Origin of the sequence: Burkholderia sp. MS389 (genome assembly GCF_016899425.1) — a bacterium.
GTDB classification, from domain to species: domain Bacteria; phylum Pseudomonadota; class Gammaproteobacteria; order Burkholderiales; family Burkholderiaceae; genus Burkholderia; species Burkholderia sola.
The window spans coordinates 745269-860611 of sequence record NZ_CP045995.1 but is presented as its reverse complement, the minus strand read 5'-3'; the positions used below and the strand labels follow the sequence as shown (position 1 = coordinate 860611).

The 115343-nt window shown below is 66.7% G+C and carries 95 protein-coding genes and 2 pseudogenes (2 of these 97 cut by a window edge); 43 read left to right on the top strand and 54 right to left on the bottom strand.

The features are described from left to right. Positions 1-28: the start of a GNAT family N-acetyltransferase gene (locus GJG85_RS20230; RefSeq protein WP_050011887.1), read on the bottom strand. Its footprint begins 533 nt before the window's first position; 28 of the gene's 561 nt are visible here — the first part of the coding sequence; the start codon lies at positions 26-28; the stop codon falls past the left edge of the window. A gap of 79 nt (positions 29-107) precedes the next feature. Next, on the bottom strand, positions 108-980 hold the full coding sequence (locus tag GJG85_RS20225) for a LysR family transcriptional regulator (protein WP_050012097.1): 873 nt from the start codon (positions 978-980) through the stop codon (positions 108-110). 131 nt (positions 981-1111) lie between these two features. Between GJG85_RS20225 and GJG85_RS20220 the strand changes: the two genes are divergently transcribed. After that, positions 1112-2110 (top strand): quinone oxidoreductase, encoded by a 999-nt coding sequence (locus GJG85_RS20220; protein ID WP_050011886.1) that lies wholly within the window; start codon positions 1112-1114, stop codon positions 2108-2110. A gap of 40 nt (positions 2111-2150) precedes the next feature. Here GJG85_RS20220 and GJG85_RS20215 read toward each other — a convergent pair whose 3' ends face one another. After that, entirely contained in the window at positions 2151-3665 is a 1515-nt protein-coding gene (locus GJG85_RS20215; RefSeq protein ID WP_089489762.1) for an MDR family MFS transporter, read from the bottom strand. A gap of 231 nt (positions 3666-3896) precedes the next feature. Between GJG85_RS20215 and GJG85_RS20210 the strand changes: the two genes are divergently transcribed. Continuing rightward, positions 3897-5456 (top strand): methyl-accepting chemotaxis protein, encoded by a 1560-nt coding sequence (locus GJG85_RS20210; RefSeq protein ID WP_089489478.1) that lies wholly within the window; start codon positions 3897-3899, stop codon positions 5454-5456. 160 nt (positions 5457-5616) lie between these two features. Here the strand turns inward: GJG85_RS20210 and GJG85_RS20205 are convergent, their stop codons facing one another. The 5 genes from GJG85_RS20205 to GJG85_RS20190 all read right to left on the bottom strand — a co-directional run bounded on the left by GJG85_RS20205 (position 5617) and on the right by GJG85_RS20190 (position 10081). Then, positions 5617-5988 (bottom strand): hypothetical protein, encoded by a 372-nt coding sequence (locus tag GJG85_RS20205; protein ID WP_239468978.1) that lies wholly within the window; start codon positions 5986-5988, stop codon positions 5617-5619. A 26-nt stretch (positions 5989-6014) separates the two neighbouring features. Next, positions 6015-6764: a DUF6402 family protein gene (locus GJG85_RS20200; RefSeq protein WP_275564762.1), complete on the bottom strand. Its 750-nt coding sequence runs from the start codon at positions 6762-6764 to the stop codon at positions 6015-6017. Then, positions 6655-7233, bottom strand: coding sequence for a DUF6402 family protein (locus tag GJG85_RS35245; protein WP_275564761.1), 579 nt, complete (start codon positions 7231-7233; stop codon positions 6655-6657). The genes GJG85_RS20200 and GJG85_RS35245 overlap by 110 nt, the downstream gene beginning before the upstream one ends. A 196-nt stretch (positions 7234-7429) precedes the next feature. Continuing rightward, positions 7430-9103: an ATP-binding domain-containing protein gene (locus GJG85_RS20195; protein ID WP_204384318.1), complete on the bottom strand. Its 1674-nt coding sequence runs from the start codon at positions 9101-9103 to the stop codon at positions 7430-7432. Positions 9104-9226: 123 nt separating this feature from the next. Continuing rightward, positions 9227-10081 (bottom strand): helix-turn-helix domain-containing protein, encoded by an 855-nt coding sequence (locus GJG85_RS20190; RefSeq protein ID WP_050011883.1) that lies wholly within the window; start codon positions 10079-10081, stop codon positions 9227-9229. Positions 10082-10568: 487 nt separating this feature from the next. Here GJG85_RS20190 and GJG85_RS20185 point away from each other — a divergent pair, with 487 nt between their 5' ends. Beyond that, positions 10569-10778 carry a hypothetical protein gene (locus GJG85_RS20185; RefSeq protein WP_027780901.1) on the top strand — a complete coding sequence of 70 codons (210 nt, stop codon included), beginning with the start codon at positions 10569-10571 and terminating at the stop codon, positions 10776-10778. A 176-nt stretch (positions 10779-10954) separates the two neighbouring features. Further along, positions 10955-11230: a hypothetical protein gene (locus GJG85_RS20180; protein ID WP_050011882.1), complete on the top strand. Its 276-nt coding sequence runs from the start codon at positions 10955-10957 to the stop codon at positions 11228-11230. Positions 11231-11348: 118 nt separating this feature from the next. On the opposite strand, the gene GJG85_RS20175 is transcribed toward GJG85_RS20180, so the two are convergent. Next, positions 11349-11996, bottom strand: a complete 648-nt coding sequence (locus GJG85_RS20175) for a hypothetical protein (protein ID WP_050011881.1) — start codon at positions 11994-11996, stop codon at positions 11349-11351. A gap of 598 nt (positions 11997-12594) precedes the next feature. On the opposite strand from GJG85_RS20175, the gene GJG85_RS20170 reads away from it, so the two are divergent. Both GJG85_RS20170 and GJG85_RS20165 read left to right on the top strand, forming a co-directional pair. Further along, complete coding sequence (locus tag GJG85_RS20170; protein WP_089489476.1) at positions 12595-13929, top strand: FAD-binding oxidoreductase; 1335 nt, start codon at positions 12595-12597, stop codon at positions 13927-13929. A 60-nt stretch (positions 13930-13989) separates the two neighbouring features. Beyond that, a complete protein-coding gene (locus GJG85_RS20165; RefSeq protein ID WP_089489475.1) occupies positions 13990-15084 on the top strand; it encodes a potassium channel protein in 1095 nt (364 codons plus the stop codon). A gap of 119 nt (positions 15085-15203) precedes the next feature. Here the strand turns inward: GJG85_RS20165 and GJG85_RS20160 are convergent, their stop codons facing one another. Both GJG85_RS20160 and GJG85_RS20155 read right to left on the bottom strand, forming a co-directional pair. Next, entirely contained in the window at positions 15204-16391 is a 1188-nt protein-coding gene (locus GJG85_RS20160) for a GGDEF domain-containing protein (RefSeq protein WP_089489474.1), read from the bottom strand. A gap of 174 nt (positions 16392-16565) precedes the next feature. Then, a complete protein-coding gene (locus GJG85_RS20155; protein WP_050011877.1) occupies positions 16566-17474 on the bottom strand; it encodes a LysR family transcriptional regulator in 909 nt (302 codons plus the stop codon). A gap of 143 nt (positions 17475-17617) precedes the next feature. Here GJG85_RS20155 and GJG85_RS20150 point away from each other — a divergent pair, with 143 nt between their 5' ends. From GJG85_RS20150 to GJG85_RS20115, 8 genes are all read left to right on the top strand, one after another. Beyond that, entirely contained in the window at positions 17618-18490 is an 873-nt protein-coding gene (locus GJG85_RS20150; protein WP_050011876.1) for an NAD(P)-dependent oxidoreductase, read from the top strand. A gap of 54 nt (positions 18491-18544) precedes the next feature. Then, on the top strand, positions 18545-20062 hold the full coding sequence (locus GJG85_RS20145; protein ID WP_050011875.1) for an aldehyde dehydrogenase family protein: 1518 nt from the start codon (positions 18545-18547) through the stop codon (positions 20060-20062). Positions 20063-20110: 48 nt separating this feature from the next. After that, positions 20111-21445 carry a DUF3100 domain-containing protein gene (locus tag GJG85_RS20140; RefSeq protein ID WP_050011874.1) on the top strand — a complete coding sequence of 445 codons (1335 nt, stop codon included), beginning with the start codon at positions 20111-20113 and terminating at the stop codon, positions 21443-21445. A 69-nt stretch (positions 21446-21514) separates the two neighbouring features. Further along, positions 21515-22705 (top strand): M20 aminoacylase family protein, encoded by a 1191-nt coding sequence (locus GJG85_RS20135; RefSeq protein WP_124592887.1) that lies wholly within the window; start codon positions 21515-21517, stop codon positions 22703-22705. 562 nt (positions 22706-23267) lie between these two features. Then, positions 23268-27656 (top strand): autotransporter domain-containing protein, encoded by a 4389-nt coding sequence (locus tag GJG85_RS20130; protein ID WP_204384317.1) that lies wholly within the window; start codon positions 23268-23270, stop codon positions 27654-27656. Positions 27657-28307: 651 nt separating this feature from the next. Beyond that, positions 28308-30440, top strand: coding sequence for a polysaccharide deacetylase family protein (locus GJG85_RS20125; RefSeq protein WP_124631048.1), 2133 nt, complete (start codon positions 28308-28310; stop codon positions 30438-30440). A gap of 33 nt (positions 30441-30473) precedes the next feature. Next, positions 30474-31709 (top strand): S53 family peptidase, encoded by a 1236-nt coding sequence (locus tag GJG85_RS20120; RefSeq protein ID WP_050011870.1) that lies wholly within the window; start codon positions 30474-30476, stop codon positions 31707-31709. Positions 31710-32094: 385 nt separating this feature from the next. Beyond that, positions 32095-33243 (top strand): porin, encoded by a 1149-nt coding sequence (locus GJG85_RS20115; RefSeq protein ID WP_050011869.1) that lies wholly within the window; start codon positions 32095-32097, stop codon positions 33241-33243. Positions 33244-33296: 53 nt separating this feature from the next. On the opposite strand, the gene GJG85_RS20110 is transcribed toward GJG85_RS20115, so the two are convergent. Next, complete coding sequence (locus GJG85_RS20110; protein WP_050012095.1) at positions 33297-33755, bottom strand: Lrp/AsnC family transcriptional regulator; 459 nt, start codon at positions 33753-33755, stop codon at positions 33297-33299. Positions 33756-33938: 183 nt separating this feature from the next. On the opposite strand from GJG85_RS20110, the gene GJG85_RS20105 reads away from it, so the two are divergent. Then, the gene (locus GJG85_RS20105; protein WP_124640423.1) at positions 33939-35036 is read left to right on the top strand and encodes a branched-chain amino acid aminotransferase; all 1098 of its coding nucleotides are present in this window, start codon (positions 33939-33941) and stop codon (positions 35034-35036) included. Between the two features lie 128 nt (positions 35037-35164). Continuing rightward, a complete protein-coding gene (locus GJG85_RS20100) occupies positions 35165-37033 on the top strand; it encodes an FUSC family protein (RefSeq protein ID WP_239468977.1) in 1869 nt (622 codons plus the stop codon). Between the two features lie 509 nt (positions 37034-37542). Here GJG85_RS20100 and GJG85_RS20095 read toward each other — a convergent pair. Then, positions 37543-38481 (bottom strand): response regulator, encoded by a 939-nt coding sequence (locus GJG85_RS20095; RefSeq protein WP_050012877.1) that lies wholly within the window; start codon positions 38479-38481, stop codon positions 37543-37545. Between the two features lie 67 nt (positions 38482-38548). Then, the gene (locus GJG85_RS20090; protein ID WP_204384314.1) at positions 38549-41968 is read right to left on the bottom strand and encodes an ATP-binding protein; all 3420 of its coding nucleotides are present in this window, start codon (positions 41966-41968) and stop codon (positions 38549-38551) included. 224 nt (positions 41969-42192) lie between these two features. On the opposite strand from GJG85_RS20090, the gene urtA reads away from it, so the two are divergent. From urtA to GJG85_RS20050, 8 genes are all read left to right on the top strand, one after another. After that, a complete protein-coding gene (urtA, locus tag GJG85_RS20085; RefSeq protein WP_204384313.1) occupies positions 42193-43467 on the top strand; it encodes an urea ABC transporter substrate-binding protein in 1275 nt (424 codons plus the stop codon). Positions 43468-43522: 55 nt separating this feature from the next. Further along, positions 43523-44440: an urea ABC transporter permease subunit UrtB gene (urtB, locus tag GJG85_RS20080; RefSeq protein WP_011875582.1), complete on the top strand. Its 918-nt coding sequence runs from the start codon at positions 43523-43525 to the stop codon at positions 44438-44440. A 55-nt stretch (positions 44441-44495) separates the two neighbouring features. Next, a complete protein-coding gene (urtC, locus tag GJG85_RS20075; RefSeq protein WP_050012863.1) occupies positions 44496-45665 on the top strand; it encodes an urea ABC transporter permease subunit UrtC in 1170 nt (389 codons plus the stop codon). A gap of 3 nt (positions 45666-45668) precedes the next feature. Further along, positions 45669-46412 (top strand): urea ABC transporter ATP-binding protein UrtD, encoded by a 744-nt coding sequence (gene urtD / locus GJG85_RS20070; protein WP_050012862.1) that lies wholly within the window; start codon positions 45669-45671, stop codon positions 46410-46412. A gap of 34 nt (positions 46413-46446) precedes the next feature. Next, positions 46447-47136: an urea ABC transporter ATP-binding subunit UrtE gene (gene urtE / locus GJG85_RS20065; RefSeq protein WP_089489469.1), complete on the top strand. Its 690-nt coding sequence runs from the start codon at positions 46447-46449 to the stop codon at positions 47134-47136. Between the two features lie 61 nt (positions 47137-47197). Continuing rightward, on the top strand, positions 47198-48436 hold the full coding sequence (gene fmdA, locus GJG85_RS20060) for a formamidase (RefSeq protein WP_050012860.1): 1239 nt from the start codon (positions 47198-47200) through the stop codon (positions 48434-48436). Positions 48437-48473: 37 nt separating this feature from the next. Next, complete coding sequence (locus GJG85_RS20055; RefSeq protein ID WP_050012859.1) at positions 48474-48809, top strand: zinc ribbon domain-containing protein; 336 nt, start codon at positions 48474-48476, stop codon at positions 48807-48809. 83 nt (positions 48810-48892) lie between these two features. Then, positions 48893-49918, top strand: coding sequence for an aliphatic amidase (locus GJG85_RS20050; protein WP_050012858.1), 1026 nt, complete (start codon positions 48893-48895; stop codon positions 49916-49918). A 26-nt stretch (positions 49919-49944) separates the two neighbouring features. On the opposite strand, the gene GJG85_RS20045 is transcribed toward GJG85_RS20050, so the two are convergent. Continuing rightward, complete coding sequence (locus GJG85_RS20045; RefSeq protein WP_124631052.1) at positions 49945-50754, bottom strand: alpha/beta hydrolase; 810 nt, start codon at positions 50752-50754, stop codon at positions 49945-49947. Positions 50755-50871: 117 nt separating this feature from the next. On the opposite strand from GJG85_RS20045, the gene GJG85_RS20040 reads away from it, so the two are divergent. After that, the gene (locus GJG85_RS20040) at positions 50872-51789 is read left to right on the top strand and encodes a LysR family transcriptional regulator (protein WP_204384312.1); all 918 of its coding nucleotides are present in this window, start codon (positions 50872-50874) and stop codon (positions 51787-51789) included. A 39-nt stretch (positions 51790-51828) separates the two neighbouring features. On the opposite strand, the gene GJG85_RS20035 is transcribed toward GJG85_RS20040, so the two are convergent. Continuing rightward, positions 51829-52722: a LysR family transcriptional regulator gene (locus GJG85_RS20035; protein WP_124592880.1), complete on the bottom strand. Its 894-nt coding sequence runs from the start codon at positions 52720-52722 to the stop codon at positions 51829-51831. A 135-nt stretch (positions 52723-52857) separates the two neighbouring features. Between GJG85_RS20035 and GJG85_RS20030 the strand changes: the two genes are divergently transcribed. Next, positions 52858-53859, top strand: coding sequence for a zinc-binding dehydrogenase (locus tag GJG85_RS20030; RefSeq protein ID WP_204384310.1), 1002 nt, complete (start codon positions 52858-52860; stop codon positions 53857-53859). A gap of 98 nt (positions 53860-53957) precedes the next feature. Here GJG85_RS20030 and GJG85_RS20025 read toward each other — a convergent pair whose 3' ends face one another. Further along, entirely contained in the window at positions 53958-54263 is a 306-nt protein-coding gene (locus GJG85_RS20025) for a DUF4148 domain-containing protein (protein ID WP_089489465.1), read from the bottom strand. Between the two features lie 278 nt (positions 54264-54541). Here GJG85_RS20025 and GJG85_RS20020 point away from each other — a divergent pair, with 278 nt between their 5' ends. Both GJG85_RS20020 and GJG85_RS20015 read left to right on the top strand, forming a co-directional pair. Further along, on the top strand, positions 54542-54751 hold the full coding sequence (locus GJG85_RS20020) for a hypothetical protein (RefSeq protein WP_089489464.1): 210 nt from the start codon (positions 54542-54544) through the stop codon (positions 54749-54751). A gap of 63 nt (positions 54752-54814) precedes the next feature. Continuing rightward, the gene (locus tag GJG85_RS20015; RefSeq protein WP_176015783.1) at positions 54815-55090 is read left to right on the top strand and encodes a hypothetical protein; all 276 of its coding nucleotides are present in this window, start codon (positions 54815-54817) and stop codon (positions 55088-55090) included. Between the two features lie 35 nt (positions 55091-55125). Here the strand turns inward: GJG85_RS20015 and GJG85_RS20010 are convergent, their stop codons facing one another. The 4 genes from GJG85_RS20010 to GJG85_RS19995 form a co-directional block, all read right to left on the bottom strand. Continuing rightward, positions 55126-55398, bottom strand: a complete 273-nt coding sequence (locus GJG85_RS20010; protein WP_204384308.1) for a DUF4148 domain-containing protein — start codon at positions 55396-55398, stop codon at positions 55126-55128. A 270-nt stretch (positions 55399-55668) separates the two neighbouring features. Further along, a complete protein-coding gene (locus tag GJG85_RS20005; protein WP_204384306.1) occupies positions 55669-57135 on the bottom strand; it encodes an efflux transporter outer membrane subunit in 1467 nt (488 codons plus the stop codon). Beyond that, a complete protein-coding gene (locus tag GJG85_RS20000) occupies positions 57128-58333 on the bottom strand; it encodes an efflux RND transporter periplasmic adaptor subunit (protein ID WP_204384304.1) in 1206 nt (401 codons plus the stop codon). The genes GJG85_RS20005 and GJG85_RS20000 overlap by 8 nt, the downstream gene beginning before the upstream one ends. After that, a complete protein-coding gene (locus GJG85_RS19995; RefSeq protein ID WP_089489463.1) occupies positions 58323-61577 on the bottom strand; it encodes an efflux RND transporter permease subunit in 3255 nt (1084 codons plus the stop codon). Before GJG85_RS19995 ends, GJG85_RS20000 begins: the two co-directional genes overlap by 11 nt. 423 nt (positions 61578-62000) lie before the next feature. Between GJG85_RS19995 and GJG85_RS19990 the strand changes: the two genes are divergently transcribed. Continuing rightward, on the top strand, positions 62001-62375 hold the full coding sequence (locus tag GJG85_RS19990; RefSeq protein WP_050012847.1) for a hypothetical protein: 375 nt from the start codon (positions 62001-62003) through the stop codon (positions 62373-62375). A 102-nt stretch (positions 62376-62477) separates the two neighbouring features. Here GJG85_RS19990 and GJG85_RS19985 read toward each other — a convergent pair whose 3' ends face one another. From GJG85_RS19985 to GJG85_RS19975, 3 genes are all read right to left on the bottom strand, one after another. Further along, positions 62478-63236, bottom strand: a complete 759-nt coding sequence (locus tag GJG85_RS19985) for an SDR family oxidoreductase (protein WP_050012846.1) — start codon at positions 63234-63236, stop codon at positions 62478-62480. Between the two features lie 184 nt (positions 63237-63420). After that, positions 63421-64368: an alpha/beta hydrolase-fold protein gene (locus tag GJG85_RS19980; RefSeq protein WP_050012845.1), complete on the bottom strand. Its 948-nt coding sequence runs from the start codon at positions 64366-64368 to the stop codon at positions 63421-63423. Between the two features lie 61 nt (positions 64369-64429). Next, positions 64430-65527, bottom strand: a complete 1098-nt coding sequence (locus GJG85_RS19975; protein ID WP_050012876.1) for an OpgC domain-containing protein — start codon at positions 65525-65527, stop codon at positions 64430-64432. Positions 65528-65908: 381 nt separating this feature from the next. Between GJG85_RS19975 and GJG85_RS19970 the strand changes: the two genes are divergently transcribed. Further along, positions 65909-67063, top strand: a complete 1155-nt coding sequence (locus tag GJG85_RS19970) for a porin (protein WP_050012844.1) — start codon at positions 65909-65911, stop codon at positions 67061-67063. A gap of 41 nt (positions 67064-67104) precedes the next feature. On the opposite strand, the gene GJG85_RS19965 is transcribed toward GJG85_RS19970, so the two are convergent. Next, positions 67105-68016: a LysR family transcriptional regulator gene (locus tag GJG85_RS19965; protein WP_050012843.1), complete on the bottom strand. Its 912-nt coding sequence runs from the start codon at positions 68014-68016 to the stop codon at positions 67105-67107. 143 nt (positions 68017-68159) lie between these two features. Here GJG85_RS19965 and GJG85_RS19960 point away from each other — a divergent pair, with 143 nt between their 5' ends. Next, complete coding sequence (locus GJG85_RS19960; protein WP_204384303.1) at positions 68160-69161, top strand: aldo/keto reductase; 1002 nt, start codon at positions 68160-68162, stop codon at positions 69159-69161. Positions 69162-69290: 129 nt separating this feature from the next. After that, a complete protein-coding gene (locus GJG85_RS19955; protein ID WP_204384302.1) occupies positions 69291-70028 on the top strand; it encodes a sulfite exporter TauE/SafE family protein in 738 nt (245 codons plus the stop codon). Between the two features lie 60 nt (positions 70029-70088). Here the strand turns inward: GJG85_RS19955 and GJG85_RS19950 are convergent, their stop codons facing one another. From GJG85_RS19950 to GJG85_RS19940, 3 genes are all read right to left on the bottom strand, one after another. Continuing rightward, a complete protein-coding gene (locus GJG85_RS19950; protein WP_204384301.1) occupies positions 70089-72251 on the bottom strand; it encodes a hypothetical protein in 2163 nt (720 codons plus the stop codon). A 504-nt stretch (positions 72252-72755) separates the two neighbouring features. Further along, the gene (locus GJG85_RS19945; protein WP_050012839.1) at positions 72756-73142 is read right to left on the bottom strand and encodes an ester cyclase; all 387 of its coding nucleotides are present in this window, start codon (positions 73140-73142) and stop codon (positions 72756-72758) included. 46 nt (positions 73143-73188) lie between these two features. Continuing rightward, positions 73189-74085 carry a LysR substrate-binding domain-containing protein gene (locus tag GJG85_RS19940; RefSeq protein ID WP_089489456.1) on the bottom strand — a complete coding sequence of 299 codons (897 nt, stop codon included), beginning with the start codon at positions 74083-74085 and terminating at the stop codon, positions 73189-73191. A gap of 499 nt (positions 74086-74584) precedes the next feature. On the opposite strand from GJG85_RS19940, the gene GJG85_RS19935 reads away from it, so the two are divergent. The 3 genes from GJG85_RS19935 to GJG85_RS19925 all read left to right on the top strand — a co-directional run bounded on the left by GJG85_RS19935 (position 74585) and on the right by GJG85_RS19925 (position 77539). Beyond that, positions 74585-75445 (top strand): peptidoglycan DD-metalloendopeptidase family protein, encoded by an 861-nt coding sequence (locus GJG85_RS19935; protein WP_089489455.1) that lies wholly within the window; start codon positions 74585-74587, stop codon positions 75443-75445. 209 nt (positions 75446-75654) lie between these two features. Continuing rightward, positions 75655-76554 carry a class A beta-lactamase gene (gene bla, locus GJG85_RS19930; RefSeq protein ID WP_124653227.1) on the top strand — a complete coding sequence of 300 codons (900 nt, stop codon included), beginning with the start codon at positions 75655-75657 and terminating at the stop codon, positions 76552-76554. 112 nt (positions 76555-76666) lie between these two features. Beyond that, entirely contained in the window at positions 76667-77539 is an 873-nt protein-coding gene (locus tag GJG85_RS19925; protein ID WP_050012835.1) for a LysR substrate-binding domain-containing protein, read from the top strand. Positions 77540-77564: 25 nt separating this feature from the next. Here the strand turns inward: GJG85_RS19925 and GJG85_RS19920 are convergent, their stop codons facing one another. From GJG85_RS19920 to GJG85_RS19860, 13 genes are all read right to left on the bottom strand, one after another. Continuing rightward, the gene (locus GJG85_RS19920; RefSeq protein WP_204384300.1) at positions 77565-77900 is read right to left on the bottom strand and encodes a type 1 fimbrial protein; all 336 of its coding nucleotides are present in this window, start codon (positions 77898-77900) and stop codon (positions 77565-77567) included. Between the two features lie 364 nt (positions 77901-78264). After that, on the bottom strand, positions 78265-78519 hold the full coding sequence (locus GJG85_RS19915) for a GlsB/YeaQ/YmgE family stress response membrane protein (protein ID WP_050012833.1): 255 nt from the start codon (positions 78517-78519) through the stop codon (positions 78265-78267). Between the two features lie 169 nt (positions 78520-78688). Beyond that, positions 78689-79633 (bottom strand): fimbrial protein, encoded by a 945-nt coding sequence (locus tag GJG85_RS19910; RefSeq protein WP_235356180.1) that lies wholly within the window; start codon positions 79631-79633, stop codon positions 78689-78691. Between the two features lie 63 nt (positions 79634-79696). Then, positions 79697-82294, bottom strand: coding sequence for a fimbria/pilus outer membrane usher protein (locus GJG85_RS19905; protein WP_204384299.1), 2598 nt, complete (start codon positions 82292-82294; stop codon positions 79697-79699). Between the two features lie 211 nt (positions 82295-82505). Then, complete coding sequence (locus tag GJG85_RS19900; RefSeq protein WP_089489452.1) at positions 82506-83246, bottom strand: fimbria/pilus periplasmic chaperone; 741 nt, start codon at positions 83244-83246, stop codon at positions 82506-82508. Positions 83247-83357: 111 nt separating this feature from the next. After that, a complete protein-coding gene (locus tag GJG85_RS19895; protein WP_089489451.1) occupies positions 83358-83909 on the bottom strand; it encodes a fimbrial protein in 552 nt (183 codons plus the stop codon). Positions 83910-84304: 395 nt separating this feature from the next. Next, positions 84305-85081, bottom strand: coding sequence for an ABC transporter ATP-binding protein (locus tag GJG85_RS19890; RefSeq protein ID WP_089489450.1), 777 nt, complete (start codon positions 85079-85081; stop codon positions 84305-84307). Next, positions 85078-85995 (bottom strand): ABC transporter ATP-binding protein, encoded by a 918-nt coding sequence (locus tag GJG85_RS19885; RefSeq protein ID WP_089489449.1) that lies wholly within the window; start codon positions 85993-85995, stop codon positions 85078-85080. The genes GJG85_RS19890 and GJG85_RS19885 overlap by 4 nt, the downstream gene beginning before the upstream one ends. Position 85996: 1 nt before the next feature. After that, positions 85997-86911 (bottom strand): nickel transporter permease, encoded by a 915-nt coding sequence (gene nikC / locus GJG85_RS19880; RefSeq protein ID WP_050012826.1) that lies wholly within the window; start codon positions 86909-86911, stop codon positions 85997-85999. 67 nt (positions 86912-86978) lie between these two features. After that, positions 86979-88049, bottom strand: a complete 1071-nt coding sequence (locus tag GJG85_RS19875) for an ABC transporter permease (protein ID WP_050012825.1) — start codon at positions 88047-88049, stop codon at positions 86979-86981. Positions 88050-88059: 10 nt separating this feature from the next. Beyond that, positions 88060-89661, bottom strand: a complete 1602-nt coding sequence (locus GJG85_RS19870; RefSeq protein ID WP_050012824.1) for an ABC transporter substrate-binding protein — start codon at positions 89659-89661, stop codon at positions 88060-88062. A 70-nt stretch (positions 89662-89731) separates the two neighbouring features. Then, positions 89732-90295 carry a D-alanyl-D-alanine dipeptidase gene (ddpX, locus tag GJG85_RS19865; RefSeq protein WP_124554973.1) on the bottom strand — a complete coding sequence of 188 codons (564 nt, stop codon included), beginning with the start codon at positions 90293-90295 and terminating at the stop codon, positions 89732-89734. Positions 90296-90311: 16 nt separating this feature from the next. Beyond that, positions 90312-91199, bottom strand: a complete 888-nt coding sequence (locus GJG85_RS19860; RefSeq protein WP_204384298.1) for a MurR/RpiR family transcriptional regulator — start codon at positions 91197-91199, stop codon at positions 90312-90314. A 257-nt stretch (positions 91200-91456) separates the two neighbouring features. On the opposite strand from GJG85_RS19860, the gene GJG85_RS19855 reads away from it, so the two are divergent. The 4 genes from GJG85_RS19855 to GJG85_RS19840 all read left to right on the top strand — a co-directional run bounded on the left by GJG85_RS19855 (position 91457) and on the right by GJG85_RS19840 (position 96019). Next, on the top strand, positions 91457-91705 hold the full coding sequence (locus GJG85_RS19855) for a helix-turn-helix transcriptional regulator (RefSeq protein ID WP_050012821.1): 249 nt from the start codon (positions 91457-91459) through the stop codon (positions 91703-91705). Positions 91706-91708: 3 nt separating this feature from the next. Next, entirely contained in the window at positions 91709-93043 is a 1335-nt protein-coding gene (locus tag GJG85_RS19850) for a type II toxin-antitoxin system HipA family toxin (protein ID WP_204384297.1), read from the top strand. 317 nt (positions 93044-93360) lie between these two features. Then, positions 93361-94617, top strand: a complete 1257-nt coding sequence (locus tag GJG85_RS19845) for an oxalate decarboxylase family bicupin (protein ID WP_050012819.1) — start codon at positions 93361-93363, stop codon at positions 94615-94617. A 94-nt stretch (positions 94618-94711) separates the two neighbouring features. Next, complete coding sequence (locus GJG85_RS19840; protein WP_050012818.1) at positions 94712-96019, top strand: Nramp family divalent metal transporter; 1308 nt, start codon at positions 94712-94714, stop codon at positions 96017-96019. 151 nt (positions 96020-96170) lie between these two features. Here GJG85_RS19840 and GJG85_RS19835 read toward each other — a convergent pair whose 3' ends face one another. The 4 genes from GJG85_RS19835 to GJG85_RS19820 form a co-directional block, all read right to left on the bottom strand. After that, complete coding sequence (locus tag GJG85_RS19835) at positions 96171-97760, bottom strand: ABC transporter substrate-binding protein (RefSeq protein WP_204384295.1); 1590 nt, start codon at positions 97758-97760, stop codon at positions 96171-96173. A gap of 139 nt (positions 97761-97899) precedes the next feature. Beyond that, the gene (locus GJG85_RS19830; RefSeq protein WP_050012816.1) at positions 97900-98232 is read right to left on the bottom strand and encodes a sugar ABC transporter ATPase; all 333 of its coding nucleotides are present in this window, start codon (positions 98230-98232) and stop codon (positions 97900-97902) included. A gap of 285 nt (positions 98233-98517) precedes the next feature. Beyond that, entirely contained in the window at positions 98518-100077 is a 1560-nt protein-coding gene (locus GJG85_RS19825) for a DHA2 family efflux MFS transporter permease subunit (RefSeq protein ID WP_050012815.1), read from the bottom strand. Positions 100078-100471: 394 nt separating this feature from the next. Then, a complete protein-coding gene (locus GJG85_RS19820; RefSeq protein WP_050012814.1) occupies positions 100472-101374 on the bottom strand; it encodes a LysR family transcriptional regulator in 903 nt (300 codons plus the stop codon). Between the two features lie 146 nt (positions 101375-101520). Between GJG85_RS19820 and GJG85_RS19815 the strand changes: the two genes are divergently transcribed. After that, positions 101521-103551 carry an FUSC family protein gene (locus GJG85_RS19815; RefSeq protein WP_176015776.1) on the top strand — a complete coding sequence of 677 codons (2031 nt, stop codon included), beginning with the start codon at positions 101521-101523 and terminating at the stop codon, positions 103549-103551. 24 nt (positions 103552-103575) lie between these two features. On the opposite strand, the pseudogene GJG85_RS19810 reads toward GJG85_RS19815, so the two are convergent. Together GJG85_RS19810 and GJG85_RS19805 are read right to left on the bottom strand one after the other, a co-directional pair. Next, positions 103576-103848: pseudogene (locus GJG85_RS19810) on the bottom strand (bestrophin family ion channel); the annotation flags it as partial. Between the two features lie 45 nt (positions 103849-103893). Continuing rightward, positions 103894-106218: an FdhF/YdeP family oxidoreductase gene (locus GJG85_RS19805; RefSeq protein WP_089489444.1), complete on the bottom strand. Its 2325-nt coding sequence runs from the start codon at positions 106216-106218 to the stop codon at positions 103894-103896. Positions 106219-106371: 153 nt separating this feature from the next. Here GJG85_RS19805 and GJG85_RS19800 point away from each other — a divergent pair, with 153 nt between their 5' ends. Then, on the top strand, positions 106372-107793 hold the full coding sequence (locus GJG85_RS19800; protein ID WP_089489443.1) for a PLP-dependent aminotransferase family protein: 1422 nt from the start codon (positions 106372-106374) through the stop codon (positions 107791-107793). Positions 107794-107807: 14 nt separating this feature from the next. Here GJG85_RS19800 and GJG85_RS35015 read toward each other — a convergent pair. Beyond that, positions 107808-107936, bottom strand: a pseudogene (locus tag GJG85_RS35015) (mechanosensitive ion channel family protein); the annotation flags it as partial. A gap of 346 nt (positions 107937-108282) precedes the next feature. Here GJG85_RS35015 and GJG85_RS19795 point away from each other — a divergent pair. Continuing rightward, the gene (locus GJG85_RS19795; protein ID WP_089489442.1) at positions 108283-110001 is read left to right on the top strand and encodes a SulP family inorganic anion transporter; all 1719 of its coding nucleotides are present in this window, start codon (positions 108283-108285) and stop codon (positions 109999-110001) included. Positions 110002-110098: 97 nt separating this feature from the next. On the opposite strand, the gene GJG85_RS19790 is transcribed toward GJG85_RS19795, so the two are convergent. Continuing rightward, complete coding sequence (locus GJG85_RS19790; RefSeq protein ID WP_050012809.1) at positions 110099-110974, bottom strand: LysR substrate-binding domain-containing protein; 876 nt, start codon at positions 110972-110974, stop codon at positions 110099-110101. A gap of 96 nt (positions 110975-111070) precedes the next feature. On the opposite strand from GJG85_RS19790, the gene GJG85_RS19785 reads away from it, so the two are divergent. Further along, positions 111071-111670, top strand: a complete 600-nt coding sequence (locus GJG85_RS19785) for a LysE family transporter (RefSeq protein ID WP_050012808.1) — start codon at positions 111071-111073, stop codon at positions 111668-111670. Positions 111671-111706: 36 nt separating this feature from the next. On the opposite strand, the gene GJG85_RS19780 is transcribed toward GJG85_RS19785, so the two are convergent. From GJG85_RS19780 to GJG85_RS19760, 5 genes are all read right to left on the bottom strand, one after another. Then, on the bottom strand, positions 111707-113164 hold the full coding sequence (locus tag GJG85_RS19780) for a DHA2 family efflux MFS transporter permease subunit (protein ID WP_050012807.1): 1458 nt from the start codon (positions 113162-113164) through the stop codon (positions 111707-111709). Next, positions 113161-113724, bottom strand: a complete 564-nt coding sequence (locus GJG85_RS19775; RefSeq protein ID WP_124592858.1) for an isochorismatase family protein — start codon at positions 113722-113724, stop codon at positions 113161-113163. The genes GJG85_RS19780 and GJG85_RS19775 overlap by 4 nt, the downstream gene beginning before the upstream one ends. A 64-nt stretch (positions 113725-113788) precedes the next feature. Beyond that, positions 113789-114244, bottom strand: a complete 456-nt coding sequence (locus GJG85_RS19770) for a MarR family transcriptional regulator (RefSeq protein ID WP_089489440.1) — start codon at positions 114242-114244, stop codon at positions 113789-113791. Positions 114245-114317: 73 nt separating this feature from the next. Beyond that, on the bottom strand, positions 114318-114551 hold the full coding sequence (locus GJG85_RS19765) for a hypothetical protein (protein WP_050012804.1): 234 nt from the start codon (positions 114549-114551) through the stop codon (positions 114318-114320). Positions 114552-114595: 44 nt separating this feature from the next. Continuing rightward, positions 114596-115343: the 3' portion of a serine hydrolase gene (locus GJG85_RS19760; protein ID WP_089489438.1), read on the bottom strand. 335 nt of this gene lie beyond the right edge of the window; only the last 748 of its 1083 coding nucleotides appear in the window; its start codon lies off the right edge, out of view; the stop codon is at positions 114596-114598.

Here is a 115343-nt window from a genome sequence, read left to right as displayed (position 1 = left end):
GCACGACGCAGGCGGTGGCGGTGGACATGGCGGCAGGGCCTGAAGTCAAAACGCTACTATGCCGGCCGTCGACGCGCGTGGCAAAGCCCGTTTGCGGTTTCGGCGGCTTACAGCCGTCCGTCCGCCGCATGAACCGCATCGGCGATCGCGTCGGCGACGCGCTGCACGCGCGGCGACCGGCGTACGTCCGGGTGAACGACGAGCCAGATCTCGCGCTCGATGTCGCAGCGCGGCGCGTTCGCGAGTTCGACGAGCGGCGCGCCGGCGTGCGCGGCCGGATCGTCGACGAGAAACCGCGGCAGCAGCGCGACACCGGCCCCGGCTGCGCAGGCGCGATGCTGCGCGGCGAGGTCGTTGGCGATGAACGCAAAGCGACGGCCGGCCGCGAAGCGTTCGAGCCATTGCTGCTGCGGCGTTTGCGCGAGCGCATCGTCGTAGCCGATGAACGGCCAGCTGTCGGGCGTCGCGTTCGCCCATTCCGGCGTCGCGCACAGCGCGAAGCGCATCGTGCCGAGCCGGCGCGCGGTGAGCCCCGGCTCGCTCGGCCGCGACAGCCGCACCGCGAGATCGGCTTCGCGTGCATACAGGTTCGCCGCGTGCATCTCGCCCATCAGGTCGATCCGCAGCGCCGGCCATGCGCGCTGCGCACGGGCCAGGCGCGGCGCGAGGAAATGGCTGGCGAACACCGGCGACGCCGATACGCGCACGATGCCGTCGAGCGCGGCCGCGCCCTGTGCCGCACGCGCGAACGCATGCGCGTCGGCTTCGAGGCGCGCGGCGTGCTCGGCGAGGTGCAGTCCTTCGTCGGTCGGCGGCCAGCCGCGCGGCAGACGGTCGAACAACCGGATCCCGAGCGCCGACTCGAGCGCGTCGATGCGCCGCGCGACCGTCGAGTGCTGGACCTGCAGCGCCCGCGCCGCGGCCGACAGGCTGCCGCCGCGCATCACCGCAAGGAAGTAGCGGATGTCGTCCCAACTCATCGGCAGCGCGGGCGTCGCGGCAGAATCGTAATCGGTCGAATTTTGCACAGTAAGTGGGCGTTCAACGTGAATTCCGTTCGATTATGCACGATGGGATGATTGTGTCACTTCATTCGATAGCGAGGAACGTCATGATCCAAACAGCCAACGCCATCCGGATCGGGATCGACCGTTACGGCGACGCCGGCGTGCTGCGCCGCGTCGATGCGCCCGTCGCGCCGCCCGGCGCCGGCGAAGTGCGGATTCGCCAGACCGCGATCGGCGTGAACTTCGTCGACATCTATTTCAGGACGGGTGCGCACGCGTTGCCCGCGCTGCCGGACGCGCTCGGCGTCGAGGCGGCCGGCGTGATCGACGCGGTCGGGCCGGGCGTGACGGCGCTCGTGCCCGGTCAGCGCGTCGCGTATGCCGGCATGCCGACCGGCAGCTATGCGAGCCTGCGCACGATGCCGGCCGAGCGCGTGCTGCCGATTCCCGGCGGGCTGAGCGACGAAGCCGCCGCGGCCGGGCTGCTGAAGGGGATCACCGTCTACATGCTGCTGCATCGCGTCCGGCGGGTCGGCGCCGGCGATACGGTGCTCGTGCATGCGGCGGCCGGCGGCGTCGGGCTGCTGGCGACGCAGTGGGCGCGTGCGCTCGGCGCGCGCGTGATCGGTACCGTCGGATCGGCCGCGAAAGCCGCGCTCGTGCGCATGCACGGCGCCGAAGCGGTGGTCGATTATCGCGAGGAGGATTTCGTCGCGGCCGCGCGTGCGTTCGGCGGCGGTGCGGGCGTCGACTACGCGATCGACGGAATCGGCGGCGACGTGCTGACCCGCACGCTCGGGGCGGTGCGGCCGTTCGGGATGGTCGCGAGCATCGGGCAGGTGGCGGCGATCGGCGCGCGGCAGACGTTCGATCTCGACGAACTCGGGCCGGCCCGTTCGATCGCGCTGGCGCGGCCGAGCGTGCTCGGTTTCATCGCGCGCGACGTCGGCGCGTATCGGGACGCCGCGCGTGCGACGCTCGACCGGCTGGCGGGCGGGATGCACGTCGAGATCGGCGCGCGGCTGCCGCTCGAACAGGCGGCCGATGCGCACCGGTTGCTGGAGTCGCGCGCGACGACGGGCGGGGTCGTGCTGCTGGCGTGACGGCGGGTGCGGATGGAGCGCGTCGCGCTCCGCCGGCCGCTCAGTGATGCTTGCGCAGCGGCGCATCCTCGACGAACCATGCGAACACGAACGCGATCGCGATGATCGCCGCAGCCACCAGATACACGACGTGCAGCGAACCGGCGAACGCGTGCAGGTACGCGTCGCGCACGGCATCCGGCAACTGGCGCACGGCGGCCGGGCCGAGCGCGGGCGGCAGCTCGGTGCCGGCCGGCAGCGCGTGCATCATGCGCGACTGCAGCCCGTGCGAGAACAGCGCACCGAACCCGGCGACGCCGAGCGAGCCGCCGATCGACCGGAACAGCGTCGCGCCCGACGTCGCCACGCCCATATGCCGGAATTCGACGGTGTTCTGCACGGCGAGCGTCAGCACGGGCATCACCATTCCGAGCCCGATCCCGAGCAGCGCCATGTACGCGTACATCGTATGCAGCGGCGTATCGAGCGTCAGCGTCGACAGCAACGCCATCGCGATGCCGCCGGTCAGCGTCCCCGCGATCGGAAACGGCCGGTACGAGCCGAGCCGCGAGATCAGCCGCCCGCTGACGATCGACGTGACGAGCATCCCGCCCATCATCGGCAGCAGCTGCATGCCGGCCTGCGACGGCGTCGAGCCTTTCACGACCTGCAGGTAGAGCGGGATGAACGTCACCGAGCCGAACAGCGCGATGCCGACCACGAAGCCGATCAGGCTGACCAGCACGAAGGTGCGATGACGGAACAGCTCGAGCGGCATGATCGGTTCGGCCGCGATGCGTTCCTCATAAATGAAGCCGCCAATCGCGACGAGGCCGAGCACGAGCGTCATCCACAGCTGCGGCGACGTCCACGGCAGCAGCGAGCCGCCTTCGCTCGTGAACAGGATCACGCAGGTGAGGGCGGTCGCGAGGAACGCGGCGCCCATATAGTCGATCCGGTGCTTCACGTGCGCGGTGTGCGGCCGGAACGCGGTGCCGATCACCGCGAGCGCGAGCAGGCCGAGCGGCAGGTTGATCGTGAAGATCCAGCGCCATGAAAGATGCTCGACCAGGAAGCCGCCGAGCAGCGGGCCGACAATCGTCGCGAGGCCGTAGACGCCGCCGAACATCCCCTGGTAGCGCGCCCGGCGATCGGGCGGAACCAGATCGCCGATCGCGGCCATCGTGACGACCATCAGGCCGCCGCCGCCGAGCCCCTGCAGCGCGCGCAGCACGATCAGCTGCGTCATGTCCTGCGCGACGCCGCACAGCGCGGAGCCGGCGAGGAACAGCACGATCGCGGCCTGCAGCACGATCTTGCGGCCGTACAGGTCGCCGAGCTTGCCGTACAGCGGCAGCACGACGGTGGACGACAGCAGGTATGCGGTGACGACCCAGGACAACTGGTCGAGCCCGCCGAGTTCGCCGACGATCGTCGGCAGTGCGGTCGACACGATCGTCTGGTCGAGCGCGGACAGCAGCATGACGAGCAGCAGCGCGGCGACGATCAGCCCGGTCGGCGCGTCGCGGCGGGCCGCGTCGGCGGCTGGCCGGGTGAGGAAAGTGTCCGTTGTCATCGAGATATCTGCCATGGCAGGGAATTGGATCGAAATATAGCCATGGATGATTGACTAGTCAATTTCTGCCCAGCCTCGATATGTTGCAGTCGTAACAGGAGGTTGCCCGCCCAGAAAATTGACCACGGTCAGCCTCGATGCAGGGACGGACTCAAGTTTTTTGCAGGCAAACCGTAATACAGAGGGCCGCGGACCGATTGCCGCGGCATTTTTCATCGCTCACGTGCCGTCATGAACCTGAACGCCCTGTTTTCCCGTTTCTCGATCCGTACGCGGATTTTCTCCACGCTCGGCCTCGTCGCCGCGCTGCTCGTCGTGTCGGGGCTGATCGGCCTCGCGGGCATGCAGAGCTCGAACCGCGCCCTCGACGAGGCTTACACGCGGCAACTGGCCGCGAAGACCGCGCTGTCCGCGGCGAGCCTGAACCTGACGATCGTGCGCACCACGCTCGACCGCGCGCTGCTGCATCCGGAAGCGGCGGAGGTGCCCGAGCTCGTCAAGAAGGCCGAGGGTTATTTGTCGAAGGCCGACACGGCGTGGCGCAACTACGCGGCGATGCCGCACGGCGACGACGAAGGCCCGCTCGCGAGTCGCCTCGATGCCGCGCGCCAGGCGCTGATCGGACAGGCGCTGAAGCCGATGATCGATGCGATTCGCGAAGGGCGGCGCGACGAAGCCGACCGGTTGCTGATGACGGTCGCGCCGCCGCTGTCGGTCGCGCTCACGCAGGCGACCGACGCGCTCGATGCGTACCAGGCCGCGCGCGGCAAGGACGTGTACGACACCGCGCAAACCTATTACGGCTGGATGCGCATGGGCGCGATCGCGGGCATCGCATTTGGGCTTGCCGCGTGCCTCGGTTGCGCGATCGGCCTGCATTTCGCGATCACGCAACCGGTGAATCGCCTGCTGTCGCATTTCCGCCGGCTGTCGGACGGCGATCTCACGTCGGAAGTGCACTGGTCGTCGCGCGACGAGATGGCCGAACTGGTCAACGGCGTGACCGGCATGCAGCGCAGCCTCGCGGATACGGTGCGTCAGGTGAGCCAGGGTTCCGAAGCGATCTCGACGGCGACGCACCAGATCGCGGCCGGCAACACCGACCTGTCGCAGCGCACCGAGGAGCAGGCGTCGGCGCTGCAGGAGACGGCCGCGAGCATGGAGCAGCTGACGGCCACCGTGAAGCAGAACGCGGACCACGCGCTCGAGGCGCAGGCCTGCGCGGACAGCGCGAGCGAGATCGCGACGCGCGGCGCGACGGTCGTCGGCGAGGTGATCGGCACGATGAACGAGATCGACCGCAGTTCGCAGAAGGTCGCCGACATCATTGGCACGATCGAAGGCATCGCGTTCCAGACCAACATCCTCGCGCTGAATGCGGCGGTCGAGGCCGCGCGCGCGGGAGAGCAGGGGCGCGGCTTCGCGGTGGTCGCGGGCGAGGTGCGCACGCTGGCACAACGTTCGGCGTCCGCGGCGAAGGAAATCCGCACGCTGATCGGCGAATCGGTCGAGCGTGTCGCGACCGGCTCGCGGCTCGTCGGTACGGCCGGCGCGACGATGCAGGACATCCAGCAGGCGATCGGGCGCGTGACGGGCATCATGACGGAGATCGCGGCCGCATCGAGCGAGCAGCGCGACGGGATCGAGCAGGTGAACCGCGCGGTGTCGCAGATGGATCAGGTGTCGCAGCAGAACGCGGCGCTCGTCGAGCAGGCGGCCGCAGCGGCCGCGTCGCTCGAGGAGCAGGCGGATGGGCTGCGTCGCGCGGTGGGGGCGTTTCGGGTGGCTTGAGCGTGACGAGGTGAATTGCCGCGGACCTGTGGGCTGATGCGACCTGTTTCGCGGGTTGGTCGATGCTCTCGTCGGTGATCCGAGCGAGCAGTCTGTCCAGAAACAAAGCCCCGCTAGCGGGGCTTTGTTTCTTATAAATCAAAAACTTAGGTTGTAACCCTTAAAACAAAGGCAATCTGGCGCGAAGCCAATCCCACTTGGAGGGAGGGATCATCAGATGTTTTTTTATATTCGATTCATCGGTCAAGTCGATATAGCGAACCAGGTTGCCCTCGTAGCGCAGGGGCGGGTGAGAGCTATCTCCGTGATACCAGTTGACGGAGAAATATCGTCTCGCAAGAAGCTCGCCATTTTCACTAAACACGCTTAGTTCGATGTTGTCGTCGGTCGCGTCCTGATCATTCCCGCCAGTGCCACACAGCTTGAATCGATACCAAACGCCATTCATGTTTTTTTTGCCGCCATCCAATGTATCCGCGCGATCATAGAAATCGCATCGTCCGTAGGCGGGGCGACTGAAATGAATGATCAAACCTGCGCATATGTAAATGGCAATGGTTAGGCCAATGTATCTGATGGCTCTATTCGGCATATTTCACCAAGATTAAGGTCGATCGGCTTATTCAGCTTAAAATAGACTGGCTTTGAATATATCATGAAGTCTCTGCCTCTGTGATGCCTCTCTCTCCAGCGACTGTAATCTGCGTTGTAGATCGGAAAGTAAACGTCGGGCCTTTTGAATTTTCCGAACATGCTTCTTCGGGTGTCGACTGGTTTGTTGATATTTTTTGACCAAATATCAATGTCGAATTCTCGCCTTGGCGATCCTGATCCGGTGAGAAGCGACCCTGTCGCAATGATCACTCCATGTTTGTTCCAGTGGCCTAAATATTGTTTTCCGTTGAATGAGTAGTTGTCTTTCACGTAAACATAGATGTGCGTAATTTTCCCCGTGGCGCTTAGGCAATAAAAGGTGCTTGATTTTTCATATTTGAAGTATTTTTCACTGGAAATTTCGACGTTTCCAATGGCCGCATAAATATTAAAATTGGCCAATGCCCCTGTGAGATCCGTCGGGGAAAGGTTTTTCAGGGTGTCAAAATTACCTATTTTAGATAGTTGAAATTGCCAATTGTTGTGAAATTTTTGAAAATTTCCTATAAACGACGAGGTGTTGAAATTGAATGTCGAATTTCTGTCAAAAAAATAGCTCTTTGACAAAGGACTTCGTGATGTCTGTTGCTGTGCGTATGGAGCGCTCGCTGTAAATATCGCTCTCAAGAAGTTTCTCGTATTTTTCCCTGACATTTCCGAATTTCAACACCCAATCAAGGGTAACGTCATCGTTATTCATCGGCTGGACCGACGTTGGATCGTCATTGTAGGTATGCGCCGCGCCCGCAAACCAGATTCGCGCAAGCCTGGCTGAAACCTTCCAGCCGAGATTGTCCATCGCAATCGGCACGTCCTGGAGATCGAAAGGCGGCGGGTTTTCGCAAACTTCCGACTCCGCCTGCGTCGGCGGTTCTTTGGTTCTTGCCTGATCGGTTTGCGGCGGCGGTCGAGGTGGCGCAGGAGGCTTCGGGGCATTCGAAGGCCCGGAAATCGCTTTCGGAGGCGGTGGCGGCGGCTTTTCGCCCGGTGCAAGCCGGTCGATCGATACGCTCCTTTGCGTATCAAGCGGAACGCACCCTTGGGAACCCTTGTATTCCCTCAACTCCGATCCGAACAATCCCTTTGTCGGTTTGTAGTACGGCAGTTTTTTCACGTCGGCCATGGGCTATTCCGTTTGCAACGAATGGCCTGGCATCGTAAAAGCCGGCTGCAAACGGACAAACCGTCAGGATGGCCTTAACAGGTCGAAACGAGCGTGGACAAGGGTCCGGAGCATCGAGAAATGTGCCCGATTGTGTCAACGGCCCCGATATCGAAGAGTGTCCCCGAAGCGGACAGGCGTTCGCCCGCCCGCCGCGTCAACCCGCGGCGTCCGCGAGTTGCGCGGCCGCGCGCGACGACGCGACGATCAGCAGCTTCATCGTCGCGCGCGTCGCGCCGACGAACAGCTTGCGCGCGGCACGCGCGTCGAGCGTGTCGAAGTCGACTTCGGTGAGGATCACGCACGGCGCCGACTGGCCCTTGAAGCGGTAGATCGAATCGAGCAGCACGTCGCCTTCGCGATACTCAGGGTTGCCGAACAGGTCGTACTTGCCGGTGAAGCGCTTGATCCGGTGTGGGCCGAGCTGGTCGAGCGGCGCGAGCACCGAGCCTTCGCGGCCGCGGTACGACAGCACCGCGATGTCCTGCTTGCGGAAGCCGAGTGACAGCGCCTGCGTGATCGCGCGCTTGGTCGCGTCGATGCAGGCTTGCGCCAATGCGTCGCCCGACGCGCCGTCTTCTCCGTATGCCGACACCGACGGATCGGAGCCGTCGAACGGGCTGCCCGAGCGCAGTTCGGCCGCGAGCGGCTCGACGCGGCCGACGACGTCGCGCACGAAGTCGAGCAGGTCGCGCGGGTTGCGGTAATTCGTGAGCGCCTTCAGCGTGACCCAGCCGGGCAGCGCGACGGGTTCGCGCATGTACAGGTTCTGCAGCGGATCTTCCAGCCACCACCATGCGGCGTTCGGCGCGAGCAGGCGCTCCAGCGCGGCCGCCCACGGCGCATGGAAATCCTGCCCTTCGTCGACGATCAGCACGTCGAAGCGCCAGCGTTCGGGAATCGGCGCTTGCGCGAAGCGCGCCTCGAGCCGTTCGAATTCGCCGGGTACCTGGAAGTCGGGCGTATAGCCGCTGTCGCGCGCGACCCAGTCGCACAGCTGGTGGTAGTTCGCGATCTTCGCGCCGGGCGGCGCGATGCGCGCGATGTAGTCGGCGAGCGGCCGGTTGAAGCAGACGTAGAGCACGCGCTGGCCGCCCGCGACGGCGTCGCGCATCACCTGCACCGCGAGCTGTGTCTTGCCCGACCCGGCGGTGCCCGTGATGCGCAGCCGGAACGGCGTGAAGTCGAGCTGGCGTGCCCATGCGGCGAGCCCGCCCGACAACCGGGTGACGAGCGTGCCGGCCTGCCCGACGAGCGCGCTCGTGTCGGGCGTGAGCGCGAGCTCGTCCGCGAGGAAATGGTGGAGCTTCGGCGCGTTCGGAAAGGGTTCGTCGTTCTCGGGCAGGATCTGCAGGATCACCTGCGCCAGCTGCGCCTTGCGCGACGCATCGACGATGCGGTCGGGCGCGACGCCCGCGATCGACGCGTCGCGGATCGCGTAGTCGGGGCAGTACAGCAGCGCCTCGACGCCGTAGACGCCCGCGCCGAGCGCGGCCGTCAGGCGCCGATGCAGCGTTTCCTGCGTGCGCGCGAGCTGGATCGGGACATTGCGCTCCTTCTGCAGGTAGACCTTCACGAGCCCTTTCGGGGTTTCGCGCAGGAAGCCGGCCTTCTGTTCGATCAGCAGCACGCGGCCGGCCGGGCTCACGACGACGAACGCGGCTTCGCCGAACACCGAGAACGCCTGGTCGGCGCGCGTCCAGTGGACGCCGTGATACACGGTGTAGCCGTCGGGCAGCGCGTGTTCGAGCGCGGCGAGCGTTTCGCGCTCGCGTTCGGCCGCGCCGGTCGCGGCGAGGCTTTTCCAGTCGTCGGGGATGAGGCGGGCCATGGAGTCGTGCGCCGGATGCCGGCGTGGGCGTGAACGGGTGCGGTTATTGTACTGAGGAACCCGTTCATGCCCGCGGCGCCGCGCGTGCGTTGGCCCTTCGACGGGCGGCCGGCCCGGCGGACGTCAGCCGCGCGCGAGCCGCTTCGCGAGATCGGCGCTGAGGATCGCCATGCGCGCGGGTTTTTCGTAGCACACCACGTCGAACGCGCGGATCACTTCGCTGATGTCGGCTTCGCTCGCGCGGCCGGTGAGCAGGTCGCCCGTCAGCACGAAAATCGGCGCGCCCGGGTTGTCGGACGTGCGCACGGCCTTGATCGCGGTGGCGGCCGTGCCGTCGTCGAACAGCCATTCGGTCAGGACCGCGTCGAAGGCCTGGCCCTGCAGCGCGTCGACGAACGCCGCGAGGCCGTCGAACGCGGCCGTCGCGAAACTTTGCCGTTCGAGATAGCGGCACAGCTCGGTCGCGCTGACGCGATCGGGATCGATCACCGCGACGACGAGCTTGTCGCTCTCCGCGCGGCGGGGGTAGATCTCGATCTTGTGCACGTCGTACGCGTTCTGGTACAGCACGCCGGTATGGCGCAGCACGCGCCAGCGGCCATTCTGTTCGTACGCGACGAACTCGGGGCGCGCGCCGGCTTCGAGCGGTGCGCCGATCCAGGCGGTGCACGGAATTTCTGCGACGCCCGCATACAGGACGGCTTCCTGCGAATAGGCGCCGACCATGCCGGGGTCGAGCGTTTGCGCGCCGAACAGCTGGGCGGCGGGCTCGCCGTACGCTTCGGCGACTTTCTTGATCTGCGCGAGCGTCCAGGGGCTGCTGCCGCGCAGTTTGCGGTGGCCTTGCGAGAAACTCAGATCGAGGATGCGGCACAGCTCGGTGGTCTGCTGGCGCTTGCCGATGCCGTTGCGGGTCATCAGCTCGCGCACGCGCTCGGCAACCGCGAGGGAATCCGTGGTGATTGCTTCAGTGGTCATGCTACGGGAACGGATCGTGACGTTCAGAACGACGCCTTGCGGCAGTCTCGGCGGACAGTCTTCATGACGTCCAATGGCGAGCCGACCGGCCACGCACGGAAAAGATAACTTTACCGCAAAATGGTCGCCATTCAGTGTGGTGAAAGGTGCGTTTGTGTGAAAGGTGTGTCATGAAGTTACGTTCGGCCTGCCGCGGCGCGTGCGCGAAAAGGTGCGTTCGGCAGCTCCGCGTCGGGATTGCTACGGACGGGAGGCGATTCCGCACGAGGCGGCAGGTAATCGCCGCGCCATGCACCAACGCGGGGCGCGTCCTTGCCCTGACCGAGGTATTCGCCCCATTTTTGAAGGATATCGCGCGACGGCCGCTGACGCCTTTGCAGGACGAGCGATTGACTGTTTCCTCTAGTGAAACCAACGTGGATACACTTTCGGGCGTCAGCGCAACTGCGTGCTACGATTTTTGCCGTCTCAAAAAAGTGTTGAACCGATGCAGAAGAAATTCTTGATGCGCGGATACGAAATGAACTGCGAGCCGCGCGTGACGGAGGCCGGCAAATACGCCGCGCAGGTCGAGGTCACGAAGGTGGGTTTCAGCCGTGAGGCTGCGTTCCGTAAGCTGGGTGAGTTCGAGACCGAAGCCGAAGCGGTCGCGTACGCGAGACAATTCTCCGAAGAGTGGCTGAGTCGCTATGCGTAGCGCGGCGCGTGCGCATGCCCGTGCCCGTGCAAAGACGGCATCGGGTTGACCGGTGCGGCGCCCCGAACGGCCGTCATTCCTGCCTGAAGATTGCGAATGCGTTCGGAAATTTGTAGATTGACGACTCCTGTTGTGAGGTATCGATCGTCCGAAGGCAACGCAATTGGAGACTGCGAATGTCCACTTTGTGCATGCAGACCGTCGTTCACGGCAAAACTGTCCAGATCGTGCTGTCGCCCGAGCGGCGTACCGCCAGGATCGACATCGTCGATGACGAAACCGGCAGCTATCCGCCCCGCACGATGAGCATCGAGCGGTACGTCAATGCCGGCATGGCCGCCGACGAAATCGCGCGGCATGTTCTCGAGGTCGTCGCGATGTCGATCGAGCAGCTTGCGAGGCTGCAGCCGTTCGACCGCACGGCAGGCACCCAAGCGCGCTATTCGCACTGACGGCGCTTGCATGGCGGCGGCGCCCGTGGAGATCGAGACGCCCGCCTCAATGGCCGTGTGGTTGATCCAGCGCTGCCATGTCGCCGTGGCGCCGATACGGATGGATTGCGCGTTCGCGCTACGCCGGCATATACATGAACGGCTCGCCGTCCTCCCGCTCGACGGACAGCAGCCGCTGGAGCTGATCCAGCGCGAACAGCCGTTTTCCATCCGCCGCGGCTTCGGCGATCGCCGCGTCGACCAGCTTGCGCGCCCGCGCAAGGATCACGGAGCGCTGACGCGCGATCTCGAGCACCATCCGTTGTTCGACGTTCTGCCGATTCGATTGCTTGTCGCTCAGGTGGCGCCAGCGATCGCGAAGCTCGGCCCAGGTGATGCGCTGAAATTCCGGAATCGTGCTCGGCAGCGTGCCTGCCTCGGCCGGCTCGGGCTGCCCGCGCAACGCGCAGCGCAGCGACGCGCGCGCACGCCATTCGTCCGAAAACGGCGCATACACGTCGCGCGTGCGCCCGATCGGGTTGGCACGCTCGATCTCCTTGTCGAGCAGGTAGCCGAGCCGCCGGAGCGCGGACCCATGCGCGAGCATGTCCGGATCGAGCACGCGGATGCGGCGCGATGCGTCCGCGACGTGGGCTTTCAACTCCCACAGCGTCAGGCGAAGGTGCTGCACTTCGAGGATCAGGCGCTGTACGTCCGCGTAGGTGCACTTCGTCCACCATTCGGTGAGGTCGTTCAGCTTCGGGGGATCGAATGGGGGGAGGATCATTTTTACTGCGATGATACTGTATGGATATACAGTTTATCTCGCGGCGGTCCGGGGTCGTCAAGCCGAAAAAACAGGGCCGGTCGATCGCGCCGGATCGGCCGCTGCTCGGGTAGCCGGAAGCGATTGCCGCAATTGCTTGTTGACCGGCGCCGACCGCGCATGACATGGCTAGATGCCCGACATGGAGCGGGCATGGTTTGCCGTTGCATTGGCAGTCCTGATTGAATAAAAAACGCCGAATGTTTGAGAGGACGATTGCATCGAGCGTCGAGCCCATTCGAAGCAGCCGTTCGCGTTGCGCTCCGCGGCTTCGCATCGTCGAATGGAATTTCCGCAACGGCGTTGGGTGTGGGCGCGCCGGTGTCGGTCGACGTTTTCATCGCTACCGGTATCGATGCGCAAGCGACGGCAACCGTCAATGCAATGCGCGGCTCCGGCGCCGTGGCTTCGGCAGACCCGCGCGACCGCCGTCGGCGTCAATGCGATGGTGGGCCTCGACGGGATGGCCGAATGACGGTTTCCCGCCATTTATCGCTTCATGCGACGACGTTGCCGCGATAAGCTTTGCCGGCCATGCATTGACACTCGACAGAAAACAATGACCACCACCTATCCGCTGCACGACGCATTGAGCCACGCCGATACGGCGTTTCCGCCCGAAGCCGACGTCGTGATCGCCGGCGCCGGCATCATGGGCTGCGCGGCTGCTTACTACCTCGGCCTGCGCGGCCTGAAAGCCGTCGTGCTCGACAAGTCGCGCATCGCCGGCCAGCAATCGACGCGCGCGTGGGGCTTCGTGCGACAGCAGGGACGCGAATCCGCCGAAGTGCCGCTGATGATGGCCGGCATGCGGATCTGGGAAGGCCTGGAGCAGGCGCTCGGCTTCGATCTCGAATGGCGGCAGGGCGGCTGCCTCTACATGGCGGACAACGAAGACGACTGGGCGTCGTTCCAGGCGTGGCTCGCCGTGGCGCGCGAGCACGGGCTCGACACGCGCACGCTGACGCGCGCGCAGATCGACGAACGCGTGAATGGGCTGTCGACGCACGCGCGTACCCTCGGCGGCTTGTATACGGCGACCGACGGGCAGGCCGAGCCGCGTCGCGTGGCCGCCGCCTTCGCGGCGCGCGCGACCGAGGCCGGCGCGCGTTTCTTCGAAGGCTGCGGCGTGACCGCGATCGAGACGGCCGGCGGCGCGGTCGTCGGCGTCGCGACCGAACGCGGCACGATCCGCACGCGGCGCGTGATCTGCGCGGCCGGCGCGACCAGTTTCCGGCTACTCGACGGCGTCGGCATCCGGCTGCCGCAGCAGGCCGTGCGCGGCACCTGCATGCGCACCAACGTGGTCCCGCCGGTGACGGCGGCGACGGTGTGGGGCCATGGCCTCGGCATCCGGCAGCGCAAGAGCGGCGCGATCAATCTCGCCGACGACATGCAGGTCGACGTCGATCTGACGCTCGGCCATTTGCGCGGATTGAGCCTCTTCTGGCCGCAATTCTGGTCGCAGCGCGACAAATTCCGGCTGCAACTGGGTGCGTCCGCGTGGCGCGACGTGCTCGCCCGCATCAACGGCTCGACCGGGCCGATCGAGCCGCGCGATCCTCAGCCGCAGCCGAATCGCACGCATGCGCCGCACGCGCTCGCGAAGCTCAAGGCGATCTTTCCCGCGCTGAAGGATGCGCAGATCGTCGAGGCGTGGGCCGGCCTGATCGACGTGTTGCCCGACGGCATCCCGGTGATCGATGCACCCGGCACGCCATCGGGGCTCGCGATCGCGACCGGGTTCTGCGGGCACGGTTTCGCGATGGGGCCGATCGTCGGCCGGCTGCTCGCCGAATGGATCGACACGGGCGCGCCGTCGCTCGACCTGTCGGCGTTTCGCGCAAGGCGTTTCGTCGACGGGACGATGGTGCGGCCGCGCAGCATGCTGTGACGGCCGGGCGCATGCGTTCCCGTCGTAGAATCGAGCCCGCATCCTTCAGGAGATTCCCCGTTGGCCACGCCATCCGATCAGCGCCGCTCGTTGCGCATGCGCCTGCGTCGCGCCCGCAATCCGTGGCAGGCGCCGCGTGCGCGCACGTTGTTCACACGCCCCGCGACGTCGCCGCGGCGCACGCTGCTGTTCCGTCTCGGCGCGGTCGTGCTGTTGTGCATGCTTGCGTTCCTCGTGCTGTATCTCGATCGCGACGGCCTGCGCGATTCGACCAAGAGCACGCCGATGACGGTCGCCGATCTCGTGTACTTCACGATGGTCACGGTCGCGACGGTCGGCTACGGCGATATCGTGCCCGTCACGGCGCGGGCGCGCCTGCTCGATGCGTTCTTCATCGTGCCGATCCGCATCGGCATCTGGTTCATTTTCCTGGGCACGGCGTATCAGTTCGTGATCCAGCGCGTCATCGAGGAATTCCGCATGAAACGCCTGCAGAAGCAACTGTCCGATCACATCGTCGTGTGCGGTTATGGCCTGTCGGGGTCGATCGCGGTGCGCGAGCTGCTGGAAAGCGGCGTCGATCCGGCGACGGTGATCGTGATCGATTCGCAGCAGCAAGCTCTCGAGGCGGCGACGTCGCTCGGCGTGACCGGATTGCTCGGCGATCCGGCGCACGAGGATCTGCTGCAGCAGGCGCAGGTGCGCGCGGCGAAGGCCGTGATCATTTCGGTGACCGACGATCCGACCGCGATCCTGCTGACGCTGTCGGTGCGCAGCATCGCGCCCGATACGAAGATCGTCGTGCGGATCCAGGAGAACCTGTACCAGCGGCAACTGCGGCAGGCCGGCGCGGATGTGATCGTATCGTCGACGAAGATCGGCGCGCTGCTGCTGGCGGATGCGGTCCATAGCCGCTACATCGTGCCGTTCGTCAACGACATGCTGTCGACGCGCGGGCGCGCGACGCTGCTGGAGCGCGAGGCGTTGCCGCATGAAATCGGCTGCCTGACGAACATCGTGCCGGGCGCGATCGTGATCGGGCTCGATCGCTGCGGGAAGATTTATTCGTTTTACGAGGATCCGCCGTGCAGGATCGAGGCGGGCGACACGCTGGTGGTGATTCAGTCGGCGCGGATTCCGGATCCGGATGTTTGAGGGCGTTTTGAGTTTTGATAACTCAATGGATTGACTGTTTTTATTTCAGCTGAATTGCCGGATATAGCCATCCTGGCCTGCAACGATATCCGGAGTCGGGCCGCAAGGGCTCCATTCTTTCAAAACACTGCTGCATGTCCGGTGTGTTCGCCCGTTGCGTGGACGAGACGATTTCCGCCGAGCGATTTTGCTCGATACAGTGCCTGGTCGGCAACCGAGAGCAAGTGGGTAAGCGAAGCCGTCTCATGATCCGACTCGGCCAGGCCAATGCTTACGGTAGCGCGAATGCGATTGCCGTCAGTGCCATGCGATATCGCCGCGAACCGGTTTGCGATGGTCTCTGCCACCGTTCTTGCGCGGTGGGTGTCGTAACCTGGCAGCAGCGCAGCGAATTCTTCGCCGCCGATGCGCGCGAGAACCACGCTCGTCTCTGCGTCGACAACGGATCGAACCGTATCCGCGAATGACTTCAATACCTCGTCGCCGGTTTGGTGCCCGAAGCGATCGTTAATTCTCTTGAATTGATCGAGATCAAATGCAAGGAGAGCGACAGGTAGCCGACGTATCCCGTGCTCGTGGATAACCCGGTCTCCCTCTTCGAAAAACAGCCGGCGATTCCCCAGGCGAGTCAAGTAATCGGTACGGGACTCCTGCAAGAGCTCGCCATGAATTTCTTCCCGTGTCAGGCGGAGCAACGTCATCGGCAAAATAACGGAATAAAGGACCCCTTCGTACATGGTGATTTTGCTGGCAATCGATTGTGCGCCGGCTCCAAAGACCGAGATCAGCCATGGCAGGGCGAATGCTCTGGTGGCATAGAACAGGGCGTGGATTCCCGTCACCGCCACCGCGACGCGTCGGGATTGAACCGCTGGAATGCCATCGCGTCGCGTGAGCTCGAAGGCCGTCATGGCGGAGACGAGCGCGATCGGGATTGCGCTGACATAGAGCCAGATGACCGTCTGAGAGGACGCTGTAGAGGCTGTCCATGTCAGCCCCATCAAGAGAAGCAAACCCGTTGAGCTTTTGACATACCGTCGGCCATTGAACATTGCCACGGCGTGCAGAACCAGCAGATAGCCACCCAGAATCACGAGGTTGCTCACGGCGGCGCCAGCGGCGCCCAGCAGTTCGCGCCGAAATGTCGCGAGTGCGCAGCCGCCACCGAGTGCCGCATATCCAATCGCCAGCATTCGCAGTTCGTTGCCGCGCTTGGGATGTGAAATATGTTCCCAGTACGTCATGGCGGAACTGGCAAGCAACGTTCCGATCGCCAGCAGGTAGAGGGTAGCTAGATCGACTGTCATTGCCGACGCCAAGGCGAGTCCCCGCCACGACGAGGAAAGGTTGAGGGAATACCGAGATAACGGCAGACGCGTCGAATTCTTGAAAAAAGTCCGGTCCGGATCGCCAGCGGCGAAAACCCGCGTTTCCGACAGGGGTGGTCAGGCGTCGCGAGGAGGAGTCGGGCCAGCCCCCCGCTAACGAAACGCCCGCATCTGCCCCGTCATCATCTGCAGCATCTTGTTCGCGGCCACCGACAGCTTGCGTCCCACGCGCGTGACCATGTGCGCCTCGGCGTTCTCGAGGATCGGATGCGCGATGTCGATCGCGAACAACTCCCTGGCCTGCAGTTCGGCCGTCACCGCGAACGCCGGCATCACCGCGATGCCGAGCCCCGATTTCACGAACTCCTTCAGGATCGCGAAGGAGTTGGTGGTGACGACCGGCGTGAGCCGCACGCGCTCCGCGTATTCCACGGCTTCCATCATTTGCCGCGTACCGTAGGACGGGTGAGTGGCCGCCAGCGGGTAGGTGGCGAGCTGCTGCACCGTCAGCACCTTGTGGCTGCGGCGCGGGAAGTCGGGGCCGACGATCGCCATCATCGGCTGTCGCTTCGACGCGCGCGACACCAGCTTGGGCTCGGCGGGCGGGTTGTAGACCAGGCCGATCTCGCCCTCGTCGTTCGAGATCTTGCGGATCACGTCGTTGGTGCTGCCCACGTCGAGGTTGACGCGGATCCCGGGGAACTGCCGGCAGAACTGCTGCATGGGCCCGGCCAGCAGGTCCGACACGAAGCCCTCGCCGAGCACCAGGCTGACCTGGCCCGTCTTCAGCCCGCGCAGCTCCTGCAGGCGCGAGATCAGGTCGTCGCGGTGCGCGAGCTGCTCGCGGAAATACTCGATCACGCAGTGTCCCGCCTCGGTGGGCGTCACGCCGCGCGCGTGGCGCTCCACCAGGGTGGCGTCGAGCTCCTTCTCCAGCAGCCCGATCTGGCGGCTCACGGCCGACGGCGCCACGTCGAGCCAGTCCGCCGCGGCGCGAATCGTGCCGCAGCGCACGGCCTCGTAGAAATAGACGATCCGGCTGTCGGTCAGGGTATCGCTCATGATTCGGGTGTTCTAAAAAAGAGAACAATATCAATATTGGCGTTGATTGATTATACGGGTCGCCGGACCGAACATCGTTGCCATGCAAGGCGGGTGCAAGCTGATGCGCCGGCCTCGAACCAACAGCTATCGGGAGTCGTCGGATGAAAACGGTGGGCGTGATCGGTCTGGGCAACATGGGGCGCGGCATGGCGGGTTCGCTGCGGCGCGGCGGCTACACGGTGCTCGGCTACGACGCGGCGCCCGGCGTGGCGCTCGCGCTGGCCGGGCAGGAAGTGCTGTCGGCGCGCGATTCGGTGGCCGGGATCGCGCGCGACGCCGACGTGCTGCTGCTGTCGCTGCCGACCTCGGCGGTGGTCGAGGCGGTGGTGCTGGGCGCGGGTGGCGTGCTCGAGAACGCAAAGCCGGGCAGCATCGTGATCGACACCACCACGGCCGATCCGGACAGCACGCGGCGCGTGGCGGCAGCCCTGGCCGAGCGCGGCATCGGCTTCGTCGACGGCCCGGTGAGCGGCGGCCCGAAGGGCGCGGCCACCGCCACCATGACGATGGTGCTGGGCGGCTCGGACAGCGATATCGCGGCCATCGAGCCGATCCTCGCGGCGATCAGCGCCAAGCGCGTGCATGTGGGCCCGGTGGGCGCCGGCCACGTCACCAAGCTGCTCAACAATCTGCTGACGGGCGTGCACTTGCTGGTCGCCAGCGAGGCGGTGCGCACCGCGCGCGCGGCCGGCGTCGATCCGGAAAAGCTGGTCGACGCGCTCAACGGCGGCTCCGGCCGCAACAGCGCGACGCTGACCAACTACCCGACCTGGATCTTCAACGGCAAGTTCGATTCCGGTTTCACGATGAAGCTGATGCGCAAGGACGTGCGGCTCGCGCTGGGCCTGCTCGACCAGTTCGACAGCGTCGCGCCGGTGGCGCGCGAGGCCGCGCGCGTGTGGGCCGCGAGCGAGGGTTCCGTCGCCGACGGCGAGGACTTCAACCGCATCGTCGACTTCGTCGATCCTGCCTGAGGCCGGGCAGCCCGCGCCACGATTCCGCTCGACCCACCTATACGGAAACCCGACATGACCCAGCACGCAGACCAGTTGCTTGCCGCCTTCGCCCATTTTTTCCCCGGTGCCGCCACGATCGGCTCGTATATCGACGGCGAACTCGTCGCCGGCCAGGGCGACACGATCCAGCTTGACGATGCGGCGACGGGCGAGGCCACGCTCGCCTATCGCGACGCCGGCGCAGCCGTGGTCGACCATGCCGCCGAAAGCGCGCGCCGCGCGCAGCGCGAATGGTGGGCGCTCACGCATGCCGCGCGCGGTCGCGTGATGCAGGAGGTGGCGCGCGCGATCCGCGCCGAGGCCGAGGCGATCGCGCGGCTGGAGGCGCTAGGCTCGGGCAAGCCGATCCGCGACTGCCGGGGCGAGGTGGCGAAGGTCGCCGAGATGTTCGAGTACTACGCGGGCTGGACCGACAAGTTCTACGGCAGCGTGATCCCGGTGCCGACCTCGCACCTCAACTACACGCGCCGCGAGCCGGCCGGCGTGGTGCTGCAGATCACGCCGTGGAATGCGCCGGTGTTCACTTGCGGCTGGCAGGTGGCGCCCGCGGTGGCGATGGGCAACGGCGTGCTGCTCAAGCCCTCGGAGCTGACGCCCTTCACGTCGCTGGCGGTCGCCAGACTCGGCGAGCGTGCGGGGCTGCCGCGCGGCCTGGTCAACGTGCTGGCCGGCTTCGGCCACACCGCCGGGCAGGCCGCGATCGCGCATCGCGTGGTCAGCAAAGTGGTGTTCGTCGGTTCGCCGGCCACCGGCGCGCGCATCGCCGAGGCCGCCGCGCGCCGCGTGCTGCCCTGTGTGCTGGAGCTGGGCGGCAAGTCGGCCAATATCGTGTTCGCCGATGCCGACCTCAAGCGCGCCGCGCTGACCGCCCAGGCGGCGATCTTCGCCGGCGCGGGCCAGAGCTGCGTGGCCGGCTCGCGTCTGCTGGTGCAGCGCGCCGTCTACGACGAATTCGTCGCGATGGTGGCGGCCGGCGCGAAGAAGATCCGTGTCGGCGCACCGCTCGACGAGGCGACCGAGGTGGGCCCGATCAACAATCGCAAGCAGTACGACCACGTGATGTCGATGATCGCGCGCGGCGTGGCGGCGGGCGCCACGCTTGCCAGCGGCTCGGCCGAGCGCGTCGGGGAAGGCCGCGGCGGCTACTTCGTGGCGCCCACCGTGCTGGCCGGCGTGTCGAACGCGATGGACGTGGCGCGCACCGAGATCTTCGGGCCGGTGGTGGCGGCCATCCCGTTCGACACCGAGGAGGAGGCGATCGCGATCGCCAACGACACCGACTTCGGCCTGGCCGGCGCGGCCTGGACTACCGACGTGGCGCGTGCGCATCGCGTGGCCGCGCAGGTGAATGCCGGCACCTTCTGGGTCAACGGCTACAAGACCATCAACGTGGCTTCCCCGTTCGGCGGCTACGGCATGAGCGGCTACGGCCGCTCGAGCGGGGTCGAGGCGCTGTACGAATACACGCAGACCAAGAGCGTGTGGGTCGAGACGGCCGAAGCGCCGCCCACCGCGTTCGGTTATTTGTAATCACCGGCCCGCATGCGACGGCAGCCGGGCTTCAAGGGGAGACTCGTCATGGAACACGCACTGGGTATCGAGCGCCGCGAGCTGGGCGGCGCGGCCACCGCCAAGGTCCTGCTTTACGCGGCCGGCATCCTGCTGGTCGCCGAATGGATCGGTTCGTTCACGTTCAAGCTCGGACCGGGCAAGGTCGTGCTGCTGCCGATGATCTGGGCGCTGCTGCTCGGCGCCGCGGTCGGACTGGCCAGCGCGCGCTGGAACAGCAGCGCGCGCCTGAGCGTGCCCGACCAGTTTTTCGCGGCCGCGATCCTGCAGCCGGCGCTGTTGCTGTTCGTCTCCAAGCTCGGGTTGATGGTGGGCAGCGCGCTGCCCAAGCTGGCGTCCGCGGGCTGGGCGCTGGCCTTCCAGGAATTCGGCCACTTCGTCGGCACCATCCTGCTCGGCCTGCCGCTTGCGTTGCTGCTCGGCATCAAGCGCGAGGCGATTGGCGCGACCTTCTCGGTGGGCCGCGAGCCGAGCCTCGCGATCATCGGCGAGAAGTACGGGATGGATTCGGCCGAAGGCCGCGGCGTGCTGGCCGAGTACCTGACCGGCACAGTGTTCGGCGCGGTGTTCATCGCCGTATTCGCGGGTTTCGTGAGCAGCCTCGGCATCTTCGATCCACTCGCGCTGGCGATGGGCTCGGGCGTCGGCTCGGGCAGCATGATGGCGGCCGCGTCGGGCGCGATCGCCGCGCAGCAGGACCCGGAGACGGCGAAATCGGTGCTCGCGTTCGCCGCGGCCAGCAACCTGATCACCACCACCATCGGTACCTACTTCACGCTGTTCATCTCGCTGCCGCTCGCGGTCTGGGGCTATCGCGTGCTGGAGCCGCTGATCGGACGCACCACCAAGGCATCGGCGCAGCCCGAGGCGGCCAGCCCGTCGCTGGGCGACGTGCGGACCGAGGCGCCCGCGCTCGGCTACGGCGGCAAGCTGCTGGCCTGGATCGTGACGGCCGCGATGGCGCTGGTGTGCGACTGGATCGCCCACGGCACCACCCCGCTGGCGGGACTGCCGGGCATCGCGATCATGGTGTGCGCGACGATCGTCGGCGATGCGCTGGCGCGTGTGACGGGGCGGCGGATTCCGGCGGTCTGCTGGGTATCGGTGGTGGCGATGTTCCTGACCTCGCCGTGGTCCCCGTGGGCATCGCAGATCGCCGCGCTCAGCTCGCACAACGATTTCCTCGGCGTGACCACGCCGATGCTGGTGTTCGCGGGGCTGTCGATCGCCAAGGACATCCCGGCCTTCCGCCGGCTCGGCTGGCGCATCGTGCTGGTGTCCTTCGTGGCCAATGCCGGCACCTTCATCGGCGCGACCCTGGTGGCGCAGCTGTTCCATATCTGATCCGATGCGTCGCGGCGCGGCCCGCCGCCGTGCCGCGACGCGACGACCGACAAGAGCGCTTCCTTCCGCATGACACTGATCGATTCCATCGTCGCGTACGCCGACGAACTGACGGCGATTCGCCGCGATATCCATGCCCATCCCGAGGTGGGCTACGACGTGTTCCGCACCGCCGAACTCGTCGCCGAGCGGCTCGAGCAATGGGGTTACGCCGTCACGCGCGGCGTCGGCCGCACCGGCGTGGTCGGCACCTTGAAGCGCGGCGGCAGCGCGCGCGCGATCGGCCTGCGCGCCGACATGGATGCGCTGCCCGTGCACGAGGCCAACACCTTCGCGCATCGTTCGACGGTGCCCGGCGCGATGCATGCGTGCGGCCACGACGGGCATACCGCGATGCTGCTGGGGGCCGCGCGCCATCTGGCGCGGCATGGCGAGTTCGACGGCACCGTGCAGTTGTTCTTCCAGCCGGCCGAGGAGGCGGGCGGCGGCGCGCGCGCGATGATCGAGGACGGCCTGTTCGAGCGTTTTCCGGTGGATGCCGTGTTCGGGCTGCACAACTGGCCCGGCATCGCGGCCGGCGATTTCGCGGTGCGGCCGGGGCCGCTGATGGCGTCGACCAGTCTGTTCCGGATCGACTTGCGCGGCGCCGGCTGCCACGCGGCCATGCCGCACCTGGGCCGCGATCCGGTGTTCGCGGCGGGACAGGTGCTGAGCGCCCTGCAGGGCATCGTCACGCGCAACCGCAATCCGATCGACGGCGCGGTGCTGTCGGTCACGCAGGTGCATGCGGGCGAGGCGATGAACGTGGTGCCGACCGATGCGTGGCTCGGCGGCACGGTGCGGACCTTCTCCGAGGCGACGCTCGACCTGATCGAGACGCGCATGCGCGCCGTGGCGGCCGCGACGGCCGCGGCCTTCGATTGCGAGAGCGAGGTGGATTTCCAGCGCCAGTATCCGGCCACCGTGAACGACGCCGGGCAGACGGCGGTGGCGGTGACGGTGATGCGCGAGCTGGTGGGCGACGCGCATGTGAACGCAGCCGTCGATCCGACCATGGCGGCGGAGGATTTCTCGTTCATGCTGCGCGAGAAGCCGGGTTGCTATGCATTCCTCGGGAACGGGGCGGGCGATCATCGCGTGCATGGGCATGGCGGCGGGCCTTGCCTGCTGCATAACGCCAGCTACGACTTCAACGATGCGTTGTTGCCGGTGGGCGCGAGTTATTTCGTGAAGTTGGTGGAGCGGGTTCTGGCGCGGTAGGGACGCGGTGGCGACTTTTCGGAGGCGATCGCCAACTTGGCGGCACCTCGTTCGCCGGTATCGGGCAACACGGCGACGAATTCCTCATCGCGTAGCGTGTGGCGAGATCGTTGCTCCGCCGCGTATGCGCGCGGATGCATCGAACATCGACCGAAAGCGCATGCAGTCACGCGTTCGAGCGCATGTCCGGACCTGCGCCGACGGCATATCGACGGGGGCAGCGAGCGCGGCCGCGTTTGACGCGAGCGTGACGCGAAGGCCGCGACGAAGCGATGATGATGCAAGTCAAGCATGGTTGCCCGGCTCGATCGCGAGGGGTAGTCGGCCGTGCTTTATCTTCCTCTCGCCCTTGGACAGTGGCGGCCCCGCGACAGCGCTGGATGTGTGTTCGCGGCAGGTGTTATATTGCGCGCGCATGCGCCCCGACCGATGAGCCAACACAATCAGTATCCGCGGACCGGCGCGCCATAGAAAGACAACAACGACGGGTCCGTCGCGCCACCGGTACAGCCTCTTCGTGACCAGCGCCAGGCCCATGGGTCTATGCACCGAGGGGATCGACATGAACCGGGTCTATCGGCTGGTCTGGAGCCGTAGCTTGCGTGCTCCGCAAGTGGTATCCGAACACACGAGGGCATCACACGGCGGAGTCGACGCCGGTCATGGCGCCACGCCCGCGCGCCGCTGCGCTTCCATCGCTTCCGTCGTTTCGATCGGCGTGTCGCTCGGCCTGGCCGGCGCGGCCGTCCCGGGTTGGGCCGTCACGTGCTCTTCCGGCACCATCGCGAATTGCAGCGCCCCCGGCGGCGCCGGCATCCCGGACCGAAGCGGCAACGGCGGCAGCGGTAACGGCGGTGGCGGGGGTTCCTCCACGTTGGGCGGCGGCTCCGCCACGGTCCAGGTTCCCGGCGGCCCCACGTCGGGCGGGACCGGCGGCACCGGCGCGACGAACGACAGCGGGCAGGGCGGCGTCGGCGGTGCACCCGCGGTGGTGCTTGCCGGCGATGCGGTGGTCAACGCGAACGCGCAAGGCGGCGCAGGTCAGGCCTTCGACGGATTCAATTTTGCCGGTGGCGCGGGCGGCGGTGGCGCGGGCGTGTATTCGACCGGCACCAGCGTGACCGTCAGCAACGGCGTGACCGTGCAGGGCGGCAGCGGCGGGAATGGCGGTGCCGGCACGTCGGGGCCTGCGTCGAACGGCGGCGGTGGCGGGGGCGGAGGCGGTGGGCTGGTCATGGTGACGCCGGCGGCCGACGTGATGAACCAGGGGACGCTCGTCGGCGGAAACGGCGGCACCGGGGGCGGCGGCGGAAACCCGGGCGGCGGAGGCGGGGGCGGCGACGGGCTGCTGACCTTGGGCCCCGGTTCGCAGGTAACCAATCTCGGGACCGTCGTCGGTGGCGTGGGCGGCGTCAGCGGCGGCGGCGCAAGCACGGCCGGCGCCAGCGGCGCGGGCGTCAACCTGGCTAGCGACTTCACCGTGCTGACCAACGTCGGCACGATCACCGGCGGCGCCGGCAACGGCGGGGCTGCCGGTGCCGGTGTCATCGCCAATGGCCGCGATGTCGTCGTCAACGGCGGCACGATCGCGGGCGGCTTGTACGCGGACGGCGTGACGCGCGCATCAGCCATCCGGTTCAACGGCGCGAACAATACGCTGCAGTTGGTCACCGGGTCCAACATCGTCGGTAACCTCGAGGTGACGGCCGGGGCGACGACCACCATCACCGCGGGCTCCGCGGGGCTCTCGTTGTCCAACCAGGTCACGCTCGGCGATGCCGCGTCCCGCGTGACCTTCGATTCCACCACGACCGACCTCGTGGTGTCAGGCGTGATATCCGGGGCGGGCAACGTCGCTGTGCGCGGTGGCCGAACGATCATGCTGACGGGAGACAACACCTATACCGGCGGCACCACGATCACCGCCGGCACGCTGCAGATCGGCAGCGGCGGGACCACGGGCTCCGTCGCCGGCGACATCGTCAACAACGGCACGTTGGCGTTCAACCGCAGCGACACGGTGTCGTATGGCGGCACGATCAGCGGGACGGGCAGCCTCATGCAGGCGGGGACCGGCACGCTCGCGATATCCGGCGTCGCCGGCTATGCGGGGAGCACCACCATCAACGCCGGCACGCTCGCGCTGATCGGCGCGGGCAGCATTGCTGCTTCCAGCGGAGTCGTCGCGAACGGCACGTTCGATATCTCGGGGACGACCGCGGGGGCGACGATCAATGCGCTGACCGGCACGGGCACGGTTGCGCTGGGCGACCGCACGCTGACGCTGGCCAATGCGGCCGGTACGTTCAGCGGCGCGATTGGCGGCACGGGCGGGCTGACGGTTGCGGGCGGTACGCAAACGCTGTCGGGCGCCAACGGCTTTACCGGTGCAACGTCGATCAACGCCGGTACGCTGGCGTTGACCGGTTCGGGCAGCGTCGCCGCGTCCAGCGGCGTCGTCAACAACGGCACGTTCGATATCTCGGGGACGACCGCGGGGGCGACGATCAATGCGCTGACCGGGACGGGCACGGTTGCGCTGGGTGACCGCACGCTGACGCTGGCCAATGCAGCCGGCACGTTCAGCGGCGCCATTGGCGGCACGGGTGGGCTCACCGTGGCGGGCGGCACGCAAACGCTATCCGGCGCCAACGGCTTTACCGGTGCAACGTCGATCAACGCCGGTACGCTGGCGTTGACCGGTTCGGGCAGCGTCGCCGCGTCCAGCGGTGTCGTCAATAACGGCACGTTCGATATCTCGGGGACCACCACCGGCGCGACGATCAATGCGCTCACCGGCAGCGGCACGGTCGCGCTGGGCAGCCGCACGCTGACGCTGGCCAATGCGGCCGGCACGTTCGGCGGGACCATCAACGGGACCGGTGGAGTGACCGTCGGCGGCGGTACGCAAACACTGTCGGCGGCGAATGCCTACACGGGCACCACCACGGTCAATGCCGGCACGCTGGCGCTGACCGGCGCCGGCAGCATTGCCGCCTCGAGCGGCGTCGTCGACAACGGCACGCTGGACATTTCGGCGACCACCTCCGGCGCCACGATCAACACGCTCACCGGCAGCGGCACGGTCGCGCTGGGCAGCCGCACGCTGACACTCGCCAATGCGGCCGGCACGTTTGGCGGAACCGTCAGCGGCAGCGGCGGGCTGACGGTTGCGGGCGGTACGCAGACGCTGTCCGGCGTGAACACCTATACAGGCGCGACGACGGTTAACGCGGGCACGCTCGCGTTGTCGGGCGCCGGTCGGCTGGCATCGTCCACGGCGGTCACGCTCGCCGGCCCCGTGGCCGCGCTCGACCTGTCCGCGGCCGGCAGCCAGACGGTCGCGCATCTGTCCGGCGTGGCAGGCAGCCGCGTGGTGCTGGGCGGCAGTGCGCTCACGCTGTCCGACGACTCGTCGCAAACCTTCGGCGGCAGTCTCGTCGGCACCGGCGGCCTGGTCAAACAGGGCGCGGGCATGCTGACGCTGAACGGTGTCAGCAACGCGTTCTCCGGCACGACGACGGTGGCGGGCGGCACGTTGGCCGTCGGCGACGCGGCGAATCCCGCCGCGGTGCTGGGTGGCAACGTCGTGGTGAATTCGCTCGGCGCGTTGCGCGGCCACGGCACGATATCGGGCGACGTCAGCAGCAGCGGCGTGGTCGCACCGGGCGGCTCGATCGGAACGCTGTCGGTGGGCGGCAACTATACGCAGGCGGCCGGCGGCACGCTGTCGATCGAGGTCAGCCCGACGGAAGCATCGCAACTGCGCGTAGGCGGCGCCGCGACGCTCGGCGGCACGTTGGCCGTTCTGTTCGATCCCGGCACCTATACGGCCCGCCGCTACACCGTGCTGAGCGCGGCCAACGGCGTGACGGGCCATTTCGCGACCGTCGGCACCACCACGGCCGGCGCGAATCTCGGCGCGTTGCAATCGTCGGTGGACTACGGCGCCAACGCGGTCGACCTGCTGCTCGCCGAGCCGACGGGGCCCGGTACGCCGGCCGGCCCGACGATCATCGCGCCGACCAGGACGTCGATCTACTCGGCGCTCGGCACGATGGCCTTGCTGCAGGCGCAGAGCGCCAGTTCGACGCTGCTCGGGCGTCTGGCGGCCCCGGAGGACGATGCGTCCGGCTCCCGCAACGTGTGGGCCGTTGCCAGCGGTTCCAGCACCAAGGTGGGCGGCACGAGCGGCGCGCCGGGCTTCCTCACGCACGCGTACGGGTTCCTGGCGGGCGGGCAGGGACGGCTCGGCGACGCCACCGTCGGTGCGGCCGGCGGCTACACGCACACCGCGCTGTCCGAAGACACGACAGGCGCATCGGGCGCCATCGACACGCTGCGCGTCGCGCTGTACGGCGCGCAGCCGATCGGCGCGGTCAACCTGTCGGCCACGCTCGGTTACGGTCTCGATTTCCTGTCGCAGAAGCGGCCATTCGGCAGCGCGGGTACCGCCGAAGGCGACCATCTCGGCCACGAATTCACCGCCGCTACGCAGGCCAGCCTGCCGATGGCGGCCGGCGGCTTCCGGTTCGCGCCGCACGTCGGGCTGCGGTATGCATACGTGCGCGGCAGCGGCTTCAGCGAGGACGGCGCCAACGGCCAGAACCTGCACGTCGGCCCCGACAGCGCGAGGAGCCTGCAGCCGTACGTGGGTGTGTCGCTCGCCAAGGCGTTCGGCGATGCCGTGCGCCCGGTCGACGTCCAGCTGCGCGTCGGCTATGCGCACGAGGTGCTGCGCGACAGTCGCGTCGTCCAGGTGCAGAGCCAGGACGGGACCGTGTTCGCGGCGCCGGGTACCGATCTGCCACGCTCGTTCCTCACCACGGGCGCCAGCGTCACGCTGCAGGCCGCCAAGACGACCACGGTATCGCTCGGGCTGGATGCGACGATCAATACGGGCCATGTGTCGGCGCAGTCGGCATATGTGCGCGTCAATTCCAGGTTCTGACCGCGTGGGAACAGGGATGGTGAAACGGGTCTTTCGATGTGGCGGGTTGTCCCTCGTCTTCAATCGATCGATGAACCGTCGTCAATTTCCTATGCTTCGCAGGTAGAACCGCACGCCGTGCAGGCGAGCCCGGCACGGCCACATGCGTGCCGAGCCGGTGTTGCACGGCGGAATCATTTTCCGTTGAATCCCCGCGCGCTTGCCGATGCCCGACAACGCAGGCAGCGATCGGAAGCCCCATCCGGCGCGGCGCCGAATAGCCTCACGTCGTCCATCGCGACGGTTCCCCCGGCCCCGCTTCATTACCCGCCACGTGCGCCGTATCGGCGCTGTAACGTTTTTGGCGCGATTTTCCCGTGCCGGATGCCCGGCATCGCCGCGGGCCGTCCCGACAACGCAGTCGCGAGACTGGCACGTTGTTCGCTTCACCGGGGGGCGGTAGGAACGATAGTCGCCATGCACTCCTGATCGTCCGACAAATCGACGCGCATGCGTCGCGGGGCGTCCGAAACACGGCACGTTCGCTCTGCGCCGCCAGCCGATGGCGCACCCCGATCCGGACGCGGACCGCTCGATCATGACGAGCGCAACGCGCACGCAGTGACGAGTCGAGCATCGGCTGTCATCCCACCTCCTACGGGGAGAGAAAAAATGTCGGCCAAGCCAATCCGGACCCTACGAGCGTTTCTGATCGTCTTTTCCGTTTGCCTGATGACGTTGGCACCCGGGCGGGCGAGCGCGTTGTCGAACCAGTTGCTGTTGCTGCTGCCGGACAACTTCACGTTGCCGGACCCGCGTGTGTCCGCATGGCTCGATTCCGCGGCGGAGGAGGGACTGCAGATCTCGCTGATCAGCGACACGCAATTCAAGCAGGGCGGCACGTCGCTGCAGCAGTACCAGGGACTCATCCTGCCTGACCAGGTGCATACGGTCGCCGACGATACGCTCGTGACCGCCATCCAGAGCTATGCGTTGAACGGCGGGCGCGTGATGCTCGTCTATGATTTCGGCGTACTGAACGCGACGGGATTCTATCCGGCCGGGCAATCGCGTTTCAGCTCGATGGCCGGCGTCAACTACGTGCTCTACGACACGCTCGGCGGGAACATGATCGGCCTCGGCAACGTGACCGGCATGGGCAGCACGTTGCGCGCGCTACAGATTCCTCCGGGGAAGTCGATGGCATGGCCGGGCTCGACGACGGCGGCGACCGCGTTGGCCTCAACCGCGTCGACTACATCGACCGGCTCGACGACGAACCCGTTGCTCTACCTGCAGCCGAGCCCGTCGAACCCGGGCGGGCTTGCCGGTTACAACCATCAGGCGTATTTCACGTACAAGACGGTCAACGGGCGCATGACCGGCGTGCCGCTGAATCTCGGGCGCGTGTCGGCCGGCGCAAAGGTCGGATCCGGATCGTACTCGCCGACCTCGACGATGCTGTCGCCGGTATCGACGGCGGTGAAGGGCGCGACGTCGTTCGCGACCGCGTCGCCCGCCGCGACGACCGACGTGCTCGAAGGCATCTCCGGCTACGTATACGGCTTCCTCACCTATCCGAGCTACGTCACGCAAGGCACGTATACCGGCACGACGCTGCTGACGTCGCCGAACTTCGGGCTCGTCGCCGGCTATCAGGCGTATGGAAACGGCGGCGTGATGTTCGTCAACCTGCCGCTCGCGTATCTCGACGGGCAAACCGACAGCATGCCGATCCACGGCTTCCTGCATTACTTCACGACGAACATCCTGTCGATGCCGCACCTGTCGCTGCAGCCGCGGGCGCAGGCCGGGATGGTCCTGAACTGGCACTTCTGTGCGCGAGATCAGATTCAGCCGGCGCAGTACCTGAAGAATTACGGCGTCTGGAACAGCGGCCCGTATTCGATCGTGATGACGGCCGGCCCTGACGACGTGACGATCGGCGACGGTCTCGGCATCAACCTGACGAACAATACGCAGGCGAAACAACTGGTCGCGTTCCTGCTCAAGCGCGGGCACAAGGTCGGCAGCCACGGCGGCTGGGCGCACGACTACTGGGGGGCGAACGCGAGCGAAACCAATGCGAGCACGTTCACGCAGTATCTGGTGCTGAACCACAATGCGGTTCAGTCGGTGACGGGCAAGCCGGACGTCGAGTGGGCGGCCCCGGAAGGCAATACGCCGACGTGGGCGGTGAACTGGCTCGAATCGAACGGCTACTCCGGCTACTACTTCACCGGCCATACCGGCAATGCGCAAACGCGTGCGTATCGCAACGGTTCGCTGCTGAATCCGGGCATCTGGGCGTTTCCGGTGATGCCGTTCGGCAAGTATGCGACGTTCGAAGAGTTCCAGGAGTTCGCGGTGCCGACGACGGACGTCCAGAACTGGTATCTGTCGCTGATGGATTTCGTCGTCGCGAACCGCACGAGCCGGTTGATCTACATGCACCCGCTGGGCGCGTCGTGGTATCCGAACGTCGTCACGACGATTCTCGGCTACGCCGCGTCGCTGGCGACGACCGGCCAGTTCAAGTGGTTCACGATGGATCAGCTCACGCAGTTCGACCGGCGCCGTCTGCTCGTGAACTGGACGGCGACCGATACCGGCACCAGCTGGACGTTCAGCGCGACGCAGCCGACCAGTCTGCAGGACATGACGTGGCTGTTGCCGAAGAGCACGTACCAGTTGCCGAGCGTGAAAAGCGGCAGCGCGACGGTCGTGAGCACCGATCCGGTCAACTGGCTGGTCATCGCGGGCTCGGGCAAGTCGCTGACGTTCACGAGCGCGAAGGTGCACTGACGCGCGCCGGCTCCTTTGCCAACGGGGAACACCATGAAGCGAGCTTCGTTTGCGCGTGCGCTGCGCATGCTGGCCGTATCGGCGAGCATCGCGCTGATGTTCGGCGTGTCGTTCGCACAGTCCGCGCATCGAGCGCCGCGCGGGTTTGCACGGCCGCCGCTCCATCTGCATGGCGCCGCGAAACGGAATCCTGTGGGCCTGTCGCCGCAGCAGATTCGCCGTTTCTACGGGTTCGACGCGTTGCCGGCGCGCGGCTACGGTGGCGACGATCAGATCATCGCCATCGTCGATGCGTACGACAATCCGAACGTCGAGGCGGATCTGCGCTTGTTCAGCCGCACGTTCGGCCTGCCGCCGTGCGCGTCGCCGCGCTGCTTCACGAAGGTGTACGCGACGGCGGACAAGCGTCCGCCGCCGCCGGACGCACTGTGGGCACTCGAGAGTTCGCTGGACGTGCAGTGGGCGCACGCGATCGCACCGAATGCGCGGATCGTGCTGGTCGAAGCCGCATCGAGTTCGCTCGATGACCTGATGAGCGCGGTCGCACTCGCGACGCGTCCGGCCCCGGGCGGGGTCGGCGCGAAGGTCGTGTCGATCAGTTGGGGGAGCGGCGAGTTCCTGGCCGAAACGCAATTCGACGGGCAGCTCGCCAGCGCGAACGGCGTGTCGTTCGTCGCGGCATCCGGCGACGGCGGCAACGGGGTCGACTACCCGGCCGCGTCGCCGTATGTGCTGAGCGTCGGCGGCACGTCGATCGCAACCGATGCGAGCGGCGCCTATGTCGACGAAACGGCGTGGGTCGGCAGCGGCGGCGGGCAGAGCGCCGTCGAGACGGCGCCGACGTATCAATCGAACTTCGGACTGCCGTCGAATAGCCTCGGGCTGCGCGGCCTGCCCGACGTCGCCTATGACGCCGACCCGGCGTCCGGCTTCGCGGTCTACGATTCGTACGGCTATGCGGGGCAGGGCGGGTGGTTCGTCGTCGGCGGCACGAGCGCCGGCGCACCACAATGGTCCGCGTTGATCGCGATCGCGAACAGCGTGCGCATCGCGCGCGGCAAGACGACGCTGAACGCGGTGAGCGCGATCCAGAGTGTGCTGTACGGGCTCGCGTCGAGCGCCTACGCGACGAACTTCCGCGACATCGTCAGCGGCTCGAACGGCGCATGCGGCACGCTTTGCACGGCGGCAACCGGATACGACTACGTAACCGGTCTCGGGCGCCCGATGGCCGCCAATCTGGTCCAGGCGTTGATCGCCGCGCCGTGACACGGGTAAGGCCGCGGAAGAGGCAGGCGGGCTCGATCACGCTGACGGCTGGTCGACATCGCCGTTAGCGCGAATGGACGATTCCCCTCGCACCCTGTAATAGCCTTCGATCGACACGTCCGGATCCCGGCTCCGGGCTACGCGCCAAACGGCGCGCGACTGTCCATGGAGCGCCGGCCGGTCCACCGTTCAACCGCCCGCTAGCCGCTTTCCTCGCTGACAAACATCCCCCATTTTGAAGAGCACCTTCCTGCCGCGAGGGGCTAACAGTAAAAAATCGGCTCATTACACTGCGCCCGTCGCATCGCCGAGCAGTCTCGACGCGGCACAGACGCAGCGCGCAAGCGTTACGACCGGCAAACGAAAGATTTGGGGGTAAATCGTCATGAACAAGCGTTGGGGGATCGTCGCACCCGCCGCGTTGCTTGCTGCAGCCGCTCATGCGCAGAGCAGCGTGACCCTGTACGGCAAGATCGAGGACGGTATCAACTACACGAGCAACGCACGCGGCCACGGAACCGTGCAACTGCAAAGCGGCTATGACTACGGGAGCCGCTGGGGCATCAAGGGCACGGAAGACCTTGGCGCGGGCTACCAGGCGATTTTCACGCTCGAGAGCGGTTTCGACGTCAACACCGGCAAGATGAACCAGGGTGGTCGGGAGTTCGGCCGCCAGGCCTTCGTCGGCATCGCGTCGGATCGATACGGCACGCTGACGTTCGGTCGCCAGTATGACCCGAGCGTCGATCTCTTCTCGCCGCTCACCGCGAACGGCAACTGGACGGGCTACCTGTTCTCGCATCCGTACGACAACGACAACACCGACTACTCGTTCCGCGTGAATAACGCGGTCAAGTACGTGTCGCCGGTGTGGCACGGCGTGACCGCGGAGGCGATGTACGGGTTCAGCAATCAGGCGGGCGGTTTCGCGAACAACCGCCTGTATGGCGCCGCGCTGCAATACCAGCAGGGCGGGCTGACGGTCGGCGCGTCGTATTTGAAGATCAACAACGCACGCAATGCCGATTCGACCGGGGCGATCACCGGCGACAACACGTTCGATGCGTCGTCGCAGCAGAACATCGGTATCGGCGTGAATTATGCGTTCTCGAATGCGCTCGTGGGATTCACGTATTCGCACGTCGACGTCTACGACCCGACTTCGAACGCGTATTTCACCGGCACGACGCAGCCGGCGGGCGGTGCATGGAAATCGTGGAAATTCGACAACTTCGAGGTGAACGGCCTCTATCACTTCACGACTGCGTTTTACGTCGGCGCGGCATACACGTACACGCAGGCCCGCGTCGCGTCGACGGTCGGCGCGTTCAATCCGAAGTGGCATCAGCTGAGCACGAAGGTGAATTACGACTTGTCGAAACGCACGTCGGTATTCGTAGAGGGCGTCTATCAGCATGCGATGAACGCGCACACGGGAACCGACTTCGATTACGCGTACATTCCGGGCGCCGCCGATATCTCGTCAGGCCCGAATCAATATGTCGCACGTATCGCGCTGCTGCATCACTTCTGATGCCCATGCCCCGTTCGACACGACGCGCCGGCGTTTCCTGGCGCCGTGCGCGATCACAGCGGAAGCACGGAAGTCTGCTTGATCTTCTGCATCGGAATCTCGGTCTTCACGCTCTGCACGCCTTCGATCCGGGTCAGGTGGTCGATCTGGAGTTGCCGATAGGCGTCGATATCGGCGGTCACGACACGCAGCAGGCAATCGCAATCGCCCGCCATCAAGTGGCACTCGAGCACCTGTGGAAGACGCTGAACCGCTTCGGTGAAACGGTCGACGGTTTTCGCGTCCTGGCTCGTCAGCCAGATGCGGACGAAGACGGTCAACCCCGCGCCGATCTTCGATGCGTCGAGCAGCGCCGCGTAGCGCTCGATGACGCCAGCCTGTTCCAGCTGCTTGACCCGACGCAGGCACGGTGACGGCGACAGTCCCACCTTCTGCGCGAGTTCCACGTTCTGGATTCGTCCGTCTTCCTGAAGCACGTTCAGAATGCGACGGTCCATTTCGTCCAGTTCGATGACGGCCATTGATCGGACCTATTCGGTTGAGGCACGCGGTGCCCGGGTTTTCGGGTTTTGAAGCATGGAATTGCTAAATCGCGCCCATCTTAAGGCGAACACGCAACCTGAAATTATTTTTTCTACGATAAATTTTTGCCCGTAGCAGCCGGGACGGTCCCGCTGCCGATCAAGGGGCAAACGATGAGCACCGATTCCGTCCAGCACTTCGAATTCGAACAAAATCCTCACCCCGTCGCGGCGGCCGAGCGCGCCGCGCTGCTCGCCAATCCCGGTTTCGGCCGGGTCTTCACGGATCACATGGTGACGATCCGGTACTCGGCGGACGAAGGGTGGCATCACGCGAAAATCGGGCCGCGCGAGCCGTTCCGGTTCGATCCGGCGACGCTCGTGCTGCACTACGCGCAGGAAATCTTCGAGGGCTTGAAAGCCTTCCGGCTGCCGGACGGCGGCGCGGCGTTGTTCCGTCCCGATGCGAATGCGCGGCGCTTTCGTCATTCGGCCGAGCGGCTCTCGATGGCGCCGTTGCCGGAGGCGATGTTCGTCGAATCGGTACGTGCGCTCGTCCGCACCGATCGCGACTGGATTCCGGCGTTCGACGGCGCGGCGCTGTATTTGCGGCCGTTCATGATCGCGACGGAGGCGGTGCTCGGCGTAAAGCCGTCGCCGGAGTATCTGTATTGCGTGATCGCGACGCCGGTCGGCGCGTACTTCAAGAGCGGCGCGTCGGGCGTGACGCTGTGGGTGTCGGAGCAGTACACGCGGGCGGCGCCGGGCGGCACGGGCGACGCGAAATGCGGCGGCAACTACGCGGCGAGCCTGGCCGCACAGGCGGAGGCGACTCGCGAAGGCTGCGAGCAGGTGGTGTTTCTCGATGCGGTCGAACGCCGCTGGATCGAGGAACTGGGCGGGATGAACGTGTTCTTCGTGTTCGACGACGGATCGATCCAGACGCCGCCGCTGAACGGGACGATTCTGCCTGGCATCACGCGCGCGTCGTTGATCACGCTGGCTCGGGAACTGAATTACACGGTGCGGGAGGAGGGCTACACGATCGAGCAGTGGCAGGCGGACGCGCGCAGCGGTCGGCTGGTCGAGGCGTTCGCCTGCGGCACGGCGGCGGTCGTGACGGCGATCGGCCGGGTGAAGGGTCGCGCGTACGACTTCACGATCGGCGAAGGCGGCGCGGGGCCGGTCACGTCGCGGCTGAAGGGGGCGCTGCTCGATATCCAGAACGGGCGCGAAGCCGATCGCCACGGCTGGGTGGACCGCGTGTTTTGAGTTCGGCACGGCGGCCATCGCGTGTCGTGGCGGCCGTCCTGAAAGCCGCGGCCGGCATGCCGGCCGGAAGCAGCCGTGCCGCCTCCTGGAATGCTTTGATCATGTCAGCTGTTTCGTTGTCACGCGCCATGGACCGCTTGTTCATTGTCGACCCCGGTCTTCACCGGCTGCTGGGCGGTGTGCGCGCCGCACTCGCGAGCGTGCTCGTCGGCGCGCTCGGCATTGCATCGGCGCTGCATCTCGGTCTCGCGATCACCACCGGCGCCGTGGGCATACTGTTCGCGATGATCGCGCCGCTCTTCCTGCGCGATGCTCGCCGGCTGGACTGGTATGAATCGCTGGCGTGGCAATACGGCGTCGCATGCGCGAGTTTCGCCGCGGCCGCCGTCGCGAGTGCGTGGCCAGCGGTCGGCAAGGCGGGTTTCGTGATCGTCCTGTTCTGTTCGATGCTGTGCCAGACTCAAGGGCCGCGCACGATCGGATGTGCGTTCCTGGCGATCGCGATGTACTACCTTGGCCTCTATCTGCATCCGGCCGCGCTACAGGTCGGCCACATGCTGGCGATGTCGATCGCGGGCCCGGCGGGCGTCGTGCTCGTCTGCCGGATGCTGTTGCCGACGCATGCGGCGCACACGCCCCGGCTCATCGCGCGCTCGGTATCGCTGCACGCGGCATGCATTGCGCGAAGCGCCGTGTCGGACGCGGGCGAGTTCGATGCGATGGCGCATTTGCTCGCGTTGAACGAAGCCGCCATCGCACTCGAGAATCATGCGTCGACATTCGGTGAACGCGACGCGCGTGCATTGCACGCCGCGCTCGTCGCATTGGAGCTCGCAGCCGCCCGGCGCGTGCTGAACCACGACCGGACGGATGCCGCCGCCGCGGCGCTACGCGCGGCGATTGCGCGCTTCGATGCCGTCGCCGGCGACGTGGCGGCGCGCAGGACCGCCACACGTCCGCCCGCGTCCCCGCCGCATGCGCGTGCGGTTCGGTGGGGCGCCGGCTGGCGCACGCTTGCATGGTTGCCGGCGATCCGCGCCGTGGCGGCTGCGTGCGCCGCGATGTTGATCGGCGAGACGCTGTCGTCGGAGCGATGGATGTGGGCGGTGCTTAGCACGTTCGTCGTGTTCTTCGGCACGTATTCGTGTGCGGACACGATCTATCGCGGCACGCAACGTGTCGTCGGCACGCTCGCCGGCGCGCTTGCGAGCGTACTCGTCGTCAGTGCCGTTCATCATGCGAATGCAGTCGTGGTCATCGTCATGGGCGTGTGCGTGTTTGCCTGGGCGTACCACATCCTGCATGCCTACGGGCGCGGCGTATTCTTTTTGACGGTGCTGATCGGCGTCGTCTATGCGCAACTGGGCTTCGAGATCGGAACGCTTGCGGAACTGCGTATCGGCGAGGTGTTGATCGGCTGCGCGGTTTCGCTCGCGGCGGCGATGCTGGTGATGCCACTGGCGGCGTCGCGCCACATCGCGATGCGTTCGCACAACCTGTTGGCGGCGCTGCGCGAACTCATGCACGAGCGCGACGATGGCACGCGGCCGGAGGCGGCGCAGATGCGCGCGGCCGATCGCCGTTTTCACGACGTGCGTATGGCGATCAGGCCGCTGGCTGCGTGGAGCATGTTCCGCGTATCCGGCGATGCGCGACGGTTGTCGGACACGCTGCTGTCTTGCTGGCTGCATGGCCGGATCGTCGCGACGCTCCTGCCTGCTGAAGCCGACGGCTCGGTTGTCGGATTCGAACGGCATTCACGCGCAGCCATCGTCACGCGAATCGATGCGTTGATGGACGATCTGGATCACAGTCGCTCGATGCGACTCGACGCGGCCGCGAACGTGGGGCACGGAACGCTCGCGATATCCGGTGATCGTCCGTTACCGGCCCATCCGGAACTGGCTCGGCTCGACGCGAAGCTGACCGAACTCAACCGGGCATTCGAGCACGCGCTGTTCGGAAAAGTGACGGGCGAGGAACGGTGGCGGAGATAACGGCGGCGCTCGCATCGCTCGCGCGTTGAGCGCTGACACGCATTCTGGTGCGCTAGGGTCTGTTTACATGTGGAACGCGCATGCGTTGCCACGAGAACGGCCGCTCGCGAGGCGCGCGACGCCGCGAATACTGACGTATTCGCAAGGAGCGCAACGCGGCGAGCGGCCGTTCTCGTGGCAACCCCAAATTAAAAAATCATTCCACGGGAATGCCCGAAATCGCCCGTATGGCGGCGTCGCTCGTCGCTTGTTTGGCTCGGCCAAACGGCGCTCCTCACTCCTTGCCATACGCCCCGGAGGAAGTCCCCTTGGGGGACGAGCGATTTCGGGCATTCGCATGCGCGTTCCATATGTAAACAGACCCTAGGAATCGACGGATCTCGCGCATCGGGCTGCCGACTGGCTATCGTTGGCGGCACCCGCTATCCGCCGATCGTTCGGACGGTCGTTCAACGCATCGCCCCGCCAGCAACGTTCGCGCCACCGATATGCGGGAAAGCGGTAGCTTTTCACGTGCGCTCGAGCATCTTGATCGCTGCTGCGGCGGCTCCCGCACGGGTCTCGACATGCAACTTCCGGAACAGGTGTTCGAGATGCTTGTTGACCGTGCGCGGGGCGATGCCCAGAATGTCGCCGATATCGCGGTTCGTCTTGCCGTGCGACACCCACAGCAACACTTCGGCCTCCCGCATGGTCAGGCCGAAGCGTTCGGCGAGCGCATTGCAATGCACCGTGTCGTCCCTTTCCTTGAGGATAACGATCCATTCACCCGGCTCCGGACCGAGCGTCGCACTGGCCGAGCGGCGTATCTGGCCCGAGCCGAATTCATGCACGGCGTCGTCCTGGGCGCCGCGCGCGAGCCAGTCGATGAACCAGGCGCGCAGCGGCGCAGGCAGTTTCGGCGGCGCCTCGGTATCGCGCGCGTTCGTGGTTTGCGCGGCATCGAAGCGGTCGTCATGCGCGGCCGTGTATGCAGCGATATGATGCGCAGCCTGAGGGCTCTGCCACCGAATCGTGCCGTCCGCGCCGACGATCAGCGCCGCGCGCGTGTCGAGCGACAGTGCGGCCTCCGCATACAACTGTGCGCGTGAACGCCGCACGTGGGCGCCGATGCGTGCGCACAACTCCTCGGGCTGCACCGGCTTGGTCACGTAATCGATGCCGCCCACGCGAAAGCCGCGTACGACGTGCTCGCTTTCCGTCAATGCAGTCATGAAGATGACGGGCAGATGCTCGTGCCGTCCGTCCTGCTTGATGCGCACACAGGTTTCGAAGCCGTCCATGCCGGGCATCATTGCGTCGAGCAACACCACGTCGGGCGTCACGCGCGCGAGGCGCTTGAGCGCGTCGTCGCCGGACAGCGCGACGATCACCGCGTAGCCGTGCGCCTGCAGCGTATCGGAGAGAAAGGCGAGGTTCTCCGGCGTATCGTCGACGATCAATATCATGGGCCGTTCGCGCAGCCACACGGCCGGAGCCTCGACGATCGGGGAGGCCGCGATCGGGGTGTGTGCGTCATGCGTCCGCGCCGCGCGCGAGTCGGTCAAGTTCATGCTCGAGTTCCCTTAGCTGAAAACGTTCCGCCAACGAGCGCAACGCGTCGATTTGATCCCGCAACGCGGGCCAGGCCTCACGGGCGGCGTCGAGCTGTTCGATCACGCCCTGTACGTAGCCGACTTCGAGATGCGCATGCAGATGCTCGACGAGCCCCCGCGGCCACACGGCGGCCGTGAGCGGCGCTGTCGCGACCGGCGCGCTCGCGCCGGTATCGGACGCGATCCAGTCGAGTGCAAGCAGTTGCGCAAGCTTGTCGAGCAGCAGATTCACCTGCAGCGGTTTCACCAGATAACCCTTGCATCCGGTCGCGCTCGCGCGATCGCGGTCGTCGGCGAACGCGTTGGCGGAGAGCAGCACGATGGGTGCGCTCGACAACTGATTCTCGGAGATCAGGCGGCTGGTTTCGTAGCCGTCCATCAACGGCATCGAAATGTCCATGACGATCGCGTCCGCCGTGTGCACCGCCAGCCAGCGCAGCGCATCGGTGCCGCTGGCCGCTTCGGCGACGTCGAAGCCGAGCGGCGTCAGCAATTGCACGACGATATCGCGCTGGTCGTCGAGGTCGTCGACCACGAGAATGGTGCGGCGCGCACCCGTATAGCCGCGAATCGACGCGAGTTCGGTCGGGGTTTCGGCCGCCGCGTCGACGGCCGGGGCGAACAGGCGTACCACGAAGCGCGTGCCGTGGCCGACTTCGCTGTCCACTTCGAGGCTGCCGCCGAGCGCGTGCGTGAGCAGGCGGCAGATCGTGAGTCCGAGGCCGGCGCCGTGATCGTACGCATGGGCCGCTTCGCCGCGTTCGAACGGCAGGAACAGGCGCTCCATTTCGGCGGGCGGGATGCCGGGGCCGGTATCGATCACCTCGAACTTGAGCGTATCGAGCCCGTGACTCACGCGCAGCGTGATCGTGCCGCTCGACGTGAAGCGGATCGCATTGCCGATCAGGTTCGTGAGGATCTGGCTCATGCACTTCTGGTCGGTGCGCACGGTGGCGGGCAGCCGGCCGGCCGTCTGCACATCGAAGGCGAGCGCCTTTTCGAGCGCCTGCGGACGGAGCATCGACGTCAGATGCGCGACGAAATCGGCGAGCGATACCTTGGCGATGTTCAACTGAAGCTTGCCCGCCTCGATGCGCGCGATGTCGAGCAGACCGTCGACGAGCGCGAGCAAATGCTCGCCGCTGCGATGGATCGTGCGCACGGCGTTGTAGCGCGTGGGCGTGAGTTCTTCCTTCGCCTGCAGCAGCAACTGCGTGTAGCCGAGAATGCTGTTCAGCGGCGTGCGCAACTCGTGGCTCAAGCCGGACACGTAACGGCTCTTGGCCTGATTGGCCGATTCCGCGGCGGCGGTCGCGCGCTTGAGCGCCGCGTCGGTTTTCTGATGCGCGTCGATTTCCAGCATCAGCAATTCGTTTTGCCGCTGCGATTCTTCCTGCGTGACACGACGGTTTTCGCGCTCGAGCACGAACCACCAGGCCGCGATGCAGCCCACCAGCGAGAGCGCGAGAAAGATATTCAGAAAACTGCCCGAGAGCGCATGGCCGATCGACGGTCCGGCGGCGCTCATCGACGTCGCGCTCTGCGACCAGATCAGATAGAGCACGCTCCCCAGCACCGCGAGCATCGCGAACACGAGGCTCGCATAGTGGATCAGGCGTAGCGCGGCGGGGCCGAGTCGCGCACCGGGCAGCACGCGATGCAGCGCGCGGCCGGCCTGCGACGCGAAGCGCGCGTGCGGCTTGCAGCGGTCGTGGCAGCGCGAGTCGAGCGAGCAGCACAGCGAGCAAATCGTGCCGCCATAGGCCGGGCAGTACGCCGTATCGTCGGGTTCGAAGGTGTTTTCGCAGATCGCGCAGCGCAGCGAGGTGGCGTCGCCGGTCGGTTGCGCGGCGCGGGCAATGTAATAGCGACCGCGTGTCAGTACCGCGAGCACGGGCGCGCACGCGAACGCCGCGCCGAACGCGATGAACGACGACATCGCCTGGGCGAGCGCGCCGAACAGGCCGCTATGCGCCAGCATCGCGACGGCGGCCGCGATCAGCATCGCGCCGACGCCCACGGGGTTCACATCGTAGAGGTGCGCGCGCTTGAACTCGATATGTCGCGGGCTGTAGCCGAGCGGCTTGTTGATGACGAGATCGGCGAACAACGCGCCGATCCACGCGATCGCGATGTTCGCGTAGAGCGACAGCACCTTGGCGATCGCATCGAACACGCCCATTTCCACGAGCAGCAACGCGATCATGACGTTGAACACGAGCCACACCACGCGGCCCGGATGGCTGTGCGTGAGCCGCGCGAAAAAATTGGACCACGCGAGCGAGCCCGCATAGGCGTTGGTCACGTTGATCTTCAACTGCGAGACGATCACGAACAGCGTCATCGCGGGCAGCGCCCAGCTCGCGAGCCCCAGCGGATCGAGCAGCAGATGATAGGCGACGAGGTACATCTGCGTCGGCTCGGTGGCGTGGCTGGCATCGACTTCATACTGGAGCGCGATGAAGGCGAGCAGGGCGCCGCCCAGCATCTTGAGCGCGCCGGGCACGATCCAGCCAGGCCCCGTCGAGAGCAGCGCAAACCACCAGCGCGTGCGGTTCTTCGCGGTGAGCGGCGGCAGGAACCGCAGATAGTCGACCTGTTCACCCACTTGCACGATCAGCGCGAACACGACCGTCGACGCCTGACCGAAGGCGATCAGGCTGAACGCGCGGCCTTGCGGCGCGAAGCCCGCGAAGGTGGTCCATTGCGCGATCAGGTCGGGATGGCGCCACAGCACGGCGGCGTAGGGCAGTACGAACAACACGAGCCACAGCGGCTGCGTCCAGCTTTGCAGGCGGTTGATCAGCGTGATGCCGAACATGACGATCGGAATCACCACGAGCGAACTTACGACGTAGGCGATCGCCAGCGAAATATGGAAATACAGCTGGAGCGCCAGCGACATGATGGCCGCTTCGAGCGCGAAAAAAATGAACGTGAACACCGCGTACAGCAGCGACGTGACCGTCGAGCCGATATAGCCGAAGCCCGCGCCGCGCGTGAGCAGGTCCATGTCGACGCCGTAGCGCGCCGCGTAATAGCTGATGGGCAAACTGGTCAGCCAGATCAGCACGGAGACGGCCGCGATGGCCCAGAACGCGTTCGTGAAGCCGTAGTTCACGACGAGACTGCCGCCGATCGCCTCCAGCACCAGAAACGACACCGCGCCGATCGCCGTATTGGCCACGCGCAGCTCCGACCAGCGCCGGAATGAGCGCGGCGTGAAGCGCAGCGCGTAGTCCTCGAGGGTTTCGTCGCCGACCCACGCGTTGTAGTCGCGGCGCACCTTGACGATGCGTTGGGTACCGGGCGCGCCCATTGACGGGTGACTCTGGGACATGACGATGATCCGAATTGGTGCGAAAGCGGCACGAGCGGGGCGTGAACGGCACAACGGCGGACCACGGCGCCCAGGATCGCCCTGCAATGCAAATTACATTCCAGTACGTGCGCCGGAAATACGTCGATTGACGTATTTCGATCGTCAAATTGGCTTTCTACATTGCGTCCAACCTCGACCCAGCCCGCAGCGATCCGCGCCGGGCGCCCGATAAGGAGAACGTGATGTCCGCAGACGATCGACTCGATGACGAAGCCCGGATGCCTTCGCCGCTGCGCCGGAAAATGCTCGGCGGTTTCGCCGCCGCGCCGCTGATGGCGTTGGGCCTGCCGCGCGGCGCGTTGGCGCAAACGCCGCCCACGGCGAAGGTCAACACCACGGGCCTCGCGGTCACGGATACGACCGTGACGGTCGGCCAGCTCCACTCGGCCACGGGCACGATGGCGATTTCCGAAACCGGCTCGATCCAGGCCGAGCGCCTCGCGATCGAGCAGATCAACGCGATGGGCGGCGTGCTCGGCCGCAAGGTGCGGATCATTCAGGAAGACGGCGCGTCCGACTGGCCGACCTTCGCCGAAAAGTCGAAGAAGCTGCTGGAGAACGACCACGTCGCGGCCGTGTTCGGCTGCTGGACTTCGGCCTCGCGCAAGGCGGTGCTGCCGGTGTTCGAGAAGGACAACGGCCTGCTGTATTACCCGACCTTCTACGAAGGCCTCGAACAGTCGAAGAACGTGTTCTACACGGGCCAGGAAGCGACCCAGCAGATTGTCTGGGCGCTCGACTGGGCGTCGAACACGAAGAAGGCCAAGACCTTCTTCCTGATCGGTTCCGACTACATCTGGCCGCGCACGTCGAACAAGATCGCGCGGCGCCATATCGAACAGCATCTGCATGCGAAGGTGGTGGGGGAGGAGTACTACCCGCTCGGCACGACCGAGTTCGCGTCGCTGATGAACAAGATCAAGCTCGCGCGCCCGGACTGCATCTTCGCGACCGTGGTGGGCGGCTCGAACGTGGCGTTCTACAAGCAGCTCAAGGCCGCGGGCATCACGCCGCAGAAGCAGTTTCTGCTGACGCTGTCGGTGACCGAGGACGAAGTGCTCGGCATCGGCGGCGACAACTTCGCGGGCTTCTATTCGTCGATGAAGTACTTCCAGTCGCTCGATACCGACAACAACAAGAAGTTCGTCGCGGCATTCAAGGCGCGCTACGGCCAGAAGTCGGTGATCGGCGACGTGACGCAGGCCGCCTATCTCGGCCCGTGGATCTGGAAGGCCGCGTGCGAGCGCGCGGGCAGTTTCGACGTGGACAAGGTGGTCGCGCATTCGGCCGGCATCGAAGTGGCGAACGCGCCGCAAGGCTATGCGAAGGTCGATGCGAACCATCACCTGTGGAGCCGCTCGCTGATCGGGCAGGGCCAGGCGGACGGCCAGTTCAAGGTCGTCGCGCAGTCGGAGCAGCCGATCCAGCCGAATCCGTTCCCGAAGGGCTACATGTAATCCGTCAACCGCAGCGGCGCGGCGGCCGATGACGCCGCCGCGCGAGGAGCGTTCGATGTCCGCTACCGATATTTTCAACATCACGCTGATGCAGGGCTTCGCCGGTCTGAGCCTCTTCAGCGTCCTGCTCCTGATGGGGCTCGGGCTCGCCGTGATCTTCGGCCAGATGGGCGTGATCAACATGGCGCACGGCGAATTCATGACGATCGGCGCGTATACGGTCTACCTGTTTTCGTGGTTTTCGCAGAACGTCTGGCACGCGCTCACGCCCGTGTATTTCTTCTTCGCGATTCTCGCGGCGTTCGCGCTGGCCTTCGCGGCCGGCTGGCTCGCCGAATGGGCGCTGATCCGCCATCTGTACAAGCGGCCGCTCGACACGCTGCTCGCCACCTGGGGCCTGAGCCTCGGCATGCAGCAGGTGTTCCGCTCGACCTTCGGGCCGAAGGAGGTGAGTCCGGCGCTGCCCGACTGGCTGATGGGTTCGTGGGAGCCCACGCCCGGCCTCGACATTCCGGTGAGCGGCATGTTCGTGATGGGCCTCGCGCTGCTGATGACGGGCGGCCTGCTGCTCGCGCTCTATCGGTCGCGCTGGGGCTTGCGCGTGCGCGCCACGGTCGCGAACCGGCCGATGGCGAACGCGGCGGGCATCAACACGCGGCGCACCGACCGCATGACGTTCGCGATCGGCTGCGGGATCGCGGGCGTGGCCGGCGCGGCCTTCACGGCGATCGGCTCGACGGGACCGACGAGCGGCTCGCTGTATATCGTCGATTCGTTTCTCGTCGTGACGTTCGGCGGCGCGGCGAGCCTGCTCGGTACCGTGGCGTCGGCGTTCGGCATCGCGCAGATGCAGTCGATCAGCGAGTTCTTTCTGTCGGGCTCGATTGCGCGCGTGCTCACGCTGCTGACCGTCGTCGTGATTCTGATGCTGCGTCCGCAAGGCCTGTTTGCGTCGAAGGTGCGGCGAGTTTGAGCGTGCGTTCATGCACAAGCGTCATTGACAGCTTCATTCGACTGGAGAGAGGGACATGGAACCCATCCAATCCGCGGCGAGCGGCGTATCCCCGCGATCCGGCCCGGGCGCGCCGCCGGCCGGCTGGCGCGTGCGCGTGGCGCGACTCGATGCGTCGGGCTACGCGGGCATCGTGCTGCTCGCGCTGCTGATCGTGGTCGTGTTTCCGCTCGCGCTCGACACGTTCCGCCTGAACCTGATGGGCAAGTACCTGACCTACGCGTTCGTGGCGATCGGCCTCGTGATCGCGTGGGGCTACGGCGGCGTGCTCAGTCTCGGCCAGGGCGTGTTCTTCGGCCTCGGCGGCTACGCGATGGCGATGTTTCTCAAGCTCGAGGCATCCGATCCGGCCGCCACGCACACGCAGACGACGCCCGGCATTCCCGACTTCATGGACTGGAACCAGCTCACCGCACTGCCCACGTGGTGGAAGCCGTTTCACTCGTTGCCGTTCTCGATCCTCGCGGTGCTCGTCGTGCCGACGGCGCTCGCGTTCGTGATCGGCTACGCGATGTTCAAGCGGCGCGTGGGCGGCGTGTACTTCGCGATCATCACGCAGGCGGTCGCGCTGATTCTGTCGGTGCTGATCATCGGCCAGCAGGGCTATACGGGCGGCGTGAACGGCATCACCGACCTGCGCACGCTGCTCGGCTGGGACATCCGCACGGATCACGCGAAGCTTGTGCTGTATTTCGTGAACGCCGCGTTGCTGATCGGCGCGCTGCTCGCGTGCCGCTGGGTTCAGCGCAGCAAGCTCGGCACGTTGCTGCTCGCGATGCGCGACAAGGAAGACCGCGTGCGCTTCTCGGGCTACGACGTCGCCATGTTCAAGGTGTTCGCGTTCTGTTTCGCGGCGATGCTCGCGGCCATCGGCGGTGCGATGTTCACGCTGCAGGTGGGCTTCATGTCGCCGTCGTTCGTCGGCATCGTGCCGTCGATCGAAATGGTGATCTACGCGGCCGTCGGCGGGCGCATGTCGCTGGTCGGCGCGGTATACGGCGCGATTCTCGTCAATCTCGGCAAGAGCTGGTTTTCGGAGAGTTTTCCGAACCTCTGGCTCTATCTGATGGCGGCGATGTTCATCGGCGTGGTGATGGTGTTTCCGAACGGGCTGGCGGGTCTGTACGACGAGCATGTGCGCCCGCGCGTGCGGCGGCTGCTCGGCGCGGCGAACGAGGAGGCATGAAGCATGAGCAATACCGACTTTCTGCTCGCGATCGAAGACCTGACCGTGTCGTTCGACGGCTTCAAGGCGATCGATTCGCTCAATCTCTATCTCGAACGCGGCGAGCTGCGCGTCGTGATCGGCCCGAACGGCGCAGGCAAGACCACGCTGCTCGATCTCATCTGCGGCAAGACGAAGGAAACGGCGGGCAGCATCAAGTTCCGCAACGAGGAAATCACGCATCTCGCGGAATTCCGCCGCGTGCGTAAAGGGATCGGCCGCAAGTTCCAGACGCCGTCGATTTACGAAAACCTGAGCGTGGCGCAGAACCTCGAAGTGTCGTTTCCGCGCGGACGCAGCGTGTTCGGCGCGCTCGCGTATCGCGAGGACGCCGACGTGGCCGATCGCGTGCGCGACGTGGCCGATGAAATCGGCCTCGCCGGCACGCTCGATCTGGAAGCGGGGCTGCTGTCGCACGGCCAGAAACAGTGGCTCGAAATCGGCATGCTGCTGATGCAGGACCCCGAACTGCTGATGCTCGACGAGCCGATTGCGGGCATGAGCGTGCGCGAGCGCGAACTGACCGCCGATCTGCTCGACCGCATCTGCCGCAACCGCTCGATGATCGTGATCGAGCACGACATGGCCTTCGTGGAGCGCATCGCGCACAAGGTCACGGTCATGCATCAGGGGAAGATTCTCGCGGAAGGACCAATGGCGCAGGTGCAGGCCGATCCGCGCGTGATCGACGTGTACCTGGGCCACTGAGCCGGCAACCGAACGACAACACGGAGAACACATCATGCTGGAAGTCGACGATCTCGTCGTCAGCTACGGTCAGAGCGAGGTGCTGCACGGCGTCGGCTTTGCCGTTGCGCAAGGCGAAAGCGTGGCCGTGATGGGCCGCAACGGCATGGGCAAGACGACGCTGTTCAAGGCGCTGATCGGCATGCTGCCCGCCAATCGCGGCACCGTGCGCGTGGCCGGCGCCGACGTCTCGAAGGACGAGAGCTACCGCCGCGTGTCGAAAGGCATCGGCTACGTGCCGCAAGGGCGGCAGATCTTCGCGTCGCTGACCGTCGAGGAAAACATCCAGACGGGCCTCGAAAACGCGCAGAGCCAGCGCGTGCCCGACGAACTTTACGCGTTGTTTCCCGTGCTGTTCGACATGAGAAAGCGCAAGGGCGGCAATCTGTCGGGCGGCCAGCAACAGCAACTCGCGATTGCGCGCGCGCTCGCGACCGACCCGAAAGTGCTGTTGCTGGACGAGCCGACCGAAGGCATCCAGCCGTCCGTCATCAAGGACATCGCCAAGGCGCTCAACCAGATTCGCACGAGCCGCCATATCGCCATCGTCGTGTCGGAGCAGGTGTTGAGCTTCGCGCTCGACGTGGCCGACCGCCTGTTCGTCATCGAGGGCGGGCGCTTCGTGCACCAAAGCACGCGCGATGCGGGCGACACCGACCGCATCCGCGAATATCTGTCCGTCTGAGCGCGGCGCGGCGTTCGCGCGCCGCGCCGTATGTCAATCCGCGAACCCAGGAGCGAACGCCATGCCCGAGACTCTCATCAAGGTCGATCTGAACCAGTCGGCTTACGAAAACGAACAGGTGCACAACCGCTGGCACCCCGATATTCCGATGGCCTGCTGGGTCAAGCCCGGCGACGATTTCATCCTCGAAACCTACGACTGGACCGGCGGCTTCATCAAGAACGACGACAGCGCCGACGACGTGCGCGACATCGACCTGTCGATCGTGCACTTTCTGTCCGGCCCGGTCGGCGTGCATGGCGCGGAGCCCGGCGACCTGCTGGTGGTCGACCTGCTCGACATCGGCGCGAAGGCCGATAGTCAGTGGGGCTTCAATGGCTTCTTTTCGAAGACCAACGGCGGCGGCTTTCTCACCGATCATTTCCCCAGCGCGCAGAAATCGATCTGGGATTTTCACGGGGTGTACACGAGTTCGCGCCATATTCCGGGCGTGAATTTCGCGGGCCTGATTCACCCGGGCCTGATCGGCTGCCTGCCCGACCCGGCGCTGCTCGAGACCTGGAACGCGCGCGAAACCGGCCTGATCGCCACCGCGCCCGATCGTGTGCCGCCGCTCGCGAATCCGCCATTCGCGGCCACCGCGCACATGGGCAAGCTCGCGGGCGACGCGCGCGACCGGGCCGCCGCGCAGGGCGCGCGCACGGTGCCGCCGCGCGAGCACGGCGGCAATTGCGACATCAAGGATCTGTCGCGCGGCTCGAAGGTGTTTTTCCCCGTGTACGTGGATGGCGCGGGCCTGTCGGTCGGCGACCTGCACTTCAGCCAGGGCGACGGCGAGATCACGTTCTGCGGCGCGATCGAAATGGCCGGCTGGGTGCATATGCGCGTGAATCTCATCAAGGGCGGCATGGCGAAATACGGGATTCGCAACCCCGTCTTTCAGCCCAGCCCGATCACGCCGACCTATAACGATTACCTCATTTTCGAGGGCATTTCGGTCGACGAACAGGGTGGCCAGCATTATCTCGATGTCACCACCGCGTATCGCCAGGCGTGCCTGAACGCGATCGAGTACCTGAAGAAATTCGGCTATTCGGGCGCGCAAGCCTATTCGTTGCTCGGCTGTGCGCCGGTGCAGGGGCACATCAGCGGCGTGGTGGATATTCCGAACGCGTGTGCGACCTTGTGGCTGCCCACGCAGATCTTCGACTTCGACATTCGCCCGAATGCCGACGGCCCGATCCGGCACATCCAGGGCGGCGTCGATCTGCCGTGTTCGCCGGATCTCGCGAACGCGTGACCGACACACTGAAATGACGCAGGAATAGGAGGCCGTCATGCCAATCTACGACTTCGAATGCGCGAGCTGCGGGCCGTTCTCCGTCATGCGTCGCATCGCGGATCGCGAGAAACCGTGCCGCTGTCCCGATTGCGGCGCCGAAGGCGGGCGCGTCATCAGCGCGCCATCACTGGCGTTGATGGGAGGTACGCGCCGCGCCGCACACACGACCAACGAACGTGCCGCGCACGCGCCGCGTCAGTCCGGCGACGGGCCGCCACTACGCCATCGCGCCGGTTGCAGTTGCTGCTCGGGCGGCGCGTCGAAACTCGCAGGCACGGCGTCGGACGGCCTCAAGCGGCCGGCGGGACGGCCGTGGATGATCAGCCACTAAGGTGTGCCGCGCGCGAGCCGATGCGCGGAAGCAGCGGCCATCGCGCGCGGCGTCAACGTGTACGTGTTAGAGGAGGAAGCGTCATGCGACAGGGTGATATTTCGAGTAGCCGCGACTGTGTGGGCGTCGCGGTGGTCAACTACAAGATGCCGCGTCTGCACACGAAGGCGGAGGTGCTCGACAACGCGCGGCGTATCGCCGACATGGTGGTCGGCATGAAGCAGGGTTTGCCGGGCATGGATCTCGTGGTGTTTCCCGAGTATTCCACGCACGGCATCATGTACGACCGCCAGGAGATGTTCGATACGGCGTCCGCGATTCCCGGCGAAGAGACGGATATTTTCGCGGCGGCGTGCCGCAAGGCCAACGTGTGGGGCGTGTTCTCGATCACGGGCGAGCGCCACGAGGAACATCCGCGCAAGGTGCCGTACAACACGCTCGTGCTGATCGACAATCGCGGCGAGATCGTGCAGAAGTATCGGAAGATCATGCCGTGGACGCCGATCGAAGGCTGGTATCCGGGCGACCGCACCTATGTGACGGATGGGCCGAAGGGCCTCAAGATCAGCCTGATCATCTGCGATGACGGCAATTATCCGGAGATCTGGCGCGACTGCGCGATGAATGGCGCGGAGCTGATCGTGCGCTGCCAGGGCTATATGTATCCGGCGAAAGAGCAGCAGGTGATGGTCGCGAAGGCGATGGCGTGGATGAACAACACCTACGTGGCCGTGGCCAACGCCACGGGGTGGGACGGCGTGTATTCGTACTTCGGCCATTCGGCGATCGTCGGGTTTGACGGGCGCACGCTCGGCGAATGCGGCGAGGAGGAAATGGGCGTGCAGTATGCGGAGCTGTCGCTGGGCATGATTCGCGACGCGCGGCGCAACATGCAGTCGCAGAACCATCTGTACAAGCTGCTGCATCGCGGTTATACCGGCACGATCCATTCCGGCGATGGCGCGAATGGCGTCGCCGAATGTCCGTTCGGCTTCTATCGCGACTGGATTGCGGATCCCGACGCCACGCGTCGCCGTGTCGAAGCGCTCACGCGCGCAACACCCGGCACGCCGGAATGTCCGATCGACGGAATTCCGCACGAAGAGTGAGTATGCGCGCCGTGGGCGTCGGGTGCTCATTGTGCGGTGGGTGCGGCACGCCATTCAGGTTTTGCCGCAGCAACGAAGTCTTCGATGAGTCGCGCAACTTCGGTCGGCGCCTCTAGCGGCGCCAAGTGGCCGACGCCAGGAAGAATATGCATGGTCGCTTGCGGAATACGCGGCAGCAGTTCCGTTCGCAATGTGACCACGCGATCCACCTGGTCCAGTTCCCCGGAGAGGACGATCGTCGGTACGTCGATCGAAGTTACGGCCGCACTGATATCTTCGCGCATCGCCACCTCCGGCCAGGCGGCTTTAGCCTGCGGCCCAGCCTTCAGGCTATCCTCGATGACCATTTCGCGGCAGGCGGTGTCGAGCGGTTTGGCGGTAAGTACGTGGTCGATAACGAATTCGACCGACTCGCGCGATTGATAGGCGCCCGTCAGCGTCGCACGTTCTTCCGCGGAAAGCAGCATCGGCGATGGTGGCGATGGCGCGACCAGCACAAGGCCTTGAAGCCCGTTCGGCCGTCGCGACGCGATGAACTGCGCGACCTTGCCACCCATCGAATGACCGACGAGTACGTAGCGTTGCAAACCCAGTGTCTCGATGACGCCCTCGGCGTCGGCAGCGAGATCGGCGATACCGTAGCCATCCGCCGGCGCATCGGACTTGCCCCAGCCCCGATGGTCAGTGGCGACGGTGCGATATCGGCTCGATAACAGGTCCGTCACGCGTTGCCATGTCCGCGACGAGCCGCCGTAGTAATGCAGGAACACCAGGGCCGGGTCGCCCTGGCCGGCTTGGGTCACGTGGATTCGCGTGCCATTCGCTTCGATTTCCATTTGCGCTGCCTCTTCCCGGTTGGATGGATGAATCGTAGCGTCGCGCCTGCAATTTGATAATTGCACGCGGGATAGCGGCAGTCGATAATGGTGCTATCGAATCAGGCGGGGGCGAAAATGGACCGATTGACCAGCCTTGGCGTGTTCGTCGCTGCTGTCGAAGAGGGCAGTCTGGCCGCGGCCGCGCGGCGCTTCGGATTGTCGCCGGCGATGGCCGGAAAGCACGTGAGTGCGATCGAGGCTCAACTGAATGCGCGACTTCTGCAACGCACCACGCGGCGCTTGAGCCTGACCGATATCGGCCAGACGTACTACGCTCGCAGCAAGCAAATCCTGGAAGCGTTCGAAGACGCCAACCGGGAAGCACACGATTCGCAACGCACGGCGCGCGGCGTTCTCCGCGTTGCGGCGCCTGTCACGTTCGGTGCGATGCACTTGGGCGAGGTCACGGCCCGCTATCTCGAGGACCACCCTGAGGTCAACGCGGAAGTGCTGCTCGGCGACCGCTATGTCGATCTCCTGGAGGACGGCATCGACGTCGCCATCCGAATTGGGAAGCTGCAGGACAGCGCGCTCGTTACAAGTCGCATCGCGCCATGTCGAATGGTCATATGCGCGTCGCCCGCGTACATCGAGCGGCATGGAATGCCGCGTAAGCCGAGTGATCTGCTTCATGCACAGCGGCTCGTCTTCAGCGAGGCCGTCTCGGCCGGGGATTGGACATTATTCGATGCGAAAAACCGCGCGCATGTCATCGAAGGGCCCTGTCGAGTCGCTGCCAACAACACCCAGATGCTGCTGTCTGCCGCGTTGGCGGGCGCCGGCGTCGCGTACGGCCCGACTTTCGTCTTCGGGGAGCATGTGCGACGTGGCGAGCTCGTCGCGCTACTGCCAGGCTACCGAGCAACCGAGTTGACGATACAGGCGGTCTACCCGAGTGCTCGGCGCATCCCGCTCAAGGTTCGACGGTTCGTTGACTACCTGACTGCAGCGTGCGGCAACGAGCCGCCTTGGGATCGAAGTTTGAAAAGGTAGGATGGCGACAAGCCGCTACGCGCGATCGGCCAGCCCGGTTCAGGTAGAAGTGGTTCCGAGTGCCGACATCAAGTAATCGATCACTACCCTGACTCGCGTCGGTACGCGTCGACCGGCGGGATAGACGAGATGGGTCGCCATGCGTTCCGGCTGAAACTCGGGCAGGAGGACTTCGATTTGCCCGGTATCGATTTCCGCTCCGAAGAGCCATCGTGGCGCCTGGGCAATGCCGAGCCCGTGCAGTACCGCGGCGCGCACCTGCTCTGCGTCACCCGTAAAGAAAGACCCCTGAGGAACGCGATGAACGGTTTCCCGCCCGACCTTGAAGCGCCAAGGGCGGCGCTCATGGTTTCGAGCGAAGACGACGCCTGTATGTCCGTCCAGATCGGCCAGCCGGGCAGGCCGGCCTTTAGCGGCGATATAGCCCGGACTGGCCACGAGCAGCGATTCCGTTTCCGATAGTTTTCTCGCTGTCAGCGAGGAATCCACCAGCGGCCCGTGGCGGATTGCCAGATCCACGCCTTCCCCGACCAGGTCGACCTGTCGTTCGGATACGGATAATTCGAGCGCAACGTGCGGATATTGCCGAAAGAACCCGGGAAGGAGCGGCGTCACGCACAGGCGGCCGTAGGCAGGCGCGGTCGTCAATCTCACCAAGCCTTGCGGAGATTGCTGTCGCGTCCCGACCGACGACTCCAGCGAATCGAAGCCCTCCATCAAGGGCTTGGCCGATTCATAGAACGCCTGGCCCGCCGCGGTGATCACCACCTGACGCGACGTTCGCAACACCAGTTGAGCACCGAGATACTGCTCCAGCGCGGCAATCTGCTTGCTTACGGTTGGTTGTCCAATGCCTTCCTCTCGCCCTACGGCGGAAAAACTGCCGCATTCGACTAGTCGGACAAACAGGCGAATTGCATCCAGACGATCCATGGGTATTCGTATCGATCCATTCTGTATTGGAATCGATGGTATGCCGGGAGGCTGCGTTTCGGCAACGGGCTTACTTGTTTAAGTTACGGCCTGTGCAGTTACCGCCATCGCTGTTTATCGCTGGAGAAACGCGTCATGAAAGCTATCTGCGTTACCGCTGAACGCTCGTTGGAAGTTCGTGATATCCGGCCGCCGAGCCGGCCGGAAGCAGGCCATGTGCTGATCGACATGGAGGCATCTGCAATCAACCATGGCGACAAGATATTTTTGCGTGCGCGTGCTGACGATGGCAAAGCGCTGCGGGCGAGCCAGCACGGTGTGTGGGGCGCATCCGGTGCCGGGACGGTAGTGGCGACGGGTGCCGGTGTACCAGAGCGTTATATGGGGAGACGTGTCGCTGTCTACCGCTCGCTGAACCGTAGCGCGTACAACCTCGGGTTTTGGTGCGAAAAAGCGCAGGTGCCTTACACGAGTTGCCTGATCTTGCCCGAACACGTCAGCGCACGGGACTATTGCGGGTCGCTGGTCAACGTGATCGCAGCCTATGCGTTTCTCGAAACGATTACCGAGGCCGGGCATCGCGGCGTGATTGCCACGGCGGGGAACTCGGCAACCGGGCTGGCGCTCGCGGCCCTCGCTCGTCAGAGAAATATGCCGGTCATCTCCATGGTGAGGAGCCAGGCTGCGCAAGAGGCTCTGCAACGCGATGGTGTCGAGCATATCGTGCGCGCCGATGAAGACTTTACCGACACACTTGGAAAGCTGTCATCGGAGCTTGGAACGACGGCCGTATTCGATGGCGTGGGCGGTGCGCTGACCGGCCAGCTGGCAAACTGTCTGCCGATGCGCTCGTCCGTATATTTCTACGGCACGATGGCTGGCCCCGTTCCGTTTCCCGTGTCGGCGCCGCTCTTCATGATGAAAGATCTGTCGATGCAGCGTTTCAGCAATTTCGAGAGCCGCACGGTGCGAGAGCATGAAAGGCTGGTGGCTGCGCTGCATGCGCTCGAGAGCGTGATCGGCGATCCCGTGTTCAGGACGCGCGTCGGTCAGGAATTCAACTTCGATCTGATCGACGACGCCATGACGTACGAGTCCGTCGACGGACGAAAGGCGATACTGGCGAGCCGGTCGTGAAGCATCGATGGGGCGTATCGGTTATCAACTTCACAAGAAAACGCGCGCGGTCACAAGGCTCGCGCGCAAACTCGGAGAATGGTTGCCATGCGGACAATTCAGTTACCGCTCGACGCGACGGTATTGGCTACCCCGGCACAATCGCGCCGGTACTTCTGCATCAGGCGCGCCTGCGCCGAATCGATATCGTCGGGATAGCTGCTCTCGTCTCCGGACGACGGGTCGTAGCCGACGGATTCCAACTCGTTCAGTTCGTTGACGAGCTGTCGGTGGGAGATCGGGCCGTTCGCGTGCACGAACGGATAGTCGTGGCATTGCGCCGACGTGAGCTTCGTCTCGGCATGCGCGGAGACGCTCGATGCGAGCATGGCGGCGCAGACGAGGTAACGGATGGGATGATTCATCTTCGGCTCCTGGATAGCGTTGAATAGAGGCCGCACGGCAGGATGCCTGCGTCGGCCGCAAGACGAAGATTAGGGACAGCGGACTATCCAAACAGCAGCGCGATGATGAAACATGTTTTAGGAAAATCCGCATCGGGTCATGCATTGGCTGCCGCATGCACTGAAAGTTAAAGAATCCTTCATGCCTGTGTTCCCGGATGGTCAGGCACAGCGGCGTATCGTCGAGCGATGGATCATTCGATGCCGCGCACCGCGCGGTGCGCACTGGGGGTAATGCAATGAAATCGACCGTCATGACGGCTGGACTGATCGCGCTGGCGTGTTCGTCGCTGCCGGCGTTCGCGAAGGTGCAGGGAACCGGGCTCGCGATTGCCGATGTGACGCTCGCGCACGCAAATGCCGAACATGGAGATCGTGCGATCGATGCCGAGCGCAATCTCGCGTCGCATCGCGCGGACAGATCGAGCACGCAATCGCACCAGGGCTGAGATGCCCGACGTTCGAATCGATAGCGCAAGCCGCTACGGCTATCCGGTGACGCCGCCGGACGCATGAACGCGCGATTCCGGCCGAGCAACGAACATGACGGGCGCCTTGCCGATGGCAGCGCGCCCGTCATGTTCGTTTACGAGCCGAAGAACGGCACGCAGAAGTCGGGCGGGCCGACACAATCGTCCGGGCCGTCGGGCGGCGCGGAGGCGCACCCGGACAACATGACGCTGACAGCCATCGCGACGAGTGCGATACGGGCGCAACGAGCGAGCAACGGGCGAAGTTTCATGAAGTTTGAGCAATTCGGTGGACGGCTGGCGGCGCTGCCGGCGTGAGCCGGGCACCGCGCCCGGCCGCACGGTCGCGCGCATCAATGCGAATAGAGCGTGGAGTTCAGGTACTTGAGTTGTCCGTCCTGTTCGGCGTGCACGAGCTCGGCATGGACCTCGGCGCGCGTCTTTTCATGAATCGGCTGGCCGTAGGGCGGCACCCATTGGCCGGCAGCCTGAGTGCCTGGCACGCCGTCCTTGGTGGCGGCCGGGGAGATCTGCACCGGCCGGCTGCCGGTCAGTGCAAACGCGGGAACGGACAGCGTGCCGATTGCGGCGAGCAGGGTGGCGGCAATGACGTTGGCGGTTTTCATGTCGGGAGTCCTCATGATGATTGAACGGGTTCATCCACCGGCGCGGCGTGTCGGTGTCGCGCATGGGTTGAGGACAAGCATAGGGGGCGGACATTAGCGGATCGGCATACGCAACGTGAAAAGAAATTCATGCATCGGCGCGCAGTCGCGGCGACATCAAACCGGCATGCCGTGAAGCGTTCCGCGCGGTCGGGCAGACGTAAAAAACGGCACCCGTCATCGCGACGGGTGCCTTGAAATACGACACGCCTCGTCCGTGTCGCAAGGGAATCAGTTCGCTGCACGGGCCGGCGTCGCAGCCGGTGCTTGCGTACCGGATGCGGCTTCATCGGTCGACCACCCGCCGCCCAGCGCGGCGATCAACCCCACCGCCGCCAGTTGCCGGCGCGTGTCCAGCGCCAGCATCGCAACCTTCGTATTGAGTTCGGTGGTCTGCGCGGTTACCACATCGAGATAGCTGACGACGCCGTCCCGATAGCGCGACATCGACAACTGCAACGTGCGTTCGGCCGCCTCGAGTGCTTCCTGCTCGCGATCGGCTTCGTCGCCGAGGTGATGCGTGAGTGCGAGGTTGTCTTCCACCTGCTGGCACGCGTCGAGCACCACCGCGCGGTATTTCGCGCCGTTCTCGGCCAACTGCGCGCGCGCCTGGTCGGTGAGCGCCTGGCGCCGGCCGCCGTCGAACAGCGTCAGCGCGAGGCTGGGCCCGATCGACCAGATCTCGTTCGGCGCGCGGAGCCATTGGCCGAGGCCCGAGCTTTGGTAGCCGCCGACCAGCCCGAGCGTGACGTCGGGGAAGAACGCCGCGCGCACCACGCCGATCTTCGCGTTGGCGGCGGCCATGCGCCGCTCGGCGGCCGCGACGTCGGGTCGCCGCTGCAGCAGCGTCGCGGGAATGCCGGCCGGGATCGTCGGCAGGTACGCCGCGTTCAGGTTCGGCGTCAGCGAGAACGACGACGCCGGTACGCCCGTGAGCGTCGCGATCGCGTGCTCGTCGAGCGCGCGCCGCGCCCGTATGTCCTCGGCCGACGCCCGGGCCGAATCGAGCTGCGTCTGCGCGCGCGACACGTCGAGATCGGACGCGATGCCGCCCGCGTGCCGGCTCATCGTCAGGCGCAGCGCGCGCCGGTAGGTGTCGATCGTGTCGGCCAGCAACCGTTGCTGCTGATCGAGCCCGCGCAGGCTGAAGTACGCGCTGGCGAGGCTGGCCTGCAGGCTCAGTTGGACCGACGCGAGATCGTCGGCGCTGGCCCGTGCGTCGGCGCGCCCGGCCGCGACTTCGTTGCGGACTTTCCCCCACAAGTCGAGGTCGTAGTCGAAGCCGGCGTCGAGGGTGTTGTCGCCATAGACGTTCGGCTGGTTCGAGCCGCGCAGCGGCCGCGTGGCCGATTGGCGGTTGCTCGAGACCTGCGCGCCGAGGCCGATGGTCGGGAACAGCCCCGAGCGCGCCTGATCGAACAGCGCGGCCGCTTCGTCGTGGCGCGCCACGGCCGCGGCCACGTCGGGGTTGGCCGCGGCCACCCGTGCCTCGAGCCGGTCGAGCACGGGGTCGCGAAACGCCGTCCACCAGCCGTCGCGCGCGATGCGGTCGGCCGGCTTCGCGGCCTGCCAGCCGCCCGCTTCCTTGAAGCTGGCCGGCAGCGCCGTTTGCGGCGCGTGATAGGCGGGCGCGAACGAGCACGCGCAGAGGAACGCGACGCCGGCGAGCATCGCGCAGAGCCGAAGCCGGTTAGCCATGCGCACGCTCCGTGTTGCGCTTGGCAGACGCAACGGTGGGGGCCGGCGCCGCGAGCCTGACCGGGTCGCCGTCGGCCAGCGAATCGGGCGGATTGTCGATCACGCGATCGTCCGGCGCGAGGCCGGTCGCGATCTGCACGTGCGTGCCGAGATCGGTCGCGATCGTCACGGGCTTGAGTACCGCGCGATCGTCCTTGCCGACCACGGCGACCTGCAGGCCGGCCTGCCGGAAGATCAACGAGCTGGCCGGAATCGTCAGCACGTGGGTGCTGCCGGCCGATAGCGCGAAATGCACTTCGGTGTATTCGCCGGGGATCAGCTTGCCGTCGCGGTTGTCGACCATCAACTGGACGAGCAGCGTGCCGGTCGAATCGGCGATCGCGTCGTCGGTATCGGCGAGCGTCGCCCGGAAGGTCTCGCCCGGATGCTCGGGCACGGTCAGCGTGGCCGTCATGCCGGGCCGGATCGCGGCGGCCTCGTTCTGCGGCACGCTCACGTAGACGCGCATCCGGTGGACGTCGGACACCGCAAACAGCTCAGGGCCGGCGCCGCCGCCGGCCGAGATCAACTGGCCGATGTCGGTCTTGCGCGCGGTGACGACGCCGTCGAACGGCGCGACGATGCGCTTGAACTCCTCCAGCGCGTCGAGGCGCCGCACGTTTGCTTCGTTGGCGGCGACGATCGCCTGCTTGGCCGCGAGGTCGCTGGTCTTCTCGTCGGTTTCCTGCTGCGACACCGAATCCTGCGCGAGCATTCTGGTCCAGCGCGCGGCCGTGGACGCGGCCAGCTTCTCGTTGGCGAGCGAGCTCTGCAGGTCGGCACGCGCCTGCTGCAATTGCTGGTCGAGTTCGGGCGTATCGATCAGCCCGAGCAATTGCCCCGACTTCACGTGCGCGCCGATATCGGTGTACCACGCATGCAGGTAGCCCGACACCTGCGCGTGGATCGGCGCGCTCTCGAATGCGGACAGATGGCCGGGCAGCACGAGCGTCGCGCCGTCGCCGCCGGCCGACGGCGTGTACGCGACCACGGTCGGCACCGCCTGTTCGGCGGACCAGGTCGTCATTTCCCGTTTCGCGTGCGCGCGGCCGACGATGCCGGTCGCCACGATGCCGACCGCGATCAGCGCGGTGAGCGTGGCGACGAGCTTGAGGTTGGGCAGCCGTTTCGGCGACTTGATATCGATCTCAGTGGACATGGGAGGCTCCGGACGCGGAAAGGGAGGAAGCGCGGGACGCGTCGTGCTTCAGCGCGTCGCGCCGATGCACGAGGCTGAACACGACGGGAACGAAGAACAGCGTCGCGATCGTCGCGCACGCAAGGCCGCCGATCACCGCGCGGCCGAGCGGTGCGTTCTGCTCGCCGCCGTCGCCGAGGCCGAGCGCCATCGGCGCCATGCCGATGATCATCGCGAGCGCGGTCATCAGCACCGGGCGGAACCGCGTGAAACCGGCTTCGAGCGCGGCGGCCAGCGCGTTGCCGGTGTCGGCCAGGCGTTCGCGCGCGAAACTGACGACGAGGATCGCGTTGGCGGTGGCCACGCCCATGCACAGGATCGCGCCGGTCAGCGCCGGCACCGACAGCGGCGTATGCGTGGTGAACAGCATCCAGACGATGCCGGCCAGCGCCGCCGGCAGCGCCGAGACGATCACGAAAGCGTCGGCCCACGAATGGAAGTTCACGACGATCAGCAGGTAGATCAGCACGATCGCGCCCACGAGGCCGAGCAGCAGGCCGGCGAACGCGCCGTTCATGGTCTGCACCTGGCCGCGCAGCGTGACGGTCGAGCCCTTCGGCAGATCCTTCGCGGTGGCTTTGACGATGTCGTCGATGTCGGCCGCGACCGCACCGAGGTCGCGCCCCTGGGTGGTCGCGTAGATGTCGAACAGCGGTTCGATGTTGTAGTGCGACACCACTGCGTTGCCGACGCCGCGCGTGATCGTGGCCAGGCCGCCCAGCAACTGGGACTGGCCGTTCGCGCCGGTGACCGGCAGGTTCCGCAGCGCCGACAGCGTGGTCATCCTGTACTGCGGCGTTTGCGCGACGATCGGATAGGACACGCCGTTGTGCGGGTTGAGCCAGTAGGTCGGGTCGACCTGGCTGGTGCCGGCCAGCGTCGCGACCACCGAGTTCGTCACGTCCTGCTCGGTGATGCCGAGCTGGTCGGCGCGCGTGCGATCGACCGTCACCGTGAACTGCGGATAGGTGCTGGCCTGCTGGATGCGCGGATCGGCGACGCCGGCGACCAGCCGCAGCTTGCGGTACAGCTCGCGCGCATAAGCGAGATTGGCCTGCTGGTTCGGGCCGGCCACCTGCAGGTCGACCGGCGCCGGCGCGCCGAAGTTGAGGATCTGGCTGACGATGTCGGCGGGCAGGAACGAGAACGTGGTGCCCGGATAGGCGCGCGGCAGGCGTTCGCGCAGCGTGTGCACGTAGTCGGCGGTCGGCGCGTGATCGTGCGACAGCGAGATCAGGATGTCGCCGTCCTGCGGCCCGAGCGTGCCGCTGTTGTTGTAGGTCAGGTTGATCCCGCTGTTCGGCAAGCCGATGTTGTCGATCACTGCACGCAACTGCGCGGGCGGGATCACGCCGCGAATCGTGTTCTCGATGCGGTCGAGCTCGGCGGCGGTTTCCTCGACACGTGTGCCGACCGGCGCACGCACGTGTAGCGCGATCTCGCCGGAATCGATGGTCGGGAAGAAATTGCGGCCGAGCGACGGGGCGAGCAGGAAGGACGCGGCCACGATGCCGAGGAAGGCGACGACGAACGGCTTGCGGCGCGTGAGCGCGAGGCCGAGCAGGATTCGGTACGACGCGCGCACGGCTTCGAAGCGGCGCTCGAACGCACGCTGGAAGCGCACCAGCGGATTGCGCGACGGCGGGACGTCGTGCGCGCCGGCATGGCCCGCGTGCGGATCCATGACCGCGGCCAGTTCGCCCGACGCGTGACCGGCCGATGCGTGCGGCTTGAGCAGGTATTGCGCGAGCATCGGCACGAAGGTGCGCGACAGCACGAACGACGACGCCATCGAGAAGATCACCGCCTTGGCCATCGGCACGAACAGGAAGCGCGAGATGCCGTCGAGCATCAGCATCGGCACGAACACGATGCAGATGCACAGCAGCGAGACGAGCGCCGGCATCACGATCTGTTTCGCGCCGTCGACGATCGCGGTGCGCGTGTCCTTGCCCTGTTCGAGGTGCCAGTTCACGTTCTCGATCGTCACGGTCGCATCGTCGACCAGGATCCCGACCGCGAGCGCGAGGCCGCCGAGCGTCATCACGTTGAGCGTTTCGCCGGTGGCCGCGAGCAGCGCGATCGCCGACAGCACGGCCAGCGGGATCGACGCGGCGATGATCAGCGTCGAGCGCCACGAGCCGAGGAACAGCAGGATCATCAGCGAGGTCAGCGCGGCGGCGATGATGCCTTCGCGCGCGACGCCGCTGACGGCGCCGTTCACGAAGGTCGACTGGTCGCCCATCGTGACGAGCTTCAGGCCCGGCGGCAGCGTCTGTTCGACCAGCGGCAGCTTCGCCTTCACGCCGGCGATGATGTCGAGCGTCGAGGCCGAGCCGTTCTTCAGGATGCTCATCAGCACCGCGCGGTGGCCGTCCACGCGCACGATGTTGCCCTGCGGCGGGAAGCCGTCGCGCACGTGCGCGACGTCACGGACATAAATCGTCGTGCCGTCGACCGACTTGATCGGCAGGTCGTTCAGCGCGTCGAGCGAGAGCGGGCTGTTGTTGAGCTTGATGTTGTATTCGAAGCGGCCGATCTTCTGCGTACCGGCCGGGATGATCTGGTTCTGCTGCGCGAGCGCGTGCGCGACGTCCTGCGCCGACAGCCCTTTCGACTGCAGCGCCTGCGGGTCGAGATCGATCTGCACTTCACGTGTCTTGCCGCCGTACGGCGTCGGAATCGCAACGCCCGGCACCGACAGCAACTGCGGTCGAATGAAGTTGACCGCGTAATCGCCGAGCTTCTGTTCGTCGAGCGTGTTGCTGGTCAGCGCGATCTGCAGCACGGGCACGGTCGACGCGTTGTAGTTGAGGATCTGCGGCGGCGTGGTGCCGGGCGGCATCTGCTTGAGCACGGTCTGCGAGATCGACGTGACCTGCGCGGTCGCCGTGCGGATATCGACCGTCGGCTGGAAGAAGATCTTCACGATGCCGTAGCCGCGGAACGATTGCGACTCGATATGCTGGACATCGTTGACCGTCGTGCCGAGCGTGCGCTCGTAGTACGTGATCACGCGTCCGGACATGTCGTCCGGCTGCAGGCCCGCGTAGTTCCAGACGACGCTGATCACCGGGATGCGGATGTCCGGGAAGATGTCGATCGGCGTTCGGACCGCCGCGAGCGGGCCCGCGATCAGGATCAGCAGCGCCAGTACGACGAACGTATAGGGCCGGGCGAGCGCGAGCCGGACAATTTTCAGCATGAGGTGCTGCTCCGTTCAATATCGTCGTGAAGAAGAGCCGGATGTGCGCGTCGTCGGGAAAAACCCGAGGCGCAACCGATGAGCGCATTCTGCGGAGCGGCCACTAACAGCCGGTCGCAAAAAAGATGAAACAAGTTTTAAGGAGCGGGTGGGCTTAACCGGGCAGGTGGCCGCGAGCCGCGGATCGTCTTCGACGTCGGGATGTGTGCCACGGCGTGCGCGATGCCGGGGGGATCAGGCGGCGGCAAGCTGCGTGGCGGCGCGGTCGGGTGTGCGATAGGGGTCGATCACATAGCCGATGAAGCTGCGCACTTTTCCAGCGCTTTCTAAAAAAAGATTCATGCGCAGTTCACGAATCTTCAGCCGGTTCAGATGTACCGAGGTCGATAATGGGATCGCGTCATTCCGGCAAGGACGACAAAAATGACACAACCGTTGAGCATCAAGATGATCGAGGAGCGCGGCAAGCTCGTGGTGCTGATGTCGATCGAACGGGGCGCAGCCGTGCTCGATCCGGAAGACGTGGACGCAGTCATCCAGTACTTGAGTCTGCTGCGCGCGTCGATGCAGCCGGCGGTGCCGGAGCGTCCGCCACACGGGCAGCAATTCGTGACGGAAATGGATCCCTGCTGGTATGCCGAGCGCCATCCGGTGCAGGGCGGCGTGGTGCTGTTACTGCGTCATGGCGGGCTCGGTTGGGCAAGCTTCGCACTACCGCCGTGCAGCCTCGAACGGTTGCACGCTTCGCTGACGCAACTGCTCGAGGACGAGCGGCGAGCGATCAGCCTGCCGCACTGAATCTGCTTCGCGAACGTGCTTGCATGCAGCGTCGTTGCGACGGAGTGATTCGGTAGCAGCCAGTGCGTGAACGCCGCCTCCCGGCACGGGCCGCGGCGCGCGCTATCCGCGCCCGACGAACGGCATCGCGGTCGCCATGATCGTCATGTTGAGGATGTTGGTATCGAGCGGCAGATTCGCCATCTGGACGACCGCGTTCGCGACATGCGCGACGTCCATCCGCGGCTCGGGCGCCAGGCTGCCGTCCGCTTGCGGGACGCCTTGCGTCATCCGTTCCGTGAGCGACGTCGCGGCGTTGCCGATGTCGATCTGGCCGCACGCGATGTTGTACCGGCGGCCGTCCAGCGCCAGCGACTTCGTGATTCCGGTTACCGCGTGCTTGGTGGCCGTGTACGCGATCGTATCGGGGCGCGGTGCGTGCGCCGAGATCGAGCCGTTGTTGATGATCCGGCCGCCCTGCGGCGTTTGCGTTTTCATCAGCCGCCACGCGGCGCGCGCGCACAGGAAGACGCCGGTCAGGTTCGTCGCGACGACGCTGTTCCACACGTCGAGTTCGTATTCGTCGAGGGACACGACCGGGGCGTTGCGCCCGGCATTGTTGAACAGGACGTCGAGCCGGCCGAACCGTTGCGCGATCTGCGCGAACGCGTGGTCGACCGACGCTTCGTCGGTGACGTCGACGGGAAACACTTCGGCGTCGCTGCCGGCGGCTCGGATCGCGTCCTGCGTGTCGCGCAGCGACGCCTCCGTGCGCCCGAGCAGCGCGACGATGAAGCCGGCCTGGGCGAGTGCGAGGGCCGCGGCGCGACCGATGCCGGAGCCGGCGCCCGTGACGGCGGCGAATTTCTTCGAGACGGACATGGCGTGATTTCCTGCGGGTCGAGTAGGGGAGGCAGGCGACGAACGATGTCATCGCCACTTCGGCAATGTAGACGAAATGCGGCGGGTACGGATTCAGGCGACGCCGTCAAGCGCATCGGATGCCATGGTTTTCGCTGAACGCGGAGCCGAGCGAGCGGGACGGCGGGACAACGCCCACCGGCCGTCACTTCACGCACTCCAGCGCATACTTCAACCCCTGCCCGAGCAACCCGCGCCAGACGTCCCACGTATGCCCGCCGTCGACGATGCGCAGCTCGGCCGGGTTCTGCGCGCGGCGCAGATGCGTGTACAGCACGCTCGATTCCGCCTGGATCGTCAGGTCGTCGTCGCCGGCCGCGATGAACATCGGCACGCGCCAATTGCGCGCGAAATAGCCGCGCAGCAGTGCCGGGTAGTTCAGCTCGTGCCACACGCGCGAATCGAACTGCCGGTCGCCGAACACGCCGACGTAGCGCGCGGCGGAATTGAGCGGCGGCTCGTTCGCATAGATCGCGGGGCTCAGCAGCATCGCGCCGCAGAACAGCCCCGGTTCGAGCAGCGAGAAGCGCAGCGCGCCGAAGCCGCCCATCGACACGCCGCCGATCGCGCGGCCCGCGCGCTGGTTCGACACCGCGAAGTGCGCTTCGACTTCGGGCAGCAGGTCGTTGAGGAACGCGCTCTGCATCTTCTCCTTGCGGTCGACGTACCAGTCGGTGCCGCCCTGCGGCATCACGATCACGACCGGCGGAATGTCGTGGCGCTCGATCAGCGTGTCGGCGGTGGCCTGCAGCCGGCCTTGCGTGACCCAGTCGTTCGCGTTGCCCGCGTTGCCGTGCAGCAGGTACATCACCGGGTAGCGCGCGCCTTCCGGGTTGTAGCCGGGCGGCAGGTAGACCGTGTACGACCAGTCGCGCTTCAGCGACGCCGACCGGAACGTGCGCAGCACGACGCTGCTGCCCGGATTGACGGGCGGCTCCTGCGCGGTCGATGGCGTCGTCGCGGTCTGGACGGCCGGCGGCGCGGGCGATATGGCCGGCGCGGCGGCAGGCGCGGCCGACGGTGGCGTGGCGTGGGCGGTGGCGATCGCGCCGGCGATCAGGGCGAGGGCGAATGGAAGGGCGAGTCGGCGCATGGCGAATCGTTTCAGGAGTGGCGCCGGCTATCGTAGCAGCGGCGCATGACGGCGCGGCGCGTCATGGCCGCGAACCGAACGGCAGCCGCGCGACGAGCGGCCCGTAGAGTTTGGCGACGAGATACAGCAGTCCGATCGCGACCACGTCGGCGGTCAGGCCGAGCGGCACGTCGAGATAGCCTTCGGTCGCCTGGTAGAGCAGCGAATCGACCGCGAGCGAGATGCCGGTGCCCGCGACGAAGCACAGCAATCCCTGCCGGCCGATCGTGCCGATCCACGGCATCGCGTGCGCGACCTTCTTCATCCAGCCGAGGTGCACGAGCTTGGCGGCGAGCCACGCGATCGCGAGGAAGTTCACGAGCCGTAGCGCGCCGAGGTTCTGCTTGATCGACGGATCGGTCGGGAACGGCTCGATGCGCAGCCGGTAGTACGCGCCGGCCGCGACGATCGCGAGCGCCGCGGCCGTCAGCAGCCAGCCCTGCGGCTTCGGCGCGAGGGTCTGGTAGACGGGCTGGCAGCGCGCGATCACGCCGAGCACGAACAGGAATTGCCACGCGAACGGGTTGAAATCCCACGGCGCGCCTTCGACGGTCGGCAAGAAGCGTGCGACGTGCGGCGCCGCGTACCACAGCGATCCGCTGAACGCGAGCATCAGCCAGGGCTGCGTGCGCGCGAGCGGCAGCGCGAGCGGGACGAGCAGCGCGAAGAACGCGTACATCGGCAGCACCGACGCGAGGTAGGGCTGGCGGCGGAACAGCAGGATGTCGCGCAGCGCGGCGAGCGGCTTGTGCAGCAGCCCGTCGAGATCGTTGGTCGGCATGTTCGGGCCGTCGATCGCGAACGCGTTCAGCACGGCGGTGATCAGCAGCATCAGGCCGGCCGTCACCAGGAACGCGCGGTAGATCTCGAACGCGCGCCGGATGAAACGCTGGCGTGCGGCGGCCTCGTCATGCCGCTCGGCGAGCGAGTTGTACGCAATGGCGGTCGCGAAGCCGCCGAGGAACACGAACACCTCGGCCGCGTCGCACAGCGCGTACGCGTGCAGCGTCACGCGCGACAGGATGCTGCCGCCGATGTGGTCGACGACGATGACGAGCAGCACGAGGCCGCGGAAGAAATCGAGCTCGGCGTAGCGGCCGGCTCGGGCCGGCGCGGTCATCGGGGCGCCTTTCGGCACGGGCCGCGGGCGCGGCCGGTACGCGCCGCGCATGAATCGGGGTCAAGCATGACTTCGTGAAGAAATGGCGAACGGATGCGCATTGTGCCATCGATGCGAAGCCTTCCGGGTTTACGCGAATGGCGGGCCGGCCGGCCGCTACCGACAAGCCCGGTCAGGCCGTCCGCGCAAGGGGCAGTTGGACGAGCGCAACGCTTTGCGCGCGACGACCCGCACCCGATGGACGGGCGGTTTGCGTCGTGACACCATTTTGTCCTCACGCGGCCGCACACCGCGTCGTCCGCCCTGCGGGCCACACATACAACAGATCGAACAATTCGCCGGGCGCATGGCCTGCCCGGCCCCCGGCTCCGGAGATTCGTCATGAGGAAGCACGTCATTTTTGTCGCCGCGCTCGCCGCCTTCGCCGCGCCGGCCTTTGCCGAGACCAGCGTGACGCTGTACGGCGTGATCGACGAAGGCTTCAATTACACGAACAACGTCAACGTCAATGGGGTCGGAAAGACCAATTACCAGCTCGCAAGCGGCTATGCTCAGGGCAGCCGGTGGGGCCTGAAGGGCAGCGAGGATCTCGGCGGCGGGCTGAAGGCGGTCTTCACGCTGGAAAACGGTTTCGACGTGAACAACGGCCGGCTCGGCCAGGGCGGCCGCATGTTCGGCCGTCAGGCGTTCGTCGGGCTGTCCGAGTCGCGCTTCGGCACGCTGACCTTCGGCCGTCAGTACGATGCCGTCGTCGACTATCTCGCGCCGCTGACCGCGAACGGCAACTGGGGCGGCACGCTGTTCTCGCACCCGTTCGACAACGACAACACGGACAACTCGTTCCGCGTCAACAACACGGTCAAGTACGCGAGCGCCGACTGGAACGGCCTGACGTTCGGCGGCACGTACAGCTTCAGCAACAGCACGGGCTTCTCGAACAACCGCCAGTACAGCATCGGCGCGCAGTATTCGCTGGCCGGGCTGCAGGTCGCGGCCGCGTACCTGCAGGCGAACAACCCGGGCATCGGCAACGCGGGCGCGATCGCGGCCGACGACGCGAACTTCGTCGCCGATCGGCTGCGCATCTTCGGCGGCGGCGTCAACTACACGTTCGGCCCGGCGACGGTCGGCGTCGTCTATACGAAGACCGACGTGAAGAACCCGGTATCGACGGTCTACCTGCCGGCGTCGACGTTCGCCGGCCTCGGGCTGACCGCGACGAAGTTCCAGAACTTCGAGATCAACGGCAAGTACCAGCTCACGCCCGAGTTCTACCTCGGCGCGCAGTACGTGTATACGGACGGCAAGTACGACGCCGCGGCCGGTTCGTTCAAGCCGAAGTACCACACGGTCGGCCTGATGGCCGACTACAGCCTGTCGAAGCGCACCGACGTGTACCTGCAGGGCGCATGGCAGAAGGTGGGCGGCGACAAGACGGGCACGGCAGCCGACGGCGGCTATGTCGTCGGGACCGACGGCCCGTCGGCGTCGTCGAACCAGTTCGCGGTGCGCGCCGCGATCCGCCACAAGTTCTGAGGGCGGCGGCGCCGGGGCGAACGGCCCCGGCACGGCCGTCGTCAGTCCGCCCGGTGCGGGCCGTCGAGCGTTTCCGCGAGCCAGTCGACGAAGATCCGCACGCGCGGCGCGAGATGCCGGCCGGTCGGAAACACCACCGTCACGGGCAGCGGCCCCGCATTCCATTCCGGCAGCACCTCGACCAGCGAGCCGTCGGCGAGCAGCGGCGCGAGCCCGTCGCGCGGCGCCTGGATCAGCCCGAGGCCCGCGAGGCAGCACGCGAGATACGCCTGCGAGCTGTTGACCGACACGACGCTGTGCATCTTCACCGTGTGCATCTCGCCCGAATCCATGTCCGTATATTCCCAGTCCAGCTCGCGGCCCGTGCGGCTCGAGAAATAGCCGACCGCGACGTGGTCCGGCAGATCGTCCGGCGAGCGGGGCAGGCCGTGTCGCGCGAGATACGCGGGCGACGCGCAGTTGATCTGCGCCATTTCGCCGACGCGCCGCGCGACGAGCGACGTGTCGGACAGCACGCCGACCCGCACCGCGCAGTCGATGCCGTCCGCGACGAGATCGACGAAGCGGTCGGTCGTGCTGATCGCGATGCGCAGGTCGGGATAGCGCGCGTGGAAATCGGGCAGCGCCGGAATCACCTGGTTCAGCGCGAACCGCTCGGGCAGATCGACGCGGATCACGCCGCGCGGCGACGCGCCGGCATCCTCGAACAGCGTCTCCGCATCGTCGAGGTCGGCGAGCAACTGCACGCAGCGCTCGTAGTAGGTCGCGCCCTCGGCCGTCAGCGCGACGCGCCGCGTCGTGCGTTGCAGCAGGCGGATCTTCAGGTGCTTTTCCAGATACTGGACGGCATTGCTGACCGTCGGGCGCGGCAGCTGGAGCTGCTCGGCCGCTTTCGTGAAGCTGCCGAGATGGGCGACGCGCGCGAAGACGCGCATTGCTTGCAGATGGTCCATGCGGGCGAGAACCTTGGCGGGAACGGGAACAAGGCTCCATTGTTAATCACCGTCGAATGGTTTGGTGGAGCGTTTCGCGTTTATCGCGCGGCGTCGTGCGGCCAGAATCCGTTTCATCCACTCACCATTCGAAGGAAACGGACATGGACAGGCGTCAACTGGGCCGCACGGGCCCACAGGTTTCGGCGATCGGGCTCGGCTGCATGGGGATGTCGGATCTCTACGGGCCGGCCGATCGCGACGAAAGCATCGCGACGCTGCACGCGACGCTCGACCACGGCATCACGCTGCTCGATACCGGCGACTTCTACGGGATGGGCGACAACGAGATGCTGATCCGCGACGCGCTGCGCGGCCGGGCGCGCGACCAGGTGGTGATCAGCGTGAAGTTCGGCGCGCTGCGCGATCCGGCCGGCGGGTTTGCCGGCTACGACGCGCGGCCCGCGGCGATCCGGAACTTCGTCGCGTATTCGTTGAAGCGGCTCGGCACCGACTACCTCGACATCTACCGGCCGGCGCGGGTCGATCCGGCGGTGCCGATCGAGGAGACGGTCGGCGCGATCGCCGATCTCGTGAAGGCCGGCTACGTGCGCCATATCGGGCTGTCGGAAGTCGGCGCGGACACGATCCGCCGCGCGGCCGCCGTCGCGCCGATCGCCGATCTGCAGATCGAATATTCGCTGCTGTCGCGCGGGATCGAGGCCGAGATCCTGCCCGTCTGCCGCGAGCTCGGCATTGGCGTGACGGCCTACGGCGTGCTGTCGCGCGGGCTGCTGGGCGGGCGCTGGACGGCGGCGCGGCAGGGCGAGCGCGATTTCCGCGCGGCGAGCCCGCGCTTCCAGGGCGAGAACCTCGCGCACAACCTCGCGCTGGTCGACGCGCTGCGCGCGATCGCCGACGAGAAGGGCAGCAATCCGGCGCAGGTCGCGATTGCGTGGGCGCTGTCGCGTGGCGCCGACATCGTGCCGCTGGTCGGCGCGCGCAAGCGCACGCAACTGCAGGACGGTTTGCTGGCGACAGAATTGCAACTAACGGTCGAAGCGCGTGCACGCATCGAAGCGGCGGTTCCCGCCGGGGCGGCTGCCGGTGAGCGCTATCCGGCCGCGCAGATGGCGCACCTCGACAGCGAGCAGGGCCGGGGGTGATGCATGGGGCCGGGTCGGGGCCCCGAAGCCCCGTCCGGCGGGCCCGAGCCAGCCTCAGGCAAAGCCAGATGGCGGGCGGCATGGCGGGCAGGCACCATCGGCGCCGTACTCAACGGACGGAATGCCGCCATGTCAATTCATACGCTGACGATCATCGTGCTGGTTTTCCTGCTGGCCGGCGCGGTGAAGGGGATGATCGGGCTCGGGCTGCCGACGATCGCGATGGGGCTGCTGACGCTCGCGATGCCGCCGTCGGCCGCGGCGAGCCTGCTGCTCGTGCCGTCGTTCATCACCAACGTGTGGCAGTTGTGGCTCGGCCCGTCGTTCGGCGCGCTGCTGCGCCGGCTGTGGCCGCTGCTCGCCGGCCTGACGGTCGGCACGCTGACGGGCGGGCTGCCGGCGCTCGCGGCCGGCAGCACGTGGACGCACGCGGCGCTCGGCGTCGTGCTCGTGCTTTACGGGGTATGGGGGCTGGCGGCGGCGCGATTGCCCGCGCCGGGCCGCCATGAAACATGGCTGTCGGCCGTGGTCGGCTACCTGACGGGCGTCGTGACGGCCGCGACCGGCGTGTTCGTCGTACCGGCCGTGCCGTACCTGCAGGCGCTGCGGTTGTCCAAGGACGATCTGATCCAGGCGCTCGGGCTGTCGTTTACCGCATCGACGATCGTGCTCGGCTTGCAATTGCGCGTGACGGGCGCGCTGCAGACGGTCGATCTCGGCGTGTCGGCGCTCGCGCTCGTGCCCGCGCTGGCGGGAATGGCCGGCGGGCAATATGCGCGGCGCGTGATGAGCGAGAAGATGTTCAAGCGTTGCTTCTTCGTCGGGCTGATCGCGCTGGTGGTGAACGCGGGCCCGGGCACTGCATGATCCCGAAGCCGGCTTCGGCAACCGGCTTCGGGAAGGGGCGCGGGAGCGCGGTCTTGGCGCTTACGCCGGATCGGCGTACCTCAGCGTCCACCCGACCGTGCGGGTCGCGCCTGCGCCGAGCGCGAACGGTTTCGTCGTGCATGCGAAGTTCGAATGCAGCTGCCCGATCGGCGTCGTCGACAGCGGATTCGTCGTGCCGTTCGCGGTGTCGAAGGCGGACAGCGCGCAGTTGTCGAACCCGGATGCCGCATAGCGCGTCGCCGCGCTGTTTGCGTACGTTACCGACACGCCGTCGCCGTTGGCCTGCGTCGACGCGAAATCCGCGAACGACGTGAAGTCCGTCTCGACCGCGAGGTTGCCCGCGAGCGTGCCCGAACTCAGCGTATCGCTGCGCGAGATCGTGCCGTGCGCGAACGTCAGCACCGTGTGCACCTGCAGGTCGAGATCCGTCGTGTACGCGGTGTTCTTCGACGCGACGCGGAACTTCGTCGTATCGAACGACACGATCACCTGGCCGTTGCTTTGCTGCACGTTCAGGTTCTTGTAGTACGTGACGGGAATGTAGGTCTTCGCGTTGTACGTCACCTGCGGCACCAGCAGCGCATAGCCGAGGTCGGTCGTGCCGTAGATCAGCTTGTCCGAGAACGGCACCGGGTAATACGGCGTGTACGCGTCGTAGTCGGGCGCCTGGCTGAGGTTCAGGTTGATCACGCGCCGGCCGTCGCGCACGGTGAGCAGCGCGGCGCTGTACGGATGCGCGGCATCGCCCGGCTGGTTGTACCAGGTGAGCGTGTAGCGCGGCAGCGCGTCGAGCCACGCGCGGTAGTCCGCGTCGGCCATCGGCGCCTGGCCGCCGAAGCCGAGCTTGTTCCACCACGCGTTCACGTACAGGTACTGGTGCAGCAGGCTGAAGTTCTCGCCCATCACGCGCGGCTTGCCGCGATACGTGTCGGTGCCGCGGCCCTTGACCCACATGTTCACCGACGGTGTCGGCAGCGACGGGTCGTACCAGTACGTGTCGAAACGACGCGCTGCCTGGTAGATGAATGCATACGCCACCTGTTTCTCGCGATCGGTCAGCACGCCGGCATTGGCCGCGGCCGTCAGCACCTCCATGAACGCGGAATCGCCGTACGGGCCGATCGAGCGGCCGTAGTTGAAGCCCTGGCCGTCGGCGTTCAGCTGCGGCAGGATCAGGTCGACCGACTTGCGCAGATAGCCCTTCAGCTCCGGCGTCAGATTCGCTTCGTTGCCCATCTCGAACGTGCGCTCGACCACTTCGCCGATCAGCAGCGTGCTGTAGCGGTCGAAGCGCGCCTGGTCGTAGTAGGTCGTGTGCGTGTTCGATGCTTCGTCGGAGAACCCGCCCGACGAGTCGTTGCGGATGTGGTTCGTCAGCGTGTACAGCAGCGCGTCGCGTGCGCTCATCGTCGCGACCGCCGGATCGGTCTTCGATGCGAACGACGGGCTGCTCCAGCCGAGCTTCTGGCGCAGCCCGGCAATGCCGTAGGACACCGCATAGTAGTTCTGCGCGGTGTTGAGCGACGCGATGTCGATCGGCGTGCCGGCGGCCGGGCAGGTCGTGGTCTTGCCGCTCGCATCGGGGCCGAACATGTCGCAGAACGTGAGCCGCTGCTGCAGCGTCGCCAGCATCGCATCGCTGAAGACTTCGTTGAGCATGCCGTGCGCCTTCAGGTTGTTCAGCGCGACGAGGTAGTAGTACTCGCCCCACGAGGTATTCGCATACGCGTAGTTGCCGCCCGACTGCGCCATCATCGCGGTCGTGATCGTCTGGTACGTCGCGAGGTAGCTCGCGTATTGCGGGTCGTTCTTCGACTTCATGTCGATCAGGATGTAGGACAGGCCGAGCGCGAGCTTGCCGGGCAGGAATTTGTCGCCGGTATTCGTGTCGAGCACGTGGACGGGCGTGCCGTCGCCGAGATCCATCACCACCTGCGTGAAATCGGGCGATTTCCGGATCAGGTCGAACAGCGCGCGCATCTGGCCCATCATCGTGAGCGGGATGTTCGTGCCGGCCGGCACGCGGGTGTCGGGCGCGCCGTAGACGAGCGCCTGGAGCGAGTTCGCTACGAGCGCGGGCGGGGTGGACGTAGGGGGCGACGACGGCGTGTCGGTCACGTCGTTGCCGCCGCACGCGCTGACGAGCACGACGGAAAGGGCGCCGAGCGCGGCGCCGAGCGTGAATCTGCTGCGCGGATGCATGGTGTCTCCAATTTTGAATAGTGATGAAGCACGGGCACGTGTCGCCGATGCCGCGCTCGGTACCCATACCGGGCGTCCGCCTTGCAAACCCTGATCCCTGAAGACGGACGGCCTGAATCGCAAATCGAGCAGGCAAGCGTTCCCCCTGCACGGGCCGTGACCGGCGTCGCGCTCGAGCATTGGAAAACGTTTTCCAAATTTAGGCATCGATCGGCGCGATGTCAATGAACTTTCACATCGGATGCGCCGGTAGAAACCCGAATGGAGGAAGCCGGGGCGTGCGAGAGGGGAATCGGAATTACGCGTAAATCGTCGGGATGTTTATCTTGATGATCGCGTGGTCATCGTGCGAAAGAAAAGCTTTGAAGCGGTGAGGGCGAGCATGGGCGGGAAACGGGTTCTCGGTGCATGAAGAGAGAAAACGTTATCTGTAAGAATCGGAATGCAGTAAGCCGCTCACGGCCGCCCGCCGCCGCATGCGCCGACCCGCCGTTTCGACGACGTTCAAAGCTGCTTCTCGATCGCCGCCTTGTCGATCACCGACCACACCTGGCGGATCTTGCCGTCGTGAAACTCGTAGAACACGTTTTCGGCGAACGTGACCTTGCGGCCGTCGACGGCGAGCCCCATGAACGTTCCTTTCGGCGAACACGCGAAGCGAAGGCGGCACGCGACGCGCGGCGGCTCGCACACGAGCAGCCGGATGTCGAAGCGCAGATCGGGAATGTCGCGGAAGTCCTGCTCCAGCATCGCGCGGTAACCGGCGAGGCCGAGCGGCCGGTCGTTGTGGATCACGTCGTCGGACACGTATTCGCCGAGCGCCGTCCAGTCCTGCCGGTTCAGGCAGTCGATATACGCGCGATAGCGGGTGGCGAGATCGGTATCGGTCATGGCGATGTCTCCGTAGGTCGATGGGACGAATCGAATGCGGCGCGCGTTACAGCGGCGGCGCGTCGCCCGACAGGAACGCGACGAACTCGCGCGTGTACTTCGGCAGTGCGTCGAACGACCGCGCGCAGAGCGTCAGTTTCCGATGGCTCCACGGATCGGACAACTCGACGAGCCGCACGTCCATCGTCTGCATCGCGCGCTCGGCCGCATGCCGCGACACGATGCCGATGCCCACGCCGCTCGCGATCATGCGGCAGATCGCGTCGAAGCTCTTCAACTGCACGCGATAGCGGATCCGCTTGCCGAGCGCGCGCGCCTGGTCCGCGAGATGCACCTGCAGCGCGCTGCCGTCGGTGAGGCCGATGAAGTCTTCGCCGGCGATGTCGTCGAACGCGACCGCGCCGTACGACGCGAGCGGATGGGTGGCCGGCACGACGACGATCAGCCAGTCTTCGCGGAACGGCTTCTGTTCGAGGCCGCCGAGCCCGACCGAATCGGCGACGATGCCGACCTCGGCCGTCTTGTTGCGGATCGCATGCACGATCTCCTGGCTCGAGCGTTCCTCGACGCTGATCGACAGCTTCGGATGGTGCGGCAGGTAATCGGCCAGCGCATCGGGCAGGTATTCGCTCAGCGACGCGGTGTTGCACAGCAACCGGATATGGCCGCGCAGCCCCTGGCCGTATTGCTGCAATTCGCCCCGCATGTGATCGATCTGCTGCAGCACGGTGCGCGCGTGGTGTTCGAGCGCGCGGCCCGCGTCGGTGGCCTGCGCGCCGGACTTGGTCCGGTGCAGCAGCGGCACGCCCAGCTCGTCCTCCATCCCGCGAATGCGCTCGCTCGCGGCCTGCAGCGTGATGTGCGTTCGCTCGGCGCCGCCCGTGATCGTGCCGGCTTCGCAGATGTTCAGGAAGAGCCGCAGGTCGGTCAGGTCGAAGCGCATGATGGGCGGAGGGATGGCTCGGGGAATGGCCGATAAGTTAGCAGGAACCGCGGCGGCGGTCTCAGGGCCAGCCTGAGACCCGGTTCGCCGCTTCCGCATTTTCGGGGCGCGATCGACGCCCGATCATGGACACACATCAACCGCGGAGCCCGTCATGCAGATCGATTCGTCGTGGGGCGTGTCGTTCAAGATCGCGCTGCATCTGCTGTTCCTGTGTATCGGCGTCGCGTGGGCCGGTGCCGAATTCGTCGCATGGTTGCGATGAATGTCGTCGCGCGACTATCGAAACAAATGAACCATAGTTTTTTGCGACGAAAATTCTTCCGTTTTTCTGCGCCCAGACCATCAAGTTTTTCCGGATCGGACCGTATTACCGGTAGCGAATGCCGGCCGGCATCCGGTCCGTGATCGTTTGTCATCATTGTTTGCATCCGGTTACACGTCGGCCGTTCCGTTTTTGAGATGCTTGAAAGATTGTCAAACCGGAGTCGGATCGTCCATGAAAACGCGCGAGATTCACCGCAAGGCGGCGTGGCTGTCGGGCCTGGCCGCCGTGCTCGTCATGGCCGGTTGTGCAAATACGCAGTCCGTTCCGCCGAGCGACACGCTGGCGGCGCAGCCCTCTGATTCGAGCTCGTCCGCCGCGGCGCCGCCGGCCGCGCCGATGCCGGCCGCGCCGATTCTCGTCGCGCGGAAATATATCGTGAAACGCGGCGACACGCTGACGGGCATCGCCACCGCGAACGATTGCAGCGTGGCCGACTTGCGCACCTGGAACAAGCTGGCCGCGAACGGCAGGCTGCGCATGGGGCAGGTGCTGCGGATCGTCAAGCAGCAGCCGCTGCCGCCCGCGGGCGCGGCCGGCACGCAGGTCGTCGCGAGCAATGGCGCGGCGGGTAATCAGGGAACTGCGCAGGCCACGTCGCCGGCCAGCGCGTCGACCGCGAACGACCGTCAGGTCGTCAAGGAAACGAAGCGTCATGCGGGCGGTGTCGCGCTCAAGTGGCCGGCGACCGGCAAGATCGTCGAAGGGTTCCGGCCCGGGCAGAACCGCGGCATCCAGATTGCCGGCCGGCCGGGCGACCCGGTCCGCGCCGCGGCAGATGGGCGCGTGATGTACGCGGGCACCGGCCTGAACGATTACGGCAGCCTGATTATCGTCCAGCACAACGCGGATTTCCTGACCGCCTATGCGCACAACCGCAAGCTGCTCGTGAAGACGGGCGACATCGTGCATCAGGGCGATGCGATCGCCGAGATGGGCGACCTCGACAACTCGCGCGTCGCGTTGCTGTTCGAGGTGCGACGCGACGGCAAGCCGGTGAATCCGATGCCGTACCTGCCTTCGTCGCAAGGGTGAAGTCGGGCCGTTTCGCTGGAACGCGGCGGCGGTCGCTGCTACGCTAAGGTTTGTTCATGCGAATCCCGCTATCGCGGGGCCGACGGGCGTCTTTCGGGGATGCGCGGCGAATGCCGTCGCGGGCCGGCCGTCGGCGTGAACGGTCGCGCGTCGCCGACGCGCGACCGTGTCGCTTCGCGCCACCGTTTCCGACAGCACAGACCTCATTCATGGAACACTCTCCGACACGCCGCTCGCTGTTGCTTGCCGCCGTTGCCGCGCCGTTCGTTGCCGCGTGCACGTCCGCGCCGGTCGCCGACCAGGGGCGCGCCCATACCGCGCACGCCGAACTCGCCGCGCTCGAAAAAGCCTCGAACGGGCGGCTCGGCGTCGCCGCGCTCGATACATCGAACGGCGTGCGCATCGCGCACCATGCGCGCGAGCGCTTCCCGCTGTGCGGCACGTATGCGGTCATGGCCGCTGCCGCGATGCTCGCGCGCGGCTCGCTCGACGCATCGCTGCTGCCGCGCCGCATCCTGTATCGCCGCTACGAAATCGTGTCCGGCTCGCCGATTACGGAGAGCCACGTCGACACCGGCATGACGATCGCGCAGCTGTGCGCGGCGATGCTGCAGTCGGGCGACAAGGGCGCGGGCAACCTGCTGATGGGCGTACTCGGCGGCCCGCAGGCCGTCACGGCGTTCGCGCGCGAAAGCGGCGACACCACCTTCCGTCTCGATCATTGGGAACCCGAACTCAACAAGGCGGCGCCCGGCGACGAGCGCGACACGTCGACGCCGGTCGCGATGGTCGACACGCTGCAGCGGCTGTTGCTCGGCGACACGCTGCGCGAACCGCAGCGCGCGCAACTGACCGAATGGATGGTCGGCGGCGCACGCGGCGCGACCGGCATCGCGGCGGGCGTGCCGCCCGGCTGGCGTGTCGCCGACAAGGCCGGTACCGGCGGCTTCGGCACGACGACCGACATCGCGGTGCTGTGGCCGCCGTCGCGCGCGCCGATCGTGATGGCCGTATCGTTCACGCAGCCGCAGGCCGATGCCGCGGCGCGCGCGGACGTCGTTGCATCGGCGGCGCGCATCGCGGCGGGCGCGCTCGCCGCGACGGCCTGAGTCCCCGGCGTCTCGCGCGAAGCCGGCGTTTGGCTTATCGTGTCGGTCAGCGCGCGCCGGCGTCGGCGCGCGGTCCTTCCGCGTCGTTTTCCGTTCCCGTTTCCCGTTCGCCATGCGCCGACTTCCGCCTCTGCACGCGCTGCAGATCTTCTCGACGGTGGCTCGCCACCGCAGCTTCACGCGCGCGGCCGAGCAGCTGTGCATCACGCAGGGCGCGGTGAGCCGGCAGATCCAGACGCTCGAGGCGCATTACGGTTTTCCGCTGTTCAGGCGGCATGCTAAGGGCCTCACGCTGACGGCCGAGGGCGAGCAGTTGTTGCCGGTGGTCGACGAGAGCTTCGCGCGGATCGAGGACATCTCGATGAAGCTCACGCGGCAGCGCACCGATCTCGCGCTGAAGGTGCCGACCTGCGTGATGCGCTGGATGCTGCCGCGCATCATGCGCTTCCAGGGCGAACATCCCGATCTCCACGTGCAGATCACGACCGCGTGGCAGCACGTCGTCGATTTCTCGAGCGAGCCGTTCGATGCGGCGATCGTCTACGGGACGTCGCCGGGCCCGGGCGTCGTCGCGCTGCCGCTGTTCGACGAGCGGCTCACGCCCGTTTGCGCGCCCGAGTTGCGGCAGGCGTCGCCGCTCGCCGCGGTCGGCGATCTCGCGCGCCATACGCTGCTGCATCCGACGCGCGACCACCGCGACTGGCGAGCCTGGCTCGACCATGCGGGCGAGCGTGGCGTCGATCCCGCGCGCGGGCCGACGTTCGACACGCTCGATCTCGCGACGAACGCGGCGATGCAGGGCTTCGGCGTCGCGATCGGCGACGTGACGCTCGTCGACGACGACGTCAGCGCGCGCCGGCTCGAACGGCCGTTCGACATCGTGCTCGAAACGGGCGCACGCTACTTCTTCGTCTATCCCGAAAACCTCGGCAGCCAGCAGAAGATCCGCGCGTTCAGCGACTGGATCGCGCGCCACCGCGACTGACGCGCGGCGGTTCCAGCGGTGGCTTCTACTGGTAAGTCACGACGGCGATCATCGGCGCGCGCGCGTTGCCCGGACGGTCAGGTAAAACGATTGCGCGGGAGGCCTGCGTAAAGGTCGTGGTCTTGATCGTGCGCAGGCTGGCCGCGTCGACGAACGCGACATGTCCGCTCGCCGGGCGCGGGCAGTCGGGCCGCACCTGCGCATGCGCGGCGTTGGCCGTGTCGAGCGCGAACGAGCAGGGCGGCTCGACGATCATGCCGGTGAAGTGGATGATGCCGCCCGTGCCGGCGGCAAATGACGAGGTCGAGGCCAGAAGCGAGGCAGCCAGGGCAAACGAGGCGGCAAACGAACGATGCTTCATGACAGGCTCCAGAGAGGAAGCGCGTCGCAGCGAGGCCGCTCGAATGGCAGTCCGTCAACGCTGCGGTGCTGTATGCGTAAACGGCAATTTCATCGAACCTCTTGAGTGAGAAACCGGAAATAACGACGACGAGCAAACGACGCCGTGTTCCTTCAATCAATTTATCTCAAAATTGAGCGGCCGCAAGTCGGGGTATTGCCGATGACGTAGGCTCGGGGGAAGCGTGCCAATGGATGCGGGATTTGCAGATAAATCGTTGAGGGCTCAACGATTCGTCCAATCCCCAGGATGACGATTCGCCAAAGGAAAACGGCCGCTCGTGTGTGACGAGCGGCCGTTTGCGTCGGAGTGAACGACGCTGAGGTCAGCTTGCGCGTTTGCGCACCGCACCCACGACGACGAGCAGCACGATCGCGCCGATGATCGATGCGATCCAGCCTGCGCCCTGGCCCGGCGCATACCAGCCCGCGGCGCGGCCGATGTAGCCGGCGACGAGCGAGCCGACGACGCCGAGCACGACCGTCATCAGGATGCCCATCTTGTCGTCGCCGGGCTTCAGTGCGCGGGCGAGGAGGCCGACGATGAGCCCGACGACCAGGGTTTCGATGAATTGCAGCATGAACGCCTCCCTATTGCTGTTGAGCTGTTGACGAAAGGAAATGGACTCGCGCGGCGCGCCGGGGTTCCCTGCGGCGGCGAACCGGCGCGCGGCGTGCCGAGTATCGCACGTCGCCGCGTCGCGCGGATGTCAGGGCCGCCGCGGCCGCGCGTCGTTCATTGCGCGTCATTCATTGATAGTCGAGCAGAACCTGCGCCGCGGCATGAACCGAACCGCCGCCGACTTTCGCACCCGTTTGCAGGTAGGACGCGCGGAGCCGAATCGAAGGCGATCCGCCGGTGGCCTGGTTGTAGTTCGTCACGGTGTGCGATTTTCGCAGCACCAGCGGCTGGCCCGTCGTGGCGTCGGCGATCTGGATCCCGACGCCGATGGCCGTGGCATCCGGGCGCAACTGCATCCCGCCGGGTGTGTCGGCGACCACGTCGTCCAGCGGGGCCAACTGGTAGCCGATCCGGTTGTAACCGGCCGGGCAGTTGTTCAACTGCACCTGAAAATCCGTCGCGCCGGCGGTCGAACCGACGCCGTTGAATTCGCGATGCTGCACGGGCGGTAGCGTGACGGTCTGGTCGGGAATCGAGCACGTTCCGTTGATGAAGCTGACCTTGGCGGCCAGGTTGACCGGGTTCGACCCGCCGAGGAGGCCGGACTTGTAGTAGATCGTGTAATAGGCGCTGGCCAAGCCCGAATTGAGCGACCCGTCCTGCGGCGGCCGGCTGTCGCGAAACAGCGTGATTTCGAGCGTGTTGCGCAGTGTCGTCTTCGTCGACGCGACGGCGACGTTACCATCGACGATCATGCGTGTCGACAGGCCTGACACGTTGGTTTCCAGGTCGGGGCCGTCGGACGCCCACACGCTTCCTTTGGGATACATCGCGATGCTCGTGATCTGGCAGGTGCTCTTGCCGCAAACGTCCTGCGGCGTGAAGTAATGACGGGCGACGACGGTGCCGGGCGTGGCGTTCCCGGGGCTGGAAAGGGTTGCCTGCCCGAACGCATTGAGGGCGGCCGCGTCGGTCGCGAATGCCGCGCATGCAAGGAGAAGCGTCGCGGCGGCCGCGACCATGCGGGATGCGCGTCGGGTAATGTCGGCGCGCGCGTCGCGCGTGCGCGCCATGCCTGCCGGGATCGTGACTCGGGTCAACGCGGGCGATTGGCGAAAGTGGGACATAGGGATTCCTTACTGAGTGTCGGCGGTCGTCGAATCGGGGCGGCACATGCTCGTCACGGTCTGGATGCCCGGCGCTTGCCGGTGGTGTTTTGCGACCGGCAGGTCGTACGCGATCCGGCAGATCGAGCCGGAATCGGCGCCCCACCGCACGGTCAGCGAGCCGCTGTCGTTGAGTCCGCGCGCGAAGATCTTGCTCGCCTGGCCGACGACGCCGACTTCCTTGCCGGTCTCGTCGTGCACGGCGGCGCCGAACGGCAGCGGCGTGCCGTCGGCCTGGCGCGCCTGAACGAGCGCGGCGCGGCCGGTGTCGGTTGCAAACCGGATGAGCGGCACCGCGCCGGCGCGCGGTGCGATCTGCCGGCTGGTTTCCTTCAACTCGACATCCATCGAGATGCCCTTCGGATCGAGCGCGACCGTATTGAGGCTGTATGGCGTCAGGTACGGCACGACCGCGTAGCCGTTGCCGTCGACCTTGACGCCCGCCGCGTTCGTGATGCGCGCGCCGGCCGCACCCGGCGCCTCGACGATCGCGAACGTTTCGGATACCGGCTGCGAGAACGTGATGCCGCCGCGGTGCACGACGAGCGCGCCGCGTACGCCGAGCGAGCCTTGCTGGAACTCCGTGCTCGCGCCCGCGCTGGCGCTGACTTCCGCCAGGCGCGTGCGGTATGTGACGTTGGCGCTGCCGTCCGTGGTCGAATTCGTTCCGGACGCGTGGTTCGCGCTGACGCTGTACGACAGCGCGTGGTCGTCACCGACCGATCCGGACAGCGTCGACTGCAGCCGGGTGCGGCCGAGCGTGTCGCGCGACACGTTGCCCGAGACGGTCATCGGGCGCTCGCGACCGAACGGGATCGTGACGCTGGCGTAATAGAGCGTGCTCATGTCGCCGCCGGCATTGCGCTGCCGCGTGGCCGTCAGGCTGTAGGACACGTTGCGGAACTGGTTCGTATAGCCGACCGAATAATTGACGTCCGAGCCGGGGCGGTTCCAGTAGTTGACGGCCGATGCCGTCGCATTGATGCGTCCACCGGTCGTGCCGAGACGCTGCGTGAGCGCCAGCGACGCGCGATGGCGCTGGCGCCAGACCGACTGGGCCGAACGGCCGTCGCGCGCGGCATCGCGCGCCTGCATCGCGTCATTGAGGCCGAAATAGCCGTCCGTCGAATAGCGATACGCGGCGAGCGCGATGTCGGTGCCGGTCGAGTCGACCGACTTCGCATAGCTGACGCGCACGCTCGAACCGCTGTAGCGCTTCGCGCCGGGGATCGTGGTGAGCGCATGCGTGACGTCCGCGCCGAACGCGCCGAACGTCGTGTTGAACGCACCGCCCAGCATCGCCGACACGTAGCCGCCGGCGAGTGTGACGCCGCCATAGGCGGTCAGCAGGTTGGTCAGGCCGCGCTGGTACGTGACCTGCGTGAACAGCGGCTGGCTCGAGCCATGAGGATTGCGCAGCGTGCCGGCGACGAAGCTGTAGCGGCCGATGCCCGGCCGCAGCGACATCGGCACGGCGGCATAAGGCACCGAGAACGAGTGCACGGAGCCGTCGGCCTCCTCGACCGATACCTGCAGGTCGCCGCCATATCCGGTCGGGTACAGGTCGTCGATTTCGAAATTGCCGGGCGCGACCGTCGTCTCGTAGATCGTCACGTCGTTCTGGCGAATCGTCACCTTCGCGTTGCTGTTCGCGATGCCGCGCACCACCGGCGCGTAGCCGCGCAGCGAGTCGGGCAGCATCCGGTCGTCGGTCGACAGGCGCACGCCGCGGAATTGCGTCGAGTCGAACAGCTCGCCCGACGTGTAGCTTTCGCCGATGACGAGCTGCGACGACAGCGACGGCAAGTCGCGTTGCAGATAGGTCGCGAGGCCCTGGTACCGGCTCTCGCCGCGCGACGACCAGGAATAGGACCCTTCGTGGCGAAAGCGCCAGGTGCCGATGTTCACGCCGCCGTTCAGGCCGAGATAGCCTTGCGTTTGCGCGGTGTGGCCGCTGGCCTTCGACGTGTAGAGGTTGAAGTTGTAGCCGAGCAGGCCGACGGTTTCGCCGGAGGTCCATTGATCGGGGCTCACGTAGCCGCGTGCCTTGCGCGCGAGCGATGCCTGCGGGATCGACAGCCGCAGCGTCTGTCGCGTGAAGTCGAATGCGGCGCTGGCGCCTGGCACGACTTCGTCGAGTCGCAGGCAGGCGTCGTCGCCGTCCAGTCGCGCGACGACGTCCGGCGCGAGCTTGCCGAAATCGACGCCGACGCGCTCGAGCAGCGTGCGGTCGAAGCACGGACGCGCGTCGCCCGAATCCGGCGCGGCCACGAAGCGCACGTCGTAGCGGCCGATCCAGTCGGGACCGACATGCACGTCGGCGGTATACACCCCGGGGGCCGTCACGTTGCGCCGGGCGAAGCGCGACACGTCGAAATCCCTGCCTAGGCGATTCTGCATGAACGCGCCGTCGAACTCGACTTGCGCGAGCGTGCCTTCCGCGGCAGCCGGTGTCGTCGCGCGGCCATCGGCGGACCACGCGGCGACGCAGGCCGCCACCAGCAGATGGATCGGCTTGACGCGTGGCATGTCGGCCGCGCCGTGGCACGGCGGTCGAGTCGGGGTCATGCGTAGTACTCCACAAAGTTTCGGATCGAGCGGGCGCGTTCGGCGGGTGCAGGCGCACAGGCGTGCGCGTTGCGCGACACAGCGCTGCGGCGGCGCATGGCAAGTTCGGGGGGGGGCGTGCCGGTCGTCGGGACGGCCGAAACGACGGTGGAAGAAAAGTGGTGAAGCGGCCGGCACGTGCCGTTGGTGCGTGTCGAGGGCCTCGGTCGAGTTACGGTGCGATGCCGACCGGACGTTCGATGTCGGTTGCCCGGCCCCAGTCGTTGATGCTGCCGAATTCGACCGTTGCGCCCACGGCGGGCGCGCCGGCGAGTTCCTTGATCGGGAACCGTTGCGTGCTGCGCGGCAGCACGTAACCCATGCCGGCGTCGTGTTTGCGTCCGGCCGACTTCAGCAGCACGTTGCCGAAATTGACGACGAACGGTGTCGGATTGCTTGCCTCGAGCGCATAGCCTCCGTCGATGCGAACCACGCGCCAGTCGAGCTGCATCGGTGCGTCGTCCACATTGCCGGCCAGCCCGGCGGGGCGATACATGATCTTGATGCGTGAGCGGAACGCCAGTTGGATGCGGTTGCGATCCTCTGCCGCGGACGCCTTCGGCGGCACTTCGAGCACGTTCAGCCAGAACAGCGATTCCCGATCGGCAGGAAGCGGTTCGCCGGTATGCACGAGACGCAGCGCCTGGCCGTTGCCGGCTTCCATCCGGAAGATCGACGGCGTCAGCGTGAACGGCACGTCGATGTTCTCGGGCAGCGCGCGGCTGTCGCCGTCGTCGAGCCACGCCTGCACCAGCGCCGGTCGCTTGCTGTCGTTCGTGAGCTGGATCGTGACTTCGCGCTCGCTGGACGGGAAGATGACGCGCGTGCCGGCGATCACGACGCTCGCATCGGCTTGCGACGCGAATGCGGTGACGGCGAGGGCCAGCGTACGGAGGAGCTTCGACAGTTTCATGGGCGTGCGGACTCGGATCGTTGGGGCAGGGAGTAGGCGGATGCGGCGGTTTCCGCGCCGCACGGCGTGACGCATGGAGATCGCCGGAGCGGCGACCTCCATGTCTCGTCCTTACTGGTAGATCAGCGAGTACTCGACACGCGACTTGACGTCGCCGGCCTTCACGGCGCCCGAGGCGTAGTATTCGGCGAAGTAGTTCAGCTTCGCCTTGCCGTCGGCATCGATGGTGGCCATCTCGGTGCTCGCGCCGGTTTGCGCGCCGACCGGAATCAGCTTCTGCTGCGAATCCAGCACGTTGATCTGGACGCCTTCGGCGGCCTTGGCGCCCGTGTCGATCGTCAGTCGGCCGCTCGACTGATCGACGTTCGTGCCGTTTTCGAACATGACGCCGACCTTCACCGGGTTGCCATCGCCGACCGCGCAGCCCTTGAGCGCCAGCGAGAACGCGCTGCGACCGGCGACGGAGCCGACATCGGCGAGCGCGGTGGTGCTGACCGGCGGCAGCGGGACGGAGAGATCCGAACCGCCCTCGACGCTGCATGTCGACGCGATGACGTTGCCGTAGAAGTTGACGGTGCCGTCCGCCGCGTAGGCCGCGGACGAACCGGCTGCGCTCGCGACGGCGAGCAGGAACGGGATTGCGCTGCGCTTGATGATTCGCATATTTAAATCTCCAAATAAACGTCGGTTTTCGAAAGCGCGGGTTGAATTTAAATCTCAGAATGGCGCGTTTCGGATGAAATTATGCGATTTGCGTAAGGATTTTGTAATTTGACTGGTACGAATGGATTAGGATTTCTTCTAGTACACGTACTAATTTTTGAAGAAGCCGGCAGGCGGGCGGAGGGACGTGGGGGCCGGCAGGAGGCGCTCGCGTGGGCGGGCATGCCGATGCCGGAAATCGGTCGAGGGGCCGATTTCCGGCGGTCGCGCTATTCGAAGCGGGCTGGAACTGGAATGACCGGCCGACGGAGCATGACGGCGGCCGGCCTATCGCGTCGCGTTCGGGTCATGTCATGCGACGCGCGCAGGGTCGTACTTTCGCCGAGCGCCGCGCGTCAGGCCGCCGGCGCGTCGATCGCCGGGTCCAGACGGCGGTAGCCTTCGGTCGCGTTCAGCAGCGTGCGCGTGTAGTCGCGCGCCACCTGCCCGGCGCGCACGTCCTCGATCCGGAGCTGCTCGACGATCTCGCCATGCTGCATCACCGCGACCCGCTGGCACAGGAAGCCGATCACCGCGAGGTTGTGGCTCACGAGGATCATCGTCAGGTTGCGCTCGCGATGCAGGCGGCGCAGCAGGTTCAGGATCTCGGCCTGTACCGACACGTCGAGCGCGGAGGTCGGTTCGTCGAGCAGCAGCACGCGCGGCTCGACGATCAGCGCGCGCGCGATCGCGACACGCTGGCGCTGGCCGCCCGACAACTGGTGCGGATAGCGGAAGCGGAACGCCGGGCCGAGCCCGACTTCGGACAATGCGCGGGCGATGCGTGCGTCGGGTTCGTCGATGCCGTGGATCGACAGCGGCTCGCGCAGCGTCTGGTCGACCGTGAAGCGCGGATGCAGCGACGCGTACGGATCCTGGAACACCATCTGCACGTAACGGCGAAACGCACGATCGGGCGTGCCGCCCACCGGCCGTCCGTCGATCGACAGGCTGCCGGACGCGAGCGGCACGAGACCCGTCAGCGCGCGCAGCAGCGTCGACTTGCCGGAACCCGATTCGCCGACGAGCCCGAACACTTCGCCGTCGCGCACCGCGAAGCTCGCGTCGCGCACGGCGTCGACATGGCCCGTGCGGGTCGGAAAACGGATCGATGCGTGATCGACGTCGATCATCGTGCGGCCTCTTGCGGTACATGAGCGGTCGGCGCGGGCGCAGCGGCGTCGAGCCACGCCGGATCGCGCTGCAACACCGGCAATTCATCGGGCGGGTTCGCGAGCGGCGGGTTCGCCGCGAGCAGCCCGCGCGTATAGGGATGAGATGCGTCGCGCAGGTCGCGCGCGGCGCAGGTCTCGACCACGCGGCCGGCATACATCACCGCGACGCGATCGCAGAACGACATCACGAGCGGCAGGTCGTGGCTGATGAACATCAGGCCCGTGCCGTGCCGCGCGATCATCGCGTCGAGCACCGCGAGCACCTGCATCGACACCGCGACGTCGAGTGCGGAGGTCGGCTCGTCGGCGATCAGCAGGCGCGGGCCGGTCGACACCATCATCGCGATCATCACGCGCTGGCCCATGCCGCCGGACAGCTCGTGCGGATACGCATCGGCGACGCGCGCCGGGTCGCGGATCTGCACGGCCGCGAGCGCGTCGACGATCCGCTCGCGCAGCGCGCGGCCGCGCAGGTTCGGCTCGTGCCGCCGGAACGCTTCGCCCATCTGCTTCGCGACCGTCATCACCGGGTTCAGCGAATACTTCGGATCCTGCAGGATCATCCCCATCTGGCTGCCGCACAGGCGCCGGCGTTCGCGCGGCGACATCGCGAGCAGGTCGTGGCCCGCGAAGCGCATCGTGCGGGCCGAGCAGCGTGCGGCGTCGGGCAGCAGGCCGAGCAGCGCGCGGCCGGTCAGCGACTTGCCGGAGCCCGATTCACCGACGATGCCGAGCCGTTCGCCGGGCGCAAGCGTCAGCGACAGGTCGCGCACCGCGTCGGTGACGACGCCGTCGTGGCCGCGAAAGCCGATCTTCAGGCCGTCGATCTCGCAGAGCGGTGCGGCCGGCGCGGCGGTGGAATTCATTGGCATGTCACGCTCCATGACGCGGATCGAAGACGTCGCGCAGCCCGTCGCCGAGCAGGTTGAACGCGAGGCTCACGAGCAGGATCGCGATGCCGGGCAGCGTCGCGACCCACCATGCGTCGAGCAGCACGTTGCGGCCCGACGCGACCATGAAGCCCCACTCGGGGCTCGGCGGCTGCGCGCCGAGGCCGAGAAAGCCGAGGCCCGCGACGGTCAGGATGATGCCGGCCATGTCGAGCGTCGCGCGCACGATCACCGACGACATGCACAGCGGCATGATGTAGCGCAGCAGGATGCGCGGGCCCGACGCGCCTTGCAGTCGCGCCGCGTGGATGTAGTCGGCCTGCGCGATGCGGATCGTCTCCGCGCGCGCGAGCCGCGCGTAGGCCGGCCACGCGGTGATCGAGATCGCGACGACCGCGTTGATCACGCCGGGCCCGAGGGCGGCCGCGAACGCGAGCGCGAGCACGATCTTCGGGAACGCGAGCGCGATGTCGGTGATGCGCATCAGCACGCTGTCGACGAAGCCGCCGCAATAGCCGGCCGTCGTGCCGATCAACAGGCCGATCGGCACGACGATCACGACGACGAGCAGCGCGATGCCGAGCGTCAGGCGCGACCCGGCGATCAGCCGCGACAGGATGTCCCGGCCGAGCTGGTCGGTGCCGAGCCAGTGCGATGCGGAGCCGGGCGGCAGCAGCCGGTCGGACAGCACCTGGCGCAGCGGATCGTGCGGCATGATCAGCGGGCCGACGATAGCGACGACGATCAGCGCGACCAGGATCGCGAGCCCGAACAGGTTGAGCGGATTCGTGGCGAACCGGCGCCAGCGGCGGTACGCGAGGCCGAACGCGGCTTGCGAGCGCGACGCGGGCGCATCGGACAGCAGCCACGCGCGCAATGTGAGACGCTCGGCATTCATGATTGGACGACCTTCGGCATCGGCGATGAAAAAAGCGGGGTGAAAGCGGTCATGTCGGGGCGGTCCTTTAGCGTGCACGCGGATCGAACACGCGGTACAGCGCATCGGTCAGCAGGTTGACGGTGATGAACATCGCGCCGATCACGAGCGTCGCGCCGAGCACCGCGTTCATGTCGGCGTTCAGCAGCGCGCCGGTCAGGTATGAGCCGAGCCCCGGCCACGCAAACACGATCTCGGTCAGCACCGAGCCTTCGAGCAGGTTGCTGTACGTGAGCGCGATCACGGTCAGCAGCGGCACCGCGATGTTGCCGAACGCATGCCGCCAGATCACGCGCCGCTCCGAGAGGCCCTTCGCGCGCGCGGTGACGATGTATTCCTGGCTCAACTGGTCGAGCATGAACGAGCGCGTCATCCGGCTCAGGTATGCGACCGAGTAGTAGCCGAGGATCGCGGCCGGCAGCGCGATGTGCGACACCGCGTTGCGGAACACGTCCCACTCGCCGGCGAGCGCCGCGTCGAGCAACAGGCTGCCCGTGCGCGGGTCGACCATTCCGTCGTACACGGGATCGAGCCGGCCGGGCCCGCCGACCCAGTGCAGCCGCGCATAGAACAGCAGCAGCCCCATCAGCCCGAGCCAGAACACCGGCACCGAATTGCCGATCAGCCCGACGAAGCGCGCGATGTGATCGATCGGGCGGTTGTGCTTCACCGCGGCCGCGACGCCGAGCGGCACGCCGATCGCGATGCCGATCAACGTCGCGATCGTCGCGAGTTCGAGCGTGGCCGGAAACACGCGCCTGATGTCGTCGAGCACCGGGTTCGCGGTCAGCAGCGACATGCCGAGATTGCCGTGCAGCACGTCGCGCGCGTAGATCAGGAACTGCGTGACGAGCGGCTTGTCGAGGCCGAGTGCGATGCGCTCGGCCGCGTACGCTTCGGCGGACGCGCGATCGCCGAGAATCGCGAGCACGGGATCGATCGGCACCTTGCGGCCGATCACGAACGTCAGCGCGAGCAACCCCGCGAACGTGACGGCGAGCGTGAGCGCCCAGCGCACCACGCGCAGCGCCCAGCGTACGGCCGGGCGCCGCGCGGGCAGCGTGCGCAGTGCTTCGAGGGAGGAGGCGGGAGTCGACATGCGGCGATTCTTATTGCTTCTTCAGGTTGCGGTACGACACGAGATCGTTGATCGGCCCGACTTCGAGCCCGCTCACGCCGGGCCGCGTGGCGACCTGCGCGACTTTCTCGAACATGATCACGAACGGCGAGCGCGCGAGCATCGCCTTCTGCATCGCCTGGTACCGCTGCGCGCGTTGCGCGGCGGTCGGCTCGGCGAGCGCGGCGTCGGTCTCCTTCGTCAGTTGCGGAATGTCCCAGCTGTTGCGCCAGGCCAGCATCTTATAGCTCGATTTGTCGCCGTTGTCCGGATTCCATGCAAAACCCTGTGCGTTGCTGTGCGGATCGATGTAGTCGGCCGACCATTCGCCGATGTAGATGTCGTGCTGGCGTGCGCGGTATTTCGCGAGCGTCTGCTTGTTGTCGCCGGGGATCAACTGCACCTTGACGCCCGCCTGCGCGAAGTTCGCCTGCACGGCCTGCGCGATCTCGGTGTACGGATAGTCGTTGCGCACGTCCATCGTCACCGAGAAACCGTTCGGCACGCCGGCCTTCGCGAGCAGCGCCTTCGCCTTCGCGACGTCGAGCTTGTACGGGTTCGAATTCAGCGTGCCGAGGAAGCCTTCGGGCAGGAAGGTCTGGTGCACCTTGTAGGTCGTCTTCACGACGTTGGACTGGATGCCCGCATAGTCGACCAGCCACTTCAGCGCTTCCTGCACGTCGGGCTTCGCGAGCGTCGGGTTCTTCGTGTTCAGGCCGAGATACAGCAGCGTCGCCTGCGGCGAGGCCGATACTTTCGCCTTGCCGGATTTCACGACCGACGCGAGATCGTCGGGGCTCAGGTCGCGCGCCGCGTCGACGTCGCCGTTTTCGAGCAGCAGGCGCTGGCTCGCGGCTTCGGGCACGTGACGCAGCACGATGCGCTTCATCGCGAGCGGCAGCCGGTAGCCGTCGAAGCGCTGCAGCACGATGCTGTCGCCGGCCGCCCACTTGACGAGCTTGTAGCCGCCGGAGCCGGCCTCATTTGTCTTCAGCCACGCGTTGCCGAAATCGTTGCCCTGCTGGTGCGACAGCAGCAGCTTCTTGTCGAGCACCGACGCGGGCCACGAGCCGAGCACGTTGAGCACGAAGGTCGGCGCGTATTTGTGGTCGGTCGTGATCGACACCGTCTGGTCGTCCAGCTTCTTCACGTTCGCCGCGACGTTGGCCTTCGTGAGCCCGATGCCGGTCAGCACCGCGGCCGGGCCCTTGTCGAGCAGCACCGTGCGCTGGATCGACCACGCGACGTCGTCGGCCGTCAGCGGGTTGCCCGAGTGGAACTTGAGGCCCGCGCGCAGCTTGAACGTATAGGTCAGCCCGTCCGGGCTCACCGTCCACGACTGCGCGACGTCGCCGTTGAATTTCGACGGATCGCGCAGGTCGACGCGCACGAGCCGGTCGTACGTGTTCGCGACGTATTCCTCCGGCACCAGCTCGTAGATCTCGCCGGGGTCGAGCGTCGTGAATTCGTCGAGCAGCGTGGCCATCACGAACATGTCTTTCGGCGTTTCCGCGCGGGCGGCGGAAAACGGAACGGCGGCGAGCAGGGACGCGGCGGCCAGCGCCGCGACGAGCGGGGAGGTCGGGAATTTCATGGGCGCTTCTCCATCTGTCGTTTGAGTCGTTGAACGTGAACGTGCATGAAAAAGGGGGCGTGCGGCGTCGTCACATCAGGCGCCACGGGCCGCTCGCCGCATTGTCGATCGGCGGCAGCGCGTGCGAACCCGGCAGCTCGTAGTGCCACCATTCGCTGTCGATGTGCGCGAAGCCGGCCGCGTGCATCACGCCGAGCAGCAGCAGACGGTTGCGTTGCACGGGCTCGGGCAACCCCGCGTGAAAGTGGCCCGATGCGGCCACCATCTCGTCGAAGCCGGTGCCCATGTCGAGCGGCGCGCCGTTCGCGTCGACGAGCGTCAGGTCGATGGCGGTGCCGCGGCTGTGGTTCGACCCGCGGCCGAGATCGGCGACGAAGTTCGGGTCGGGCAGGAAATCCCACAGCACCTGCTGCGCCTGCGGCGGCCGGTATGCGTCGTAGAGGCGCAGCGTGAAGCCGGCTTGCGCGGCGACGTCGACCGCGCGGCGCAGCGCGGCTTCGGCCGGCTCGAGCAGCAGACAGTGCGCGTGGCGGTAGATCGGCTTGCCGGTCAGGTTGCGCTCGGTCGCGTAGACGAGATCGATCTCGACGCGATGCGTGGCGGGCGTGATTTCGACGAGGCGGTGCGGGTTCATCGGCGGTCCGGTTCGCTCAGGATTCGAATTGGTCGAACGTGCGCTGCAGTTCGCGGTTGCGCGCGACGCGCCGGTCGATCGCGGGACCGAGGCGGTCGACCACGGCGGTGATCAGCAGGTTGAACAGGCAGGTGAGCGGCGCGAGCGAATCCCAGAACTGGCCGACGTCGGTCTTCACCTGCAGCAGATCCGCTGGCCATTCGCGCGCCCATGGGCAATACAGATCGGTGACCAGCGCGAACGGCTGGCCGCGCTCGGCGGCGGCCTGGCAATAGCGGCGCGCGCTGCGCGAATAGGCGCGCGTATCGGTGACGATGCAGTACGGCCGTTCGAACTCGGAATTCAGCGAATCGACGTACGAGCCCGACTGGCCGTCGGAATAGAACACGCGCGGGCGCAGGTATTCGAGGTAGCTGCTGAACGCATTGCTGATGCCGCGCGTCGACTGGATGCCGAGGATGAAGACGGCATCGGCATGCGCGATCCGGTCCGCGACCTGCGCGAACACCGGTTCCTCGGCGAGCCGGTACACGTTGCGGATCGCGTCGAGTTCGCGGTCGAGCGATGCGGCGAGCGTGCCGGCGCTGCGCTCGCTGTCGCGCGCGTCGGCGGTCGTTGGCATGGCGGCGGCGCGGCGGTACTCGTCGAGGCGGTCGGTGATCATCCACGGGCGGTCGCCGCCGCCGCGCAGTTCGCGTTTCAGATCGTCGAGATTCCGGTAACCGACGCTGCGCAGGAAACGCCCGACCGAAATGCCGCTGGTGCCGGTCTGCTGCGCGATCTGGTCGGCGGTTTCGAGGCCGAGCCGATCGAGGTTCGCGAGCATGTAGCTGGCGATGCGTTTCGCGGTCGGCGTCAACTCGGCAAAGCGGGATTCGACGGTGTGGGCGAATGCGCAGGTCATCGGGCTGTTAGATCGTTGTCATTTGATGATTCGATGTCATCTATCTGACAAAGCCAAAATCATCGGCGCCAGCGAATAAAAACTATGGGGTGGTAGGAGGCGATAGGGCGGTGCGTGCGCGCAACGACTGGGGCCGCCACGCCCTGTAGTGTGAAAATATTCCTGACAGGGATATTTCGCGTTTATTTGTATCAGAGATAATTTGCGTTTATGCCTGTCAGAGATATACTGCATGGATTGCATAGAGGACCCGCGCCGTGAATCTCATCGTCAATACCCCTGCTCAACTGGGCGAAATCCTGTCGTCCGCGCGTCAGGCCAAGGGGCTGACGCAAGCCGAGGCGGCGGCACGCATCGGCGTCGGCCAATCGCGGCTGTCGTCGCTGGAAACGATCCGCACCGAAAGCCTGTCGCTCAAGCAGTTGCTCGAACTGACCGCGCTGTACGGTCTCGAGCTCAGCATTCGCACGAAGGACGGGCGCGACGCTGCCAACGTCGAGTGGTAATCGATGGGACGCAAATCGCACAGCCGCGCGCTATCGATCTGGGCCAACGGCGTGCGGGTCGGCATCTGGCGGATTCCCGCGCGCGGCGACATGGAGTTGCTGTACGACATCGGCTGGAAACAGTCGGATGCCGGCCGCCCGCTGTCGCTGTCACTGCCGTTCGGCATCGGCCCTGCGCCGTTGCGCGGCGAGCGCGTGAACCACTACTTCGACAATCTGCTGCCCGACAGCGACGCGATTCGGCGCCGGCTTGCGTCGCGATTCGGCACGGCGACGACCGAGCCGTTCGATCTGCTCGCCGCGCTCGGCCGGGACTGCGTCGGTGCGGTGCAGTTGCTCGGGGAGGATGAAGCCCCGACCGGCCATGACCGGATCGACGGTACGCCGTTGTCCGACGACGACGTGGCGCGCGTACTCGATCAGGCGAGCGGGGCGGCGGGCGGTGCGCAGGACGACGACGACTTCCGCCTGTCGCTGGCCGGCGCGCAGGAAAAGACCGCGTTGCTGTTTCACGACGGGCGATGGATGCGTCCGCATGGCGCGACGCCGACCACGCATATCCTCAAGTTGCCGCTCGGGCTGGTCGGCAACAAGCGTGCGGATCTGACGACATCCGTCGAAAACGAGTGGCTGTGCCTCGCGGTCCTGCGCGCGTTCGGCTTGCCGACGGCGGATGCCGACATCCTGCGTTTCGGCGAACACAAGGTGCTGTCGGTCGCGCGCTTCGATCGCGCGCTGCATCGTGATGGCGGATGGCTGTTGCGCTTGCCGCAAGAGGATTTTTGCCAGGCGCTCGGCGTGCCGCCGCATCTGAAATACGAATCGCAGGGCGGCCCCGGCGTGCCCGATCTGGCCGGCATCCTGCGCCGGTCGGAAACGGCGCAGGCCGACCTCGACACGCTGTTCGCCGCATTGGTGGTGTTCTGGATGCTCGCCGCACCGGACGGGCATGCGAAGAACTTCAGCCTGCGCCTGCTGCCCGGCGGCCGCTTCCACCTGACGCCGCTCTACGACGTGATGTCGATCTGGCCGGTCGAGGGAGATGGCGCGAACCAGTGGTCGTGGCACAAGGCGAAGCTCGCGATGGCCGTGCACGGCAAGCGCAAGCACTACGCGATGCGCGACATCACGCGCCGGCACTTCACTGCGATGGCGGAGTATTGCCTGCTTGGCGATATCGCTACGCCGATTGTCGAACGACTGATTGCGATGACGCCGCACGTGATCGAATCGGTCGGCGCGGCGCTGCCGGCCGGGTTTCCGGCAAGGATCGCCGAACGCATTCTCGGCGGATTGCGCTTCGCTGCGCAACGGCTTGCCGACATGCCGCGGGAGTGACCCGGTCCAGGTCCGGGCCGGGCAGGTGAAAGCACGCGCATCCGCATTTTCCTGTTCCCGTCGATCGCATTGAGTCGCCATCGTGCGGCGCGCCTATCGATCTCTTCTCGTCGCCATTCATCCATTGCTGCATCGCAATAATTACAAAAAATTAAAATCGATCAGTTTTAGTCATTAATTCAGGTTAATAATTCATTTAATTTTTAGATGAATATGGATTTAACTTGCGTCACGGGATGTTCGATTTTCGGTAATTCGAAAAACGGCAAGTGTTCCGTAGTGGAAATTCTCTCGATTGCAGAAATGAAGAGGAAATCATGACGAATCTTTCTCGACGCAGGATGTTGACGAGTACGGCCGGCGCCATTGCCGCGGCGGGTATTGCGGTAACGGCGAAGGCCGCTTCGTTCGGTAACCCGGACAGCCCGCCGGAAGGCGCGGTGAATGCGCGCAACCGTCAGAGCCTGACCGACCCGGGGCCTAAAAATCCGGCCATCGCCAATCAATTCCCGTCCTTTCAGGATCCGCCGGCTACCGATATCAACGGGATGCCGTTATTCTGGGCGTCTTTCAATAATGCGCATAAGCGCATTCAGAATGGCGGATGGGCGCGCGAAGTCACGCAGGATGATTTCGCGATTTCCGAAACCATCTCCGGCGTCAATATGCGGCTGACGCGCGGCGGCATTCGCGAGATGCACTGGCACCAGCAGGCCGAGTGGGCGATCATGCTCGACGGCCGCTGCCGGATCACGGTGCTCGACGAACTCGGGCGGCCGTCGGTGCAGGACGTCAAGACCGGCGATCTCTGGTATTTCCCGCCCGGCCTGCCGCATTCGCTGCAGGGCCTCGGCAGCGACGGCGCCGAATTCCTGCTCGCATTCGATAACGGCCGCGCATCGGAATTCAACACGCTGTTGCTGACCGACTGGATCGCGCATACGCCGCCCGACGTGCTCGCGCTCAACTTCGGCGTGCCGGCCGACGCGTTCAGGAACGTGCCGCTCGACAACCTGTGGATCTTCCAGGGCGACGAACCGGGCCCGCTCGCGGACGCGCAGCGCGCGTCGGCCGCGTCGGCCGGTGCGCCGCCGCATCCGTTCGTGTTTTCGCTCGGCGACATGAAGCCGGTCAGGAAGACGCGCGGCGGCGAGGTGCGGATCGCCGACAGCACCAACTTCAACGTGTCGACGACCGTCGCGGCGGCGCTCGTCACCGTGCACCCGGGCGGCATGCGCGAGCTGCACTGGCATCCGAACGCCGACGAATGGCAGTACTACCTGCAGGGCGAGGCGCGGATGACCGTGTTCGACACGGGGCCGAAGGCGCAGACGGCCGACTTCCGCGCGGGCGACGTCGGCTATGTGAAGAAGAGCCTCGGCCACTACGTGCAGAACACCGGGCAGACCGACCTCGTGTTCCTCGAGATCTTCAAGACCGACCGCTATGCGGAGGTGTCGTTGTCCGACTGGCTCGCGCACACGCCGCCGAAGCTCGTCGAAGCGCACCTGAACATCGCGCCGGACGTGATCGCGCAGTTTCCGCGCAATCGTCCCGACGTCGTGCCGCTGTAATGTCGCCGGCGTCTTGCCGTGGCCGGCACGCGGCATGCCGGCCACGGCGGGCGCGATCCGCAATCAGCCGTCCTTATTCGAACGGAATACTCACATGATCCCCGTCCCGAGCAAACCTGCCGGTGGCTTCGCGCTGCCGGGCCGGTCCATCGAGCCTATCGACGGCGCGGCGCGCGCCGCGCTGGAAGGGCGCCGCACCGGCGTCGCCGCGCTGCTGCCGTTCGTCGGCCCGGCCGTGATCGCGTCGATCGGCTACATGGATCCCGGCAACTTCGCGACCAACATCCAGGCCGGCGCCGCGTACGGGTACCGGCTGCTATGGGTCGTGCTGGCCGCGAACGCGATCGCGATGCTGTTCCAGGCGATGTCGGCGAAGCTCGGCATCGTGACCGGCCGCAATCTCGCCGAGCTGTGCCGCGACCGTTTCCCCGCGCCGGTCGTGTGGGGCATGTGGATCGCGTCGGAGATCGCCGCGATGGCCACCGATCTCGCCGAATTCCTCGGCGGCGCGCTTGCGTTCGGGTTGTTGTGCCACCTGTCGCTGCTCGCGGGGATGATCGCGACCGCGTTCGCGACCTGCGCGATCCTCGCGCTCGAAAAACGCGGCTTCCGGCCGCTGGAAGCGGCGATCGCGGCGCTGGTCGGCGTGATCGGCGCGTGCTATCTCGGCGAACTGCTGATCGCGCCGCAGGACTGGCATGCGGCCGCGTTCCATCTGGTGGTTCCGCAGATTCCGGATCATGCGGCGCTGACGATCGCAGTCGGCATCATCGGCGCGACGATCATGCCGCATACGCTGTATCTGCATTCGGGCCTCACGCAGGATCGCACCGCGCCGCGCGACGACGGAGAGCGGCGGCGGCTCGTGCGTTTCTCGAACCGCGAGGTCGTGATCGCGCTGGGGCTCGCCGGATTCGTGAATCTCGCGATGGTGATGATGGCGTCGTCGGCGTTTCACGCGGCCGCGCCCGGCATGACCGACATCGGCGACGCCTATCACACGCTGATCCCGGTGCTCGGGCCGGCGGCCGGCGCGCTGTTTCTCGTCGCGCTGCTGACCTCCGGCGTGTCGAGTTCGGTGGTCGGCACGATGGCGGGGCAGGTCGTGATGCAGGGCTTCATCCGCCGCCGCATGTCGATCTGGGTGCGGCGCGCGGTGACGATCGCGCCCGCGTTCGTGGTGGTCGCGCTCGGCTGCGACGTCACGCGGGCGATGGTGGCCAGCCAGGTCGTGCTGAGCTTCGTGCTGCCGATGCCGATGATCGCGCTGCTGATGCTGTCGGCGCGCAAGGACGTGATGGGCGCTTACGCGATGCGGATGCCGCTGCGGATCGTCGCCGGCGCGGCGACGGTCGTGATCGTCGGGCTGAATGCGTACCTGGTATGGGCGGCATTCAATTGAACGGGTATGCGCGTTCTCGTCCCGTGACGTGTGCGCGGCACGGTATCCGACCGATGGCGGTCATTGTCGATCGCGCACGGCCCGGCGCCAGCGCCGCGGCGCGCGGCGATTACCCGCACGGCGGCGTGGCCGCACGCGCGGGCAGCCGCGATTACTTCGCGAGCGTGCGGTATGACACGAGGTCGTTGATCGGCCCGATTTCCGGTCCGGTCGCGCCGGGGCGCGTGGCGACCTGCACGACCTTCTCGAACATGATGATGAACGGCGAGTTCGCGAGCACGGCCTTCTGCAGCGCTTCGTAACGCTGCGCGCGCTTCGCGGGCGACGGCTCGACGAGCGCGGCCTCGGTGTCCTTCGTCAGTTGCGGAATGTCCCAGCTGTTGCGCCACGCGAGCATCTTGGTCGGCGACTGGTCCGAGTTGTCCGGATTCCACGCGAAACCGCGCGCGTTGCTGTTCGGGTCCATGTAGTCGGGCGACCATTCGCCGACGAAGATGTCGTGCTGGCGCGCACGGTACTTGCCGATCGCCTGCTTCGCGTCGCCCGGAATCAGCTTCACGCGGATGCCGCCCTGCGCGAAGTTCGCCTGCAGCGCCTGCGCGATCTCGAGGTACGGATAGTCGTTCGGCATGTCCATCGTCACGTCGAAACCGTTCGGCAAGCCGGCCTTCGCGAGCAGCGCCTTCGCCTTCGCGACGTCCTGCTTGTACGGCCACGCGTTCGACGCGCCGAGGAAGCCTTCGGGCAGGAAGGTCTGATGCACCTTGTAGGTCGTGCTGACGATGTTGCGCTGGATGCCGTCGTAATCGACGAGCCACTTCATCGCCTGCTGCACCTCGGGCTTCGCGAGGTTCGGGTTCTTCGTGTTCAGGCTCAGGTACAGCAGCGCCGACACCGGCCACGACGCGATCTTGATCTTGCCGGCCTTCGACAGCGCGGCGAGGCTGTCGGGGCTCAGGTTGCGCGCGGCGTCGGCGTCGCCGTTCTCCAGCAGCAGCCGTTGCGCGGACGCTTCGGGCACGTGGCGCAGCACCACGCGCTTCATCGGGTACGGCGTGCGGTATTTGTCGAAGCGCTGCAGCACGATGCTCTCGTTCGGCGTCCACTTGACGAGCTGGTACGGGCCCGAGCCCGCGTCGTTGGTGCGCAGCCAGCCGCTGCCGAAATCGTTGCCTTGCTGGTGCGACAGCAGCAGCTTCTTGTCGAAGACCGAGGCCGGGCACGCGCTCAGCACGTTGAGCACGAAGCTCGGCGCGTACTTGCGGTCGGTTTCGAGCACGACGGTTTGCGGATCGACCACGCGCACCTTCTGCGTCACGTTCGCCTTCGTGAGGCCGAGATCGGCGAGCACGCCGGCCGGCCCCTTGTCGAGCAGGATGGTCCGCTGCAACGACCACGCGACGTCGTCGGCGGTGACCGGGTTGCCGGAATGGAACGTAAGGCCCGGGCGCAGCTTGAACGTGTAGGTCACGCCGTCGGCGCCGACCGTCCACGATTGCGCGATCTGTCCGTCGAAGCGCGTCGGGTCCTTCAGGTCGACGCGCACCAGCCGCTCGTAGGTGTTCGCGACGTATTCGGACGGCACCAGTTCGTAGATCCCGCTCGGGTCGAGGGTCGTGAATTCGCCGAGCTGCGTGGCGACGACGAAGATGCCGGGCGGCGTGGCAGCCTGCGCCGGCAGCGCCGGAACAAGCGCGACGAGCGCGGCGCTGACGAACAGCCGGGACAGCAGGTGCTTCATGCGGGCTCCTTCGAAAGGGAATCGTGGTGCGATTCTCTCATCGACGGGCACCCGGATGAAAATATTCGGCAGGCGCGCCGGGTGGCGCGCAGCGGCAGGCAGGCGGGAGGGCCGGGCGGGCGCCCGGCGCCGGAGGGCGTCAGATCGCGCAGCGCGCGACCGCGAAGCGCATCGCTTCCTCGGCCGGTTCGTTGCCCGAGCCGCGCACGACCTTGATCACCGAGCCGTTGCCCGACGGCGTCAGCGTGACGAAGTACGAATTCGAGCCGACCGCGATGTCGGTGACGCCGTTGTGCTGCGATTGTTCGGTGCCCGACAGGCGGCTGTCGAGGCAGTTCGCGACCGCGTAGGCTGGACGTTGCGACGACACGTAGATCATCGGCGCGGCGCCCGAGCCGGCCGAATCGGACGAGGGTGCGGAGCCGCAGGCGGCGAGCAGGGCGGCGGGAAGAAGCAGCAGGAATCGTTTCATGATCGGTCGTCGGGTGTCTCGTATCGAGGCTGGGGCGCGGGGGAGCGAAACGCGAAGCTTCGCGACGAAACCGCCTGGAATCGGGCCTTTTTGACGGACGACGACACGGCAGGCGGCTGACGACGGAGTATACCCGCAGCATTTGACGCCGTTGGCGCGTTGAAACGATTCGATACAACCGGCGCCCGCTGTCGGACGGGCGCTCGCTTCGGTTGTCGTCGCGACCGGCGGATCGCCCGGTCGTCGCGCTGTCGGCGCGAGGCGCGCCGCTGCCGCGCATGCGGATCAATGCGCGCCGGCCGCCGCCGCATCGGCATCGCCGCCGCCCGAGCGCACCGGTTTCGTGATCCAGATGAGCGGGATGATCGCGACGAAGATGATCGCCGACACGTAGAAGATGTCGTTCAATCCCATCACGGCCGCTTGCGAATCGACCGACGCATTGAAGAACGCGAGCGCCGAATCGGGGCCCAGGTGCAGCAGCGAACGGGACGTGTCGAGCTGTTGCGTGAAGACCGGATTGGTGACGCTCGCCTGTTCGGTGAGCCGCACGTGATGCAGGATCGTGCGGTCGTTCCACGCATTGCTGATCAGCGACGTCCCCACCGCGCCGCAGAACGTGCGACCGAAATTCGACAGGCCGGCCGCGGCCGGAATCTTGTCGGGCGGCAGCCCGGACAGGATGATCGACGTCAGCGGCACGAAGAACATCGCCATCGGAATGCCTTGCAGCAGCGTCGGCAGCACGAGATCCCAGCGCGACACGTCGGTGTAGAACGTCGTGCGCATCATGAACACGACAGCGAAGCCGACGAACGCGAGCGTCGCGATATAACGCGGATCGGTGCGCGGCAGCAGGCGCCCCATGACCGGCGTGAGCAGGATCGCGAACACGCCGAGCGGCGCCGTGGCGAGCCCCGAATCGACCGCGCGGTAGCCGAGATAGCCCTGCATCCATTGCGGCAGCAGCACGAGCGTGCCGAAGAACATCCCGTACGCGACGGAGATCGCGATCGTGCCGCCCGCGAAGTTGCGTTGCGTGAAGAGCCGCAGGTCGACGATCGGGTTGGCCTCGTTCAGCTCCCAGATGAGGAAGAATGCGAAGCCGATCAGCGCGACGATGCCCAGCGCGACGATCACGGGCGAATTGAACCAGTCGAGATCCTTGCCCTTGTCGAGCATGATCTGTAGCGAGGCGACCCACAGCACGAGCAGCAGCAGTCCGACCGTATCGATCGGCAGGCGGCGCGTGGCCGATTCGCGATCGCGGAACACGAACCACGTGACGGCCGCCGCGAAGAAGCCGACCGGAATGTTGATGTAGAAGATCCACGACCAGTTGTAGTCGTACGTGATCCAGCCGCCGAGCGACGGCCCCGCGATCGGACCGACGAGCGCGGTCATCGACCACAGCGCGAGCGCCGTCGACGACTTCTGCCGCGGCCACGCGCCGAGCAGCAGCGCCTGCGACAGCGGCGCGAGCGGTCCCGCCACGGCCCCTTGCAGAATTCGCGCGGCGAGCAGCGTCGGCAGGTTCGGCGCGATCCCGCACAGCCACGACGCGAACACGAACAGCAGGATCGACGTGACGAACAGGCGCACCTGGCCGAAGCGCTGCGTGAGCCAGCCGGTCAGCGGAATCGACACCGCGTTCGCGGCCGCGAAGATCGTGATCACCCACGTGCCTTCGTCGACCGACACGCCGAGGTCGCCCGAGATCGTCGGGATCGCGACGTTCGCGATCGACGAATCGAGCACGTTCATGAACATCGCGAGCGATACCGCGATCGTGCCGATCGCGAGCTTGCCGCCCGACAGCGGCGCCTGGGGTGACGGAGATGACATGGTGTTCCTGCGTGATGGAAAGTGGCCCGCGGGGCGCATGCGCCGATGGCGACCGCGCACGGGCGTGCGGCGGCCGCGCGTGCGGACACGCGCGACGTGCGCGCGGCCGGCCAAGCGGAGGGCCGCTCGCGCGCGGCGTGCGGTTCAGGCGTTCGATCGGATCGGCGAAGCCGTGACGGCTTCGGCAAGCAGGCAGGCCGGTCAGGACGGCGCGACGCGCGTGACGCGTCGGCGGGCAGCGCTCAGGTGGCTGCCGTCGCGTGTGTGGTCATTTTTCATCGGCACAGGCTAACGATGCGGCGAACGGCGATCAACGCTTGCGCGCTCATTAATTCCTTTCCTGCGCTGCAATAATGCAGCGGACGTGCATCGATTGCCGGTCGTGCCGAGTCGACTACGACGCGGCCCGCCACGCAGTAAAGACTTCCGTCAGGAATTCGACGAACGCACGCACCTTGCTGTCGAGTGTCGCGCGCTTCGGGTACAGCGCGTGCAGCTCGACGTCGTCGGTGCGGTGCCAGTCGGGCAGCACGATTTCGAGTTCGTTGCTCGCGAGCCGCCGTGTGGTGAAGTGGGTCGAAATCAGCGCGATGCCGCCGCCGCTCGCGGCCTGGCGCAGCACCGTGACCGATTCGTTCGAGATCAGCACAGGCCGCACCGGCACGTCGGCGACGTCGCCGGCCGCGTTGGTCAGGCGCAGCGTCAGGCCGGGCGTGTCGCGGCCGACGAACAGGATGTCGTGATCGGCGAGATCCTGCGGCGTCTGCGGCCGGCCGGCGCGGTCGAGATAGTGCGGGCTGGCCGCGAACTTCGCGTGCGACCAGCCGAGCGAGCGCGCGACATAGCCTGAATCCGTCAGCACGCCGGTGCGCAGCGCGACGTCGAAGCCGTGTTCGACGAGATCGAGCGCGCTGTTGTCGTAGATCAGCACGAGCTGGACCAGCGGGTAGCGCCGGCGAAATTCGGCGAGCGCCGGTTCCAGTTCGAACAGGCCGATCGCGTAGGGCACCAGCACGCGCAGCGTGCCTTCGGGCTCCGTGCGCAGCGCGCGCACCTGACGGTCCGCATCGAGCAGGATCTCCTCGGCGCGCAGGCAGCGTTCGTAATAGTCGCGTCCGGCTTCGGTGACGGACACGCGACGCGTCGTGCGGTACAGCAGCTGGACGCCGAGGTCGTCCTCGAGCTGCCGGATCTTGCGGCTCACGCGGCTGAGCGGCATGTCGAGTTGCGTGGCGGCGGCCGTGAAGCTGCCGCGCTCCACCACGCGCAGGAATATCCGGATGCTCTCGAGGTCCATGCGATTCGTTTCAGTGTTCGACATGCGCGCATCTTACCGTCGCGGGCCGGATCGCCGCGGGTCGAGCCGATTATCCCGCCCGGCGCAATAACGCATCCCGCCGCTGCCCCGTAGTGGCGGCCGGCGCGCGACCGTATGCTCGCCGCATGAAATTCGCATTCCCCAGCATGCCGCCGCTCGCGGCCGTCCGGGCCGCGCTGCGCGACGCGCGGCCGACGCTGCCGCCCGGCGCGCTTGCCTTCGCACTCCGCAATACGGCCGCGTCGCTGCTCGCGCTCTATATCGCGTTCCGGATGAATCTCGACGATCCGATGTGGGCCGCGTCGACCGTCTGGATCGTCGCGCAGGGCAGCCGCGGGATGGGGCTGTCGAAGAGCCAGTACCGGATTCTCGGCACCGCGATCGGTGCGGCCGTCGCGCTCGCGCTGACCGGCGCGTTCGCGCAGACACCCGAATTGTTCCTGCCCGCGCTCGCCGCGTGGATCGGCTTGTGCGCGGGTATCGCGACGTTCCAGCGGAATTTCCGCGCGTATGCGGCGGTGCTCGCAGGCTATACGGCCGCGATCGTCGCGATGGACGCGGTGTCGGCGCCGCTGCACGCGTTCGATATCGCGGTCGCGCGGTTCCTGTACGTGGTGGTCGGCATCCTGTGCGGTGCGCTGTTCGAAACGGTGTTCGCGCCGGGCACACCGCTGGAGGATGTCCGGACGCGGCTCGCGCGCTATCTCGAGCGCGCGGTGGCGCTCGGCGCCGGCGCGCTGCGCCGCGAGCCGAACGGCGCGGCCGTGCACCGGCTGTTCGCGGAGGCGCTCGAACTCGACACGGCGGCCGAATATGCGGCCGCCGGCGCACCGCCGGTGCGCAACATGATCGGCCATGTGCGCGCGGCGGCGCTCGGCGTGCTCACCGCGCAGGCCGCGGGGCAAGCGATTCGCGAACACGCGGCGCGCGGCGGCGATGCGCCGGAACCGCTCGTCGACGAGGCGGCAAGCGTGCTCGACCGGGTCGCCGTGTCGGGCGATGCGGCGCACGAGATGGCGGCGCTGCGCGCGCGCGTGGACGATGCACTGCGTGTCGAAGCCGCCGTGCCGGCCGGCCCGGACACGTCGCGCCTGCTCATGCTCGACCGGCTGTCGGCACTGCTCGGCGGGTTCGACCGCGCATTCGCGAGCCTGGCATTGTTCGACCGGCCGGTGCCTCCCTCTGCACGCGTGCGTTACGCGTTCCACCGCGATCCGGTGCTCGCGTGCCACAACGGCATTCGCGCGTTCATCGCGGTGCTGGCCGCGTCGGCGATCTGGATCTTCACCGCGTGGCCGTCAGGCGGCGGCTTCGTTGCGATCACGGCCGTGGTGAGCGCACTGTTCTCGACACGCCCCAATTCGGTGCGTGCGATCGTCGGTTTCATGAAAGGCACGACATGCGCGGCGGTCGCGGGCGCCGTCTGCAACTTCATCCTGCTGCCGGCGGTGTCGGGCTTCGAGATGCTCGCCTACATTCTCGGCATGTTCCTGATCGGCACCGGGGTCGCGATGCGTCATCCGCGCACGGCCGCGATGGGCAGCGCGTTCTCGATCTTCTTCTGGAATTTCACGTCGCCGGACAACACGACGCGCATCGGCGACGCCGCGTTTCTGAACAGCGCGCTCGCGACGCTGCTCGGCATCGCGTTCGGCGCGCTGGTATTCGCGCTGGTGTTTCCCGGCGATCCGGGCACGAGCCGACGGCGTCTGCACCGCGCGGTGCGTCGCGATCTGGCCGGCATCGCACGCGATCCGCGTGCATGGTCCGCAAGCGCATGGCTGAGCCGCACGGCCGACCGTCTCGGGCGCGAGCTCGGTTTCGCGGGCAGCCTGCCGCAGACGCTGATCGAGCGCGACATGCGTGACCTGCTCGCGATCTGGGGGCTCGGCGACAGCCTGCTGTCGCTTGCCGAACTGGCCACGCGCGAGCCGGCCGCGCGCCGCGCGGCAGCGGTGGTGCGTGGGCGCATCGCGCAGGCCGATTTCGCGCGGCTCGAGCAGACGTGTGCCGCGGCGGCCCGCCTGTTGCGGCGTCGCGTGGCCGCGCGCGACGGCGACGCCGCGCATGCATTGCTGAGCGGCATTGTCCTGCTGCGACGGATCGCGGACGCGGCCGCCGAACATGGCGGCTTCCTGCGCGGCCGCCGCGATTGAGCGGCGCGAGTCAGGCGAAGCGGGTCAGGTGAGTCGGTACGACGGGCCGGGCGTCACTTCGGCCGGCAGCGGCTCGCGGTTCAGTTCGAGCAGCGTGCGCTCGATCTGTCGCGTCATCGCATCGAGCGCGATCAGCGTATAGGCGACGAACACCGTGACGAAGAGTGTCGCCGCGCCGATCGAATCGACGAGACCGAACGGCAGCAGCACGTCGTAGGAAAACGGAATCGGCGTCGACGCGATGCGCTCGCAGCCGCTCACCATCGCGACGAGTTTGTCGAGATGCGCATCGAGCATCCGCAGCCAGTGCTCGCGCGGACGAACGATCATCGTCGTGCTCCGTCAGGCAGCGATCGACGCCGGCGCGGCGGCGCGATGCAGCAGCACGGGTACCGACTTCGACGTCGGCGTGTTGCACACGTCGCCGACGCTGTCGAGCGGCACGAGCGGGTTGGTTTCCGGGTAGTACGCGCCGATGCAGCCGCGCGGGATGTCGTATTCGACGAGCAGGAAGCCGTTCGCGCGCCGCTCGATGCCGTCGTGCCACACCGTTTCCATGTCGACCCATTCGCCGGCCGCGAGGCCGAGCATCGCGAGATCGTCGCGGTTGACGAACACCACGCGGCGCTGGCCGAACACGCCGCGATAGCGGTCGTCGAGCCCGTACACGGTCGTGTTGTACTGGTCGTGCGAGCGCGTCGTCATCAGCGTCATCAGCCGTTCGCCGTGCAGCACGCGGGCGCGCTGGATCGGCGTGTCGGTCGGCAGCGCGTGCGCGATGAAGTTCGCCTTGCCCGTCGGCGTCAGCCATTCGCGGTCGCGCGACGCGACGCGCAGGTGGAAGCCGCCGGGCCGCGCGATGCGCGTGTTGTAGTCGTAGAAGCCGTCGAGCGTCGCCTCGATCGCATCGCGGATCCTCGCGTAGTCGTCCTTGTACGCGAGCCAGTCGATCTTGCCGCTGCCGAACAGCGCGTGCGCCATGTGCGCGACGATCGCGGGCTCCGACATCAGGTTCGGCGACGCCGGCTTGTTCATCCCGTACGACACGTGGACCATGCTCATTGAATCCTCGACCGTCACGCCTTGCGCGACGTTGTCCTGCAGGTCGATCTCGGTGCGGCCGAGCGTCGGCAGGATCAGCGCGTCGCGGCCGTGGATCAGGTGGCTGCGGTTCAGCTTCGTCGTGATGTGCACGGAAAGCGCGCAGCGGCGCATCCCTTCCCACGTGCGCGGCGTGTCCGGCGTCGCCATCGCGAAGTTGCCGCCGAGACCGATCAGCACCTTCACGCGGCCGTCGAGCATCCCTTCGATCGTTTCGACGACGTCGTAGCCGTGGTGGCGCGGCGGTTCGAAATCGAACACGTGGCCGAGCCGGTCGAGGAACGCCTGCGACGGTTTTTCCTCGATGCCGACCGTGCGGTTGCCCTGCACGTTCGAATGGCCGCGCACCGGGCACAGGCCGGCGCCGGGGCGGCCGATGTTGCCGCGCATCAGCATCAGGTTGGTCAGCATCTGCACCGTGGCGACCGAATGCTTGTGCTGCGTGATGCCCATGCCCCACGTCGCGATCACGCGTTCGCTGCGCGCATAGCGCTGCGCAAGCGCGTCGATCTGCTCGTACGGCACGCCGCTTTCGGCCGTCAGCGCGGACCAGCTTTCGGCGCGCAGATCGTCGGCGAACGCATCGAAGCCGGCCGTGTGCTCGTCGATGAACGCAGTGTCGAGCACACGCGGCGCACCGGCGGCGCGCGCGGCGTCGTCGAGTTCGAGCACGCGCTTGGCCATCCCCTTGATCAGCGCGAAATCGCCGCCGATGGTCGGCTGGATGAACGTCGATGCGATCTTCGTGCCCGACATCGTCAGCATCTCGAGCGGGCTTTGCGGATCGGCGAAGCGCTCGAGGCCGCGCTCCTTCAGCGGGTTGATCGACACGATCGTCGCGCCGCGCTTCGCGCACTCGCGCAGCTCGCCCATCATCCGCGGGTGATTGGTCGCGGGGTTCTGGCCGAAGATCAGCAGCATGTCCGCATGCTCGAAATCGTCGAGCGTGACCGTGCCCTTGCCGACGCCGACCGACGCCGGCAGCCCGCGGCTCGTCGCCTCGTGGCACATGTTCGAGCAATCGGGGAAGTTGTTGGTGCCGTACAGGCGCACGAACAGTTGATAGAGGAACGCCGCTTCGTTGCTCGCGCGGCCGGACGTGTAGAACGCGGCCTGGTTCGGGTCGGGCAGCGCGCGCAGGTGGCGCGCGATCAGCGCGAAAGCATCGTCCCACGCGATCGGCACGTAGCGGTCGGTCTGTGCGTCGTACGCCATCGGGTCGGTGAGCCGGCCGTGCTGTTCGAGCTCGAAATCCGATTGTTCGAGCAGTTCGGTCACCGTGTGCGCGGCGAAGAATTCGGGCGTCACGCGCTTGCTCGTCGCTTCCGCGGCCACGGCCTTCACGCCGTTCTCGCAGAATTCGAACGTCGACGCGTGCTGTCGGTCCGGCCATGCACAGCCCGGGCAGTCGAAGCCGTCCGGCTGGTTCTGGCGCAGCAGCGTACGGTAGTTGCCGCCGGCGACCTTTTCCTTGATCAGGTTGATCGTGACGGCTTTCAGCGCGCCCCAGCCGGCGGCCGGGTGGGTGTACGGTTCGATGCGCGCGGTCGCGGATTTCTTTTTCATGATGCAGGTGTCGGGGTCGATGCGTGCAGAGTACGCGCGGCACCCGTGCGGCTGTGTGTACACCTGTTCACTTCAAAAAAGAGTACAGTTCCGGCCATTCATCCCATGCGGATCGCAACTGTGTTGCTGAAGGGAAGTTGAAAGGGGAAGCGCGTGAAGCGTTACGAACAACTGGCCGACGATCTCCAGGCGCAGATCGAGCGGGGCGTGTACCGGCCCGGCGAGCGGATCCCGTCGGTGCGGCACGCGAGCCGGCAACAGCAGCTCAGCGTCACGACCGTGCTGCGCGCATACCTCGTGCTGGAAAGCCGCGGCCTGATCGAAAGCCGGCCGCAGTCGGGCTACTTCGTGCGGGCGCGTGCGGCAGTGCCGGCCGAGGCCGAGCTGCATATTTCCGCGCCGGCCGCCGAGCCGTCGGCCGTGGACGTGAGCCGGCTCGTGCTGTCGACGCTGCGTTCGATCGCGCGCGACGACGCGGTGCCGCTCGGCTCGCCGTATCCCGACGCGTCGCAGTTTCCGGTGCAGCGTCTTGCGCGCTATGCGCAGGCGATCGGGCGGCGGCGCACGCGCTGGGGCGTGATCGACGACCTGCCGCCCGGCAACCAGGAGCTGATCCGCCAGATCGCGCGGCGCTATGCGGAGCGCGGGGTCGCGGTCGAGCCGGGCGAGATCGTGATGACGATCGGCGCGACCGAGGCGATCAACCTGTGCCTGCAGGCCGTCGCGAAACCCGGCGACACGATCGCGGTGGAGTCGCCGACGTTTTACGCGATGCTGCACGCGATCGAGCGGATGGGCATGCGTGCACTGGAAGTCGCGACGCACCCGGGCGACGGCATCGATCTCGACGCGCTCGAGCGGATCCTCGCGCGCGAGCGCATCGCCGCATGCATGGTGATGCCGAATTTCCAGAATCCGCTCGGCTTCCAGATGCCCGATGCGCGCAAGCGCGCGCTGGTCGAACTGCTCTCGAAGCACGGCGTGCCGGCGATCGAGAGCGACGTTTATCACGAGCTGCACTTCGGCGACACGGCGCCGAGCGCGCTGAAGTCGTTCGATCGCGACGGGCTGGTGCTGCATTGCGCGTCGTTCACGAAGAGCCTGTCGCCGCGCTATCGGATCGGCTGGGCGATGCCGGGCCGTTACCGCGACCAGGTCGAGAAGCTGAAATTCCTGAACACGCTCGCGACGCCCGCGATCGAACAACTCGCGATCGCCGAATACCTGAAACACGACGGCTACGATTTTCATCTGCGGCGCATGCGCAAGCTGTATGCGCAGCAGGCGAGCCTGATGAGTGCAATGGTGCGGCGTTTCTTCCCGGAAGGCACGCGGCTGTCGCAGCCGCAGGGCGGGTATGTGCTGTGGGTCGAACTGCCGCCGCGGGTCGATGCGATGAAGCTGTATACGCTCGCGCTCGCGCAGCGGATCACGCTCGGGCCCGGGCATATGTTCTCGGCCGGCACCGATTACCGGCATTTCATCCGGCTCAACTACAGCTACCCGTGGTCGCGGCAGATCGAGGATGCGCTGAAGGTGCTGGGGCGGCTCGCGTCGGAGTGCGCGGCGCGGTGAGCGCTGCCGGCCGGCGGATGCGGGTACATGCGCAGCGGGAACGCCGGCAGCACGGCGATCAGGTGGTCGAACAGGTCGGCCTGGATGGCCTCGTAGTCGACTCACGTCGTCGTATCGGTGAAGCAGGGTAGTTCGAGCGGAATGCGTGCCGTGAACGCAGGTCGATCGGCTCCCGAATCGGCTCACCTTTGTGAAGGTATCCTCTGCATCGAGGTGAAGGTCGCCGGTGAACCCGCATCACCGCAAGCCGGCGTGCGAGCCGGTTGCCGGATGCGGCGTCTACAGGAACGCGATCGGCCCGAAGCCATGACGGCAGGCCGTCGCGTTTCGATGCGCGCGGTCGGCGATCCATGCAATCATGCGGACGTCGCAGGCGTCGTCGGTGTGCCGCGCGCGTTGGCGTGCGGCTCCTCCGGCAACGGTGAGCGACACGCGACACCGTTGCGCACCCGTTCGTGGCCCGTCATTTCGACTTCACGCATTTCACGCATGCAAGATTCCAATGAAAGCCGTCCGTCGCGCGTGCGGCTGCTGAAAGGCCTCCTCCCGATCCGTCGCGCGGGTGCCATCCGCGACATCTTCGCGGGCATGTCGCTCGCGTCGATGGACATCCCGCAGGTGCTCGGCTACGCACGCATCGCCGGCATGCCGGCCGTCACGGGGCTCTACACGGTGTTCCTGCCGCTCGTTGCGTTCGCATGCTTCGGCGCGTCGCGCCATCTCGTGGTCGCCGCCGATTCCGCGACCGCGACGATTTTCGCGAGCCGGCTGTCGTCGATGGCGCCGGCCGGCAGCGCCGACTATGCGGCGCTCGCCGGCATGGTCGCGTTGCTGACCGCCGCGATGCTGCTGCTCGCGCGCATCTTCAAGCTGGGTTTCCTCGCCGATTTCCTGTCGCGCACGGTGCTGGTCGGTTTCCTCGCTGGCGTCGGCGTGCAGGTGTCGATCGCGATGCTCGGCGACATGCTCGGCGTGGCCGTGCCGTACCCGGCGTCGCGCAGCCTCGCGCAACTCGACTACGTCGTCATGCACCTGGTTGACGCGCACCGGCCGACGCTCGCGCTCGCGGCGCTCGTCGTCGTCGCAATTCTCGCGTGCAAGCGGTTCCTGCCGCGCGTGCCGATGCCGATGATCGCGGTCGCGGGCAGCATCGCCGCGAGCGCAACGTTCGGTTTCGCCGCGCACGGCATCGCGGTGCTCGGGCCCGTGGCGGGCGGGCTGCCGCCGCTGCGCTGGCCGTCCGTCACGTGGCAGCAGTTCCTCGATCTCGTGCCGGTCGCCGCTTCGTGCTTCGTGATGATCATCGCGCAGAGCGCGGCCGCCGCGCGGGTGTTCGCGCAGCAGTACGGCGAGGACGTCGACACCAATGCCGACATCCTCGGCCTCGCGGCCGCGAACGCGGCGGCGGCGCTCGGCGGCGCGTTCGTCGTCAACGGCAGCCCGACGCAGACGGCGATGGCCGACGGCGCGGGCGTGCGCAGCCAGATCGGGCATCTCGCGTTCGCTGCGGTCGTCGCTATCGTGCTGCTGTTCTTCAGCCCGTATCTGCAGTATCTGCCGCATGCGGTGCTGGCCGGCATCGTGTTCACGATCGCGCTCGGGCTGATCAACGTGCGCAGTCTCGCCGCGATCCGTCGGGAGAGCCCCGGGGAATTCACGCTCGCGCTGGTCACGGCCGCCGCCGTCGTGACGGTCGGCGTCGAGCAGGGCATCCTGCTGGCCGTCGCGCTGTCGCTGATGCGGCACGTGCGCCACAGCTACCAGCCGCACACGATGGTGCTCGAACCCGTCGCCGGCAACGGACGGTGGCAGCCGGTGCCCGCCCGGCGCGGCGCGATGACGGCGCCCGGGCTGATCGTCTACCGGTTCGGCGCCGACCTGTTCTTCGCGAACGATCATCTGTTCGCTGCCGAAGTAATCGAACTCGTCGATGCGGCGCCGGTGCCGCCGCGCTGGTTCGTCGTCGATGCGGGCGCGATCACCGACGTCGACTATTCGGCCGCACGGACCTTGGTCGATCTCGTCAGGGCGCTGCATGTGCGTGGGATCGGCGTGCTGTTCGGGCGCGTGAACCGCTATCTGCGCGCGGACATGGATCGTCACGGGATCACCGAGGCGGTCGGCGCGTCGTGCATCTTTGCCACGCTGCATCAGGCGCTGGAGGCGGCGGGCGCGACGCCCGCACCGCAGGAGCCGGGCACGGTGTAGGGCCTGTACACGCCGATAACGGGCCAGCCCCACGAACGATTTTTTCCAAACACGGGAACGTGCGTTATTAGCGTGAACACGCTCTTGCTCAGCAGCGCTACGCGACCGCGCGCAGGCGTGCGAAACCGTTGCGCAGGCAACGGGCCAGTTCCGCCGCGGCCGCCGTGTGCTGGCCGCGCGGCACATGCAGGTTGATCGAGAAATTCGGCAGCGCGGGCAGGCCGCTGCCGGCCGGCAGGATCTCGAGGTCGGCCGGCACGGTGGACGCGAGCCACACGGTTACGGCCAGATCGGCGCGCACGGTCGCGGCCGTGGCATCGAAGCTGCCGTTCTCGAACACGGTGCGCCACGCGCGATCGCTGCCGCGTAGTGCGTCGAGCACCGTCGGGCGGAACGCGCAGGTCTGCGCGACCATCGATACCGGCAGCGGCGAGTGCCGGTGCGCGGTGCCGCCTTTCGCGCCGACCCACACCAGCCGGTCGACGGCGATGCATTCGCCGCGCGACGATCCGACCGGCGCCTCGATCAGCGCGACGTCGAGATCACCCTGCTTGAGCCCGCGCCGCAACTCCGGCGATGCCGCGCACACGAGCGTGAGCGCGACGTGCGGATGTGCGTGCGCATAGCTTTTCAGGATCGGCGCGAGACAGGTGCCGACCAGATCCTGCGGTGCGCCGAGACGCACCGGGCCTTCCACCGCACCGGCGCTCAGGTCGGCGAGCAGCGCATCGTGAACGGCGAGCAGCCGGCGCGCCTGTTCGAGCAGCCGCTCGCCGGCCGCCGTCAGCAGCAGGTTGCGATGCTGGCGGACGAACAGCGGGCCCGACAGCATTTCGAGCCGCGCGACCTGCTGGCTGATCGCGCCTTGAGTGAGGTGCAGCGCGTGGCCGGCCGCCGTCATGCTGCGATGATCGGCGACGGAGACGAATGCGCGCAGCAGCGCGAGATCGAGATTGCGAGCCATGCTTCGCATTATGGATGCTAATGGAAGGCATAAAAATCTTTCGCTGTCGTAATGGCGCAATCGCAGGTAAAAACGGGGCTTCAATGACGACAACCGGGAGCCCTCGTGCCGCTTCACGACTATCTGCCGCTGGTGCTGTTCGTGATCGTCTCCACCGCGACGCCGGGTGGCGCGACGACGCTCGCGACCGCCTCGGGCGCCCATTTCGGCTATCGGCGTTCGCTGCCGCTGATGTCGGGCATCGCGGCGGGCCTCGCGTCGATGGCGGCGGCGGCCGCCGCCGGGCTCGGCAGTGTGCTGCTCGCGCTGCCCGCGTTGCAGCTCGCGATGAAGGCGGTCGGTTCGGCGTACCTGATGTGGCTGGCGTTGCGCATCGGACGTGGCGGCAAGCCGCGGCTCGATGTCGACGTGCACCGGCCGCAAGGGTTCGTCAGCGGCGTGTGGATGCTGTGGCACAACCCGAAAGGCTGGGCGATGACGCTCGGCGCGGCCGCGTCGTTCGCGGCGCTCGCGTCGGGGCCGGCGCGGCTCGGTGTGCTGCTTGGGGTGGCGTTCGGCGTGGCCGCGATGGCGTCGTTGTCGCTGTGGTGTTTCGCCGGGCTGCTGTTTGCCCGCGTGTTGCGCACGGAGCGGCAGTGGCGTTGCCTGAATGCGGGGCTCGGCCTGTTGCTCGTGGCGTCGATCGTGCCGATGTGGTTGCCGTAACAGGAAACCGCGCACGCGGTGCGGCGCGGCGCCCGTTCAGCGCGAACCGGCCGGCGCGTTGCCGGCCCGTCGGTCGCCGCCTGCACCGGCCGATCGCAACGGCAGCCGCAGCGTCGTCACGAAGCTCGCCGCATGCAGCGCGCACAGCAGGCCGAACGCCCACGCATACGCGACGGCCTGCGTGCCGCCGGCCGACGTCGCTTCCGCGTGCAGCCGCCACGCGAGAAACAGCGTGCAGAGCGTCGTGAACGTCGGGCCGCCGAGCCGCTGCACGATATTGAGCGACGTGGTCGCCATCGGCAGGTCGCGGCGCTCGACCGACGCATACGCGGCGGCGATCGACGGCGCGCCGATCGCGCTCTGGCCCATGCCGCGCAGAAACAGCGCCGGGACGAGCACGAGCGGATCGTAGCCGGTCAGCGCGACGAACACGAACGGCAGTGTCGCGGCGAGTGCGAGCAGCGCGCCGGCGGCGGCCAGCCGGCGTACGCCGAACCGGCTCGTCAGCGCGCCCATCGACGGATAGGTGACGAGCATGCCGAGCCCGAGCGGCGCGAGCAGCCAGCCCATTTCGCCCGGCGAGCGCCCGCACGCCTGGATCAGGAACACGGGAATCAGCATCTGGCCGGCATACAGCGCGCCATTCGACAGGAACTGCGTGCCGGCTGCGGCGCCGAACACGCGCGAGCGAAACAGCGCGAGATCGATCAGCGCACGCTCGCCCTGGCGGCGCTCGAAGCGCAGGAACGCGACGAGCAATAGCGCCGAACCTGCGACCGCCGCGATGCCGGGCATCGAGCCGATCCGCTCGACGCCGTACAGGAACAGCACGAGGCCCGGCGACAGTAACGCGAGGCCGATCCAGTCGAGTTCGCGCCGCGGCGCGTCGTCCCGGTCGCCCGGCAGGAACCGCGCGGCCAGTGCGAGCGCGAGCGCGCCGACGGGCAGGTTCACCAGAAACAGCCAGCGCCATGACGTGTGCTGCAGGATCGCGCCGGCGACGACCGGCCCGAGGATCGGCGCGAGCAGCACCGGCACCGCCGCGTAGCCGATCACGCGCGCCATCTGCTGGCCGGCGACGCGCGCGATCATCATCTGCGCCATCGGCGCGAGCAAGCCGCCGCTGACGCCTTGCAATACGCGGAACGCGATCAGCGACGGCGCGGACCATGCGAGCCCGCACAGCGCCGACGTCAGCGTGAACGCCGAGAAGCACCACAGGTACAGCGCCTTCGCGCCGATGCGATCGACGAGCCAGCCGCTCAGCGGCAGCACCAGCGTCAGCGCGAGCAGGTAGCCGCTCGTCACCCACTGGATCGTCGACAGGCTCGCATGCAGGTCGGTCGCGAGGCTCGACAGCGACACGTTGACGATCGTCGCATCGAGCTGTGACAGCAGCGAGCCGAGCGTCGCGACCGCGCTGACTTTCCAGATCGACGGATCGAGCCGGCCGGCCGCGTGGCCCGGCGTTGGCTGTCTGCGTGGCTCGCTCACGCGCCGCGCCGGTCGAGCAGCGCGACGATGTCCTGCGTCGTGCCCGTCTCGCCGAGGCGCGGGAACAGCCGCTCGACGCTGTTCGCGTGTGCGTCCGCGTTGAGGTCGGTCATCGCGTCGACGGCGAGCGTCACGTTGTAGCCGAGTTCGTGCGCCTGCCGCGCGGTCGATTCGACGCCGATGCTCGTCGCGACGCCGGTCAGCACGATCTGCGTGACGCCGGCTGCCTTCAGATGCGCGTCGAGACCGGTGCCGGTGAACGCGCCCCAGGTCCGCTTCGTCACGACGTGGTCGCTTGGCTGGCGGTTCAGTTCGGGCACGAGTTCGGTCCAGTCGGCGGGAAGCTGCGCCGTGCGCGGCGGTTGCTCGGTGCGGCCCGGTGCGCCGCCCGCGACGTTGACCAGCACGACCGGCAGCCCTCGACCGCGGAAGGCGTCGAGCAGTTCGCGGGCGTGGGCGATCACCGGTGCGACCGGGTGCGCGGTGGGGAGGGCGACGATGCCTTTCTGCAGGTCGATGACGACCAGCGCCGTGTTCGTGTCGAGACGGGTTGCGCTCATGATGGGCTCCGGGGAAAGGGCGAGGAAAGCCGTGCGCGAATGCTGCGTGGCGCACGGGCCGGGTTTATTGGTCGCCGATGCGGCGGATCAGCGGGATGGCCGCGGCAAGCGTGTCGATGTCGTGCGGGTCGAGCTTCTCGATTGCGGCGCCGAGCCACTTGTGTTTCGCGGCGTTGCGCTTGCGTCGTGCGTGGAGGCCGGCGGCGGTGAGTTTGAACAGGATCTGGCGGCCGTCGGTCGGATGCGGTTCGCGCTCGACGAGCGCGTCTTCCTCGAGGCTCGCGAGAATCGCCTTCATCGACTGCGGCTTCATCGCCTCGGCGCGCGCGAGATCGGCGGTCGTCATCGGCCCGTGCCGTTCGAGTCGCGCGAGCGCGCTCGTCTGCGACATGCCGAGCCCTTCGGAGTCAATCTCGGAGCGCAGCCGGCGGATGAGCTGGCCGACCGCGAGGGTCAGGTCGGCGGCGACGGTTTCGGCGGAAACGCCGGATTTGCGTGGCGGGTTCATGCGGCGAATCATAGAGCACGACAGTTAGACTTGCAAGTTTAACTGTCGAATTGATCGCTGGCCGGCGTTACTGTCCGATGCGCGATTACGTGCGTCGATGCGCGACCGGTACGACTTCGCTGTATCGCGGGGTTGCGTTTTCGTGCAGCAGATCGCCGAGGTACTGGCCGAGTTCGTCGGCGGTGAGCGCCGATGGAATCTGCAGATTGGCCGGGCGCCGCTTGCCTTCGGCGCCGAGATCGAACACGGCCCAGCGGCCGTCCGTGCGCACGACGGCGAGCAGCCGGCCGAAGGCGTTGAAGCGGTATTCGTGCTGCATCGCGTCGCTCCGTTAGCGTGAACGCGCCGGCTGCCCGTGTGTGTTTACTGGATCGAGCAGGACAGCCAGCGATGGATTTTGATTGCGTCGCTCGACACGCCGGCACGCGTCGGCGCGCCGAGCAGCACGACCGTTTCGCGGCGGCCTTTCACGCGCATGCGCATCACGACGCCGTGCCCCGATTCGTTGATGAAGCCGGTTTTCTGCAGCCGGATCGGCAGGCGGCGGTAGCGCACGAGCGGGTCGGAATTCACGTACACGAGTTCGCCGTCGCCGGGGCGCACGGTGGTCGACAGGTCGGTCGAGAAATAGCGGATCAGCGGATCCTGCGCGGCCGCGCCGACGAGCCGTGCGAGATCTTCCGCCGTCGACACGTTGCGCGGCGACAGGCCGGTCGGCTCGCGGAAGTGCGTACGCCGCATGCCGAGCCGGCGCGCTTCGCGGTTCATCGCCTTCACGAACGCCGCGCGCCCGCCCGGATAGTCGCGGCTCAGCGCGGCGGCTGCGCGGTTCTCCGACGACATCAACGCGATATGGAACATGTCGCGGCGCGACAGTTCCGAGCCCACCTGTAGGCGCGAGCCGGTGAACTTGATCGTGTCGCGGTCGCGCGCGGTCACGCGCAGCACGCCGTTCAGCGGACGATCGGCGTCGCGCGCGACGACGGCCGTCATCAGTTTCGAAATCGATGCGATCGGCCGTACGGTTCGCGCGTTGCGCGCGAGCAGCGGGGTGCCGGAATCGACGTCGAGCACGTAAGCCGCGCGCGAATGCAGCGACGCGACCGCGCGC

What these genes read in the sequence shown, in the direction of transcription:
- GJG85_RS19795 (WP_089489442.1), top strand. Translation starts at nt 108,283, where the DNA reads ATGCAAGATTCCAATGAAAGCCGTCCGTCGCGCGTGCGGCTGCTGAAA.
- GJG85_RS20135 (WP_124592887.1), top strand. Translation starts at nt 21,515, where the DNA reads ATGACACTGATCGATTCCATCGTCGCGTACGCCGACGAACTGACGGCG.
- GJG85_RS19915 (WP_050012833.1), bottom strand. Translation starts at nt 78,519, where the DNA reads ATGCTGCAATTCATCGAAACCCTGGTCGTCGGGCTCATCGTCGGCCTC.
- GJG85_RS19885 (WP_089489449.1), bottom strand. Translation starts at nt 85,995, where the DNA reads ATGCCAATGAATTCCACCGCCGCGCCGGCCGCACCGCTCTGCGAGATC.
- GJG85_RS20090 (WP_204384314.1), bottom strand. Translation starts at nt 41,968, where the DNA reads ATGTCCCAGAGTCACCCGTCAATGGGCGCGCCCGGTACCCAACGCATC.
- urtE (WP_089489469.1), top strand. Translation starts at nt 46,447, where the DNA reads ATGCTGGAAGTCGACGATCTCGTCGTCAGCTACGGTCAGAGCGAGGTG.
- GJG85_RS19955 (WP_204384302.1), top strand. Translation starts at nt 69,291, where the DNA reads ATGTCAATTCATACGCTGACGATCATCGTGCTGGTTTTCCTGCTGGCC.
- GJG85_RS20150 (WP_050011876.1), top strand. Translation starts at nt 17,618, where the DNA reads ATGAAAACGGTGGGCGTGATCGGTCTGGGCAACATGGGGCGCGGCATG.
- GJG85_RS19990 (WP_050012847.1), top strand. Translation starts at nt 62,001, where the DNA reads ATGACACAACCGTTGAGCATCAAGATGATCGAGGAGCGCGGCAAGCTC.
- GJG85_RS19765 (WP_050012804.1), bottom strand. Translation starts at nt 114,551, where the DNA reads ATGCAGCACGAATACCGCTTCAACGCCTTCGGCCGGCTGCTCGCCGTC.
- GJG85_RS19825 (WP_050012815.1), bottom strand. Translation starts at nt 100,077, where the DNA reads ATGTCATCTCCGTCACCCCAGGCGCCGCTGTCGGGCGGCAAGCTCGCG.
- GJG85_RS19905 (WP_204384299.1), bottom strand. Translation starts at nt 82,294, where the DNA reads ATGACCCCGACTCGACCGCCGTGCCACGGCGCGGCCGACATGCCACGC.
- GJG85_RS19805 (WP_089489444.1), bottom strand. Translation starts at nt 106,218, where the DNA reads ATGAAAAAGAAATCCGCGACCGCGCGCATCGAACCGTACACCCACCCG.
- GJG85_RS20175 (WP_050011881.1), bottom strand. Translation starts at nt 11,996, where the DNA reads ATGATCCTCCCCCCATTCGATCCCCCGAAGCTGAACGACCTCACCGAA.
- GJG85_RS20040 (WP_204384312.1), top strand. Translation starts at nt 50,872, where the DNA reads ATGGACCGATTGACCAGCCTTGGCGTGTTCGTCGCTGCTGTCGAAGAG.
- GJG85_RS20140 (WP_050011874.1), top strand. Translation starts at nt 20,111, where the DNA reads ATGGAACACGCACTGGGTATCGAGCGCCGCGAGCTGGGCGGCGCGGCC.
- GJG85_RS20155 (WP_050011877.1), bottom strand. Translation starts at nt 17,474, where the DNA reads ATGAGCGATACCCTGACCGACAGCCGGATCGTCTATTTCTACGAGGCC.
- nikC (WP_050012826.1), bottom strand. Translation starts at nt 86,911, where the DNA reads ATGAATGCCGAGCGTCTCACATTGCGCGCGTGGCTGCTGTCCGATGCG.
- GJG85_RS19830 (WP_050012816.1), bottom strand. Translation starts at nt 98,232, where the DNA reads ATGAAACGATTCCTGCTGCTTCTTCCCGCCGCCCTGCTCGCCGCCTGC.
- GJG85_RS20125 (WP_124631048.1), top strand. Translation starts at nt 28,308, where the DNA reads ATGTCGGCCAAGCCAATCCGGACCCTACGAGCGTTTCTGATCGTCTTT.
- GJG85_RS20145 (WP_050011875.1), top strand. Translation starts at nt 18,545, where the DNA reads ATGACCCAGCACGCAGACCAGTTGCTTGCCGCCTTCGCCCATTTTTTC.
- GJG85_RS20015 (WP_176015783.1), top strand. Translation starts at nt 54,815, where the DNA reads ATGAACGCGCGATTCCGGCCGAGCAACGAACATGACGGGCGCCTTGCC.
- GJG85_RS20180 (WP_050011882.1), top strand. Translation starts at nt 10,955, where the DNA reads ATGTCCACTTTGTGCATGCAGACCGTCGTTCACGGCAAAACTGTCCAG.
- GJG85_RS19895 (WP_089489451.1), bottom strand. Translation starts at nt 83,909, where the DNA reads ATGCGAATCATCAAGCGCAGCGCAATCCCGTTCCTGCTCGCCGTCGCG.
- GJG85_RS19950 (WP_204384301.1), bottom strand. Translation starts at nt 72,251, where the DNA reads ATGCATCCGCGCAGCAGATTCACGCTCGGCGCCGCGCTCGGCGCCCTT.
- GJG85_RS20195 (WP_204384318.1), bottom strand. Translation starts at nt 9,103, where the DNA reads ATGGCCCGCCTCATCCCCGACGACTGGAAAAGCCTCGCCGCGACCGGC.
- GJG85_RS20210 (WP_089489478.1), top strand. Translation starts at nt 3,897, where the DNA reads ATGAACCTGAACGCCCTGTTTTCCCGTTTCTCGATCCGTACGCGGATT.
- GJG85_RS20025 (WP_089489465.1), bottom strand. Translation starts at nt 54,263, where the DNA reads ATGAATCATCCCATCCGTTACCTCGTCTGCGCCGCCATGCTCGCATCG.
- GJG85_RS19850 (WP_204384297.1), top strand. Translation starts at nt 91,709, where the DNA reads ATGGGACGCAAATCGCACAGCCGCGCGCTATCGATCTGGGCCAACGGC.
- GJG85_RS19790 (WP_050012809.1), bottom strand. Translation starts at nt 110,974, where the DNA reads ATGCGAAGCATGGCTCGCAATCTCGATCTCGCGCTGCTGCGCGCATTC.
- GJG85_RS19840 (WP_050012818.1), top strand. Translation starts at nt 94,712, where the DNA reads ATGATCCCCGTCCCGAGCAAACCTGCCGGTGGCTTCGCGCTGCCGGGC.
- GJG85_RS20170 (WP_089489476.1), top strand. Translation starts at nt 12,595, where the DNA reads ATGACCACCACCTATCCGCTGCACGACGCATTGAGCCACGCCGATACG.
- GJG85_RS19845 (WP_050012819.1), top strand. Translation starts at nt 93,361, where the DNA reads ATGACGAATCTTTCTCGACGCAGGATGTTGACGAGTACGGCCGGCGCC.
- GJG85_RS19820 (WP_050012814.1), bottom strand. Translation starts at nt 101,374, where the DNA reads ATGGACCTCGAGAGCATCCGGATATTCCTGCGCGTGGTGGAGCGCGGC.
- GJG85_RS19860 (WP_204384298.1), bottom strand. Translation starts at nt 91,199, where the DNA reads ATGACCTGCGCATTCGCCCACACCGTCGAATCCCGCTTTGCCGAGTTG.
- urtA (WP_204384313.1), top strand. Translation starts at nt 42,193, where the DNA reads ATGTCCGCAGACGATCGACTCGATGACGAAGCCCGGATGCCTTCGCCG.
- GJG85_RS20190 (WP_050011883.1), bottom strand. Translation starts at nt 10,081, where the DNA reads ATGACCACTGAAGCAATCACCACGGATTCCCTCGCGGTTGCCGAGCGC.
- ddpX (WP_124554973.1), bottom strand. Translation starts at nt 90,295, where the DNA reads ATGAACCCGCACCGCCTCGTCGAAATCACGCCCGCCACGCATCGCGTC.
- GJG85_RS20130 (WP_204384317.1), top strand. Translation starts at nt 23,268, where the DNA reads ATGAACCGGGTCTATCGGCTGGTCTGGAGCCGTAGCTTGCGTGCTCCG.
- GJG85_RS20095 (WP_050012877.1), bottom strand. Translation starts at nt 38,481, where the DNA reads ATGATATTGATCGTCGACGATACGCCGGAGAACCTCGCCTTTCTCTCC.
- GJG85_RS20160 (WP_089489474.1), bottom strand. Translation starts at nt 16,391, where the DNA reads ATGACAGTCGATCTAGCTACCCTCTACCTGCTGGCGATCGGAACGTTG.
- GJG85_RS19965 (WP_050012843.1), bottom strand. Translation starts at nt 68,016, where the DNA reads ATGGACCATCTGCAAGCAATGCGCGTCTTCGCGCGCGTCGCCCATCTC.
- GJG85_RS19870 (WP_050012824.1), bottom strand. Translation starts at nt 89,661, where the DNA reads ATGAAATTCCCGACCTCCCCGCTCGTCGCGGCGCTGGCCGCCGCGTCC.
- GJG85_RS19945 (WP_050012839.1), bottom strand. Translation starts at nt 73,142, where the DNA reads ATGACCGATACCGATCTCGCCACCCGCTATCGCGCGTATATCGACTGC.
- GJG85_RS19960 (WP_204384303.1), top strand. Translation starts at nt 68,160, where the DNA reads ATGGACAGGCGTCAACTGGGCCGCACGGGCCCACAGGTTTCGGCGATC.
- GJG85_RS20050 (WP_050012858.1), top strand. Translation starts at nt 48,893, where the DNA reads ATGCGACAGGGTGATATTTCGAGTAGCCGCGACTGTGTGGGCGTCGCG.
- GJG85_RS19995 (WP_089489463.1), bottom strand. Translation starts at nt 61,577, where the DNA reads ATGCTGAAAATTGTCCGGCTCGCGCTCGCCCGGCCCTATACGTTCGTC.
- GJG85_RS20215 (WP_089489762.1), bottom strand. Translation starts at nt 3,665, where the DNA reads ATGACAACGGACACTTTCCTCACCCGGCCAGCCGCCGACGCGGCCCGC.
- GJG85_RS20010 (WP_204384308.1), bottom strand. Translation starts at nt 55,398, where the DNA reads ATGAAAACCGCCAACGTCATTGCCGCCACCCTGCTCGCCGCAATCGGC.
- GJG85_RS35245 (WP_275564761.1), bottom strand. Translation starts at nt 7,233, where the DNA reads ATGGCCGACGTGAAAAAACTGCCGTACTACAAACCGACAAAGGGATTG.
- GJG85_RS19910 (WP_235356180.1), bottom strand. Translation starts at nt 79,633, where the DNA reads ATGGCGCGCACGCGCGACGCGCGCGCCGACATTACCCGACGCGCATCC.
- GJG85_RS20045 (WP_124631052.1), bottom strand. Translation starts at nt 50,754, where the DNA reads ATGGAAATCGAAGCGAATGGCACGCGAATCCACGTGACCCAAGCCGGC.
- GJG85_RS20005 (WP_204384306.1), bottom strand. Translation starts at nt 57,135, where the DNA reads ATGGCTAACCGGCTTCGGCTCTGCGCGATGCTCGCCGGCGTCGCGTTC.
- GJG85_RS20220 (WP_050011886.1), top strand. Translation starts at nt 1,112, where the DNA reads ATGATCCAAACAGCCAACGCCATCCGGATCGGGATCGACCGTTACGGC.
- urtC (WP_050012863.1), top strand. Translation starts at nt 44,496, where the DNA reads ATGGAACCCATCCAATCCGCGGCGAGCGGCGTATCCCCGCGATCCGGC.
- GJG85_RS20030 (WP_204384310.1), top strand. Translation starts at nt 52,858, where the DNA reads ATGAAAGCTATCTGCGTTACCGCTGAACGCTCGTTGGAAGTTCGTGAT.
- GJG85_RS20020 (WP_089489464.1), top strand. Translation starts at nt 54,542, where the DNA reads ATGAAATCGACCGTCATGACGGCTGGACTGATCGCGCTGGCGTGTTCG.
- GJG85_RS20115 (WP_050011869.1), top strand. Translation starts at nt 32,095, where the DNA reads ATGAACAAGCGTTGGGGGATCGTCGCACCCGCCGCGTTGCTTGCTGCA.
- GJG85_RS19975 (WP_050012876.1), bottom strand. Translation starts at nt 65,527, where the DNA reads ATGACCGCGCCGGCCCGAGCCGGCCGCTACGCCGAGCTCGATTTCTTC.
- GJG85_RS20225 (WP_050012097.1), bottom strand. Translation starts at nt 980, where the DNA reads ATGAGTTGGGACGACATCCGCTACTTCCTTGCGGTGATGCGCGGCGGC.
- GJG85_RS19900 (WP_089489452.1), bottom strand. Translation starts at nt 83,246, where the DNA reads ATGAAACTGTCGAAGCTCCTCCGTACGCTGGCCCTCGCCGTCACCGCA.
- GJG85_RS19935 (WP_089489455.1), top strand. Translation starts at nt 74,585, where the DNA reads ATGAAAACGCGCGAGATTCACCGCAAGGCGGCGTGGCTGTCGGGCCTG.
- GJG85_RS20000 (WP_204384304.1), bottom strand. Translation starts at nt 58,333, where the DNA reads ATGTCCACTGAGATCGATATCAAGTCGCCGAAACGGCTGCCCAACCTC.
- urtB (WP_011875582.1), top strand. Translation starts at nt 43,523, where the DNA reads ATGTCCGCTACCGATATTTTCAACATCACGCTGATGCAGGGCTTCGCC.
- GJG85_RS19890 (WP_089489450.1), bottom strand. Translation starts at nt 85,081, where the DNA reads ATGATCGACGTCGATCACGCATCGATCCGTTTTCCGACCCGCACGGGC.
- GJG85_RS19770 (WP_089489440.1), bottom strand. Translation starts at nt 114,244, where the DNA reads ATGATTCGCCGCATGAACCCGCCACGCAAATCCGGCGTTTCCGCCGAA.
- GJG85_RS19970 (WP_050012844.1), top strand. Translation starts at nt 65,909, where the DNA reads ATGAGGAAGCACGTCATTTTTGTCGCCGCGCTCGCCGCCTTCGCCGCG.
- GJG85_RS20100 (WP_239468977.1), top strand. Translation starts at nt 35,165, where the DNA reads ATGGACCGCTTGTTCATTGTCGACCCCGGTCTTCACCGGCTGCTGGGC.
- GJG85_RS19940 (WP_089489456.1), bottom strand. Translation starts at nt 74,085, where the DNA reads ATGCGCTTCGACCTGACCGACCTGCGGCTCTTCCTGAACATCTGCGAA.
- urtD (WP_050012862.1), top strand. Translation starts at nt 45,669, where the DNA reads ATGAGCAATACCGACTTTCTGCTCGCGATCGAAGACCTGACCGTGTCG.
- GJG85_RS19775 (WP_124592858.1), bottom strand. Translation starts at nt 113,724, where the DNA reads ATGAGCGCAACCCGTCTCGACACGAACACGGCGCTGGTCGTCATCGAC.
- GJG85_RS20200 (WP_275564762.1), bottom strand. Translation starts at nt 6,764, where the DNA reads ATGTCAGGGAAAAATACGAGAAACTTCTTGAGAGCGATATTTACAGCG.
- GJG85_RS20185 (WP_027780901.1), top strand. Translation starts at nt 10,569, where the DNA reads ATGCAGAAGAAATTCTTGATGCGCGGATACGAAATGAACTGCGAGCCG.
- GJG85_RS20035 (WP_124592880.1), bottom strand. Translation starts at nt 52,722, where the DNA reads ATGGATCGTCTGGATGCAATTCGCCTGTTTGTCCGACTAGTCGAATGC.
- fmdA (WP_050012860.1), top strand. Translation starts at nt 47,198, where the DNA reads ATGCCCGAGACTCTCATCAAGGTCGATCTGAACCAGTCGGCTTACGAA.
- GJG85_RS19835 (WP_204384295.1), bottom strand. Translation starts at nt 97,760, where the DNA reads ATGAAGCACCTGCTGTCCCGGCTGTTCGTCAGCGCCGCGCTCGTCGCG.
- GJG85_RS20055 (WP_050012859.1), top strand. Translation starts at nt 48,474, where the DNA reads ATGCCAATCTACGACTTCGAATGCGCGAGCTGCGGGCCGTTCTCCGTC.
- GJG85_RS19985 (WP_050012846.1), bottom strand. Translation starts at nt 63,236, where the DNA reads ATGTCCGTCTCGAAGAAATTCGCCGCCGTCACGGGCGCCGGCTCCGGC.
- GJG85_RS20105 (WP_124640423.1), top strand. Translation starts at nt 33,939, where the DNA reads ATGAGCACCGATTCCGTCCAGCACTTCGAATTCGAACAAAATCCTCAC.
- GJG85_RS19920 (WP_204384300.1), bottom strand. Translation starts at nt 77,900, where the DNA reads ATGAAGCATCGTTCGTTTGCCGCCTCGTTTGCCCTGGCTGCCTCGCTT.
- GJG85_RS19875 (WP_050012825.1), bottom strand. Translation starts at nt 88,049, where the DNA reads ATGTCGACTCCCGCCTCCTCCCTCGAAGCACTGCGCACGCTGCCCGCG.
- GJG85_RS19980 (WP_050012845.1), bottom strand. Translation starts at nt 64,368, where the DNA reads ATGCGCCGACTCGCCCTTCCATTCGCCCTCGCCCTGATCGCCGGCGCG.
- GJG85_RS19815 (WP_176015776.1), top strand. Translation starts at nt 101,521, where the DNA reads ATGAAATTCGCATTCCCCAGCATGCCGCCGCTCGCGGCCGTCCGGGCC.
- bla (WP_124653227.1), top strand. Translation starts at nt 75,655, where the DNA reads ATGGAACACTCTCCGACACGCCGCTCGCTGTTGCTTGCCGCCGTTGCC.
- GJG85_RS19925 (WP_050012835.1), top strand. Translation starts at nt 76,667, where the DNA reads ATGCGCCGACTTCCGCCTCTGCACGCGCTGCAGATCTTCTCGACGGTG.
- GJG85_RS20120 (WP_050011870.1), top strand. Translation starts at nt 30,474, where the DNA reads ATGAAGCGAGCTTCGTTTGCGCGTGCGCTGCGCATGCTGGCCGTATCG.